Here is an 82,872-nt window from a genome sequence, read left to right as displayed (position 1 = left end):
ACGCGAAACCCCCGACTTCGGTCGGGGGTTTCGTGCATTCATGCTCAGGGTGATACCGGGACGGCCAGTTGCGTGGGCTCGGAGCGTCCACGCAAGGTCACCGATTCTCCCAGGATCCAGCCCGAACCGTCCCGCGCGCCCTGAACTGTGGGGGCCGATGCGACGAGTGCGCCGGGGAGCGTCTTGGCCAGGTCGGACAGGCGCGCCGCCTCGTTTACCGGATCTCCGATCACCGTGTATTCGAATCGTGCAGCGCCGCCGATGTTGCCGGCCACGGCCAGCCCGGACGCGACGCCGATCGCCGCACTGCATTCGGGTACCTCCACGAGCAACCGATCCCGAATGGTCACGGAGGCAGCGAGGGCTCGCCCCCGCGCGTCGTCGACCTCACCGGGCGCGCCGAAGATGACCAGTGCTGCATCGCCCTCGAACTTGTTGACGAAGCCGTGGTGACGATCGACCTCCTCGACCACCACGTGGAAGAAACGGTTGAGCAGCGCCACGACATGCTTGGGCTCGTGCGAAGCAGCGAGTTCGGTGGACCCCACGAGATCGATGAAGAAGACGGCGATATCGCGCTCCTCGCCGCCCAGTTCGGGGGTCTTGGCCACGGCCGCCTCGGCGACCTCGGTGCCCACGTGCTTGCCGAACAGGTCGCGAATTCGCTCGCGGTCGCGCAGGCCGTCGGCCATCAGGTTGAATCCGCGCTGTAGCTCACCGAGTTCGGTGCCGTCGTACACCTGCACGCGTACGTCCAGGTCACCGCGGGCGATCGAGTCCATGCCGGCGCGCACGTTGTCGATGGGTGCCGTGGTCGCCAGGCTTCCGAGCACGGTGAGCAGGAGGCCGAACAGCAGGGTGATCGAACCCAGGGCCAGGATGGCGACGGCGAGCTGGTTGGCGGAGACGTTCGGACGAATGAAGACGAAGATCGCGATCGTCATCAACCCGACAACCGGTACGCCGCTGCCCAGGCCCCACGACAGAAGCGATCGACCGACCACCCCGCCGACACGGGTGCGGCGGACCGCGCCGGCCTCGAGCGCGCGCGCCGCCGCGGGCCTGAGTGCGAACTCGGTGAGCAGGTAACTGAACGCGCACACCGTGGTGCCACCGAATGCGATCGTGAACGCGACCTTCGGGATTGTCTGCGGATCGATGATGCCGTCGGCCGTGGTGACCAGAATCAGGGCCAACGTCCACAGGATCACCTGCATTCGCGTCAACGTCCACGGCATCTTCAGTGTCGCGCGCTGCTCGGTCACCGTGGGTTCGCGGTCGTCGCTGGCCCACGCGAGGCTGCGTAGCGCGCGTCGAGTGCCGTACGCGGTGCCGAACACCAGCGCCACCACGATGAACACCGGAACGAGGATGAAGTTCACCCACCAGTACTGCTCCGGGGTCACCACGTTCGGCCCCGGTACCACCACGCTGATCAGAGCGGCGACGATGACGATCCCGATGAGGTTGGCGACCAGCAGGGATGTGGTGAGCAGGATCTGAACACGGATCCGGCGCCGGCGTGGCGATTCCTGCGGGTCACCGAGCAGTGAGGATCCCAACGGGGCTACGGTGCGGCGGAAACGAGCCATGGTGAACCCGAGAATAGGTCAACGGCGACTGCTCTAGGGTGACATGGTGCGACTTGTGATTGCCCGATGCCGTGTCGACTACGTCGGTCGTCTCACCGCGCACCTGCCGTTCGCGCGTCGGCTGCTGCTGATCAAGGCCGACGGCTCGGTGAGCATTCACGCCGACGACCGTGCGTACAAGCCGCTGAACTGGATGAGTCCCCCGTGCACGCTGGTCGAGGACGCCGAGCCCCCCGAACCCGGCCCCGATGCACCCGACCCCGACGCCGAGGTGGTCCCCACCGACCGGCGACTGTGGGTGGTGACCAACAAGGCCGGTGAACAGCTGCGCATCACCATCGAGGACGTCGAACTCGACTCACACCATGAACTGGGTGTGGATCCAGGGCTGATCAAGGACGGAGTGGAGGCCCACCTCCAGGAGTTGCTGGCCGAGCACGTCGGCACCCTCGGGCAGGGCTTCACCCTGATTCGCCGGGAGTTCCGCACCGCCATCGGTCCGGTGGACCTGCTCGCACGCGACGACAGCGGCCGCACGGTGGCCGTGGAGATCAAGCGTCGTGGCGACATCGACGGGGTTGAGCAGCTGACGCGGTATCTCGAGCTGCTCAACCGCGATCCGACGTTGGCCCCGGTGTCCGGAATCTTCGCCGCGCAGCAGATCAAGCCGCAGGCTCGAACCCTCGCCGAGGATCGTGGGATCCGCTGCCTGACTCTCGATTACGACGCGCTGCGGGGGATCGACACCTCGGAGTTCCGGCTCTTCTGATCCATGCCGGTCCCCCTACACTGGGTTACCGTGCCCCGCCGGAATCACAATCGTCGCCGCGACGCTGCATCCGGCCGACGGGAAGCCACGTTCGGCGGAGCCACCGCGCGCACCGAGTCGGGCCCGGCAACCGACGCCGACGAAACCTACCTGGTGCGGCCCATCCCTGGAGCCCGTGCGGTCAAGGTGTACCGATGCCCGGGATGCGACCACGAGATAGCCGTCGGTGTGGCGCACGTCGTGGTGTGGCCGCACGAGGGCGCGAGCGGCGCGCAGGAACGCCGTCACTGGCACACCGGCTGTTGGTCGGGCCGCCGATCGCGCGGCCCGACCCGTCGGTGGTCCTGAAGCGGTTGGGCCCGACGCCGATGGTCAGGACGCGGGGGTCGCTGCAGCCGTCGATCCGTCGCCGTTCGCGGGGGCGGCCGTGCTGCGCGGGGAGGTGGGAGCGGCAGTGGCCGCGCCCTTGTCGTCGGCGGCGGGGGTGTTGTCGAGCAGTTCGCTCTCGCGGTTGACCGAGGCCAGCATTGCGGGCACCGAGTCGAGCTGGCCGCGAATACCGAGCAGCTGAGCCAGCACGCGTCCGCGCAGCACCCGCAGTTCCTCGGCCAGTTCCTTGGCGTGGGCGATTCGACGCTCGGACTGCTCGGTGGCGGTCTGCAGGCGCCGCTTCGCCTCGGCGGTGGCATCGGCAAGGGTGCGCTGCGCCTGGGCGTTGGCCTCGTTCACCCGCCGCTCCGACTCGGCCTTGCTCTCGGCGAGACGGCGCTCGGATTCGGTCTTGCTCTCGGTGAGCAGTCGCTCGGACTCCTTCTTGCTCTCGGTGAGCAGTCGCTCGGACTCCTTCTTGCTCTCGCTGAGCAAGCGGTTCGCCTCCGCGGTGCTCTCCGCCAGAAGGCGGTCGGCGTTGGCGGTGCTGGTGGCCAGGCGCTCCGCGGCGGTGGCCTTGCTGGTGCGGTCGAGCTCGTCGAGTTCCTTGGTGACGGTGGCTCGGCGATCAGCGATGGTGATGTCGAAGTCTTCCTGCACCGCCACCCGCTTGGCTTCGGCCTCGGCGTCGAGACGCTCGCGCTCGGCTCGCGCGTCGGCGAGGAGTTTGTCGGCCTCGCTCCTGGCGTCGGCAAGTGTCTTGGCCTGCAGCTTCTGCTGTTCGGTCTGACGCTTCTCGAGTTCGGCGAGCATCGCCGCGTGTTCGTCGCGCAGGCGCTTGGCCTCCTGCTCGGCCACCGACACCATTTCGGCGGCCTCGGCCTGAGCGTTGGAGCGGACCTCCGAGGCCTCGTCCGACGCGAGCCGGAGCATGCGGGAGATGCGGTCGCTCATGCCCTCGGCCGTGGTGGGCGGAACGGAGAGCCGGTCGATATCGCGCCGGAGATCGTCGATCTCGTCGCGAGCGTCCTCGAGCTGGATCGCCAGATCGCGCGCCTGTGCGGCGGCGGCATCACGGTCGGTGGCCGTCACTCGCAGTTCGGCATCGAAACGCTCGAAGTAGCGCTGCACCTCGTCCTTGTCGAACCCCTTGCGGACCACGGTGAAAGGGAGGTTCATCGAGCCTGAGGCGTTGTCGTTCTGCATGGCGGTCAACTTACCGCCCGCACCGCCCTCGTTACCAGTTCAGGCCCCGATTCGGTGCGGGTCCGGCCTAGTGCGTCGACCCGGTGGCGGGCTCGACCAACTCCACCAACACACCGCCGGCATCCTTGGGGTGCAGGAAGTTGATCCGCGATTCGGCGGTCCCGCGCCGGGGAGCGTCGTAGAGCAGTCGTACGCCGCGGGCGCGCAGGAACTCCGACGCCGCGTCGAGATCGGTCACGCGGAAGGCCAACTGCTGCAGACCCGGGCCTGATCGGTCGATGAACTTCGCGATCGTCGACGACTCGTCGAGGGGTGCGAGCAGTTGGATCTGCGCCGACCCCGCCGGCGCGCCGGGCGCCGAGAGCATCGCCTCGCGCACACCCTGGGCCTCGTTGACCTCCTCGTGCGTGCTGACGAATCCGAGCTGCTGGGCGTACCACGCGATCGCGGCGTCCAGATCGGGTACGGCGATGCCCACGTGATCGATCGCGGTGACGAGACCGGCTGAGACCATCTCTGCCGTGGGGGCGGGGTCCGGGGTGGGGTGGGATGTGGCGGTCACCTCGTAACGCTAACCCACCGGCCCGGGGCACACTGGTCTCATGTCCAAGTTCTTCGATCTCAGCACTGTGGCCAGACGTTTTCGCTTCGTCGCCGTCGCCGAGGCCATCACCTGGGTGATCCTGCTCATCGGCATGGCGATCAAGTGGATCCCGGATCCCAACATCGACAGCGCCGTCCGAGTGCCCGGCATGTTGCACGGCGTGGTCTTCGTGGCGTACGTCCTGATCGCCATCGTCACCGCCCGTGCCCTGAAGTGGTCGCTGCCGGTCACCGGCATCGCTCTTCTCGCCAGCATCCCGCCCTTCGGCACGATCATCTTCGAGCGGTGGGTCGCCCGGAAAGGTCTGCTCGCGGAACTGTCGGACGCACCTGCCGCTGGCTCGCCCCGCGCGGCGGATGACAAAATACAGGCGTGACGCGACCCGGATCCCGAACGCCCCGCACCACTGCCGCTACCGCCGCCGCGATGTCGGGGGCCGTCGATCTGTCGGCTCTCAAGGCCAAGGCCGCCGCCAAGGATGCGCCGCCGCCACCGAAGGCCAACAACGGTGCCACCGTGATCGTGGCCGTGACCGAACTGGACTTCGAGCAGAACGTGCTGGCCAAGTCCACCGAGGTTCCGGTGATCGTCAATCTCGCGTCGTCGCGGTCGCCGCAATCGGTGCGCTTGACGGCCACGCTCGAGACGCTGGCCCTCGAGGACGGCGGCAGCTGGATCCTTGCCAACGTCGACGTCGACACCAGTCCGCGGATCGCGCAGGCCTTCGGGGTGCAGGCCGTGCCCACCCTGGTTGCCGTCGCGGCCGGTCAGCCCCTGGCGGACCTGCAGGGCGATCAGCCGAAGGAAGCGCTGAGGCAGTGGCTCGACGCCATCGCCCGCGCCGTCGAGGGCAAGCTCACCGGCCCGACCACACGGGGTCCCGCCGAGGAGCCCGACGACCCTCGTTTCGTCGCGGCGGAAACGGCGCTGGCCGCCGGTGACCTCGAGGCCGCCGAGCGCGCCTTCACCACGATCCTCGACGCCGAGCCGGCCAACCGCGACGCCCTGGGCGGGCTGCGCCAGGTGCGGTTCCTCGAGCGCGTGGTGCGCCTGGCGCCCGACGCTCTCGACCAGGCCGACGCCGACCCCACCGACGTCGAGAAGGGGCTCGCAGCGGCCGACGCCCTGATGTACGCCCAGCGCACCGCGGAGGCGTTCGAACGAATCATCGCGCTGGTGAAGGCCACCGCGGGAGACGAGCGTGCGGCCGCGAGGGCGCGCCTACTCGAGCTGTTCGAGTTGTTCGACGTCGCAGACCCGCTGGTTGTCGCGGCGCGCCGCAAGCTCGCCGCAGCCCTCTTCTGATCCCGGCTCAGTCGTCCTCGTCGTCGAACGACTTCGCTCTCGCCGCGGCGATCTCGAGTGCCCGCTCGGCGGTGGCCCGATCAGGGTAGGGGCCCATTCGGTCGAGGGCGTGTGTGTTCTTGCCCTGTGAGACCTGTTTGGTCGCCACGTCGTAGTACCACTCGGTGTCCGAGCTACCGGTGCTGTCGGAGGCACTGCTGTCGCTGTTGGTCATAGCGCCGAGTGTGCCCGATGCCGCGGCGCTCTCACCCGTAGTTCGCGGTGCAGACCTCCGGCGAACCCAGAACTCCCGCGCGGAAGGCGTCCACTCGGGAGAAACCGCTGGGAACGGTGTTGCCGTTGACATCGCTCGCGGCGAGACCATCGGTGAGCAACCCCGACACCGCCTCGTCCAGATCGCCGGGCGAGAGCAGGATCGTCAGATCCGGCGTCGCTCGCTCGGGCGAGAGCGCTGCGGTGGCCGCGCCCACCAGGCACGCCGAGCGCAACGGTGTCCTGGCGTCGTCCACCGTGCGCCCCTCGTTCTTCTGTACGGCGAGCATGTAGCGCGACATCAGCACCACGTACGCACTGAAATCGCCGGTCACCTCGACCGGCAGCACCTGATCGCTGCGCGGACGCACCGGCTCGCCACGCTGGGTCAGACCGGGCAGGTCCACACCGATGGTGTTGGTGGACGGGCAGTAGGACACCGGGTCGGTGGCCTTGCCGTCCGGGCAGTTCTGATCCGATCCGCCCAGATCGACCGTGGGTTCCGGCGACGTGGGGGCAACGATCTTCAGTGCCGAGACGATCGACTCCACCGAATCCTTGGTCACCGGGGTCTCGCCGGTGTCCTTCGGGTCGTCGAAGCTCGACGGCAGGCTGTCGCGACGGGACTCGATCTCTGCGGCATCGATCCTCCCGCAGGCCCCCGGTCCGTCGGTGAACCCGATCTGCGACGCCGTGACCCGCTCGAAGGCCGACCCGTGCACCGAATCCGGTGCCCCGGGGTCCGAATCGCGAACTGCGACGGTGGCGGCCAGTACCGAGTTCAATCCGTCGGAGGTGTTGAGGGTGAAGTGTCGCGCCTTGCCCTCTGCGACGTGACGCATGAATGCTCCGGCGAAGCAGTCGGCCTGCTGCTCGTCGACGATGCTCGCCTCACTGCTTCCGATCCCGGCCATGTCCTGGACGGCGTGGCCGTATTCGTGCGCGATCACCATCACCACCGACATGGGCCCGAACTCGTCGATCAGCGCGGGGAACAGCTCACCTCGATCCCACCCGATGGACATCTCCTTCGAGCAGAAGGCCGCGTTGACCTCGCCGCTGGAGTCCTCGCCGCAGAACTCGGGGGAGTTGCCGCGCCGATCGCCCGCGTCCCAGGAGATCAGTTTCGTCACCGGTTCGAACCGGCCGGGAAAGTAGCCGCCGTACACCTCCTGCCAGTAGTACTCGACGTCGTCGATCGCGTCGACGGCGAGGATGTCCGCGTCGTTGCCCTCGTAGTTCTCGACATCGCGCGTGGCGTGCGGGCTACCCTCCCGCGGACCCGACGGGCCGGACGTGGCAGGCAGCCCGCCCACGGTGAAGGGGTCCGCGTAGATCGACACGGGGTTGCCGGTGACCGTGCCACCGCAGGCCGTGAGCGCCACGGTCAGCAGGGCCGTCGCCGCCAGCGCCGCGTAGGGCTTTCGATACGTACGCGGGCCCTGCCCCATCGGTCATCTCTCCAATCCGAGCCAAATGGCGCCGTATGCCGGAAGCGCCACCGTCGCCGAGGCCGGACGCGCGTGCCAGGGCTGATCGGTTGCGGTGACGGCGCCGAGGTTGCCCACCCCCGCGCCGCCGTAGACCGTGGCGTCGGTGTTGAGGATCTCCCTCCACCGCCCGACCTCCGGTAGACCCACACGATAGTCGCCGTGTACCGAACCGGAGAAGTTGAACAGGCACGCCACCACGTCGCCGCGGTCGGAGTAACGCAGGAAGGTCAGCACGTTGTTGGCGGTGTCGTTGGCATCGATCCACGAGAAGCCGCTCGGCGAGGCATCCTGTGACCAGAATGCGGCGCGCTCGACGTACGTGCGGTTGAGGTCGCCCACCATCTGAAGCACCCCGCGGTGCAGGGCCGCGACGCCGTCGCCCTCGAGATCACCCCAGTCGAGTCCGCGTTCGTCGGACCACTCGGCGCGCTGACCGAACTCCTGGCCCATGAACAGCAGTTGCTTGCCCGGGTGCGCCCACATGTACGCGAGCATCGCCCGCAGCCCGGCCGCGCGGGCGAAGTCGTCGCCCGGCATGCGGGTCCACAGTGTGCCCTTGCCGTGCACCACCTCGTCGTGACTGATGGGCAGCATGTAGTTCTCGCTCCACGCGTACACCAGGGAGAAGGTCATCTCGTGGTGGTGATACGAGCGGTGGATGGGATCGCGGCCCATGTAGCCGAGCGTGTCGTGCATCCACCCCATGTTCCACTTCATGGAGAACCCGAGGCCGCCGACACTGGTGGGACGGGTGACGCCGGGCCACGCCGTCGACTCCTCGGCGATGGTGACCACCCCGCGGTGGTGTTTGTGGACCGTGGCGTTCATCTCCTGCAGGAACGCCACCGCCTCGAGGTTCTCCCGGCCACCGTGGATGTTGGGCACCCAGCCACCGTCGGGTCGCGAGTAGTCGAGGTAGATCATCGACGCCACCGCATCCACGCGCAGCCCGTCGACGTGGAACTCGTCGAACCAGTAGAGCGCGTTGGCGACCAGGAAGTTGCGCACTTCGGTGCGACCGAAGTCGAACACGTACGTGCCCCAGTCCAGTTGCTCGCCGCGGCGCGGGTCGCCGTGCTCGTAGAGCGGGCCGCCGTCGAATCGGGCGAGCGCCCACTCGTCCTTGGGGAAGTGGGCCGGCACCCAGTCGACGATGACGCCGATGCCGTCACGGTGCATCCGATCGACGAACGCGCGGAAGTCGTCCGGGGTACCGAATCGTGCGGTCGGGGCATAGTAGGAGGTGACCTGGTAGCCCCAGGACCCGCCGAACGGATGCTCGGCGACGGGCAGAAGCTCCACATGGGTGAAGCCGGTGGCCTTGATGTGCGCCGACAGTTGTTCGGCCAGTTCGGAGTACGTCAAACCCGGCCGCCACGAGGCCAGGTGCACCTCGTACACGCTCATCGGCAAGCGGTGCGGCTCTCCCTGTTCCCGACGCGCGATCCAGTCGGAGTCGGACCAGGCGTGGGTGCTCGTGACCACGCGCGAGGCGGTCGACGGTGGCACCTCGGTGCCGAAGGCCATGGGGTCGGCCTTGTCGCGTGTCACCCCGTCCGATCCGTGGACGCGGAACTTGTACAGGGCGCCGGCTCCCACACCGGGAACGAACACCTCCCACACCCCGGTGGACCCGAGCGTGCGCATCGGCCAGGTGCGTCCGGTCCAGCCGTCGAAGTCGCCGAGCACGCTCACGCCGGCCGCACTCGGGGCCCACACCGCGAACGACGTGCCGGTGACCTCGCCGTCGGGTGTGGTGTACGAGCGAACGCGCGCGCCCAGGATCTCCCACAGTCGCTCGTGTCGGCCCTCACCGAACAGGTGCAGGTCGAACTCGCCGAGCGTGGGCAGGAACCGGTACCCGTCGGCCACGGTGACGGTGTGCCCACCGGGGTAGCTCACCCGTAGCCGGTAGTCCATCAGATCGGTGAACGGCACCTCGCCGCTGAAGATGCCGTCGGCGACGTGCGCGAGGGGGTGATCGACCCCGCCGATGACGGCGACCACCGACTCGGCGTCGGGTCGCAGTGCCCGGATCACGGTGCCCGTGGAGCTGGGGTGCGCGCCGAGCACCGAGTGCGGGTCGTGGTGGCGACCGTCGCGTAGCAGTGCCAGGTCGTGGGCGCTCGGGGCGTGGCCCGGCGGCTCGGTCCGGTCGGGGCCGGTGCTCACGCGGTGCCTCCTCGGAACGCGAGTTCGGTGCGGGCCGGCTGGGGGACCGGCGGCAGGATCAGAACGTGCGCCACACTGCGCCACGGCTCGAGCCGCACGTAGTTGGCCTGCCCCCAGTGGAACTGCTGGCCCGAGATCTCGTCGGTGACGGTGATGTGGTCCTGCCAGTGGCGTCCCAGAGCGGGCATGTCGAGGTGGACGGTGCTCTCCTGCGCGCCGTACGGGTCGAGGTTGATCACCGTCAGCACCGCGTCGCCGGTGATCGGATCGAACTTCGAGTACGCGATGATCGACTCGCCGTCGACGCGGTGGAAGTGCAGGTTCCGCAGCTGCTGCAGCGCCGGGTGGGCCCGGCGGACCGTGTTGAGCAGGGTCAGCCAGGATTCGAGCGACTCGCCGCGGGCCAGGGCGCCCTCGAAGTCGCGTGGACGCAGTTGGTACTTCTCCGAGTCGAGGTACTCCTCGCTGCCCTCACGCACGGCCTGGTGCTCGAACAGCTCGAACCCGGAGTACACCCCCCACGTGGGTGAGAGCGTCGCGGCGAGAACGGCGCGGATGGCGAACATTCCCGGACCGCCGTGCTGCAGGCTTGCGTGCAGGATGTCGGGAGTGTTGACGAACAGGTTGGGCCGGGCGGTGTCGGCGCGGGCGGCGATCTCGGCACCGAACTGCTCGATCTCCCACTTCGCGGTACGCCACGTGAAGTAGGTGTAGGACTGCGTGAATCCGCGCCGGGCCAGCCCGTACAACCGCGCGGGACGGGTGAACGCCTCGGCGAGGAAGAGCACGTCCGGGTCGGTCCGCTTGACCTCCGCGATGAGCCACTGCCAGAAATCCGGTGGCTTGGTGTGCGGATTGTCGACGCGGAAGATCCTGACCCCCAACGACACCCAGTACCGGACGACTCGCAGCACCTCGGCGTAGATACCCTTGCGATCGTTGTCGAAGTTGACCGGATAGATGTCCTGGTACTTCTTCGGGGGGTTCTCCGCGTATGCGATGGTGCCGTCGGGTAGCACCGTGAACCATTCAGGGTGTGCACTGGCCCACGGGTGGTCGGGCGCGCACTGCAGCGCCAGATCGAGAGCCACCTCGAGCCCGAGGTCGCGTGCGACGGTGAGTAGTTCGCGGAAGTCGGCCTCGGTACCGAGCTGGGGGTGGATCGCGTCGTGTCCACCCTCGGCGGCGCCGATGGCCCACGGCGAGCCCACGTCGGACTCGGTGGGCGTGAGCGTGTTGTTGCGACCCTTGCGGTTGATCCGACCGATCGGGTGGATCGGCGGGAAGTAGACGACGTCGAACCCCATCCGTGCGACCCGCGGCAGCGCCTGCGCCGTGGTGGCGAACGTGCCGTGACGGGGTGCGCCGTTCTCGTCCCACCCTCCGGTCGAGCGCGGGAACAGCTCGTACCAGGACCCGAAGAGCGCCACGCGGCGATCGACCCAGACGTTGATCGCGTCGCCGCGGGTGACCAGCTCGCGTAGTGGGTGTGTGCGGAGCAGGGCACGCACCTCGTCGGTGAGCGCGGGCGCGACGCGGGCGGCCAGCTGGGCATCGCTGCGCAGCGCGGTGGCGGCGTCGGTCAGCAGTGCGCGCTGGTTCGCGGGTACCCCGCGGGCGGCGCGGGTGAGCAGCAGTGCGCCGACCTCGAGGTCGTTGGCCAGTTCCGCCGGCCCCTGCCCCACGGCCAGCTTCGCGTCGAGACCGTGCATCCACGTGGCGATCGGATCGCCCCAGGCCTCGATGCGGGCGATCCAGAATCCGGGCGAGTCGGGTACGAAGATGGCGTGCACCGTGTCGGCCTCGGTACCGGGCGTCATGGTGATGCGCTGCGGTGTCCGCTGACCCGGCCCCCGAACGGTGAGGGTGGCCGAGACGGCGTCGTGCCCCTCGCGCCACACCCGGGCGAAGATCGGAAATGCTTCTCCGACAACAGCTTTTGCCGGGTACCGCCCGGCCGCGGTGTCGGGCAGTACGTCGTCGATGCCGAGTCGGCCGGTCACCTGAACCCTCATTCCTGCAGACGAGCTGGATCCTCGGACCAACCGTAGCCCCTTCTCCCGGCGCGAGTCCGCAGTACGTGAGGGCTACTCGTGGCGGCGCGAGGAGAACCACCGGTAGTGCGCGAAGACCCCGACGCCCAGTACCAGCCACACCAGGCCGCCCACTTTCGCCGCGGTCGCCGCGTTGATCAGGACGTATCCGATGATCGCGAATCCGACGACCGGGACGACGAGGTGCAGCAGGTAGTTGCGCGAGCGTTGCCGCACGATGAAGTGGACCACCACCGAGATGTGCAGGAGGAGGAATCCGAACAGCGCACCGAAGTTGACCAGCGAGGAGATCAGATCGATCTGTCCGACGAAGAACAGCACCAGTACTGCCGACAGTGAGGACACGGCGATGATCGCGGCGCTCGGAACCTGGCGTGCATCGATCCGGGAGAGGAACGCTGGTAGGCGCCTGTCCCGGCTCATCGAGTAGAGCAGGCGTGAGGTGGCGGCCTGTGCGGCCATGGCGTTCGCGATGCCCACGGCGACGACGTTCATCACCAGGAACGCCTTCGACCACCCCGTCGACGACGCCCTCTCCACCAGGGTGAAGAAGGCATTGCCGACCTCGGAGTCGTCGAACGAGTCCCGACCGGCTGCCAGCATGCACGCGAACCAGGTCTGGAGCACGAACAGGAACGCGACCACCACCAGTGCTCCGATCATCGCCCTACCCGCCGCGCTACGGCCACCGGTGGCTTCCTCGGCCATGGTGGAGATGCCGTCGAACCCGAGGAAGCTCAGCACCGCGATCGACAGGGCGGACGCGATGAGCGGCCCGGTCACCGAACCGGAGTCCCAGAACGGTGTCGCGGTGTACTCCGCGCCGGGGATGGTGCCGTTGTTGAGCGCGCGCACGGCAATGATGACGAACGCGACGATGAACACGACCTCGGCGGCGAGGAACACCCGGTTCACCAGTGCGAGGGAGCTGACCCCGAGCAGGTTCACCACGGTGTTGACCGCGACGAAGATCAACGCCCACATCCACCGCGCGGTGCCGGGGAACAGCCCGATCATCGACTCCGCGGCGAAGACGTAGAGCAGGGTGGGAACGAGCAGATAGTCGAGCAGGATGGCCCAGCCCGCGAAGAACCCGGCGATCGGATGGACGCCGCGACCGACATAGGTGAACACCGATCCGGCGAGCGGGAACGACCGCGCCATCTGCGCGTAGGCGACGGCCGTGAAGATCATCGCCACGAGGCCGACCAGGTACACCAGCGGGACCATGCCCGCGGACGCGTTGTAGACGGTGCCGAAGATCGCCCACGGGGCGATGGGGACCATGAAGATCAACCCGTACACGAGCAGGTCGACGGTGGAGACCGACCGCTTCAACTCCTGCGTGTAGCCGTACGACTCGAGCTGTTGCTGCGGGGAGAGGTCGGAGTCGGCGGTGCCCGCACGCGGCGCCGTCACGAGCGTTCTCCGTCGTCGTGTTCGGCGAGGAAGTCCGCGACGACGGCGCGAAACTCGGTGGGGAGCTCGAGGTGGGTGCAGTGGCTCGCTCCGGCGAAGACGTGCGCGCGCACGTCGGGAATCCGCTCGACGTACGGCGCCCAGGTGGCCGGGGTCGCTTCGTCGAACTCCGCGGCGATCACGAGGGTCGGGGCGACGATGTTCGGGAGCCGGTCGACGATCGTCCAGTCCCCGAGGGAGCCGACCACGTGGAACTCGTTGGGGCCGTTCATGGTGTGGTAGACGGTGGGGTCGATCTCGAGCTGGGCCAACGTGTCCTGGAAGTCCTGTGGTGTCGGGCTCGTGCGGCAGACGTGCCGGAGGTAGAACTCGTCGGTTGCCGCAATGTAGTCGGGGTGATCGAGCGTGTCGTCGGCCTCGTGTTCGTCGAGCGCGCGCCGGTGGTGCTCGGGCAGTTGCGCCCGCAGTTCGGCGGCGCCGGCCGACCAGAGCTCCATCGACGCCGGCGAGTTGCATATCGACAGCGACCGCAGGCCGTCGGGTGCGCCCACAGCGATCTCGGCCCCGAGCATCCCGCCCCACGACTGGCCGAGCAGGTGGTACCGATCGAGGTCGAGATGCCTGGCGAGGGAGAAGAACTCGTCGATGAAGAACTGGGGTGTCCAGGTCGACGGGGGAGCGTCCGGGCGATGGGTGCTGCGTCCGCACCCGAACTGGTCGTAGTGCACGACCAGGCGTCCGGTCTCGTCCGCCAACTCGGCGATGTTGCGGACGTAGTCGTGAGCCATGCCGGGTCCGCCGTGAAGGACCACGAGCGGTACGGCTCCGATTGTCGGCGAGTCGGGTCGGGTGAGTCGGTACCAGGTGTGGCCGTCGACGTACGGCGCCTGCCCCTCGGTGATAGTTGCCATAGGTAAACTGTCGACCAGCACAGGTGTGAACACAAGAGCTTCGCGTCGTGCCGTAACGCAGTTTTCACCCACCTCGGCCGGACGTGGTGCTGCCGCTGCACACTCGTGCGGCGTCGGCCCGCCGCAGCATGCTCAGGACGTCAGTCGGGTCAGGGCGGCCCGGACCACCGCCGGGTCGCCGGTCTCCCAGAACGGGGGCAGCGACGCGCGCAGGTAACTGCCGTACCGCGCCGTCGCCAGTCGCGAATCGAGGACGGCCACCACACCGCGGTCGTCGACACTGCGGATCAGCCGACCCACCCCCTGCGCCAGCAGCAACGCGGCATGGTTGGCCGCGATGGCCATGAATCCGTTGCCACCGCGCGAGGCGACGGCCCGCTGGCGGGCCACCAGCAGCGGATCGTCCGGGCGTGGGAACGGGATCCGGTCGAGGATCACCAGCGTCAGCGAGCGGCCCGGAACGTCGACGCCCTGCCACAGGGACAGCGTGCCGAACAGGCTGGTGGCCTCGTCGTCGGCGAAGCGTTGCACCAGCGCGCCGGTCTGATCGTCGCCCTGGCACAGGATCGGCAGATCCAGCCGCTCCCGCATCTGCGCGGCCGCGTCCTTCGCGGCGCGCATCGAGGAGAACAGCCCCAGGGTGCGGCCACCGGCAGCTCGCACCAGGGCCTCGATCTCGTCGAGGTACGCCGGCGAGAGCCCGTCGCGGCCGGGAGCCGGCAGATGCTCGGCGATGTAGAGGATGCCCGCCTTCGGGTAGTCGAACGGCGAGCCCACGTCGAGGCCGTTCCAGCGCACCGTCGTCTCGTCCGACGGCGCCTCGAGGCCGGTCGCGAGGGCCGTGTCCACCGTGGCCGAGCTGCGCGCCGGCAGCCCCCACGTCACGGCCAACCCGTCGAAGGACCCACCCACTGTCAAGGTGGCCGAGGTGAGGATCACCGTGGCCTCGGCGAACAGTCGGGTGCGCAACAATCCGCCCACCGACAGCGGCGCCACCCGGACCACCTGCCGAGCCACCTCGCGGAACTCCTCGCGCGCGTGCCAGACGACGTCGCGGCGCGCGGCCGGGTCCGACTCGGCGAAGGTCTCGAGGATCCGCACCGCGGTGTCGTGGACGTCGTCGACGGCGGCCAACGCCGCCGTGCGCGCAGCGGCGGCGTCGGGATCGGCCGCGGAGTTCTGGCTCGGACCGATCGCCGTGCGCACCCCCCACGCCGCGTCACGAACGGCGGCGAGTGCATGTGCGGCGCCGTCGGGTAACTCCTCCCACCGGCGCGGTGCGGACTCCTCCAGCAACGCCGCCCACCCTTCGCCGGCGGCGGCGAGGCGGTCGGAGATCTCGTCGTCCACCAGCGATCCGGCGCGCCGCAGCGCAGTCGAGATCGAGGCCGACGACAACTCCGCCGTGGCCGCGGCGGTCACGCGGTCCACCAGTTCGTGGGCCTCGTCGATGATGGCGACGTCGTGCTCGGGGAGCACGGAGATCCCGGTGATCGCATCGATGGCGAGCATCGCGTGATTGGTCACCACCACGTCGGCGCGACCGGACTCCACCCGGGCCCTCTCGGCAAAGCAGTCGTCGCCGTAGGTGCAGCGCGCCTTGCCGATGCACTCACGCGAGGTCACGCTCATCTGCCGCCACGCCTGATCGCCTACCCCCGGCTCGAGCTCGTCTCGATCGCCGGTCTCGGTGTCCGACGACCATGCCGTGATCCGCGCGACCTCGCGTCCGAGACGGGAGAGGGCGAACGCGTCGAACATCGCCTCGCCGTCCGGCTGATCGGCCGGCGCCCCGTGCAGCTTGTTCAGGCACAGATAGTTCCCGCGCCCCTTGAGTATCGCGAAGCGCGGCTCACGGCCCAGTGGCGCTGCCAGGGCCTTCGCCAGACGGGGCAGATCGCGGTCGATCAACTGGCGCTGCAGGGCGATCGTGGCGGTGGAGACCACCACGGTGCGGCCGGTTTCGACAGCGTGTCGCAGTGCGGGCACCAGGTATGCCAGCGACTTCCCAGTTCCGGTGCCCGCCTGCACCGCCAGGTGCTCGCCGGTGTCGATGCTGTGCGCGACCGCCGACGCCATGGTCAACTGCGCACCGCGCTCGGTACCCCCGAGCGCGCTCACCGCGGTGGCCAACAGTGTCGGTACGGGGGGGATCGCGGACGGCACCGTGGAAGATTACGTCAGCGCGGCGGCGTGCCCGCGTCGACGGCGACGCCGGCAGCACGCAGCTCGCTCACCACCGTGTCGGTGTTCGCCGGTGTCACGGCGGCGCAGTGATCGAGCAGCACGGTCGTGGCGAAACCCGCTGCGACGGAGTCCAGTGCAGTGGCGCGCACGCAGTAGTCGGTGGCGATACCCACCAGGTGGACGGCCGTGACGCCGTGGCCGCGCAGATGGTCGGCCAGTCTCGTGCCCCCGTCCGTCTTGCCTTCGAAGCCGGAGTAGGCGGCGCTGTACTCACCCTTGGAGAACACCGCGGCAATGGCGGAGGTGTCGAGGTTCGGGTGAAAGCGCGCGCCCGCCGTGCCGACCACGCAGTGCGGTGGCCACGAGTCGACGTAGTCGGGCGTGTCGGAGAAGTGCGTCCCCGGGTCGATGTGGTGATCGCGCGTGGCAACCACGACGGAGTAGTGATCCGAACCGATCAGCGCAGTGATCCCGGTGGCGACGGCGGCGCCGCCCGCGACCGCGAGGGAGCCGCCCTCGCAGAAGTCGTTCTGCACGTCCACCACGATCAGCGCCAGGGTCATGTCGGTCAGGTTCTCACGCGGCGCCGGTCATGTCAGCACCGTCGGAACTGCCGGCTCGCCGCGGGAGAGGGCCAGCCCCTCCCAGGGCAGCGAGCTCAGCCCGGCCGCCACGACCTCACGGGCCGCAGCGGGATCGTCCCCGCCGCCGGGGATCACCTGCCCGGCCCGAACCAGCGGCACCATCAACTCTCGCACCAGGGCATCAGCTCTCGTGGGCGCTCCGGCGTCGGCGGGCCGCACCACCTCCTCGACGATGGTGCCCGAGGCGCGGGCCACCCGCCACGCCCGCTTGCCTCCACCCCGAGTGGCCTTGTCGGCACTGCGCTTGGCGACGGGCACACCGTCGACCTCCACCAGCTTGTACACCATGCCAGCCGTGGGAGCGCCTGATCCGGTGACCACCGAGGTACCCACCCCGTAGGTGTCCACCGGCTCGGCGCGCAGCGCGGCGATGGCGTACTCGTCGAGGTCCCCCGAGACCACCACCCTGGTGGCCACCGCGCCGAGGGAGTCGAGCTGCGCACGCACCTGCCGGGCGAGCACCCCGAGGTCACCGGAGTCGATGCGCACCCCGCCGAGTTGCGGGCCCGCGACGGCGATGGCCGTCGCGACACCCGCGGTGATGTCGTAGGTGTCCACCAACAGCGTCGTGCCCACGCCGAGCGCGTCGATCTGACTACGGAAGGCCCCGGCCTCGTCGGGTCCGTCGGGTCCGCTGTGCACGAGCGTGAACGCGTGCGCGGACGTCCCCGCTGTGGGAATGCCGTGTCGCCGGCCGGCCTCGAGGTTCGACGTCGCGGTGAATCCGGCGATCCACGCCGCCCGCGAGGCGGCGACGGCAGCCTCCTCGTGGGTGCGCCGCGAGCCCATCTCGATGATGGTGCGACCGGATGCGGCGGACACCATCCGCGCTGCTGCCGACGCGACGGCGCTGTCGTGGTTGAGGATCGAGAGCACCAGGGTCTCGATCAGGACGGCGTCGGCGAAGGTGCCCCGTACCGCGAGAATCGGTGAGTTCGGGAAGTACAGCTCGCCCTCCCGGTACCCGTCGATGTCACCGCGGAAGCGGTATCGGCGTAGGAACTCGACCGTGGCGGGATCGGAGAACTCGGCCACCGTGGACAGCTCGTCGTCGCCGAACCGGAAGTCGGCCAGCGCCGTCAGCACCCGACCGGTTCCCGCGACGATGCCGTAGCGCCGACCCGGCGGAAGCGAGCGCGCGAAGACCTCGAACGTGCACTCCCGTTCGGCGGTACCGTCACCGAGCGCCGCCGCCAGCATGGTCAGTTCGTACTTGTCGGTCAGCAGGGCCGTCGACGTCACGACCGGACTGTACCCACCGTCGGCGACGGGCAATCCGGGCCCGGGTGGTGCGGGAAGCACCTGGCCGGAGCCCGCCGGTCCGTCGTACCCTGACCCCATGTCGCCCACCGCCCGGTGTCACGCTCCCGTGGCCTCGGTCCCTGCCGTCGAGCCTGCCCGAGCCCCTGTCGCCGTCGCTCGGGAGGACACAGCCCACGACGCACCGTGGGTGACGATCGTGTGGGACGACCCGGTCAACCTGATGCACTATGTGACCTACGTGTTCCAGAAGCTCTTCGGCTACAGCAAGGCCAAGGCGACCGAGCTGATGATGCAGGTGCACAACGAGGGGAAGGCCGTCGTGTCGAGCGGCCCGCGGGAGAAGATGGAACACGACGTCGCGCGCCTGCACGAAGCGGGACTGTGGGCGACGATGCAGCACGACGGCTGATCTTCGCGGCCGCACACCGCGCGAGTCATTAGAGTCGAGGTGTGCGCGCGTGGCAGAGGAAGAGTTCCCTCGGAGGAGTCAAGATCCGATCCGAGGTCGACGCGCGTGAGGCGGCGGTGCTGCGTTCGCTCGTGGAGTCCGTGAGCGCCCTGCTGGCCCAGCGGGCCGCGGACGCGCCGGTCGACGACCTCGCCGAGTTGACCGGTATCCGCTCCGGCCACACCACCGCACCCGACGACTCGACACTGGCGCGCCTGCTGCCGGACTTCCATGCCCCGGATGCACCGGTCCTCGGCAAGGAGGGAACCGCCGATCTCAACGGCGCGCTCCGCAGCCTGCACGAGCCGGGAATCATCGACGCCAAGCGGACGGCGGCGAAGGTACTGCTCGACACGCTCCCCGATACGGGTGGTCGGATCGTGCTCACCCGCGAACAGGCCGATGCGTGGCTGACCGCGCTCAACGATGTGCGTCTGGCACTGGGCTCGACCCTCGAGATCGACTCCGACACACCGGAGAGCTACCCGCCCGACGATCCGCGCGCACCGCACCTCGACGTCTACCACTGGCTGACCTGGATGCAGGACTCGCTCGTTCAGGCACTGATGCCATGACCGATCCGGACGTCACCGCCGCGGGCACCACCGGCTCCCTCACCGACGTGGCCGGGATCCTGGTCGGCCATCACACGGCGCTCGACGAGCAGGTTCGACTGGCCGACGCCGACGGCCCCGGTGTCGGTGCGGCCACCGGCGTCACCGTGGTGATCCTGCCGACGGGAACCATCGCCGCGGTCGATGTGCGCGGCGGTGGCCCCGGCACACGTGAGACCGACCTGCTCGACCCGTCGCATTCGGTGCAGCAGATCGACGCCGTGGTGCTCACCGGTGGCAGCGCCTACGGCCTGGCCGCCGCGGACGGGGTGATGACGTGGCTCGAGGAGAACGGCCGCGGAATCGCGATGGGTTCCCCTGCGCACGTGGTGCCGATCGTGCCCGCCGCTGTGATCTTCGATCTGCCCGTCGGGGACTGGTCGGTGCGCCCGACGGCGGAGTTCGGTTACCGCGCGGCGGCCGACGCGTCGCCGCAGTTCGAACTCGGGTCGGTGGGCGCCGGGACAGGCGCGCGCGCCGGAGTGCTCAAGGGCGGCGTCGGCACGGCCTCGGCGACCCTGCCGGACGGGATCGCTGCCGGGGTGACGGTGGCCGCGCTGGTCGTGGCGAACCCGGTGGGGTCGGTGTTCGATCCGGACACCGGGTTGCTGTGGGCGTCGACTCACGGTCTCGGCGTGCCCGATCCCGCCGAGGTGCGCGGCGCGCGTGTTCTCGCGGACAAGGCGACCGCGCTCAACACCACACTGGCCGTCGTCGCCACCGACGCACCGCTGTCGGCCGCCGGGTGTCGTCGTCTGGCGGTGGCGGCACACGACGGCCTGGCGCGTGCTGTTCGGCCGGTGCATTCCCCGCTCGACGGCGACACCATCTTTGCCGTCGCCACCGGGCGCACCGCGGTTCCCGCGGACCCGCTCGTCCCACCGCAGATGGCGTCGGACCTGCGTCTGCTCGATGCGCTGTGCCGCGCTGTCGCACCGGTGGTCGAGCAGGCCATCGTCTCGGCCGTGCTGTCGGCGACCTCGGTGGCCCGCATCCCGACCTACCGCCAGCAGTTCCCGTCCGCATTTCACTGATCCCCGCACCGAGAGGCCACGACATGACCTACGGACCCGGCGCCCCCGCCCCTGCTCCCGACCGGAGATCGACGCCGGTGCTCGCCGCGCTGGTGCTCGCCGTCGGCTTCGTCCTCGCGCTCTACCTGATCGAGGCCGTCGACATGGCGGTGGGCAATCGCCTCGACGCGGAGGGCATTCGCCCGCGCGAGACGTCCGGGTTGGTCGGTGTTGCTCTCGCCCCGTTGCTCCACCACGGCTGGGATCACCTGAACTCCAACGCCGGGCCACTGCTGGTACTCGGGTTCACGGTGCTGATCTCGGGCATCGGACGGGGACTGGCGGCGACAGCCGTCATCTGGGTGATCGGCGGGCTCGGCACCTGGTTGATCGCAGGGTCGAACACCGTTCACCTCGGCGCATCCGGTGTGGTGTTCGGCTGGATCACCTACCTCCTGCTGCGCGGATTCTTCAATCGCAGCGGCGTTCAGATCCTGATCGGGGTCGTGGTGCTGCTGGTCTACGGGGGGCTGCTGTGGGGAGTGCTGCCCTCGTCGCCCGACATCTCGTGGCAGGGTCATCTGTCCGGCGCGGTCGGCGGCGTGATCGCCGCGTGGATCACCGCGCGTCGACGGCAGCCGCAACCGACACCGGGTCGGTTCTCGACGTCCTGAACCGGCCGTGTTCACCTCGCGCGAGGTCCGGGCGTGGCACGATGACCGGTATGCGCTTGACCGTCCTGGGCTGCTCGGGCAGCGTCGTCGGCCCCGACTCGCCGGCCTCGGGATACCTGCTCGATGCGCCGGGGACGACACCGCTGGTGCTCGATTTCGGCCCCGGCGTGCTGGGCGCTCTGCAGAGGTATGTCAACCCCGGTGACGTGTCGATTCTGCTCTCGCACCTGCACGCCGATCACTGCCTCGACGTGCCCGGCCTGTTGGTGTGGCGTCGCTACCACCCCAATCCACCCACCGGTCGCGCCACCGTCTACGCCCCCACGGATGCGGCGTTCCGTCTGGGTGTGGCCTCCGCCGAGGCGGGCGGCTCCATCGACGACATGTCCGACACGATCGATCTGCGCAAACTGACCGACGCCGGTGTGATCGCGCACGGCGCGCTCTCGATCACCACGCGGCGGGTCTTCCACCCGCCGGAGTCCTACGGCGTGCGTGTGGTCGGCGACACCGGTCGCGTCCTCGCGTACAGCGGTGACACCGGTATGTGCGAGGCCGTCGTCGAACTCGCCCGCGGCGCCGACGTCCTTCTCGCCGAGGCGTCGTGGACGGATTCGCCGGATCGTCCGGTGGGTGTTCATCTGTCCGGAAGCGAGGCCGGGCGCCTGGCCACCCTCGCCGGGGTCGGGGAGCTGCTGCTCACCCACATCCCGCCCTGGACCTCGCGCGAGGACGTGATCGCCGAGGCGAAGGCGGAGTACGACGGACCCGTTTCCGCGGTCTCACCGGGGGATGTCCACGAGATCTGACCGCCCTCGAATAGGGTGATCGGGTGTCCACACGAGAAGACGGCAGGGCGGACGACGAGCTCCGCGCCATCACCATCACCCGCGGTTTCACCTCGCATCCGGCCGGGTCGGTCCTGGTCGAGTTCGGGCAGACGCGTGTGATGTGCACCGCCAGCGTCGAGGAGGGTGTTCCGCGCTGGCGCAAGGGATCGGGCCTGGGCTGGCTGACCGCCGAGTACGCGATGCTGCCGGCCGCGACGCACACCCGAAACGGGCGAGAGTCGGTGCGCGGCAAGGTCAGCGGCCGCACCTCCGAGATCAGTCGGCTCGTGGGGCGGTCGCTGCGCGCGTGCATCGATCTCGCGGCGATCGGGGAGAACACCATCGCTCTGGACTGTGACGTGCTGCAGGCCGACGGCGGCACCCGCACCGCGGCCATCACCGGTGCGTACGTGGCGCTGTGCGATGCGGTGACCTACCTGCGCGCGCACGAGAAGTTGGCCGACCCACAGCCGATCTCGTGTGCGATCGCGGCGGTGAGCGTCGGCGTCGTGGACGGTCGGGTGCGGCTGGACCTGCCCTACGAGGAGGATTCGCGCGCCGAGGTGGACATGAACATCGTGGCCACCGACACCGGCACGCTGGTGGAGGTGCAGGGTACGGGGGAGGGCGCGACGTTCGCGCGGTCCACGCTCGACACCATGTTGGATTCGGCGCTGGCAGGGTGCGAGCAGATCTTCCGGATCCAGAAGGACGCCCTGGCACTGCCCTATCCCGGCGAGCTGCCCGGTGCCTGACCTGCTGGTCGCGTCGCGGAACCCGAAGAAGCTGCGGGAGCTGGGGCGCGTACTGGCCGCCGCTGGACTCGAGGGGGTGCAGCTGGTGGGGCTCGATCAGGTGCCGGAGTTCCCCGAGGCGCCGGAGACGGGCGAGACGTTCGAGGAGAACGCCCTGGCCAAGGCGCGCGACGGTGCTGCGGCCACCGGAATGGCCTGCGTGGCAGATGATTCCGGTATCGAGATCGATGCCCTGCGGGGGATGCCGGGTGTGTTGTCGGCGCGGTGGGCCGGTCGTCACGGTGACGACGCCGCCAACACCGCACTGGTTCTGGGCCAGCTGACCGATGTGCCCGACGAGCGCCGCGGCGCCGCGTTCGTCTCGGCCTGCGCGCTGGTGATTCCCGGTGCGGGCGAACACGTCGTGCGGGGGACCTGGCGCGGCACGATTGCCCGGACGCCGCGTGGGAGTGGCGGTTTCGGCTACGACCCGATCTTCGTGCCGGCGGGCGAGGATCGCTCGGCTGCAGAACTGACGCCCGAGGAGAAGGACGCGGCCTCGCACCGCGGACACGCTCTCCGACTGCTGCTGCCGGCGCTCGCGACTCTGGCGGCTCGGTGACCGAGCTTGTTGCCGAATGTGCCTACTGCTTCGGATTGTGCTGTGTCGCACTGGCTTTCTCTAAGTCGGCACATTTCCCGTCGAACAAGGCGGCCGGGGATCCGTGCGATCATCTCGCCGGCGACGACGCCTGCCGCATCCATCGCGAGCTGACCCCGCGTGGCCTGACCGGATGCACGGCCTTCGACTGCATGGGTGCGGGGCAGAAGGTCTCGCGCGGCACGTTCGGTGGTCGGTCGTGGCGAGAGAGCGACTCGCTCGCTCGGGAGATGTTCGCCGTTTTCCCCGTCGTCCGTCGACTGTACGAGCTGCTCTGGTACCTCGAGGAGGCCGACGAGCGCGTGGGCGGGGACGATGTGGCGGTGGCGGTGGCGGTGGCGCGGTCTCGGGTGCGGGCACTCGTCGACGGGAGTGCGGACACGCTCGCGGCGCTCGATGTGGACGCCGAGTTCGACCGCGTGCGCCCGCTGCTGATCGACGTGAGCGAGAGGGTGCGGGCGGGGGTCGTCTCCAGCTCCGGCGCCGGATCCGGCCTTGGGCCGGGTCGAGATCTGGCCGGTGCCCGGCTTGCGGGAGAGGATCTGCGGGGTACGTGCCTGCGAGGGTCCCTCGCGGTCGGTGCGGACTTCTCGGGAGCTCTGCTCGATCGGTGCGACCTTCTCGGTGTGGATCTGCGCGGGGCGAACCTGAGCGGCGCCGATCTCTCCGGCGCGCTGTTCGTCACCCGAATGCAGATCGCGGGGGCTCGGGGCGACGAGCGGACGCTGCTGCCGTCGCGGATCGAGCGCCCGTCGCACTGGTAGGGAGAACCGGTAGCGAGCGCTGATCGCGCTGGTCGGTGTTCGTGTCGGTGGGATGATCTATATTCGAACGTATGAGCGAAACGGTGAATGTAGGGGGCGGGAAGCCGCGTCGGCGACGCCGTGCGCCCGTCACCTGGCCGGGGTCGCACTGGCCGCAGAAGTCGGCCGAGGAACTCGGTGTTGCACCGGAGTCGGCGGAACCTGCGGACGTGTTGATGGCCTTGCGCAGCGCGACCGCAGGGCAGTCCTTCCTCGAGTGGGTGCGGTTGGGTCTGATGGTCGATCTGTTCGAGCAGATGCGTCGAGCGGAGGACGCCGACGACCTCGCTCGATTCGATGTGCACACGCGGTGCGCTGCGGCCATCGCCACCACGCACAATCTCACGCAGAACTCGGCCGAGCGACTGCTCGACATGGCGGTGGCCATCGACACGCGGTTGCCGCAGGTCGGGTTGTGTCTGCGCGATGGTCTGATCTCCGCTCGCGAGTTGCGCGTGATCATCGAGCGCACAGAACTGATCACCGATCTCGATCACCAGCGCGAGGTCGACGGCGAGATGGAACTGCTGCTGAGACGACCGGGATCGTGGTCCATTCCACGCCTGCGTGACGCCGTCGATGCGATTGTCGCTCGCACCGATGGTGACGCCGTGCGCCGGCGCCGGAAGAAGGCGCGCGAGGATCGCACGTTCCTTCTCGATCCGAGGGCGGACGGAATGGCCGAGGTGTCCGCCACGATGGTGGCCGAGGACGCGATCACCGTGTCGGGCTGTGTGGAGGACCTTGCCCGTCGCGTGTGTGCCCGTGATGGTCGCGCGCTGGCGGCACGGCGGTCCGATGCGTTGTTCTGCCTGACCACCGGAGCGACATGGCGGTGCCGGTGCGAGGCCGCTGCCACCGGCATCGGCGTATGCGATGCCCCTGCTCCTCCGTCACCGGGCAGTAGCGGGGCTGCCACCGTGGTGATGCATGTGCTCTGTGATCTCGACGCGGTGGTCGGTGACGGCGAGAACCCCGGTCATCTCGACGGTTACGGCACGATCAGTGCCGATCAGGTGCGTGAGCTTGCTCGTCGCGCCGATTCCGAGGCCCTGCGCGTGCTGATTCGTCCGCTGGGCGGTTGCGACGGTCCGCTTCCTGCTGCCGGCGCCGATCGGTACCGACCGTCGACTGCTCTGGACACCCTCGTACGGCTACGCGATCTCTACTGCACGGTGCCCGGGTGTGCGCGCCGGGCGTGGTCGGGCGACCTCGATCATGTGGACGAGTTCGACCACGACCATCCGGAGGCGGGCGGTGTCACCTCGCCGGAGGGGTTGGCCGTCAAGTGCCGGTTCCACCACAACTGGAAGACGTTCACCGATGTGCTCGACGATCAGTACATCGGGCCGAACGGCCGGGTGGTGCGCAGCGTGGTGGTGGCCGGTGTGCAGGTGCAGGGTCCGACCTTCACCGGCGAAGATCTGGCAGCCGGTTTGGCCGATGTGATGTTCGAGGTCCCCGACAGGTGTACTTCACCGCCCGGTGCTCGAGCTGCACCCACGCGGCGCCGATCGCGAGTGGCCGCCAAGCACGCTCGACGGCGCGCCGAGCGTGAGGTGAACCGGCGGGAACGGGCCGAGCGGGAACGCGCCCAGCGGGAACGGGCCGAGCGAGAATGGGCCGAGCAGGAGCAGCGCCGTACTGATCCGCCGCCGTTCTGATCTGCCGGCTCAGAGGGGTTGGCCGGCGCGTATTCGCCTGCTCACGATGTTCTCGGCGACGAACGAGAGGAACGGAATGGTGCCAGAGAGCGCAACGAGAATGGTGGTGCGCGGCTTCCACCTCGCCTTGATCGACAGGTCGATCGTGGTGACCAGGTAGATCATGTAGAAGATGCCGTGCGCCTGGCCGATGTAGAAGAACCAGGAGGGTGCGGAGTCTGGGCTGTCGAGTAGCAGGTACTTGTAGATGATCTCGGCTGTCAGCACCAGCAGCCACACGCCCGTGATGTACGCGAGCACGCGGTAGCGCTTGAATGCGGATTCGACTCGCGGGGTCAACTGGGCCGGCGTACTCACGTGGTGCTCCTGTCGGTGACGCGCTCCTGCGCAGAGTTACGGCGAGGTGCAGGGTTGTGGCGAGGTGCAGGGTTGTGGAGAGGCGCAGAGGTGTTGCGAAGTTCGGCAAGGTAGGCGTTGTACTCGAGCAGCTGGCGTGCCTCGGGGTCGTCGGCGTCGTCGAGCGTGACCGGAGCAGCCGGGCGCGGCGGCAGAATGTCTGCCGGGATCTCGGTGGGGCCGTCGGTGCGGTCGACCGCAGGTTCGGCGTCCTCGGACTCCTCGAGCTTGACGAACCGGCGGTAGGAGTACACGACGAACACCGCGAACAGTGGCCACTGCAATGCGTAGCCGAGGTTTTGTGCTGAACCCGATGCGGACTCGTACCGATCCAACTGCCACCAGCCCATCGCCAGGCACACGGCGGCGGCAACGATGACCAGCAGAATCAGCGCCGGTCGGTTGGTCTTGTCCGCGGTGGCCACGTCTCCACGGTACCGGAGCCCGATGCCACCGAATTGTGCTGCGCGCCCGCCCGGAGGCCGGCCGGTCGTTGTGCGCGAGGGGGGACTTGAACCCCCACGTCCGTTGGACACCAGAACCTAAATCTGGCGCGTCTGCCATTTCGCCACTCGCGCGTGCGGGGCGAGTCTAACGGACGCGCACCCCGTGTGAGGTGCGCGTCCGCCGGCTCGACAGGGCCCGCGCCGGTGCGCGCGGGTCAGCTGTCCCGCGTCAGTTCGAGCGCCGTTCGAAGCGTCGGATGGCGTGGTGGGCCGCGGCTGGGGTGCAGTCGATGAACCGTGCGAGCCACTCGATCTCGTAGTCGACGTCCACGTCGGCCCACCCCACGGTCCGGGTGACGAAGCGCCGGTCCAGGGCCACCGTCTCCGGGGTGTCGATGCCGAGGGCGATCAGGAACGTCAGCCAGGTCGCCGCCCCCACACCGGGTACCGAGACGAACGCGGCTCGCTGGCTGTCGGATCCGGTGATGTCACGGGCCCGGCGAACGCCGAGCGGTCGCAGTGCCAGCGCAACCCGCTGCACCGCCTCCGCCTTGGACAGCGCGTTGCCGGATACCCGCTGGCGGTTGCCCATGTACTCGGCGATCCCGGATTCGGGCACCTGCGTGAATGCGTCGAGGTCGTCGACGACGTCACCACGGAAGCGCCGCCACGTGGCGACCACCTTGCGAACCCCGGTGGTGGGTGTGCCGTACGCCGCACGCCCGGAGAAGACGGCGTCGATCAGGGCGGCCTCGATATCGCCCGGCCACCCCTCGAACCAGAACGGGTAGGTGGTGCGTGGCATGGACGTGCCCACCTCGAGCGCGAGCAACTCCAGCGACGACAGGGCCGGAGCCTGCTCGGGTGCGGTGTTCTCGGGTGCGGAACGGGCGATGTGCAGTGCGGTCATGGATCCCCCTGAGTGTGATGACTGCCGTGTGACGGCCGTCGATGAGAACGAACGTATGTTCGATTGTTCGGAAGGTAGCGGAGCGCACCGACAGAAAGGCGTGATAACGAATTGGTAACGATGAATCCGATGTCTCGGGCGGTCGGCGGGCTCAGCCCGCGACGGCTCTGCCAGCGTCGATCCGATCTACTCGCCGGTCACTTTTCACCCGGAAACGGACACTGCCCGTCGTCTACTCGCTGGTAGGGGGCTCGAGCGCGAAAGAACGTGAGGAACCCCTCATGATTCTGTGACACGCTTTCCTCGTCGCGCGCTCCCCCTGGGCGGCGATCGAGCGAGCGAGGTGCGAGCACACGAGCGTCGACTTCCGCATACACGAGAACCCGAACGCAACGCCCCATCCGGGCGCCACGAGAGGAACACCACGAGTGACCGTCAACGAGAGCACTTCACCGAGGGGGCGACGCTCCGTCGTCCGCACCGCCGCGCTCGCCGATCGCATCGCGAGCGGCGAGCCCTACGCTCTGTCCTTCGGCGGACAGGGCGCGCCGTGGCTCGAGATCCTCGAGGAACTGACCCGTGACTGCGCACTCGAGCGGCCGCTGGCCGGTCTCGTCGCCGATGCCGAGCGCATGCTGGCACCGGTGGCTCACGAGCTGCTCGTCGTTCGACCCAGCGGATTCGATCCGCTCTCGTGGATGTCCGACGACGAGGGCGAGTCCGCAACGCCCCTGCCCGCTGCGCTCGTGAGCGCGGCGATCTCCATGCCGGGGGTGTTCCTGGCCCAGGTTGCCGCGATCCGGGCGCTCGGTGTGCAGGGGCTCGACATCGTCGAGCACCCGCCGGTCGCCACCCTCGGCCACAGCCAGGGCCTGCTCGCGCGTGCCGCCGTCGCTGCCCACGGTGAGGCGGACGCCGAACTGCTCGCCACCGCTCAACTGATCGGCGCCGCAGCCGGACTCGTCGCTCGGCGCCGCTCGCTGCTCGGCACCGGTGATCGCGCACCGATGGTCGCCGTCGCCGGCGTCGACCCCGACGAACTCGCGGTGATCGTCGACGAGGTCGCCGGCGCGGACACCACATCCGCCGCCGTGATCTCCATTCGCAACGCACGTCGTCGCGTCGTGCTGTCGGGTCCCTGGGCCAAGCTCGCCCGCGTCCAACAGCGGTGCGAGGAGATCGCCGCGCAGCAGGCCCGCGAGCGCGAGGCCAAGAAGCGCGGCGGCTCGGTGTTCGCCCCGATCTTCGAACCCCTCCCGGTCGAGGTGGGCTTCCACCACCCTCTGCTGAGCGAGGCCGTCGAGATCGTCGAGTCGTGGGCGATGCGGTGCTCCCTGGACACCACCCGCGCGCGCGAGCTGGCGCAGGCCGTCCTCGTCGATCCGGTGGATTGGGTCGCGGCGGTGGACTCGGCCGTCGACGCCGGTGCCCGGTGGATTCTCGACCTCGGCCCGGGTGAGGCGCTCACTCGGCTCATCGCCGGCAACGCCCGCGGCAACGGTATCGGGGTGATCGCCGCCTCCACCCGCGGCGGCCACCGCGCACTCCTGACTCCCGGCGCGGCCCCCGAGCTCGAGCGCCCGTGGAGCGACTTCGCTCCCACGGTGGTGCAGCTGCCGAACGGTCGTATGGCGGTCGAGACCTCGTTCACCACCCTCACCGGCCGCTCACCGATCCTGCTCGCGGGCATGACGCCCACCACGGTCGATCCGGCCATCGTCGCCGCGGCTGCCAACGCCGGTCACTGGGCCGAACTGGCCGGTGGCGGACAGGTGACGGAGAAGATCTTCGCCGATCACGTCGCCGATCTGGAGCGACTGCTCGAACCGGGCCGCAGTGTGCAGTTCAACTCGCTGTTCCTCGACCCCTACCTGTGGAAGCTCCAACTCGGTGGCAAGCGGCTGCTGCAGAAGGCGCGCGCGGCCGGCGCCCCGTTCGACGGTGTCGTGGTCACCGCAGGCATCCCCGAACTCGAGGAGGCCGTCGCGCTCATCGGTGAGCTCAGCGAGGTCGGCCTGAGTCACGTGTGCTTCAAGCCGGGCACCGTGGCCCAGATTCGCGCTGTCATGCGCATCGCCGACGAGGTGCCGAACTACCCGGTGATCGTGCACATCGAGGGCGGCCACGCGGGTGGGCACCACTCGTGGGAGGACCTCGACGATCTGCTGGTGGCGACCTACGCCGAACTGCGCAGGCGGCCCAACCTGGTGATCTGCGTCGGCGGCGGCATCGGCACCCCCGATCGCGGCGCCGACTACATCACCGGTGCCTGGTCGCGCTCGCACGGCTACCCCGCCATGCCCATCGACGGCGTGTTGATCGGTACGGCGGCCATGGCCACCCTCGAGGCCACCACCAGCCCGCAGGTCAAGCAACTGCTGGTGGACACGCCCGGCACACCCGACTGGGTCGGTGCCGGATCGGCCACCGGCGGAATGGCGTCGGGCCGCAGTCAGCTCGGCGCCGACATCCACGAGATCGACAATTCCGCCTCCCGCACCGGACGACTGCTCGACGAGGTCGCGGGCGACGAGGATGCCGTCGCCGAGCGCCGCGGCGAGATCATCGCCGCCCTCGATGCCACCGCGAAGCCCTACTTCGGCGACACCGGGTCGATGACCTACCTGCAGTGGCTCACCCGCTATCTCGACCTCGCGCTCGGATCCGCGCACGACGCCGGATGGCTCGACGTGACGTGGCGGACGCGGTTCGCGAACATGCTCACCCGCGCCGAGGCGCGCCTGCACCCCGCTGATCGCGGACCGATCCCTACCCTGTTCGCCGACGAGAGTGTGCTCGACGACCCGGACCAGGCGATCGCGCGTCTGTGCGCGAGTTACCCCGACGCGGCAACCGTGGTGCTGCACCCGGCGGACGTCTCGTTCTTCCTGTCCCAGTGCAAGCTGCCCGGCAAGCCGGTCAACTTCGTTCCCGTGGTGGACAAGGACGTTCGCCGCTGGTGGCGCTCGGACTCGCTGTGGCAGGCCCACGACGCGCGGTACAGCGCGGACCAGGTGTGCATCATCCCCGGCACCCGCGCCGTCGCCGGGATCGATCGCCTGAACGAGCCGGTCGGTGACCTGCTCGACCGGTTCGAGAAGGCCACCGCCGACCGGCTCCTCGCCGAGGGCGCCATCCCAGCCCTGGTGGCGACCCGTCGTCACCCCTCGGCTGCCGGGCTGCTCGGCATCGTTCTCGCCGCCCCGGACATCACGTGGTCGAACCGACTGGCCCCCAACCCGGTGCGGCGCCTCGGCCCGGTCGAGGAGTGGAGCGTGGACTCCGACGTCCTCGCCACCCACCCGGCCACCGGCGCGACGCTGACCGTGCAGGGCACCGACCACGTCGAGCTGTCGGTGCCACTGGCAGCCGGTCGCGCCGTGGTCATCCGCATCACCGTGCCCAGCTCCGCCGTCGACGGTGGCGCGCCGCTGGTCACCCGCGAGGACGCCGAGGCGTCGATGTCCGCTCTGCTGGGAGTTGCTGCGGGACAGGAACTTCCGACTGTCAAGAACGGGTCCGCCTGGATCAACCTCGCATGGACCCCCGATCTGATCGCCGATCATGCCGGTGTCACCGGATCGGGTCTGCCGGCCACCTACGCCCCCGGCACGAGCGGGGTTCCCGACGTGCTGGTCGGTGCGTGCTGGCCCGCTGTCTTCGCAGTTCTCGGTGCGGCCCGCACGGGTGGTGACGGTGCGGCCGCGGTGATCGAGGGCATGCTCGATCTGGTCCACCTCGACCACTCGATCACCCTGCTCGGTGACCTGCCGCCCCATCACAGCATCCTGACGGTGCGCGCCGATGCCGGAGAGGTGGTCGACACCGAGCTCGGCCGCGTCGTCGAGGTTCGCGTGGAGATCGGATCGATCTTCGACGAGGGACTCGAGGCGAGCGTCCTCGCCCGCCTGACCGAGCGATTCGCCATTCGCGGACGCATCGGCACCGGCACGCTCGCCGATCCCGCCCCGGCGGGCGGATCGGTCACCGACGCCGCGCAGGAGACCCCGCGCCGTCGGCGCCGTGACATGACGCTGACCGCGCCGCGCCACATGGGTGCGTTCGCGCAGGTCTCGGGCGACCACAACCCCATCCACACGTCCGATTCGGCGGCGCGGCTGGCCGGTCTGGGCAGCCCGATCGTGCACGGGATGTGGCTCTCCGCCGCAGCCCAGCAGGCCGTCGTGGCGGTCGATCCCGCCGAGACCTCGGTGCCCCCGCGCACCCTGACGGCGTGGACCTCACGCTTCCTCGGCATGGTGCGCCCCGGTGCGGTGGTCGACGTGCGGGTCGATCGCACCCACACCGACCACGGTGCCGAGATCATCGAGGTCACCTGCAAGGTCGACGGCGATCTGGTGATGGCGTCCACGGGACGGCTGGCGGCACCGCGCACGGTCTACGCCTTCCCCGGTCAGGGCATCCAGCAGCCCGGCATGGGTCTTGACGCGCGGGCTCGTTCGAAGGCCGCCCGCCAGGTGTGGGAGCGTGCCGACAAGCACACCCGCGCCGCTCTGGGCTTCTCCATTCTCGCCGTCGTGCGAGACAATCCGACCGAGCTGAGCGCGCGCGGGGTGGTTCATCGCCACCCCGACGGGGTGCTGCACCTGACCCAGTTCACGCAGGTGGCCATGGCCGTCCTGGGTGTCGCCCAGATCGCGGAGCTGCGTGAGGCCGGCGCGTTCGTCGAGGATTCGCTGCTGTGCGGTCACTCGGTCGGCGAGTACAACGCCCTCGCTGCCGTCGCGGGCGTGCTTCCGCTCGAGGCCGTCCTGGAGGTGGTCTTCCAGCGTGGGTCGGCCATGCACCAGTTGGTGCCGCGTGACGAGCAGGGCCGCAGCAACTATCGGATGGCCGCGATCCGCCCGTCGCAGATCGGGCTCGACGACTCCGAGGTGGCCGCGTTCGTCGACGAGATCGGCTCGCGCACCGGCGAGTTCGTGCAGGTGGTCAACTTCAACCTGCGCGGCAGCCAGTACGCCATCGCCGGCACCGTCGCGGGCCTCGCCGAGCTCGAGCGCGAGATCGACCGTCGCCGTGTGGAATTCGGTGGCAAGCGGGCGTTCATCCTGGTGCCGGGCATCGACGTACCGTTCCACTCGACGGTGCTCCGCGGTGGGGTGGCGGACTTCCGGGCGAAGCTCGAGGGGCTGTTGCCGCAGACCGTCGACCCGGCCATCCTGGTGGGCCGCTACATCCCGAACCTGGTGCCGCGCCTGTTCTCCCTCGATCGCGCGTTCGTCGCGGAGATCGCGGACCTGGTGCCGTCGGAGCCTCTCGCCGGTGTCCTGGCGGCGTGGGACGACTGGGCCGCGCGCCCGGCCGATCTGTGCCGGGTGATCCTGGTGGAACTGCTGGCCTGGCAGTTCGCGAGCCCCGTGCGGTGGATCGAGACGCAGGACCTGCTCTTCGGTGACCCGGCGGACGGCGGACTGGGGGTCGAGCGCTTCGTCGAGGTGGGTCTGGCATCGGTGCCGACCGTCGCGAACCTCGCCTCGGGCACCCTGAAGCTGCCCTCCCGCGTGGGGGCGCCGGTGGAGGTGCTCAACATCGAGCGCGAACGCGCCGTGGTGTTCTCCACCGACACCGACCCCGAGGTCGAGCCGGAGATCGAGGCCGACGAGTCCGCACCCGCGGTCGCTCCCGATCCGGCGGTGGTGGCCGCACCGGCGCCGACCGCGGCACCGAGCGGTGGACCGCGTCCGGACGATCTCGCGTTCGTCGCCTCCGACGCCACGAAGATCCTCATCGCACTGTGGACCAAGCTTCGGATCGATCAGATCGGGTCCGCCGACACCATCGAGGCTCTGTGCGACGGGGTCTCCTCGCGCCGCAATCAGCTGCTGGTGGACCTCGGATCCGAGCTGTCCCTCGGTGCGATCGACGGCGCCGCCGACGCCGACATGGGCGCGCTGGCCGGCACCGTCGACAAACTCGCCCGCACCTACCGGCCGTTCGGCCCGGTGCTCAGTGACTCTCTGGGCGATCACCTGCGCAAGGTGTTCGGCCCGTCGGGCAAGCGCCCCGCGGCCATCGCCGAGCGGGTGTCGAAGGTGTGGCAGCTCGGCAACGGGTGGGCACACCACGTCACCGCCGAGGTCGCGCTCGGCACTCGTGACGGTGCGTCGGTTCGCGGCGGGTCCCTCGGCGAGCTGCTCACCGCGCCGCTCACCGACGCCGCGTCGGTCGACGCCGTCATCGACGCGGCCGTCGCTGCCGTCGGTGCGCGTCGGGGGGTGTCGGTGAGCATGCCGTCGGCCGGTGGTGGTTCCGGCGGCACGGTCGACGCCGCGGCGCTCGGCGAGTTCACCGAGAACCTCACCGGCCGGACCGGGGTGCTGGCCTCCGCTGCCCGGTTGGTACTCGAGCAGCTCGGCTTCGCCGATCAGGTCTCGGTTCCGGAGGCCGACCGCACCGATGCGGCGCTGGTGGACCTGGTGTCCGCGGAGTTGGGTTCGGACTGGCCGCGTCTGGTCGCGCCGACCTTCGATCCTGCCCGTGCGGTGCTGCTCGACGACCGGTGGGCCAGTGCCAGGGAGGATCTGGCCCGTCTGTGGATCGGCGATGATCGCGCTCGCGCGCTCGCCGCCTCCGCCTTCACCGGTGCCGGTGATGCCGTGGCCGATCAGGCGCAGTGGTGGGCTCGCCGTGCCGCGGAGCGGGGGCGCGGCGATCTCGCCGGGACGTACACCGCAATCGCGGACGCGGCCAGGGTGGTCGACGCCACCGGTCCCTGGTCGGGTGAGGTGGCCGTGGTGACGGGTGCGAGCAAGAACTCGATCGCCGCCGCCGTCACCGCCGAGTTGCTGGGTGGGGGAGCGTGCGTGGTGGTCACCACGTCCCGCCTGGACGACTCGCGGCTGGGCTACTACCGCGACCTCTACCGCACCAGCGCTCGAGCGGGGGCGAAACTGTGGGTGGTGCCGGCCAACATGGCTTCGTACGCCGATGTCGACGCCCTGATCGAGTGGGTGGGTACCGCGCAGGTCGACACCGCCGGTGGCGCGTCGAAGCTCGTCAAGGCGGCCATGACGCCGACGATGCTGCTCCCGTTCGCGGCCCCTCGTGTGCAGGGCGAGCTGTCCGACGCCGGTGCACGTGCCGAGATGGAGATGCGGGTGTTGCTGTGGTCGGTCGAGCGGTTGATCGGCGGCCTGTCGCGGATCGGGGTGGACCGTGATGTCGACTCCCGTCTGCACGTGGTGCTGCCGGGCTCACCGAACCGAGGCATGTTCGGCGGCGACGGTGCCTACGGCGAGTCCAAGGCCGCCCTCGACGCCATCGTCAATCGGTGGAGGGCCGAGCGCACGTGGGCCGAGCGGGTCACCATCGCCCACGCCCGCATCGGCTGGGTGCGTGGAACGGGACTCATGGGCCACAACGATCCGGTTGCCGCCGCGGCCGAGGCCGCCGGTGTCCGTACCTTCTCCACGGCGGAGATGGCCGAGCAACTGCTGGCCACCTGCACCCCGGCGGCTCGACTCGGCGCGGCCACCGCGCCGCTCGAGGTCGATCTGACCGGTGGGCTGGCCGAGGCCGGTCTGGATCTGGCCGCCCTCGCCGCGCAGGCTGCGGAGGGCGCTGAGGCCGATGCCGACTCCGAGGCGCCCACCGAGGTCACCATCGCCGCGCTGCCGGCACCGCCGCGTCCGGCAGCGGACACGGTGACCCCGCAGTGGAACTCGGTCGACGCCGATCCGTCGGAACTGGTCGTGATCGTGGGAACCGGTGAGCTCGGACCCTACGGCAGCGCGCGCACTCGCTTCGAGATGGAGGTCGACGAGAAGCTTTCGGCGGCAGGCGTTCTCGAACTGGCGTGGACCACGGGCATGCTCGTCTGGGAGAACGATCCGACACCGGGGTGGTACGACACCGCCACCGGTGACCTGGTGCCCGAGCAGGACATCGCCGACCGGTACCACGACGCCGTGATCGAGCGCTGCGGGATCCGGCGATACGAGGACGACGGCGCGATGATCGACAACACGGCGCCGTTGATGACCAGCGTGTTCCTGGACCAGGACCTCACCTTCGCGGTGGGCAGCGAGGCCGAGGCGCGCGCGTTCGCCGGAGCCGATCCGGAGCGGACCGTCGTCACGCAGGCACCCGACACCGGCGACTGGCAGGTCACGCGCAAGGCGGGAACCGAGATCAGGGTGCCGCGGCAGATGAAGCTCACCCGCACCGTGGGCGGGCAGATTCCGACCGGGTTCGATCCCACCGTGTGGGGCATCTCGCCCGACATGGCGAGCAGCGTCGATCGTGTTGCGCTGTGGAACATCGTGTGCACGGTCGATGCCTTCGTCTCCTCCGGCTTCGACCCGTCGGAGTTGATGCGCTGGACGCACCCGTCGCTGGTGGCCAACACGCAGGGAACGGGTATGGGCGGCATGGCGTCGATGCGCTCGCTCTACGTCGACACCCTGCTCGGTGACGCGCGGGCCAACGACATCCTGCAGGAGGCGTTGCCCAATGTCGTTGCCGCCCATGTGGTGCAGTCGTACGTGGGCAGTTACGGCGCCATGGTGCACCCCGTGGCGGCGTGTGCAACCGCAGCGGTCTCGGTCGAGGAGGGGGTCGACAAGATCCGGCTGGGCAAGGCCTCGTTCGTGGTCGCCGGCGGGTTCGACGATCTCGGCATCGAAGGGATCATCGGCTTCGGCGACATGTCCGCCACCGCCGACTCGGCGGCCATGAGCGCCAAGGGCATCAGTGATCGGCGCTTCTCGCGGGCCAACGATCGCCGACGCGGCGGATTCGTCGAATCTCACGGTGGCGGAACGATTCTCCTCGCGCGCGGTGATCTGGCCCTGGAGATGGGTCTGCCGGTGCTCGGTGTCATCGCATGGGCGCAGTCCTTCGGCGATGGCGTGCACACCTCGATCCCGGCACCCGGGATCGGAGCGTTGGGGGCCGGCCGCGGTGGCCGCGATTCGTCGCTGGCGCTCTCCCTCGCCGCACTCGGTGTCGACGCCGACGACATTGCGGTGGTGTCCAAGCACGACACGTCGACCGCCGCGAACGACCCCAACGAGGCCGAGCTGCACACCCGGTTGGCGCGCGCCATCGGTCGCTCGGACGGCAATCCGCTGTTCGTGGTGTCGCAGAAGTCGCTCACCGGTCACTCGAAGGGCGGCGCGGCGGCATTCCAGCTGATCGGGTTGTGCCAGGTGCTCGCCACCGGGGTGATCCCGCCCAACCGCAGCCTGGACTGCGTCGACGAGGTGATGGAGAAGTTCGGTCACCTGGTGTGGGCTCGCGAGCCGCTGCGCTTCGCGGACGCGCTGCCGCTCAAGGCAGGCCTGCTCACCAGCCTTGGATTCGGTCACGTGTCCGGCCTGATCGCCGTGGTGCACCCGCAGGCGTTCGTCGAAGCCGTCGACCCGGAGCGTCGCAGCGCCTATCTCGCCGCGGCGCAGGCGCGGGTGGTCGACGGGCAGCGGCGTCGGGTGTCGGCGATGTGTGGTGGGTCGCCGCTGTACCAGCGGCCCGAGGATCGCCGACTCGGATCCGAGGGGACATCCTCGGCGCATCGGCACCAAACCGAGGTGGATCTGCTGCTCAGCGAGGACACTCGACTCGGTGTCGACGGCGCGTACGACACCGGGAAGGTGGGATGAGCATGGGCATTCTGGGGGTGGGTCTCGACCTGCAGTCGGTCTCGGAGTTCGCGGAGCAACTCGAACGGGTGGGCACCACCATGGTGCGCGAGTCGTTCACGGCAGGTGAGCGTCGCCACGCGTCGACCAAGAGCTCCGACCCGGCGCGGCACTACGCAGCCCGGTGGGCGGCCAAGGAGGCGGTGCTCAAGGCCTGGGCCACGTCGAGGTTCGCTCGACCGCCCCAGATCGGTGACAACCCGTACCCGCTGATCGAGGTGGTCAACGATGCGTGGGGACGGCCGTCCATCGTTCTGCACGGCATGGCCGCGGAGTTCCTGCCGACGGTCAAGATCCACCTCTCACTCACCCACGACGGTGACATGGCGGGGGCGGTGGCGATTCTCGAGGACTGAGCGCCGGACGGGGAACCGGCGCACTCAGCGCTGGTTCTCCTTCTCGGCCACCAGCAGGTAGGCCGTCATCAGGCGCTTGAGTTCGGTGACGGCGTCCTCGTGGCTCTGCCCGTCCTGTACGGAGAAGTTGAGCATCGAATAGACAACGTGCACCAGCACCCCGGCCATCAGGGTGCGGGTGGCGCGCGGTGTGCGCGGGGTCAGGGGCGCGAGCATGCGCTCGACCTGCGCTGCGAACGCCTTCTCGTGGATCACCCCGGTGGCGCGGGTGGCGGGGGTGGACTGCATGGCCAGCCATACTGCTCGCCGCGACGGGTCCCTGGTCCACAGCCCGGCCAGATGGTCGAGGAAGTCGTCGAGGAAGTGCAGCCAGTCCAGCGAGGGGATCTCGCCGTCGAAATCGGCCAGTTCGTGTTGGACGTCGACGAAGTCCTGGCGGTTGAGCTCGCACACGATGACGTACTTGTTGGCGAAGAACTGATAGAGCGTGCCGATGGGGAGCCCGGCCCGCACCGCCACCTCCTCACAGGTGAACCGTTCGAAACCGACGTCGGTGAGCAGCTCACGCGAGGCGGCGAGGAGGGCGTCGAACTTGCGTCGGCTGCGTTCCTGGGTGGGCCGACGGCGGGGGAGGAGTTCACCGGACTCGCCCGACACAGCTGCTGCGCCGCGTGTCGGCTCTGCGAGGGCAGGTGGTGTCGAGGACGGGTCCACGTGTCAACAGTATCGGGTGAGTTTCGCGCGGGACCGCGAGCGATCGGGATGGTGTGATGTGCATCTCACAGGCGGCGGCGGAAGAGGGCTGATCGGGTGTCGCCGAAGCCCGCGGGGTCGTCTCGGAGCGTGGAACTCACAATCGGTGTTCACCCGCCCGACACCGAGTGGAGTTCGGGCCTCGCCCGGCGGGAGACGGCTGATCGATGCCGATCCCCGGCGGTGCAGGTCGCGGATGTTCGGACCGCGTCGATACGCATTCGGATGTCCGGCAGATAAACGATCGACGCCCACAGTGCGAACTCGAGACGGCATTTCCACCGCCGGTAGTTGTGCACAAGAAGTAGAGAATTGCCAACGGCAGCAATGGGATTCGACACACCGACCGTCGTTGACACGTGTATACGACGGGGGCTTGAATCTCGCTGCAGGCTCAACGCCGCCTGCTCCGAGATACGAAGGGCCTCCATCGTCATGAACTTCAAGAAAGCTGCGGTCGTCTCCGCAATCACCATCGCATCGCTCGGCGCTGCCTCGGCCACCGCCTACGCCGATCCGGCTCCGTCCGCTCCGGTGTACACCGCGCCCGGCCAGGTCCAGGTGGACCTGCCCGCCGCCATCGCCGGTGTCAAGGACAACATCACCAACACCGCCACGCTCGGTGGATACGTCGGTGGCGCAACCGGTCTCGTGGGCGGATGCCTGCTCGGCGCCTCCGCTGCCGGTGTCGTCTCCGCTCCCGCCGCCCTGCTCTTCGGTGCGGGCCCCATCGCCGGCTGCATCGGTGGCGCACTGCTGCTGGGCTCCGGTGGAGCGCTCGCCGGCACCACCTTCGCCGGCCTGGGCTCGGTGGCGGCGAACTACCAGCAGTTCATCACCCTGCTCAACGCGCCGCCGGTCAAGAAGTAACTCGGCACCACACGAGAACCGTCGAACGAACCGTGCTCCTCGAGGGCACGGTTCGTTCGCATTTTCTGGACAGGAACCTTTCAACGTGAACATCTCCTCCCGATCCACCCGGGCGCTGGTGGTGACCGCATGCGCGGCGCTCTCCCTCGCGCTCGCCGGATGCTCGTCCGACACCTCGTCCCCGGCGGCCTCGTCCTCCGTGACCAGTTCGCCCGCAGCGGCGTCGTCGACTGCCGCCGCACCGTGCACCGTGGCGTTTTCAGGGCCCAATCCGACGCGCGAGCAGGTCGAGGCGGACATCTCGGCGTTGGCCACCGAGCAGAACGCGGTGGTGGCGAACTACCGGGATGCTCTCGGTGACCGGCCACCGGTCCCGACAGCCGGGGCGCTCACAGACCAGCAGGCGGGGATTCTCGCCGCCGCGCCCGCCGGTGCGCTCGAGCGTCTGTCGACAGCCTTCTGCACCAACCCCGACCTGGTGGCCGGCACCACCGGGCGGCTCAGTGCTGTCGTCGACGCGATCGTTCCGGATGGGACACCCGATGCCGAGAAGATTCGCGCGGATGTCGCCGCGGTCACGGCGCGGCACCCGATCTCGCTGCTGCTGAGCCCGACCTTCGACATCTGCACTGCCGGGGTGGTGAATTCGGCACTCACGCGCGAGACCAACCCGCTCGCGAACGATCCGGGTGCGATTGCGATCGTGAACTCGTTCTGCCCCTCGGCGGCCGGATTGTTCGCTCCGCCTGCGTGAACGACGAAACCCATTACCCGTTCCCTTTCGGAGTTATGCGGACGCGACTCGACCGTGACCGCATCGTGATGTTGGCCAGACGTCGTTGACACCTTGTCCCGAGAGTATTGAGCGCACAGGCGAAGCGTGGCTCGAAAAACGGGTCTCTACGGTCGCCCGTCGGGACTGTGAACAAAGGAGCATCCGGTGAACCTGGTAGAAGCCATTGCACTCCCCACCCGCTCGACCTCGCCGCTGACGGTGATGGAGGACGTCGACGGTGACTCGTACCGACTCATCGCTTCGGGCGAGGTCGATCTCGCCACCGCACCCGTCCTGCAGAACGCGCTCACCAGCGCCGTGCAGGCCGACCCGCACAGCTTGATCATCGACCTCTCCCGGCTGGATTTCCTCAGCGCTGCGGGGGCGGTCATGGTTGTCACCGCAGTTCGCGGCCGGCATCCGTCGTCGACCGTGGTCGTCGCCGATCACCCGGCCACGGTGCGGCCTCTGAACCTTTTGGGCGTGGGCAGCGGCCTGCGCCTGTTCCCCACGCTCGGACAGGCTCGATCTGCCCTGCGTGCTCAGGAGATCGCCCACGTCGGCTGATCGCCGATCCGCCCGCACGACGAAGGCCCCCGGTGTGAACCGGGGGCCTTCGTGCAGTGCGCCCACAGGGACTCGAACCCCGGACCCAGTGATTAAGAGTCACTTGCTCTACCAACTGAGCTATAGGCGCAGGATCGGAAGCCGTCAGGCTCGCCGTTGCTGCGGGACAGAGATTATCAGTGTGCGGGGGTGAAGTGAAATCGCCCTCGGCCCCACGTCAGCGGAACAGCGAGCGGACCACCAGAGCCGCGATCATCACACCGGCTCCGATCAGCGAGTACTTCACGGCCGGGGTGTTGAGAGTGGCCACGACGGACTGCTTGGTGTCGTCGACCAGTCGCTTGGGATCGGCGCGAACACTGAGCTCGTCCAGCGTGGACGCGAGTTGTTCGCGCGCAGCCGCGATCTCGAGTTCGATCTTCTCGGTGTTGCGTGCCACGTATCCTCCAAGGCCGTTCGAGTGTTCGTACGATCGCCTCGAGCCTAGTGGATGGGGTGGCGCCGTCGTTTATGTTGGAGAGCGTGACCGACACCAAGCTCTCGCCGGGCGACACCGCCCCGCCCCTCGTCCTGCCCGACGCCGACGGCAACGAGGTCTCGCTCGCAGACTTCGCCGGCCGCAAGGTGATCGTCTACTTCTACCCCGCTGCGGGTACCCCCGGATGCACCAAGCAGGCGTGCGACTTCCGTGACAGCCTCGCCGAACTCAACGGCGCGGGACTCGACGTTCTCGGTGTCTCGCCCGACAAGCCCGCGAAGCTGGCGAAGTTCCGCGACGCGGAGTCGATCACGTTCCCGCTGCTCTCGGACCCCGAACGCACGACGCTCGAGGCGTGGGGAGCGTACGGGGAGAAGAAGATGTACGGGAAGACCGTGCAGGGCGTCATCCGGTCGACGTTCGTGATCGACGAGGAGGGCAAGGTGGAGATCGCCCAGTACAACGTGCGCGCCACCGGCCACGTCGCGAAGTTGATCAAGGATCTTCAGCTGGCCTGAGGCTGGTCCGCTGCGCCGACCACCCGCACCTGCACGGCCTTGACCGCCAGATATACCGGCGTACCCGGTGTGAGATCGAGATCGGCTGCGGCGGACGGGGTGACGGCGGCGATCACGGTGGAACCCGTCGGCGTCTCGGTGTGCACCCGCACCACCGCGTTCGCCGTCTCGAGGGCCGTCACCGTGCACGCCAGGACATTGCGCGCGCTGCCCGCGGGATACGCGGTATGCACCGAGACGGACTCGGGAGCGAACAGCGCCGCCGCCGCCGCTCCCACCGTCGGCGGGACCCCTGAGCGATCCTCGGCAGTACCGGTCAGCACGGTTGCGCCGCCGGTGACCCGCAGGCTGTCCGGGGCGATCGCCTCCCCGGTGAGTAGGTTCACCCCCACCAGGCGGGCCGTGAACGGCGAGCGAGGAGTCGCGAGAACCTCGCGGGTGGAGCCGGATTCGACCACGCGCCCGCCCGCCAGGACGGCGATCGAATCGGCGAGGGCAATCGCGTCGAGCACGTCGTGGGTGACGATCACTGCAGTTCGATCGCCCTCTCTCAGCACCGCGCGCAGAGTTCGGCGCAGGGCCGGGGCGCCGCCCACGTCCAGCGCACCCATCGGCTCGTCGAGAAGCAGAACGTCTGGCTCGGCGGCGAGCGCACGCGCCAGGGCCACCCGTTGGGCCTGGCCGCCGGAGAGTTCGGCGGGGGAGCGGTCGGCGTAGGTGTCGGCGTCGACGTGAACCAGCCATCGGTGTGCCTGTTCGCGTGCGCTGCGACGTGAGTGACCGGCCGCGCGCGGAGCGAAGGCGACGTTGTCGAGCACGTTCAGGTGCGGGAACAGCAGCGGGTTCTGCGCGAGCGTGGCTATACCGCGGCGATAGGCGGGTACGTTCGTGCCGACCGCGGTGTCGAGCAGCCGCCGACCGCGCACGTCGACCACGCCGGAGTCGGGTCGAATCAGGCCGGCGATCACGCCCAGGGTGGTCGACTTACCTGCCCCGTTCGGTCCGACCAACGCCAGGACCCGGCCATGGCCCACCGATAGCTCGACATCGATTCCCCTGCTGCTCAACGCCATCCGCGCATGAAGGGTCATGCCGTCCGCCGACCGTGGGTGACCGGTAGGCGCCGCCGACCGTGGGTGAGGAGGACGATCATGATCGAGACCACGATGAGGACGAAGGACAGGGCGAGTGCCGCGTCGGGGTCGGACTCACGCTGGAGGTAGATCTCGAGCGGCAGCGTTCGCGTCACGCCCTGCAGAGATCCGGCGAAGGTGAGGGTGGCACCGAACTCCCCGAGCGCCCTGGCGAACGTCAGCACGGCGCCGGAGATCAGACCCGGCATCACCAGGGGGAGGGTGACGCGACGAAGGACGGTCGACGGTGAGCCGCCCAGTCCGGCCGCGACACGCTCGTAATCGGTTCCGGCGGTGCGCAGTGATCCCTCGAGGCTGATCACCAGGAACGGCATCGCCACGAACGACTGGGCCAGAACCACAGCGGTGGTCGAGAAGGCGATCCGCACTCCGAGGGCGTCGAGATGTGCACCGATCAGGCCTGCTCTGCCGAAGGTGTAGAGGAGGGCGATCCCGCTCACCACGGGCGGCAGGACCAGGGGCAGCAGAACGAGTGAGCGCAGAAGCGAGCGGCCGCGCATCGGCACCCTGGCCAGCGTGATGGCCAGGGGCACACCGATGATCACGCACAACACGGTGCTCGCACTTGCCGTGATCAGGCTCAGCCGAAGCGCGGCCAGGGACGCCGGGGAGGTGACCAGGGGAACGAAACGTGGCCAGTCGACCGAACGGATCATCGCCACCAGCGGCAGTGCGACGAACAGGACGGCCGCGGCCGCCGGGACGAGGATCCACCGCGGTGGCCCTTCGGCTCGACTGCCGACGGGGGCGCTCACGGTACGCCGAAGCCGGCGTTCTGCAGCGCTGTCCGCCCGGCTGCGCTGGTGACCAGATCGACGAACGCCCGCGCGGTGGACGGATTGGTGCTCGCCGACAGCGGCGCGATGGGGTAGGTGTTCACCGCGCCGGACGCCTCCGGGAACGGCACGGCCGAAACCTTCGCCCCGGCAGCAGCGGCGTCGGTCACGTAGACCACTCCGGCATCGGCCTGGCCGGAGGTGACCTTGCCGAGCACGTCGGTCACCGACGACTCCTCGCTCACCGGGACGACGTCGACGCCGGCCGCCTTCTCCACCTTCACCTCGGCGGCTCCGCAGGGAACCTGTGGGGCGCACACCACCACGGCCAGGCCGGGGCGGGTCAGATCGGCGAATGTGTTGATGGCCTTCGGATTACCGGGCGCGGTGACGATGGTGAGCGTGTTGGAGGCGAAGTTCTGCGCTGGTGCGGCGAGGAGCTGGGCGTCCGACACCGTGCTCATGGTGGCGGTGTCCGCCGATGCGAAGACGTCCGCGGGTGCCCCCTGCCGGATCTGTGCAGCGAGGTCGGCCGAGCCGGCGAAGCTGAACTTCACGGAGGTTCCCGGGTGTGTGCCCTCGAATTGTGCTCCGAGAGTTGTGAACACGGCTTTCAGCGAGGCGGCGGCGAAGACCGTGATCGATCCGGTGATCCCTGTTGCCGGCGGGGTCTGATCCGACCCGCACGCGGTCGCGGTCGTCACGAGGACAGCGGCGACGATCGCAAATGGTCGTGCAATACGGTCGGTTTTCAACGTCCCTCGCTTCGGCGTCGAAATCCGGTGTATTCCGCGTGCATCGGAATACAGCCGATTTCCTTGTTTTCGTGGTGCAGTACCTAAGCGATGGTATCGGGCGAGCGGTGCGATTGTTCGCTCGACGCTGCGGCGTTATTGTTCGATCTACGCACAGGAGCACCACGGCACGCGGCCGTGGTGCTCCTGGTGTACAGCGGGGAATTACTTGGTGTTCACCGTGATGGTGGCGACGCCCACGAGCAGGCCGGGGGTGACGGCCGTGGTGTTGAACGTCTTGTTCAGCAGCTCGGCGGCGGTGGCCGAGATCTTGACCTGGGTTCCGGTCAGGATCGCGGTGTCGTTCGGGCCGGTCTGCAGCGGCTGCAGGGTGCGGCCGTCGAGGTCGAAGAGCACCGCGCCCTTCGCTGCGCTCTGGCCGTTCACGGCGACGTCACCCATCAGGAGCGAGGTGCCGGGATCGATGACGAAGTTGGTGAGCTCGACGACGGTCGGGCCGGCGGTGAGCGACAAGCCGCTGCCGTTGTGGTCGATCTTGCCCTGCACGTACGGGTCCACGGTGCCGGGGGTCCAGTACTTGACGTTGCCGCCCGTGATCGGGAAGACGAGCGAGCCGTCGGTGAGGGCGGCGGTGCCGACCACGCCGGGGGTCAGGCCCAGGGTGGTCAGTGCGCCGGTGAAGCCGGGATCGAGCTTGACGGCGGTGTCGCGCCCGGTCAGGGCGGGAACCTCGGCTGCAGGCTTGGGGGTGGTGGTGGCCGCGGCGGACGAGGTGGTCGAGCTCGACGACGAGGAGTTGTCGCTCGAGCAGGCTGCGAGAGGAACGATGGCGAGGGCGCCGATCGCGGTTGCAACTACTGCCTTGCGGAGAGTGAACATGTTGTTTTCCTTCGTGGTCGGTGTGCTGGAACTGTCTGTACTTCGGCGCAGTTGCGGAAACGGATTGGTGGCATCCGAAAAGCCTTCTCGATCGAATGCCGACAGACGGGTCGAGAACTCGGATATGGTCGGACAGCGCGGTTCGATACCGCAGGACGAAGGTACATCAAATGGACGGTGACGCGGGTCGATTGCGCTATCCGCTCGACGGGCAGGGTTTTCGGCGTCGACCGAGTTTTCGCAGCCCGCTCCGTGGTCCGTGGCTCACCTCGGTTTTCGGTGCGGTTCTGCTGATCGGGTTGCCGATCATCACGATCACCGGGTTGCTCTCCTGGGTCGCGTACGGCCCGCGGTTCGGCCAGTCCATGCCCGGTGACGTCTCCTGGCTCCGACTTCCGGTGTTCGACTGGCCTACTCGACCGTCATGGATCTACCGCCTCAACCAGGGATTACACGTCGGGTTGGGACTGATCCTGGTGCCCATCGTGCTGGCCAAGCTGTGGTCGGTGATCCCCAAGCTGTTCGAGTTCCCGCCCGTGCGGTCGATCTCGCACGCACTGGAACGGCTGACGCTGCTCGCCCTCGTGGGCGGCGTGCTCTTCGAGTTCGCGACGGGCATCCTCAACATTCAGTACGACTACATCTTCGGCTTCAGCTTCTACACCGGGCACTATTGGGGCGCTTGGGTTTTCATCGCGGGCTTCATCGCCCACACGGCCGTGAAGGTGCCGGTGATGTGGCGGACCCTGCGCTCGCGGTCGTTCATGGACGTGATGCGTCAGCGGGTGGCGGACACCGAACCCGAACCCGAATCCGATCCCGTCGACGCCGCACCGGCGACGGTGAGCCGTCGCGGCGCCCTGGCGCTGGTCGGAGCGGGAACGGTGCTGATGGCCGTGATGACGGTCGGGCAGACCACCGGGGGAGTTCTGCGGCGCGCGGCGTTCCTCCTGCCGCGCGGGGGCTACTACGGCTCCGGTCCCAACGATTTCCCGGTCAACCGCACCGGGGAGGCCGCGGGCATCACCGCCGACCAGGTCGGTGACGGGTGGGTGCTGACCGTCATGGGCGGCGCGAACCCGGTGCGCTTGACCCGCGCGGACCTCCTCGCGATGGATCAGCACACCGCGCGATTGCCGATCGCGTGCGTCGAGGGATGGTCGACGGTGCAGACCTGGACGGGGGTGCGCTTGCGAGACCTTCTGGCTCTGACCGGCGTGAACTCTCTCGACAGCGCGCAGGTGCAGTCGCTCGAGAAGGCCGGCTCGTTCAATCGAGTGCAGTTCCCCGCCGGTGCCATGACCGATCCGGACTCGCTGCTGGCCCTGAAGGTCAACGGGGCCGACCTGTCGATCGACCACGGGTTCCCCGCGCGCCTGATGATTCCGGGGATCCCCGGCGTGCACAACACCAAGTGGGTGGAGTCGATCGAGTTCAGGGGCAGGGCATGAGGTCCTTCTTTCGGTTCTACGGAGCCAACCCCCTGCACCTGCTGACGATGGTGTTCTGCTTCGCGTTGATCGCTGCGGTGGTGATGATCGCCGGCCCCGAGACGTTCTGGAATGCAGACACCTGGTGGCAGTCGATCGGCGTGTGGTTCGTGGGCGCAGCGATCGCGCACGATCTGCTGCTGTTCCCCGCGTACGCGCTGGCCGATCGCTCGGTGACCTCGGGTCTGGACGCGCTGCGCGGGCGTCGACCCACTCGCGCGCCCGCCGTGAGCCCCCTCAACTACGTACGGGTGCCGTTCCTGGTCGCGGGGACGACGTTCCTGGTGTTCTTCCCGGGCATCATCGAGCAGGGCGCGCGCGACTACCGCAACGCCACGGGCCTGACCCAGGAGGCGTTCGCGGAGCGATGGCTGATCCTCGTCGCCGTGGTGTTCGGGGGCAGTGCCCTGGCCTACGCCGTGGCGACCGCTCGCGCCGCGCGTTCGCGCCCGCCCGCAGTCACCGAACCGACCGGCCACCCCGAGTGATGGCATACTGACCGCACCGCAGAACCGAGGAGTGGTCGAACCATGTCGAGAGCCTCCGCGAGGCGAAGTCGTTCGGCGTCCGCGGCGACATGTGCATCGGCCGTCGTCACCGCACTGGTCGCCACCGTAGTGCTGTCCGGCTGTGGGTCACCGGCCCCCGCCGCCACCGCGAACGTCGTGTCCGAGACCTCCGCGCCCCCGGCCCCGCCCGTCGTGCCTCGGCTGGCGGTGTCCGTGCCCGACGGAGCGCAGGACGTCGCCCCGGGCGATCCCATTTCGGTGACCAGCGACGATGGCGTTCTGTCGTCGGTGACGCTGGTCGATGCCACTGGCGCGTCGGTTCCCGGTGCGATCACCGGTGACGGTCGGGCCTGGGCGCCGGCCGCACCGCTGACCTACGGCACGCAGTACCGACTGACGGCGGCCGCCACCGGTGAGCGGGGCGGCGCGGCCACGGCGACGGCGAGCTTCACCACCGCCACCGCGGGATACTTCACCGCGCCCTACCTGCTGCCCAGTCCCGGCGAGGTGGTCGGGATCGGTCAGCCGGTGGCCGTGCAGTTCGACGAACCGATCCCCGACCGCCTGGCCGCGCAGCGAGCCATCACCGTGACCACCACCCCTGCCGTCGAGGGTGCGTTCTACTGGGTCAACGACCGTGAGGTGCGCTGGAGGCCGGAGAACTACTGGGCACCGGGCACGCGGGTGAGCGTCGACGTGGCCGCATACGGGCGCGCATTCGGTGGTGGCCTGTTCGGGCAGCGCAACGAGCGCACGGACTTCACCATCGGCCGCGCCGTCGTGGCCACCGCCGACGACGCCACCAAGCAGGTCACGGTGAGCATCGACGGCACGGTGGTCCGCACCATGCCGGTGTCCATGGGTAAGGACAGCACTCCCACCGACAACGGCGTCTACATCGTGGGCGACAAGTTCGATCAGCTGATCATGGATTCGTCGACCTACGGGGTTCCGGTGGATTCACCGGCGGGCTACCGCACGCCCGTGCAGTGGGCCACGCGGATGTCCTACAGCGGGATCTTCTTCCACTCGGCGCCGTGGTCGCTCGACGAGCAGGGCAACACCAACGTCAGTCACGGGTGCCTGAATCTCTCTCCCGAGAACGCGCAGTGGGTGTACGAGAACCTCACCCGTGGCGACATCGCCGTCGTGCGGGGAACCGTGGGGGGCACACTCTCCGGTGTCGACGGTCTGGGCGACTGGAACGTCCCATGGCCGGTGTGGAAAGCCGGGAACGCCACCCCGGCATGAGTTTCGGTCGAGGTGGCGTTCGCGTGGTGCCCCTTCCCCAAGGGCACCACGGTCACCATACGTCACATCAGTCACATACGCCAAAGAGGTCGCTCATGCACGAAGGCCCCGACTCGACTTGCGAGTCGGGGCCTTCGTGGTGGGGTGGCTGACGGGACTCGAACCCGCGACAGCCAGGATCACAACCTGGTGCTCTACCAACTGAACTACAGCCACCGTTGCGCACCACCGTCAGGAGGCGACCGCGCCCGGAGAGTCTAACGCCCCGGGACGGGCAACGGCTAATCGGTCTCCGGTGCCCCGAGCGAACGGACCACCGCGGCGATCTCACCCGTCGACGGGCCCGGCTCAGGGACGAACACCGTGCGGCGGTAGTACTTCAACTCGCGGATCGACTCCTCGATGTCGGCGAGAGCGCGATGGGCGAGGCCTTTCTGGGGCTGACCGAAATAGATGCGCGGGAACCAGCGCCGAGCGAGTTCCTTGATGGAGCTGACATCGATCATCCGGTAGTGCAGGTACGCGTCGAGTTCGGGCATGTCGCGGGAGATGAACCCCCGGTCGGTGGCGATGGAGTTGCCCGCGAGCGGCGCCGTTCGGGCCGCCGGGACGTGCTCGCGTATGTACGCGAGCACCTGCTCCTGGGCCTGCTCGATGCTGACGGTCGACGCGCGAACCTCCTCGGTGAGGCCGGATTTCGCGTGCATCCGGGTCACCACCTCGGGCATCGCGGCCAGTGCGTCGTCGTCGGCGTGGATCACGATGTCCACGCCGTCGCCGAGGACGTTGAGGTCGCTGTCGGTGACCAGGGCCGCTATCTCGATCAATTTGTCCGAACCGAGATCGAGGCCGGTCATCTCGCAATCGATCCACACCAGTTTGTCCTGCACGGCCACCACAGTAGTGCCGCACAACCGAACCGCAGTGCCGGACGCCGGGAGCGCCCGCACGCGTTAGTGTCTGCGTTGGCTCTCCCCACCCGTCCCGCCCAGCCCGCCGAAAGAGTCGATGACGATGAGTGACGCACCGCAGACCCCCGAGGAGAAGTTGGCGCAGGCGCGCGCTGCTGCCGATGCCGCCGCCGCCGCGCTCGCTGCCGCCGAGAAGGAGGCCGCCGCTGCCGCTGCTTCCGGCGCCACCGCGTCCGCCGCTCCCGCCACCGCCCCGTCCGGTGCCGCCGCGGAGATCGCGGCCGGGTACGCCTCCACCGGCGCGGCCCTCGAACTGGGCACCGTACTGGTGGACGGCACACTCGATCCCACCGCGCACGTGCGTATCCCCCTGGCGATGATGAACCGCCACGGCCTGGTCGCCGGCGCCACCGGGACGGGAAAGACCAAGACGCTGCAGGGAATTGCCGAGCAGCTCTCCGCGGCGGGAGTGCCCGTCGTGATGGCCGACATCAAGGGTGATCTCTCTGGCCTGTCGGCGCCGGGCGAGGACAACGAGAAGATTCGTGCTCGCGCCGCCGACACCGGCGACACCGCGTGGGCGCCCACCGGGTACCCCGTGGAGTTCCTCTCGCTCGGGACCGAGGGCATCGGGGTGCCGGTGCGTGCGACCATTTCGGCCTTCGGGCCAATTCTGCTGTCGAAGGTGTTGGCGCTCAACGCTACTCAGGAGTCGACTCTGGGCCTGATCTTCCACTGGGCGGACACACAGGGCCTCGCGCTACTCGATCTGAAGGATCTGCGGGCCGTGATCACCCACCTCACCAGCGACGAGGGCAAGAAGGACCTCGAGGGGATCGGTGGGGTGTCGTCGGCCACGGCCGGGGTGATCCTGCGCGCCCTGTCCAACCTCGAGGCCGACGGCGGCGACACGTTCTTCGGTGAGCCCGAGCTCGACACCGCCGACCTCATTCGCGTCGGGCCGGACGGCAAGGGTGTGATCAGCCTCTTCGAGCTCGGCGCGCTCGCGGCCCGCCCGGTGATGTTCTCGACGTTCCTGATGTGGGTGCTGGCGGATCTGTTCCAGACGCTGCCCGAGGAAGGGGATGTGGACAAGCCCAAGCTCGTCTTCATCTTCGACGAGGCGCATCTGCTGTTCGCCGACGCGTCGAAGGCGTTCCTCGAGCAGGTCGAGCAGACCGTCAAGCTGATCCGGTCCAAGGGTGTCGGCGTGTTCTTCTGCACCCAGCTGCCCACGGACTTGCCCGGCGAGATCCTCTCGCAGCTCGGCGCACGTGTGCAGCACGCCCTGCGCGCCTTCACCCCCGAGGACCAGAAGGCCCTCACCCGCACCGTGCGGACCTACCCCAAGACCCCGAACTACGACCTCGAGCAGGCCCTGACCAGCCTCGGTATCGGTGAGGCCATCGTGACCGTGCTGTCGGAGAAGGGCGCGCCGACGCCCGTGGCCTGGACCCGCATCCGCCCGCCCCACTCGCTCATGGGCACCATCGGTGACGAGGCGATTCGCGCCGCTGCTACGGGCGGGTCGCTGTTCGCCAAGTACGGCGTGACCGTGGACCGGGAGTCGGCGTACGAGAAGATGACCTCCCGTATCGCGGGCGTGGGCGCGCAGGGTGCGGCGCCGGTACCGCCCGCGCTGCCGGATCTGCCCGACCTGCCTCCACCGGCGCCCGACGAGCCGTCGGCCGCCGAGCGAATCATGAGCAATCCCGCGGTGAAGTCCTTCTTACGTTCGGCTGCCAGTGCCGCCGGTCGCGAGATCTCCCGCTCGATCTTCGGGGTCGGTCGCCGGCGTCGGTGAAGTAAGGCCGGTCATGACAGCTGACTGCACCCGATGGCGCCTCCCGTGCGGGATTCCGCGAACCCCGTCCGATCAGGTGCAGTCGGGTGTCACAGGACGGGTGCACTGTCTCGACTGCTCCCGCAGGTCTACTGCGACGAACCGCCCACGTATCACGAGCGGTATCTGGCCGTCGGGCTGTGGCGACCGGACGCCGTGATCAGCCATGACACAGCAGCGTGGCTCTGGGGCCTGATCGACGACCCGCCTGCAACCGTTCATGCCACCGTGTCGAGAACGACCAGCACGCGGGCTCCAGGATGGGTGCAACTCCACCGCTGCGTCCGGACAGGCTCGGTGCCCTGGCGTGGGCTGTCGGTGATCCCAGCAGAGCAGTGTCTGCTCGACTGCGCCACCACCATGGATCGCGACGAGCTCGAGCGGATGGTCGACAGGGCTGTCGGCACACATGTCGACATGCGCGCCGTTGCTCGGCTGTGCGCTCGGGCGCGCAACAGGACGGGTATGTCCACGCTGCGAGCACAGCTTCGATCCTGCTGTCCGCGAACCTTGTCCGAGCCGGAGCGGCTCGTGGCCCGCGCGGTGACTGCGCGCGGTGTTCGGATGTCCGTCAACGCTCGTGTCGGGCGGTACTACGGAGACCTGGTCGACTATCGCGCACGGGTGGTGGTCGAAGTCGACGGTCGTGAGTTCCACAGCGATGCGGCTACGTTCACCCGAGACCGAGTCCGGCAGAACGAGCTGGTACTCGCCGGGTGGTTGGTGCTCCGGTATTCGGCCGCCCACGTGATGTCCAACCTCGACGCCGTTGCCGACGAGATTGCGGTGGTGGTGCGCAGGCGCCGACACTCTCGCAGCTGACTGCACCCGATCCGGCGTTCGGTGCGGGTTTCCGCGAATACCGCCGGATCGGGTGCAATCAGGTGCTACTGCTGACCGAGCTTCTTGTAGAACGAGCCGGCGATCGGCGCCGTGGCCGCGCGGGGGCCGTACTGGCCCAGCACCGACATCACCTTGCCGATGGGACCCGGCACCACACGCATCTTGTTGTCGGCGAGCGCATCGAGCGAGAGCTTGGCGGTGTAATCGCTGCCCACCCACAGGAAGTCGGGCACCATGCGATCCACGATCGAGGCGTCCGCGGGATCGGGTACCTCGGTGCGCACCGGGCCCGGGGCCAGCAGTGTCACGTGCACGCCGGCGTCCTTGACCTCCGCGCGCAGTGACTCGGAGAACGTGTTCACGAACGCCTTGGTGGCCGCGTACGTCGCGTTGTTCGGGATGGCCATGTTGCCCGCGGCCGACCCGACGTTGAGGATTCCACCCGACCGCCGCGCAATCATGCCCGGCAGCACCGCGAGGGCGAGATCGTGCACGGCGACGGCGTTGAGTTCGACCTGGGCGCGCTCGTAGGTGTGGTCGAGGTCGGCGACGGCCCCGAACGTTGCAATGCCGGCGTTGTTGCACAGGATGGTGATCGGGCGGCTCTCGAGCTCGGTCACCAGGGTTCGGCGCGCATCGCGATCGGAGAGGTCCATCACGCGGACCTCCACCTCGACGCCGTGCGCCGCGCTGAGCTTGGCGGCGAGCGCCTCGAGCAGGTCACCTCGGCGCGCCACGATGATCAGCGAGTACCCCCGGGCAGCGAGTTCGGTGGCCAGAGCTTCGCCGATGCCGGAGGAGGCCCCGGTGACGACGGCGCGGGAATCGGGAGTCGGAACAGGCAGGCTCACGCCCGATACGATACGGGTGCCTTCACACCCGCGCCGCGAGGAGGGTGCCCTGCTCGATCGCCCGCTTGGCGTCGAGTTCACCCGCCCGGTCGGCCCCACCGATCACATCGGTGGCGATGCCCGCGGCCCGCAACCCGTCGACGAGGTCGCGCACCGATTCCTGCCCGGCGCACAGCACCACCGAGTCGACGGCCAAGGTGCGGGTGCGAGTTCGCCCTATGCCGATGTGCAGCCCGTCGTCGTCGATGCGGTGGTAGCTCACCCCGGACAGCTGCTCGACACCCTTGGCCTTCATCGACGCCCGATGGACCCACCCGGTCGTCTTGCCGAGCCCGGCGCCCACCCGGCCGGTGCTGCGCTGGAGCAGGTAGACGGTGCGCGGGGAGGCGGGTACCTGCGGATCGGTGAGGGCGCCGACGGCATCCTCCTTCTCCGTCACCCCCCACCGCCGACGCCACTGCTCGATGTCCGGGTGGGCGGCAGGGCCGCTGGTGAGGAACTCCGAGACATCGACCCCGATGCCGCCCGCCCCGATGATCGCCACCGTGTGGCCGACCGGTACGAGCCCACGGACGGCGTCGGCGTAGGTGATCACGCTCGGGTGATCGATGCCGGGGATGGCCGGAATTCGCGGGGTGACACCGGTGGCGACGACGACGCGATCGAAACCCCCACCGACCAGGTCGGGCACCGTCACTCGCCGCCCGAGCCGCAGGTCGACGCCCGCGCGGGCCAGAGCGGAGCCGTAGTAGCGCACCGTCTCGGCGAATTCCTCCTTGCCGGGGATGCGGGCGGCGATGGAGAACTGCCCACCGATCTCGCGCCGCTCCTCGAACAGTGTCACCGCGTGACCGCGTTCTGCCAGGCCCAGCGCCGCGGACAGTCCGGCGGGCCCGGCGCCGACCACGGCCACCCGTCGCGATGCGCGCGTGGGGGACAGGATCAGCTCGGTTTCGCGGCCCGCGCGCGGGTTGAGCAGGCAGGAGGCCTTCTTGTGCACGAAGACGTGGTCGAGGCAGGCCTGGTTGCACGCGATGCAGGTGTTGATCTCGTCGCGTCGCCCCGCGGCGGCCTTGACCGTCCAGAAGGGGTCGGCGAGCATCGGGCGCGCCATCGACACGAGCGCGACGTCGCCGCCCTCGAGTATTTCCTCGGCGAGCTCGGGCATGTTGATCCGGTTCGACGCCGCGACGGGTATCGAGACCTCACGGGCGATGCGTTCGGCGAAGGAGACGAAGGCCCCGCGCGGGACCGACGTGGCGATGGTCGGCACCCGCGACTCGTGCCAGCCGACGCCGGAGTTGATCATCGTGGCGCCCGCGGACTCGAGTTCGCGGGCCAGTGCGACGGTGTCGTCCCAGCTCTGGCCGTCCTCGACGAGGTCGGCGAGCGAGAGTCGGAACGAGATGACGAAGTTCTCACCCGTCGCGGCGCGGATCCTGCGGACGATCTCCACGGCCAGCCGTCGTCGTCCCTCCGCGGAGCCGCCCCAGCGGTCGGTGCGCCTGTTGGTGCGAGGAGAGAGGAACTGGTTGATCAGGTAGCCCTCGCCGCCCATCACCTCGACCCCGTCGTACCCGGCTCGCTGGGCGAGCACCGCGCACCGTACGAACGCGTCGATCTGTCGTCGAACCCCGCGGTCGGAGAGAGCGCGAGCGCGGAAGGGTGTGATGGGAGCCTTGGTTGCCGATGCGGACACACTCAGCGGGTGGTATGCGTAGCGGCCCGCGTGCAGGATCTGCATCACGATCGCCGCTCCCTCGGCATGCACGGCGTCGGTGATGCGTCGATGTCGTCGCGCTTCGAGTCCGGTGGTGAGCTTGCCGGCGAACGGCAGCAACCAGCCCCTCCGGTTGGGCGCGTAGCCGCCGGTGACGATGAGCGCGACGCCACCGCGGGCACGTTCGGCGAAGTACGCGGCGAGTTTGCCGGTGTCGAACGCGCGATCCTCGAGGCCGGTGTGCATCGAGCCCATGACCACGCGGTTGCGCAGGGTGATCGGACCCAGGTTCAGCGGCGAGAGCAGGATCGGATACGGCGAGTCGGTCATGGTCGAGAAATGTGTCACAGATCCGTCGTGCGTGGGACGTAGGCTCTCCAGCATGTCCCACCCCGGCATGTCCCAGCCCGGCACTCCTGTCTCCGGCACCACGCATGCGAGTGTGGGTGTTGCCACCACCACACGCCAGGTCGCTGCCTGGGGGTTCTGGGACTGGGGATCGTCGGCGTTCAACGCGGTGATCCTGACGTTCGTGTTCTCGGTGTACCTCACCGACGCGGTCGGCGACGACCTTCCCGGCGCAATCTCGGCGAGCACCTGGTTCTCCTGGTCGGTGGGCCTGTCCGGGGTGGTGATCGCGGTGCTCGCGCCCATCTCGGGTCGACGGTCGGACGGATCCGGTCGCCGCAAGCGCTCGCTGCTGTTGCTGACCGCCGGGACCGTCGCGTCGATGGCGCTGCTGTTCTTCGTCCGCGACGATTACCACTACCTGTGGCTGGGTCTGGTGTTGCTGGCGGTGGGCACGATCGCCTTCGAGCTCGCGCAGGTGCCCTACACGGCGATGCTGCGTCAGGTCTCCACGCCGGACAACATCGGCCGGGTCTCCGGATTCGGTTGGGCGATGGGATATTTCGGCGGCATCGTGCTGCTGCTGACGTCGTACGTGGGGTTCATCGCCGGGGACGGCGACACCCGCGGGCTGCTGTCGGTCAGCACCGACGAAGGTCTGAACATCCGGCTGGTCGCGCTGCTGGCCGCAGTGTGGTTCGCCGCCTTCGCGATCCCGGTGTTCCTGGCCGTACCGGAGCTGCCTGCCACGGCCACGGCCGAACCGTCGCGCGGCATTCGGGCCGGCTACCGCGATCTGTGGAACGACCTGCGCGAGCTGTGGGACACCGACCGCCGCACCGTCTACTTCCTGATCTCGAGTGCGCTCTTTCGCGACGGTCTCGCCGGGGTGTTCACCTTCGGTGCGGTGTTGGCGGTGTCGGTGTACGGGATCAGCAGCTCCGACGTCCTGCTGTTCGGAGTGGCCGCGAACGTGGTGGCCGCGATCGGGGCCATCGCCGCCGGCCGCGTCGACGATCGGGTGGGTCCGAAGACCGTGATCGTGTGGTCGCTGAGCCTGATGATCGTGGCGGGTCTGGCGCTGCTGGTGGTGTCGGGTCCGGTGATGTTCTGGATCTTCGGGCTGATGCTGTGCGTGTTCGTCGGGCCGGCGCAGTCATCGGCGCGCACGTTCCTCACCCGCATCACCCCGCCGGGGCGCGAGGGGCAGATGTTCGGGCTGTACGCCACCGTCGGCCGGGCCGCGTCGTTCCTCGCGCCGAGCCTGTTCGGGCTGTTCGTCTTCCTCTTCGATGCCGATCGCGCAGGCATCATGGGCATCGTGTTGGTGCTGGCCCTGGGGCTCGCGGCGCTCGTTCGGGTGGCTGCGCCCGAGGGGGATCTCGCCCGCACCGAGTGAGACGGTCTGCGCGCAGATCAGCGCGAGGACGGCTTCCAGACCGACATGCCGAGCAGGATCAATCGCAGTTGCCGCTCGGCGCGTGAGATGACCGCGGCCTCGGCGTCGCTGCCCGGACGGGCCACGTCGAGCAGGTCCGCGACGGTGGCCAGCATGGTCGTCACGATCAGACCGGCCGCCATCTCGAGATCCTCGATCGGCCACTCCGTCAGCCCCGGCGTACGCGAGAGGTCGATGGTCAGTTCGCTGGCGAACAGTCGCAGTTCGGTGTCGATGGCGCGGCGTACCTCGGCGACGCCGCCGTCGCGCTCGCGGACGAGGAAACGAAATCGATCGACGTTGCTGCGGAGCTGACGGACCAGGATCGCCAGTGAGTCGCCGGCGTTGTTGATCGAAGGGGTTCGGCGCGCTTCGCGGAGCATGTGGCGCAGGGCGCGCATCGAGTCCTCTACGGCAGCGACGCCGAGGTCCTCCATGGACGCGAAGTGGCGGTAGAAGGCGGTCGGGACGAGTCCGGCGGCACGGGCGACCTCGCGGAGGCTGACGCTGGCGAAGCTGCGGTCGGCGGCCATCTCGAGCGTGACATCGATGAGGGACTGCCGAGTGCGCTCCTTGCGCTCTGCCCGGCTGACGGTATCGGCCACCTGGACAGTGTACGTCTGTGCTCGCTGTCGTCCCTGCACACGGGCCTCCTCCGGCCTGGTCGGTGTCGACGCGTTGTTCGGTTACATGCGCGCTCGCTGTTCGAAGACGGTCCTGGCCGACCGCGGGGTGAATGTGACGGGCATCTCTGGACGTGTCGCGCACAAATGGGTGTACGGTTGTGCACTGAAAGGTGATCACACGTCAACTCGACTCGGAGGTCGTCCATGGCACTGACAAGTCCACCCCGCCCCGCCGGTCGGCTGGCTCGCCTGATCGAGCTCGTCGAGACGATGACCGCTCCCCACCCGGTCGACACCTACCTCGAACTCGTCGACCCGATGCTGTCGCTGACCGACCTGCGCGCGGAGATCACCGCCGTCGACCGTCTCACCGACGACACCGTGACCCTCGAACTGCGGCCGTCTGCCCGCTGGCGAGGCTTCCGCGCAGGACAGTTCGTGCAGGTGGGAGTGGTGGTGAACGGAGTTCGTCACACGCGGTGCTTCTCCCCGGCCAACTCCGAGCACCGACGCGACGGCCGTATCGAACTGACCATCAAGGCTCATCGCTCCGGCGTCGTCGGCGGGCATCTGCGCCGGAACGCCGCCCCGGGACAGATCGTCTCGATCTCCCCTGCGGTCGGCACCTTCGTCCTCCCGCAGCCGCGCCCGCGGGACATCGTGCTGATCTCCGGAGGCAGCGGGATCACCCCGGTGATGTCGATGCTGCGCACGCTGGTCGACGAGACGCACACCGGTCGCATCGCTTTTCTGCACTACGCGTGCACTGAAAAGGACGTCGCGTACGGTGCCGAGCTGGCCGGTATTGCCGCCCGTGTCGACAACATCGACGTTCGCGTGGTCGCCACGGGAAGAACCGCCTCGCCGGCAGCGCCGGGTGAGCTACGCGGCCACTTCTCTGCCGAGCACCTCGACGCCGTCGCGCCGTGGGTCGACGGTGCACAGACGTACCTGTGCGGTCCACCTTCGCTGACAGCGGCCGTGCGGTCGGAGTTCGACCGTCGGGGCATGGCCGACACAGTGCACGTCGAGGCGTTCGGGCTACCCACCACAGCGGTCGACGCCGACGAGACGACCGGGTCGGTCACCTTCTCCGCGTCCGCGACCACCGTGGACAACTCCGGCGACACCCTGCTCGAGCAGGCCGAGTCGGCGGGCCTGACCCCGCAGTTCGGCTGCCGTATGGGCATCTGCCACACCTGCACCGCCACCAAGAAGCTCGGACGCACCCGCAACGTGCTGACCGGAGAGGTCGACGACCAACCGGACACCGCGATCCAGCCGTGCGTGAGCGTTGCCGTCGGCGACGTCGACCTCGAGCTCTGACCTTCCCCGACCACTTCCCGCCGTCTCACCGACCGCACCCACCACTAGGAGACCACCATGTTCGGCCTGCCTCTTCCCGGCCTGTCGCCGCTTCCGCTCCTGTCGTCACTGCCCCTGATCGGTCCCGCCCTCGTGCGCGGCCACACACGGCAGACCCCCGCCGCCACCCGTCCGACCCCGGTTCTCACCCGCGATCAGGTCGAGCAGCTCGGCAAGGCGCTCGACGAGTTGCGCGCACGCACCGTCGCCGAGCTCGGCGAGGCCGACCGCGACTACATCTACCGGATCATCGCTGCTCAGCGCGGGTTCGAGGTGGCCGGGCGACTGCTGATGTACGTGCCGTTCATTCCGCCGCTGTGGCTCGCCGGTGTCGGCGCGCTGGGCGTGTCGAAGATCCTCGACAACATGGAGATCGGCCACAACGTCATGCACGGCCAGTACGACTGGATGCGTGAGCCGAATCTGAACTCACGCACCTTCGAGTGGGACACCGCCTGCCCGGCGGACCAGTGGCGCCACTCCCACAACTACATGCACCACACCTACACCAACATCCTCGGCATGGACCGCGACATCGGCTACGGCGTGCTGCGGATGGATCGCGCGCAGAAGTGGAACCCGTACTACCTGGGCAACCCCGTGTGGGCCTTCGCGCTGATGATGCTGTTCGAATGGGGCGTCATGGCCCATGATCTCGAGGCGGAGAAGGTCATCGCGGGCGAGCGGTCCTGGGCCGAGGTCAAGCCGCTGATCAAGAGCTGGTGGCGCAAGGCCGGTCGTCAGGTGCTCAAGGACTACGTGGTCTTCCCGGCCCTGACCGGTCCGTTCTTCCTGTCCACGCTGATCGGCAACGCTTCCGCCAACGTCATCCGCAACATCTGGGCGTTCTCGATCATCTTCTGCGGGCACTTCCCCACAGGCGTGCAGACCTTCACCGAGGACGAGACCGCGCAGGAGACCCGTGGCGAGTGGTACGTCCGTCAGATGCTCGGATCGGCCAACATCGACGGCTCGGAGCTGTTCCACATCATGTCCGGCAACCTCTCGCACCAGATCGAGCACCACCTCTTCCCGGACGTGCCCGCCCACCGTTACCCCGAGATGGCGCCGGAGGTCAGGGCCCTGTGCGAGGAGTACGGGCTGCCCTACAACACCGGGGGGTTCTGGCACCAGATCGGCTCGGTGTGGGGCAAGATCTTCAGGTACGCGCTGCCCAACCGCTTCACCGGCGACGACGCCGAGATCGGCGTGATCATCGAGCGGACCCACACGGCAGCCTGAGAGGAACGGCCATGAGTGGTGGTGATGTGCCCGCGGGGTCAGGTCGATTCGAACGGACCAAGGACACGGTCCAGGAGATCACCGAGTCGACGGCCACCCATGTGGGCCGCATCGCGATGATCATCGCCGGGGCCGTCCGGGACGTCACCCGCGAGGTCGGTGACCTGATCACCGACGGCATCGAGATGCGTGAGGCCTCCACGCGTGCGAAGAGGCTCGCAGAGCGAGATGCCGATCCCGAGATTGCCGAGAGCCCCGATCGCTGACGTCGATCCGACAACGGTCGAGCAGGCCGTGGACGCTGCCCGTCGACTCGCTGGTGCGGGTCGACGGGCTGTTCTCGGTCTGGTGGGTCCTCCCGGTGCGGGCAAGAGCACGCTCGCGGCAGCGCTGGCTAACGCGCTGCCCGCCGTGGTGGTGGCGATGGACGGGTTCCACCTCGACGACTCCGAGCTGCGGCGTCTGGGTCGCCTGGATCGCAAGGGTGCGCCGGACACCTTCGACGTCGCCGGGTATCGCTGCCTGCTCGAACGGCTGCGCATCGACGCCGACGAGGTGGTCTACGCGCCGCGGTTCGACCGGGAGCGGGAACTGTCCGTCGGGTCCGCCGTCCCCGTCGATCGCTCGGTGCACCTGGTGATCACGGAGGGCAACTATCTGCTCCACGACGGCGACGGCTGGTCGGCCATCGCGCCCCTGCTCGATCAGGCGTGGTACCTCGACGTCGACGAGGACGTACGCACGTCACGACTGGTGGCACGCCATCGCTCGTTCGGTCGCAGCGCCGACGACGCCGCCCGGTGGGTCGACCGCGTCGACACCCCCAACGCCCGCCTCGTCTCCCGGACCGCCGAGCGCGCCGATCGCATCATCCGGCTGCGCTGAGGGGGAGACTGTGCGCGACGTCGCGCAGCCCGTGCCCGGGCCCCTCCACATCGCAATAGTTAGTATCGCGACATCGAGAGGGTTCGATCTGGAGATGGTGATGAGTAAGCGACCGGCGCGAGCGAGCGAGTTGCTCGAAGGAGCGATGCGTGCGTTCGCGCGTGGCGGCTACTCGGGCACCTCGACGACGGAGATCGCGAAGGAGATCGGGGTCTCTCAGCCGTATATCGTCAGCGCGTTCGGCGGCAAGGAGTCGCTCTTCATCGAAACCCACCGCCATGCCGGCGACAAGATCCTCGCGGCCTTCGCCTCCGCCGCGGCACCGTCCTTCGATCCGGCGGCGCTCGGTAGGGCGTACCGCACCCTCGTCCTGGAGGAGCCCGACGCGCTCCGGATGTACAACCATGGCTTCGCCGCCGCCCATCACCCGGCGATCGGCGTCGAGGTGCGGCGGCTGTTCGCGGAGATTTATCACATGCTCGCCGGCCTCGGCGCCGACCCGGTTCGCATCAGGGAGTTCATGGGTCGCGGGTTCGTCATCAACACCGTGCTGGCGATGGACCTGCCGCAGCATGCGGCGGAGCTCGGCCTCGGCGAGTTCCTCGGGGCCGTTCTGGAAATGTGACGTGCGCCGTCCGGCCGCCCCTCGAGCTTCGCAGGCGCACACCGGCCGGAGGTCGGCAGTGTGGTGGTGCCCCCGGCAGGATTCGAACCTGCGACCAAGGGATTAGAAGGCCCTTGCTCTATCCCCTGAGCTACGGAGGCCTGTGCGGCGGCAGAAGTCTACCCTGGTCAGCATGGTGACCAGCGCAGCTACCCCTCCGGTGGCGGGTTTGGCGGTACCCCCCTCCCGCCGCGGTACCGGTACCGCGGCAGTACTGGTGAGCGTCGGTGTGATCGCCGGTGTCGGGGCCGCGCTCGTCGTGTCGCTGTCGGCGTCGCAGGCTCTGGTACTGCTCGGAATCCCGGACCCCGGCCCGATCACCACCTACGGCGTGCCGGTCCTGCGGGCGGTCGGTGAGATCGCGGCGGTCATCGCGGTGGGGTCGATCCTGCTCGCAGCCTTCCTTGTTCCCCCGCAGGAGAACGGGGTTCTCGACGTCGACGGCTATCGGGCGCTGCGCTCGGCCTCGGTGGCCGCGGCGGTGTGGGCGGTGTGCGCGGCGCTGCTGGTGCCCCTCACCCTCGCCGACACCTCCGGCCAGCCCCTGTCGGTGGTCTTGCGGCCCGAGAACCTGTGGTCCGGCATTGCGCAGGTGGAACTCGCCGACGCGTGGCGGTGGACGGCCATCATCGCTGCCGTCACCGCCGTGGGCGCGCGCGCGGTGCTTCGATGGCGGTGGACCCCGCTGCTGCTCCTGGTCTCCATCCTGAGCCTGATGCCGCTGGCCGTCACCGGGCACTCGTCGGCCGGCGGTGCCCACGATCTGGCCACCAACAGCCTCGCGATCCACCTGGTCGCGGCGTCGCTGTGGGCGGGTGGGTTGTTCGCGCTGCTGGCCCATGCCCGACGGCGCGGCGCCCACACCGACGTCGCCGCCCGACGGTTCTCCGCGGTGGCCCTGGTGACGTTCGTGGCGATGGGGGCGAGCGGGATCATCAACGCTGCCGTCCGCGTCGGTCTTGCGGACCTGCTGACCACCACCTACGGGCGGCTGATCCTGGCGAAGACCGCCGCGCTGGTGATCCTCGGTGTGCTCGGCGCCGTCCATCGGCGGCGCTCGCTGCCCGCGCTGCGTGCGGACAACACCTCGCGGGCAGTGTTGGTTCGATTCGCCGGTGTGGAAGCGCTGGTCTTCGGAGCCACGGTCGGTCTGGCGGTCGGTCTCTCCCGCACGCCGCCGCCGGCCCCTGCCAACCTCGATCTGAGCATCACCGAGGTCGAACTCGGCTACAACCTGTCGGGACCACCCACCTTCTGGACCCTGATGACCGAGTGGCGTTTCGACCTCATCTTCGGCACTCTCGCGCTGGTTCTCGCGGCGCTGTACCTGGTCGGTGTGCGGCGGCTGCGTGTGCGCGGCGATTCGTGGCCGCTGGGCCGGACCGTGGCGTGGTTGCTCGGGTGCCTGGCGCTGTTGCTGGCAACGTCGTCGGGCATCGGTCGTTACTCCACGGCGATGTTCAGCGTGCACATGATCGGCCACATGATGCTCTCGATGCTCGCGCCGGTACTGCTCGCTCTCGGTGGTGCGGTGACCCTCGCGCTGCGGGTGTTCAAACCCGCCGGGCGGGGAGGGATACCCGGGCCGCGGGAGTGGCTGCTGGCCGCTCTGCACAGCTCGTTCTCGAAGTTCATCACGCATCCGCTCGTGGCCTCGGCGCTGTTCGTCGGCGGCTTCTACGCCCTCTACCTCGGTGGGATCTACGACAACGTGGTGGGCAGCCACGTTGCGCACGTGCTGATGAACCTGCACTTCCTGGCCAGCGGATACCTGTTCTACTGGGTGGTCATCGGCGTCGATCCCGCCCCGCGTGCGCTCACCCCGCCGGTCAAGCTCGCCATGGTGTTCGGGTCGCTGCCCTTCCACGCCTTCTTCGGTGTGACGCTGATGAGCACCGACACCGTGATGGGCGAGCGGTTCTTCCGAGGGCTCGCCCTGCCGTGGAACACCGATCTGCTCGCCGATCAGAAGCTCGGCGGCGGCATCGCCTGGGCCACCGGTGAGATCCCACTGGTTCTGGTGATGCTGGCGTTGCTGGTGCAGTGGTCCAGGGCCGACCGCAAGGCCGGTGTGCGCCTCGACCGCGCCGCCGAGCGTGACGACGACGCGGCCCTGGCCGCTCACAACGCCATGTTCGCCGAGCTGGCGCGCCGGGACGGCGTCGGCCGCTGATGGAGGTCACGCCGCCACGCGACCCGGCGCCCCTGGGTCGCGTGGTCGCGTTGTTCGCCCCGCATCGTGCGCGGGTGGGGTTGGTCAGCGTCATCATCGTGGTGAGCGCCATCGTCGCCCTGGGCTCGCCGCTGCTGCTGCGGGAGATGCTCGATCACGCGATCCCCGACGCCAACGTCGCCCTCGTCCTCGTCCTCGCGGGGTCGATGATCGCCATCGCCGTGGTCACGAGCGTGCTGGGCGTGGCGGTGTCGTGGTTGTCGAACTCCATCGGCCAGGCGCTCATGCACCGTCTGCGTGTCGATGTCTACACCCATCTGCAGCGGCAGTCGCTGGGGTTCTTCGCTCGCACGCGAACCGGGGACGTGCAGTCGCGTATCGCCAACGACATCGGCTCCATGCAGTCGGTGGTCACCAACACCGCCACCTCGATCGCTCAGAACGCGACCACGGTGGCCGCCACCGTGGTCGCACTCTTCCTTCTGGACTGGCGGTTGGCCCTGTTCTCGCTGGCGATCCTGCCGGTGTTCGTGCGCGTGTCCCGTCGGATCGGCGACGAGCGACGACGCATCTCCGTCGAGCGCCAGCAGTTGCTGAGCGAGCTGTCGGTGCAGGTGGAGGAATCGCTGTCGGTGAGCGGGATCCTGCTGAGCAAGACCACCGGCGCCTCCCGAGCGCTGGTGCACAGATTCTCGGCGGTCTCGGCCGAGGTGGCCGACGTGGAACTGCGCTCGCTGATGGCCGGTAAGTGGCGGATGGCCACGGTCTCGATCACCTTCGCCGCGATGCCGGCGCTGGTCTACGGGTTCGCGGGCATCACCATCGGAAACGGTAACTCCATCACCGTGGGCACCCTCGTGGCATTCACCACGCTGCAGGCGCAGATGTTCCGCCCCACGGTGGCACTGCTCAACACCGGTGTGGAGGTGCAGAGTTCGCTGGCACTGTTCGGCCGCGTCTTCGAGTACCTCGATCTGCCCGTCGACGTCGACGATCCCGTCGCGGCACATCACATGCCGCGAGTGCGCGGTGAGTTGGCGTTCCGGGACGTGGGCTTCCGGTACCCCGGCGCCACCGCCGACACCCTGCACGGCATCGACGTGAGCATCCCGGCCGGACACACGATGGCCCTGGTCGGCGAAACGGGTTCCGGCAAGACCACTCTCGGCTACCTCGCGGCCCGCCTGTACGACCCGACCGCGGGCGCGGTGACCATCGACGGGGTCGATCTGCGGCAGATGACGTTGGCGGACGTCGCGGCCGCGGTCGGGGTGGTCTCGCAGGAGACGTACCTCTTCCACGACACCGTGCGCGAGAACCTGCGCTTCGCCCGACCGGAGGCGACGGACGCCGAGATCGTCGACGCCGCACGTACCGCCCAGATCCACGACGTGATCGCCGGCCTCGACGCGGGGTACGACACGGTGGTGGGCGAGCGGGGGTTCCGGTTCTCGGGCGGGGAGAAGCAGCGAATCGCCATCGCGCGCACCGTGCTTCGCAATCCGCCGATCCTGGTTCTCGACGAGGCCACCAGCGCTCTGGACAATGCCACCGAGCGGGCGCTGCAGCAGGCTCTGGACTCCCTCATGACCGGGCGAACCACTGTGGTTGTCGCACATCGTCTCTCGACCGTTCGGCACGCCGACCTCATCGTGGTGCTCGACCGTGGGCGCATCGTCGAGTCCGGCAGTCACGAGGCTCTGGTGGCCGCGCACGGGCGCTACGCGGCGTTGCTCGACGCGTCGTTGGCGTCCGAATCGGCCTGACGGCCCCGCAGTGATGCACACGCCGCGGGCGCGCGCAAGGGCCTGTGGATCGGCGAACCGTCCTGTCCACAGCGGGGATCGGGCTTCGGAGCCGGTGTCGCCGCGGGGGAGTAGTTCTTGCCTCGAGCGGGTCGACACCGGGTCGCGCCCGCCGGAACGAGACGAGGCACAGATGTACGAGTCCTACATGACCGTGGTGGGTACCGTGATCACCGATCCCATCAAGCGCTCCACCCCCAGCGGCGACGCGGTGCTGAGCTTCCGTATCGCGTCGAATTCGCGGCGTTTCGATCGCGAACTCGACGACTGGGTCGACGCCGGCACGCTCTACGCGACGGTCAGTTGCTGGCGCAAACTGGTCTCCGGGGTCGGGTTCTCGCTGATGAAGGGCGACCCGGTGATCGTGCACGGCGTCGCGCGCACCAACGAGTACGTCACCAAGGACAACATCTCGCGGGCGGATCTGGAACTGCGGGCCACCGCGGTCGGTCCCGACCTCTCGCGCTGCGTCGCCTCGATCGACCGTCCGCGGCTGCGCGCGGCCGTCGAGCCGACCGACGCTGGGTCGGGATCGGCCGACCTCGACCAGCGGGTCGAAGGGCTCGGGGTCGACGGGCTCGGGGTCGACGGGCTCGGGGTGGACGAGGTCGAGATCGCGGAGGGTGCACCGGTGTGACCGGTGGCGGTCGGGGCGCTGCCCGGGCGTTGTCGGGGGGTGCCCGCTCGCCCCGGTAGACTCGCCCCGACCGAGCCTGCGCCGATTCGAGAGGGACTCGTGGCCGAATTCATCTACACCATGAAGAAGGTGCGCAAGGCGCACGGCGACAAAGTGATTCTCGACGACGTCACGATGAGCTTCCTGCCGGGAGCGAAGATCGGCGTGGTCGGGCCCAACGGCGCCGGTAAGTCCTCGATCCTGAAGATCATGGCCGGGATCGATCAGCCGGGCAACGGCGAGGCGTTCCTCGCGCAGGGCGCCACCGTCGGCATCCTCATGCAGGAGCCCGAGCTCGACGAGAACAAGACGGTCCGGGAGAACGTCGAGGACGGCCTCGGCGAGACCATGGTGCAGCTCAAGCGGTACAACGAGATCGCCGAACTGATGGCCACCGACTACTCCGATGCGCTGATGGAGGAAATGGGTGAGCTGCAGGAGAAGCTGGACCACGCCGATGCGTGGGAGGTCGATTCCCAGCTCGAGCAGGCCATGGACGCGCTGCGCTGCCCGCCGCCGGACGAGGGCGTCACCCACCTCTCCGGTGGCGAGAAGCGACGCGTCGCGCTGTGCAAGCTGCTGCTGAGCAAGCCCGATCTGCTTCTGCTGGACGAGCCCACGAACCACCTCGATGCGGAGTCGGTGCTGTGGCTCGAACAGCACCTGGCCTCCTACTCCGGCGCGATCCTGGCCGTCACCCACGACCGGTACTTCCTCGACCACGTCGCGCAGTGGATCTGTGAGGTCGACCGTGGTCGGCTCTACCCCTACGAGGGCAACTACTCGACGTACCTGGAGAAGAAGGCCGAACGCCTCGAGGTGCAGGGCAAGAAGGATCAGAAGCTGCAGAAGCGCCTCAAGGACGAGCTCGCCTGGGTGCGTTCGGGTGCCAAGGCGCGTCAGGCCAAGAACAAGGCACGCCTGGACCGCTACGACGAGATGGTCACCGAGGCGGAGAAGACCCGCAAGCTCGATTTCGACGAGATCCAGATCCCCACGCCGCCGCGCCTGGGCGACGTGGTGGTCGAGGTCAAGAACCTCGACAAGGGATTCGACGGGCGGGTGCTGATCAAGGACCTGTCGTTCACTCTGCCGCGCAACGGCATCGTCGGTGTGATCGGCCCCAACGGCGTCGGAAAGACCACGCTGTTCAAGACCATCGTCGGGCTCGAGGAGCCGGACGGCGGTGAGGTGCGGATCGGTCAGACCGTCAAGCTCAGCTACGTCGATCAGAACCGAAGCGGTATCGACCCGAAGAAGACGGTGTGGGAGACGGTCTCCGACGGGCTCGACTTCATCACCGTCGGCACGCAGGAGTTCCCCTCGCGCGCCTACATCAGCTCGTTCGGGTTCAAGGGTCACGATCAGCAGAAGCCGGCCGGGGTGCTCTCCGGCGGCGAGCGCAACCGTCTGAACCTGGCGATGACGCTCAAGCAGGGCGGCAATCTGATCCTGCTCGACGAGCCCACCAACGACCTCGACGTCGAAACCCTCGGCTCGCTCGAGAATGCGCTCGAGGAGTTCCCCGGCTGTGCTGTGGTGATCTCGCACGATCGTTGGTTCCTCGATCGCACCTGCACCCACATCCTGGCCTGGGAGGGTGGATTCGGCGACAACGAGGCCGCCTGGTACTGGTTCGAGGGCAACTTCGAGGGCTACGAGAAGAACAAGGTCGAGCGGCTCGGCCCCGATGCCGCCCGCCCGCACCGCGTCACGCACCGCAAGCTCACGCGGGACTGAGCGTGGCGGGCAAGGTGTTCACCTCGACCATCGCCGTGCGGTGGGGCGACTCCGATCGGCTCGGGCACGTCAACAACGTGCAATTCGCCGAGTACGCGCAGGAGGCGCGTGTGCAGTTCCTCATGAGTCTGTACACCGAGGCCGAACTCGACGCCGCCCGCACCGGGACAACCCTCGGATCGACCGGCGCGTCGGTGATGCGCACGCTCGACATCGAGTTCCTGCTCCCCATCACCGACGCGTCGGGTCCGATCGAGGTCGACACCTCGGTGACCCGGGTGGGCAACTCGTCGGTGGCATTGGCTCAGGAGTTCCGAGACGTGGCGGGCCGGGTGTGCGCACGGGTGCAGTCGGTCATGGTCGGTTTCGAACCGGCCACCGAATCGTCGCGCCCATGGACAGAGGTGGAACGGCGTATGTTCTCGAGCTACGTTCCCGCGTCGGCCTGACGGGCGCGGCTACCCTCGAGCCCATGCGCGTGTCCGAGGTATCCGTTCTGCCCGCAGTCGCCTCCGCGATCCCCGAGACGGTCGGGTCCCGCACCCGAACTGCGATCCTCGACGACCTGAGCGCCCTCTCCGCCGACCGCGTGCCGGGCACCGCCCGGATCGCCGTCCGCCGCCCCGACCGCGACGGATTCGCCGCCGTGCAGGTGGTGACCGACGACATGATGGGTCTGGTCGACGCGGTGACCGCCCTGATGGGAGCCCTGCACGCCGACGTGGTCGATCTCGTTCACCCGGTTGTCGAGGTGGTGCGCGCAGGCCGGGGCGCACCGATCGAGGTGGCAGCTGCCGGTGCCCGGGGCGGTTCGCCGGAATCGTGGATCCACATCGCCCTGCGGACCGGGACGCCCGCCGCCGTGTTCGACGCGATCGAAACTGAACTGCCGACGGTGCTCGGGCTCGTGCGCCGCGTCGACGGGGACGCCGACGCCATGTCACGGGCCCGCGAAGGGGTTGCCGCCACCGTGGCCGACCCGGACGTCGCGGCGTTGCTGCGGTGGCTGTCGGCGGAGAGGTTCCGGCTCCTCGGCTACCGCTGCCGAGGTGCCGGCGTGCACCCGTCGGCGCTCGGGATCGACCGCGACACGCCCACCGACGGCGGCCGGAGCCCCGACAGCGAGGGTTCCGGCAGCGAGGGTTCCGGCAGCGAGGCCACCTTCGAACTCGAGCAGACACCGCTGGCCACGCAGGTCCTGCGGACGCGGGTGCCGTACGTACTCGTCGTTCGTGAGCGCGGGACCGACGGCGTCGCCGGTCTCGAACACCGCTTCACCGGACTGTTCACCGACGCGGCACTGACCACCGATGTCATGAGCGTCCCGGTGGCGGGGGAGCGGGTGCGGGCCGCCATCATCGGCGCCGGTCACACCCTCGACTCCCACACCGGCATGTCGATGGCCACGACCGCACGCGCCTTCCCCCTGCCGGAGCTGCTCTCGGTGGATTCGGCGGCTCTCGGCGCGGCCCTCGCAGCGGTCGATGCGCTGGGGGTTCGGCGCGAGGTCGTGCTGTTCCTGCGCCCGGACCCGGAGGGCCGCTACGTCTCGGCCATCGTGTTCCTCCCGCGCGGGGGCTACAGCACCCGAGTGGTCGATCGGGCCGGCGAGATCCTGCGTGAGGCCTACGGCGGTGAGAGCGTCGACGTGGCCGCCCGCGTCTCGGAGAGCCCGGTGGCGTCGGTGTCGTTCGTGATCCGACTCCACCAGCCGCGCCCCGGCGAGCTGGACACCTCGGAGGCGATGCGCGGGCGCCTGCAGGCGTCGATCGCCGCGGCGACGCGCACGTGGGAGGACGGTCTGCTCGAGGAGGCCCAGCGCAGCGCCGGTTCGGTGGAGGAGCTGATGAGCTCGGCCGAGTCCCTGCCCGACTCGTACAAGGAGGATTTCGGGGCACAGCGGGCGGTGGCCGACCTCGCGCGGGTGCGCTCGATGACGGCGGGGACCGTTGACACGGTGCTCTATCGTGCGGCGGGCGATCCCGTCGAGCGGTGGCGATTCTCGCTCTACGCCACCGGTGTGGAGATCTCGCTCGGTCAGGTGCTCCCGGTGCTGCAGAGCTTCGGCGTGCAGGTCATCGACGAGCGGCCCTACGAACTGCCTCTTCCCGGCGGCGGGATGTGCCGCCTCTACGATTTCGGGTTGCTGGTGACCCCGGATGTTCTCGCCGGCTCGGTGGCCGAGCAGGTTGCGCAGGAGTTGCTCGGTGCCGAGATCACCGGTCCGGGTCCGGGCGCACGCCGGGTCACCGACGCGTTCGAGGCGCTCTGGCGCGGTGAGGCCGAGGCGGACCGGTTCAACGAACTGATCCTGCGGGCGGGGCTGCACTGGCGCGAGGTGCTGGTGCTGCGGGCGTACGCGAAGTTCCTGCGCCAGGCGGGGTTCACCTACAGCCAGCACACCATCGAGTCGGTGCTCATCGCCGACCCGCGAGCGGCCGGGCTGCTCGCAACACTGTTCGCCGCGCTGTTCGATCCGGACGCCGCCGACGCGCGGCGCGCCGCCGACTGCGACGCCGAACTGGTCGCGATTCTCGATCGGGTGGTCAGCCTCGACACCGATCGCATTCTGCGCGCCCTGCTGTCGTTGGTGCGTGCGACGGTGCGCACCAACCACTACGTGCTGGTGGACGGTTCGCCGCGACCGATGCTCTCGCTCAAGCTCGATTCGCGCCGCATCGAGGAAATCCCGGATCCACGACCGTATTTCGAGATCTTCGTCTACTCCCCGCGGCTCGAGGGTGTGCACCTGCGGTTCGGGCCCATCGCCCGCGGTGGGCTGCGATGGTCCGATCGCCGCGAGGATTTCCGCACCGAGGTTCTGGGATTGGCCAAGGCGCAGATGGTCAAGAACGCCGTCATCGTGCCCGTCGGCGCCAAGGGAGGGTTTGTGGTGAAGAACTCGCCGCAGCCCACCGGCGACGCGGGCGTCGACCGTGCCGCCGCCTTCGCCGAGGGGCAGGAGTGCTACCGATGGTTCGTGCGGGGCCTGCTCGATGTCACCGACAACCTCGACCGTGCCACCGGTGCCGTGCTCGCGCCTGCACGCGTCGTGCGCCGCGACGGCGACGACACCTATCTCGTGGTGGCCGCCGACAAGGGCACCGCGTCGTTCTCCGACATTGCGAATTCCGTTGCGGCCGAATACGACTTCTGGCTCGGCGATGCGTTCGCCTCGGGCGGTTCGGTGGGCTACGACCACAAGGCCATGGGCATCACGGCTCGCGGGGCGTGGGTGAGCGTGACCCGGCACTTCCGCGAACTGGGCCTGGACCCGGCCGTCGACGAGATCACGGTGGTCGGTGTCGGCGACATGAGCGGCGACGTCTTCGGCAACGGGATGCTGCTCAGCGATCGGTTGAAGGTGGTGGCCGCCTTCGATCACCGGCACATCTTCCTCGACCCGGACCCGGATCCGGCGCGTTCGTTCGCCGAGCGGACGCGCATGTTCGCGTTGCCGCGGTCGTCGTGGGCCGACTACGACGCCTCGGTGATCAGCGCGGGCGGTGGGGTGTGGGAGCGCACGCGCAAGTCGATCCCGGTGAGCTCCCGGGCGCGTGAGGTGCTCGGTATCGACAGCGACGCGGGGGCGCAGGAGACGATCGAGCTGTCCCCGGACGCGATGATCACCGCGATCCTGCTGGCACCGGCCGACCTGCTGTGGAACGGAGGCATCGGCACCTACGTCAAGGCCAGGTCCGAAGCCCACGCCGACGTGGGGGACAAGGCCAACGACGCGGTGCGGGTCGACGCAGCCGATCTGCGCGTGCGCGTGGTCGGTGAGGGCGGCAACCTCGGGCTCACCCAGGCCGGCCGGATCGAGTTCGCCCGCGCGGGCGGGCGCATCAACACCGACGCCGTCGACAACTCCGCCGGAGTGGACTGCTCCGACCACGAGGTCAACATCAAGATCCTCCTCGACACCGCGGTTGCCGCGGGCGAGCTGAGCGTCGGCGAGCGCGGGGAGCTGTTGGCGTCGATGACCGACGAGGTTGCCGCACTGGTGTTGGCGGACAACACCGCTCAGAACGAGGTTTTGGGCACCTCCCGCGCCGACGCGGTGGATCTGATGAACGTGCACGCACGGTTGATGACGGATCTGGTGGAGCGGGTGGGCCTGGACCGCAAGCTCGAGGCGCTGCCGTCGAAACACGAGGCGGCTCGCCGCATCAAGTACCAGGAGGGGCTCAGCTCGCCCGAGCTGGCCACGGTGATGGCGCACGTGAAGCTGGCGCTCGAGCACGATCTGGCCGAGACCGACCTCCCGGATTCGGACTCGTTCGTCGGTGAGGTCACCGAGTACTTCCCGGTGCCGCTGCGGGAGCGGTTCGGATCGTTCATCGCCGCCCATCCGCTGCGTCGGGCGATCGTTGCGACCTCACTGGCCAACCGGGTGATCGATCAGGCCGGCATCACCTACGCGTTCCGCCTCGGCGAGGACTCCGGTGTCACTGCAACCGACGCGGTGCGCGCCTTCACGGCCACGACGGCCATCTTCGGTCTGCCGACGGCGTGGCAGACGATCGCCTCGACCGAGATGCCCACGGCGGCATCCGATCTGCTGGTGCTCGAATCGCGTCGGCTCCTCGATCGCGGATCGCGCTGGCTCCTGGCCAACCGCCCGCAGCCGGTGGCGGTACGGGCCGAGATCGCCCGGTTCGGCGAGCGCATCGCCCGCCTCGAACCGCAGGTGCCGGGGTGGCTGGGCAGCCGCCGCATCGAGCGGGCCGCGCTGCGGGCGCGCTCGGCCATCGACGCCGGCGCGCCGGTGGACCTGGCACTGCGGGTACACGGGCTGCTCGACCGCTTCTGCCTGCTCGACATCATCGAGGCCGCGGACATGAGCGATCATCGGGACGCCGAGGTGGCCGAACTGTACTTCCGACTCGACGATCTTCTGGGCGTCGACCGGCTCCTGACTGCGGTGTCGCGTCTCGAACGCGGCGATCGCTGGCATTCGCTCGCGCGGCTGGCGTTGCGCGACGACCTGTACGCGTCGCTGCGCGCTCTGACCCTCGACGTCCTCCACGGTGGCGAGCCCGGCGAGAGCGCGAGCGAGATGATCGAGGACTGGGAGAGCAGCAACTCCTCACGGCTGCGTCGGGCGCGAACGATCCTCGCCGACATCGACGCCGAGCCCGACCTCGATCTGGCGACGCTGTCGGTCGCCGCGGGTCAGGTGCGAAGTATGGTGCGGGTCACGGGTACTCGATCGGAAGGATCGCCATGACGGCCTCGGGGAACGACCGCGTCGGATTCCACACACCGGTCACGGTGCGGTGGTCGGACATGGACGTCTACCACCACATCAATCACGCGCGAATGGTGACGATTCTCGAGGAGGCCCGTATCCCGTGGTTGCTGGCCGACGGGCGGCCCACGGTGACCCTGCGCAACAGCGCGGTCATCGCCGATCTGCACGTGCGTTATCGCGGTCAGCTTCGTCACTCCGACGCGCCCCTGGACGTGTTCATGTGGACCGAGAAGTTGCGCGCAGTGGACTTCACGATCGGCTACGAGGTGCGCGGGCGCGGCGTCCCGATGACCGAGCCGCCCGCCATCTCCGCGACCACCCAGGTGGCGGCGTTCGACATCGACACCCAGCGCCTGCGTCGGCTCAGCGATGCCGAGCGTGACTACCTGGCGAGCTGGTTGCCGAACTCGTGACCTCCGGATCGGATGAACGCGTGCTCTCCCTGCGATCACCCGCCGATCGCGACGACCTGGCCACCTTCCTCGGCCGCGCCCTGCGCCTCGATCCCGCGGTGGTGGTGCGACTGCGCGAGCGGGGGGACGACCGGGTCGAAGTGTGGACCACGACGGGGTTCGACGTACTCGCCACCCGTGTGCTTCTCGGCCGGGTGAGCCCGACCGACGCCACGGCTGCAGCCGACGCGCTGCTCGCCGACGCCACGCGGGAGTCGACGGGTAGCAGTGCCGGGCCGGGTCACCGGGTCGGACTGGGATACAGCGTGGACTCGTCGTGGCGGGCGTTTCTGCCCCCGACAGACGGGTTCGAGCACGTCGACGACGTTCCGGTGGCCGTGGTGGCCGACCTGGCTCGTCGCGGGGCCGACCTGGCGTCCGCGGCCGGATCGCGTCACGGACCGCCGGCGTCGCTTCTGGATCAGTCGGTGATCGAGGTCAGCGGCGACTCCGGGACGGGGACGGTCGCGGTTCCGATGAGGATGGTGCTGGCTCTGACGGCCATGGCGTTCGCGCCCGAGTCCGACGGGGACGTGGTGCGGGTGCGCGCCACTCGCACCTGGGTTCGGCTCGACGCCCGATTCGGATCGGTTGCCCGCGCTCGGGGTGCGGGCCTGTCGCTGTCGGTGCAGCCCCGCTGATTCGAGGCCATCCATACGGCTGTCACACCATCCACACGGCACTGTTCGGGCCGAGTTGGCCGTCGACCACCGGGCTGCTGGCCAGGAGCACCGCGCCCGGGGGCAGGGCGATGGGTCGGTTGGTGGTGTTGAGCGCGCAGATCAGCCCGCCGCGGGTGCGGTAGGCCAGGCAGCCAGGCGGGCTGCCGTACCAGTCGAGGCGCGAGGAATCGAATTCAGGTCGGTGCGAGCGCATCTCGATGGCCGAGCGGTAGAGGTTCAGAATGGATCCGATGTCCTCGAGTTGATTCTCGACCGTGCGGTCCACCCAGTCCGGTGGGATCGGGAGCCAGGTGGTGGGAGCTGGTCCGAACCCGAACGGTGGGGTTCGACCCTCCCAGGGCAGCGGCACCCGTGCCCCGTCGCGGCCACGGTCGGTGTGTCCTGAGCGCTCCCATATCGGGTCCTGCAGCGCCCACTCCGGAAGGTCGACGTTCGGTAGGCCCAGTTCGGCTCCGTTGTAGATGAAGACGACCCCGGGCAGTCCCAGTAGGAACAGCGCCATCGCCCGTGCCCGTGCCAGCCCCACTGCGCCGTCGCCGTACCGGGTGACCTCGCGAACCAGATCGTGGTTGGACAGGGTCCACGCCGGCGCTCCGCCCACGTCGGTGATCGAGGCGAAGGCAGTGTCGACGGCATCGCGCAGGGCGCTCGCATCGAACGGTGTCGTGGCCAGTCGGTGGTCGATGCACAGCATCAACTCGTCCGGGCGCAGATATCGGCCGATACGCTCGCCCTCGTGCACTCGGATCTCACCGATCGTGACGGCGTCCGGGTACTCGTCGACGATCCGTCGAATCCACTGGTGGATCCGGTGGACGGCGGGCTGGTCGAACCGGGGGTCTTGCCGGGTGGGGTCGGCGTCGGGGAGGTCGGCGGGTTTGGCCATCGCGTCGGCGAGGATGATCCGGAGCCCGTCGACACCGCGGTTCAACCAGAATCGGACGGTCCGCGCGAGGTCGTCGGCAACATCGGGGTTGTCCCAGTTCAGATCGGGTTGCTCGCGGGCGAACAGGTGCAGGTACCACTGCCCCGCCGTCCCGTCCGCGTCGATCACTCTGGTCCACGCGGGACCACCGAACATGCTGACCCAGTTGTTCGGTGGGTCGCCGCCGCCTCTGCCGTCGCGGAAGATGTAGCGGGCGCGCTCGGTGCTGCCCGGTGCCGACCGCAGCGCTGCTCGGAACCACTCGTGCTGATCGCTGGTGTGGTTCGGGATCAGATCCACGGCCACGCGGATCGAACGCGAGTGGGCTTCGGCGACGAGGGCGTCGAACACCTCGAGCGAGCCGAGGATCGGATCGATCTCGCGTGGATCGGCGACGTCGAAACCGTGGTCGACCATCGGTGATCGCATGATCGGTCCGAGCGAGACCGCGTTCACCCCGAGCAGTTCCAGGTAGCCGAGTTTCTCGCGTACGCCACCGAGATCGCCCACCCCGTCACCGTTCGAGTCGGCGAACGAGCGTGGATGGATCTGATAGAAGACGGCATGTCGCCACCACGATCGGGGCTCGGCGTCGCTGGACGGCGGTTCGGTGAATCCGGGTTCCGCCGCAGACGAGGTCATAAGCGACATAGTGCCAAATCCGGGTGTTCGGGCACCGGTGACGGATCCCGACGTGCAGCGGCTTGTACACCGTTGCCTACCAAAATCCGGTTTCGTCGTGTACTTTCAGCACAGGACCCATGGAAAAGTAAAGGAAAGCCTGTGACCAGTCTTGCTTTCGAGTCGGTTCGCCTCGACGATGTAGTTCTCACCGATGCCCCCATCGAGCCGTCGTGGATCGTCGCCGGCTCCCCTGTGGCCCGCAGTGGTCAGTGGTCGCAGTCTCTCGACAACAGCACCTCCACATGGGTGTGGGACTGCACCGCAGGAACCTTCAACTGGTACTTCCGCTGGGACGAGACCATCCAGATCATCGAGGGTGAGGTGGAGGTGACCGGGGAGAACGGCGAGGTCCGCGTCCTTCGCCCCGGCGACGCCGCGCTGTTCCGCGCCGGCACCTGGGCGCAGTGGCACATCCCGAACTACGTGCGCAAGCACGCCATCCTTCGCCCGCACCTGCCGCGCTCGCTGTGGTTCGTCTACCGCATCCTCAACAAGTTCTCCACGCGTCGCGCGCCCAGCTCGCTGGGCTGAACCGTCCCACGCACAGCGGCGAGCAAATCCTCACAGCGGTGAGTTGACCATCGACGCTGCCGCCATCTCCATGTAGTCCACCAGCATCTTCCGGTGCTCGGGACCCATAGTGGCGTCGTCGATGGAGTCGATCGCGGTGTGCATACAGCGCAACCAGGCGTCCCGTTCGAGCGGCCCGATCCGGTACGGGGAGTGCCTCATTCGTAGCCGCGGGTGGCCGCGCTCGTCGGAATAGGTGCGCGGTCCCCCCCAGTACTGCTCGAGGAACATGCGCATCCGCCGTTCGGCCGGACCGAGGTCCGCCTCGGGGTAGAGCGGTCGCACCACCTCGTCCTTGGCCACCTCCTCGTAGAAGCGCGCGGTCAGAGCGGCGAACGTCGACGCGCCGCCCACGGCGTCGTAGAAGCTCGTCTCGGTCGACATGCACTCCACCCTACGACGCGCAGGAGCCCGAGCCGGATCCGCCGGGTGATACCCGACGTTCACCACGGCGCCTCGCCTCGGAAGGCACAATGGACGTGCGCACAGGCAGCATTCGTGGTGCACTGGCACCAGTCTTCTGCTCGACAGCACACCCGCTGCACGTCGGCATTGCCACAACCAGTGGTACCGGCCGCCGTGCCATCCGTAACTGGAGGTGGCATGAAGAATCACGGCCACAGGCATCGACAACCCGGGTCGACCGTCGTCGATCCGCCCCGACCCTCCTCCGCCGTGAGTCTTCGAGCCGTGCCCGATCCGGCGCCCACCCCTGCGACCCCCACCGAACACACCTCGAGCTGGTCGTCGCGCAGAGTGCTCCTGCTCAATGCCACGTACGAGCCGCTGACGGCCCTACCCATGCGCCGCGCTGTCGTGTTGCTGGTGTGCGAGAAGGCGGTCGTGGTGCACGAAGGTGACGACGGCGCGGTGGTGCGATCGGCGGGCCTGGCCCTGGACATCCCGTCGGTGATCCGGCTGCGGACCTACGTGCGAGTGCCCTACCGCGCGCGCATCCCCCTCACCCGCGCGGCGTTGATGCACCGCGATCGGTTCCGGTGTGCGTACTGCGGCGCCAAGGCGGAAACCATCGACCACGTGGTTCCGCGCAGTCGCGGCGGTGGCCACTCGTGGGAGAACTGTGTCGCGTCGTGCGCACCGTGCAACCACCGCAAGGCGGACCGGATGCTCAGTGAACTGGGCTGGACTCTGCGCACCACGCCCGTCCCACCCAGCGGCCCGCACTGGCGTCTGCTGGCCACCACCAAGGAACTCGACCCCACCTGGCTGCAGTACCTCGGCGAGGGCGCTGCCTGAGCCGACCGGTGCATCTGCGGCCTGGCTGCCGACCGTCCCGGTGATCGGTTACGGTTGTCGCGTGAGCATCATCGAGACTGCGTTGATCTATGCGGCCATCCCGCTGCTGGTTTTCGTCGTTATCGCGGCACTGACGATGCAGCGGAAGCGATTCAACAACCCACCGCCGCCGCGTTACCGGGCCGGTGACCCGTGGGATCGCCCGCCGTACCTGTGGACGGCCACCGACGAGATCATCGGTGATCCCCACGCAGCCCACCACGACCCGCACGCCGAGGTGTCCGCGGCGTCCAGCGATCTGATCGGAGGCCGCGCCAGTGGCAGGTTCTGAGCTCGTCATCAACTCCGACGGCACCGAGGTCGACACCACCGCCGCGGCGGCTCCTGCGCTGCGCGAGGGGCACGTGGTCACCTACAGCGGTCGCGTGTCCGGTGTGCACCAGATCGGCACCGCCAACCCGGACGAGCCGCCGTTCACGCGCACCGAGCTGGTGCAGCTCGATCGCGCGCTGACCACCGCGACGCGCTACACCGGCATCCGGTTCACCGTCTACCTCGGTGATCTGGGCACCGACACCCGCGCGGGTGTCGAGGAACTCTTCCCCACCACCCCCGAGGCGGAGAACTCCGTCCTCATTGCGGTCTCGCCGAACGAGCGCGCAATCGAGATCCTGGTCGGCAAGCAGGCGTCGGCACTGGTGGACGACGAGCTCGCGCGCCTCGGAGTCACCGCGGCGACCGGTGCGTTCGCCGAGGGCAACATCATCGACGGCTTCGTCGCGGCGATTCGTGTGATCAGCAACGCCGTGATGACGTCCATCGCGCCCTGACCCTGCTCGCGCCCTGACCCTGCTCGCGCCCTGACCCTGCTCGCGCCCTGACCCTGCTCGGGCCCTGATCCGGGCGCCTCACCCGCGTTCGACGGCGTCCGCGGCCGCTGCCAGCGCCGCGGCCGGGGGCACCATTCGTGCCGCGAGGGCGCGCGCCGCGTCCGCGGTCGCGTCGTCGAGAACCACCGCCAGCCCGTCCCGAAGTCGCTGCGCGGACACCGAGGATGCCGACAAGGTCGCGCCCACCCCGATCCGGGTCACCTGCGCTCCCCACTGCGGTTGATCGGCGCCCACCGAGCACACCAGGGTGGGCAACCCGGCGCGCAGCGACGCCGCCGTGGTGCCGGCCCCGCCATGATGGATCGCGGCGCGGCACAGCGGCAGGATCTCCGAGTGCCGCATCGGACCGGCGACGTACACGTGGGGGTTGTCAGGATCGACGCCCGTGACCGCGGGGCGTCGGCCCAGCAGCACGCGCACACCCAGTTCTGCGGTCACGGACATGATCGCCCCGAGAACCGCCTCGGGATCCTTCAGCGGGGCACTGCCGAACGAGACGAAGATCGGCGGTTCGCCGTCGCTGATCCACGACCGCAGATCGCCGTCGTCGGAGCGGGTCTCGGAGAGCGCATCGCGCGCGGAGTCCGGTATGTCGACGAACCCCACGATCGGGCGATCTGCGCCCCACTCGTCCTCGAGGCCGGGGAACAGGGCAGCGTCGTACGCCTGGATCTGCGTGACCGATGCGCGCTCGAGACGGACCGGGAGGCGGGCGTCGGCCGGGTCGAGGCCCAGCGATGCGCGGAACCTGTTCTCCGAGCCGCGGAGCGCGAGCCACGTGGTCTGATCGGCCAGCCGCCATGCCCCGCGCACCAGCGGCGCCGGGAATCGGCGCACCGAGGCCAACGGCGCGATGACCCCGTTCTCCGACACCGGGCAGAAGCGCATCGTCGCCATCGGCACCTCGTACCGTTCGCTCAGCGCCAGCACCCGATCCTGGCCCAGAGGCCCGGAGACGAGGGCGTCGAGTTCACCGCGCTCGGCCGCTGCTGCCGCCACCGCCGTGATGTCCTCGTCGAACCGGCGGAACCCCTCGGCCATCTGCTCCTTCAGCAACGCGGCCTTGCGGAGCGGGTTGCGAGTGTTCATCGCCTCGCGAGTGCGTCCGGTCTCGAAGTGCGCCTCGCTGTCGGCCGATATCGGGTGCGCCGCGATGCCGAAGCCGGTGACGAAATCCACGTAGTTCGGCGGCACCGCCATCGTGACGGCGTGCCCTCGCCCACGAAGTTCGAGGGCGAGAGCTACGCCGGGCTGAACGTCACCACGACTACCGAAGAACGAGAGCAGCACATGCACCGTGGGGAGTTAACCGGATGCATCCGCTTCCCGCGCGGCGAGCGAGCGCACCACACCGGCGCGTCCCTCGACGACCAGCCGCCGCAGGGCGGGCGGGTGGTCGCCCGCGAGGAAGGCGTCCGCGCGGGCGATCGAGGCCTGCGAGATCGACCACGACGGGTACAGCCCGATCACGACGGTCTGCGCGACCTCGCTCGATCTCCGCGTCCACACGTCGACGATGTCGTCGAAGTAGCGGTCGACGAACGGCTCGAGCAACTCGCCCTGCCCTGCCGGGGCGAAGCCGCCGACGATGGCGCGGGTGGTCACGTTGGGCACCGAGTCGTCGGTGACGACACTCGTCCACACCGTCTGCTTCACCTCCGCGATGGGGCGCGCGGCGCGCGCTGCTGCCGCCTGGCGTGCACCGGCGGCAGTGTTGTCACGTGCGGCCTCGGCATCGATGAACGGCGTGCCGTCGGTATCGGTGTCCACGACGCCGGCAGCGGCGAGCGCCGTCACCAGCGACCACCGCAGATCGGTGTCGACGATCAGTCCGCGCAGACCCTGCTCGTCGACCTCGCCGTCGAGGAGGGAACGAACGACGTCGGTGTGGCGGTCGGCGAGCACCGAGGACGCCAGTGAGGTGACGTAGGCGAGCTGATGATCGGACCCCGGCTCGGCGGTGCGTGCCAGTTCGAGGAGTCGATCGGCGAACTCGGGCCACCCGGTGGCCGCCGCCCACGACGGGTCGGCGTAGGAGCCGAGCGCGGTGCGAGCCTGCAGCAGCAGCCGCTGCACCACACCCACCTCGGACTCGGCGGCGATTCCGTGTGTCACCAGAGCCACGAAGTCGCGAGCACGCATCTGCGCATCGCGAGTCATCTCCCAGGCCGCCGACCACGCCAGGGTGCGCGGGAGCGGCTCGGCGATGTCGCCGATGCGCTCGACGAGGGTGGTCTGAGACACCGGGTCCAGCCGGACCTTGCAGTAGGTCAGGTCGTCGTCGTTGAGCAGGATCAGCGCACCGCGCGGTGTGCCGATCAGGTCGGGGACCTCGGTGCTCTCCTGTGCCAGGAGATCGAGTTCCACACGCTCGGTGCGAATCAGCGCTCCGCTGCCGTCCGGGGCGTCGTCGTAGATGCCGACGGCGAGCCGGTGCACGCGGTGCTCACCGGCGCCGGGTTCGGCGCCGGACTGCGTGATCGCGAAACGGGTGAAGCGACCATCGGCGTCGAGATCGAAATCCGCTCGCAGCGTGTTCAGTCCGGTGGTGCGCAACCACTGATCGCCCCACCCGGAGAGCTCACGGCCGGACGAGGCCTCGAGAGCGCGCAGCAGGTCGTCGAACGTCGCGTTGCCGAAGGCGTGTTCGGCGAAGTACGCCCGCAGGCCGGCCAGGAAGGGATCGAGCCCGACGTAGGCGACGAGCTGCTTGAGCACGCTGGCACCCTTGGCGTAGGTGATTCCGTCGAAGTTCACCTCCACCGCGGCGAGGTCGGGGATGTCTGCGGCGATGGGGTGAGTCGAGGGCAGCTGGTCCTGCCGGTAGGCCCACGACTTCTCGATGTTGGCGAACGTGGTCCACGCGGTGGTGTACTCGGTGGCCGTGGCCTGGCACAGCACCGAGGCGAAGGTGGCGAACGACTCGTTGAGCCACAGGTCGTCCCACCAGCGCATGGTGACCAGATCCCCGAACCACATGTGGGCCATCTCGTGCAGCACCGTCTCCGCGCGCCGCTCGTAGGAGTAGCGGGTGACCTTGGAGCGGAAGACGTAGTCCTCGAGGTAGGTCACCGCGCCCGCGTTCTCCATCGCGCCCGCGTTGAACTCCGGTACGAACAGTTGGTCGTACTTGCCGAACGCGTAGGGAACACCGAAGTTCTGGTGGTAGAACGCGAATCCCTGCTTGGTCTCGGTGAACAGCCGCTCGGCGTCCATGTGTTCGGCGAGCGTTGCGCGGCAGTAGATCCCGAGGTCGATGGTGCCGTGCTCGTCGGTGTAGGTGTCGGTCCACTCGGCGTAGGGCCCGGCGATCAGCGCAACGAGGTAGGTGCTCATGACAGCGGTGGTGTGGAACCGGTGGCGGCCGCCCTCCGGTAGGCCGTCGTGCGCGGCGTTGGAGATCACGCGCCAGGACTCGGGGGCGGTAACGGAGAGCGTGTAGGTGGCCTTGAGATCGGGCTGGTCGAAGCAGGCGAACATGCGCTTGGCGTCGGCGGTCTCGAACTGGGTGTAGAGGTACACCGCGCCATCGGCGGGGTCGACGAACCGGTGCAGGCCCTCACCGGTGTTCGAGTACGAGCACTGCGCGGTGACCACGACGGTGTTGGACGCCGCGAGCGAGGGGAGGCTGATCCCGGTGTCCTCGACGTAGCCCGAGACGTCGAGGCTCTGCCCGTTGAGGGTGGCCGAATCGATCTGTGCCGCAACGATGTCGAGAAACGTGGAGCTGCCCGCGGTGGCGGTGAACTCGATGGTGGTGGTGCTGGTGAAGGTGCCCACACCGGGCCCGCCGGCGCCGTCGGTGAGATCGAGATCGATGACGTAGTTCGACACCGCGACCGTCGCACTGCGGTCGGCGGCCTGGTCACGGGTGAGGTTGGGGGCAGCCATTGGGGCCCCTTTCTGGTGATCGCCTCGTGGGTGTCACCGGCGGCGGGAACGTTGGTGCACCCATCCCACCACGCCCGGGCGGACGGCGGCACAATGGGGACACCGGAGCGGCGGTCGCCGCCCCGCACCCGACGAAAGGACCGACGTGAGCGAGAGCGTTTCGACCACCGGCAAGGACCGTGCCGATTTCTGGTTCGACCCGCTGTGCCCCTGGTGCTGGATCACCTCCCGGTGGATCCTCGAGGTCGAGAAGGTGCGCGAGATCGAGGTCTCGTTCCACGTGATGAGCCTGTCGGTGCTCAACGAGGGTCGCGATCTGCCCGACAACTACGCCGCGATGATGGAGAAGGCGTGGGGCCCGGTCCGCGTGGCCATCGCAGCGGCCGCTGCACATGGTGACCAGGTGCTCGCGCCGCTGTACACCGCAATGGGCACGCTGATCCACAACGAGGGCAACAAGAACTTCGACGAGGTGATCGCGCTCTCGCTGGCCGAGGTCGGGCTGCCCGCAGACCTGGCCGCCGCTGCCCACACCACCGAGTACGACGACGCGCTACGCGCCAGCCATCACCGGGGCATGGACGCGGTCGGCAAGGACGTCGGTACCCCGACCATCCACGTCAACGGTGTCGCGTTCTTCGGCCCGGTGATCTCGCGCATCCCGCGCGGCGAGGAGGCCGGCAAGCTCTGGGACGCCTCCGTGATCTTCGCGTCCTACCCGCACTTCTTCGAGCTCAAGCGGACCCGAACCGAGGACCCGCAGTTCGACTGACCGCCGTCAGTCGGGTTGGCCCACCAGACCCGCCGCCGACACACCGGCCAGCGCTGCGGCCTCGTCGGCGTCGGAGGTATCACCGGAGATTCCGACGGCGCCGATCAGCGAGCCGCCCGAGTCCTTGATCAGGACGCCACC

73 protein-coding genes and 4 tRNA genes (1 of these 77 running past the window's edge) are annotated in these 82,872 nt (G+C 68.9%); 43 read left to right on the top strand and 34 right to left on the bottom strand.

Annotated elements, in window-relative coordinates:
• Window positions 1–44: 44 nt before the first annotated feature.
• Window positions 45–1,592 (bottom strand): adenylate/guanylate cyclase domain-containing protein, encoded by a 1,548-nt coding sequence (locus tag ACY48E_RS09055; protein ID WP_462871803.1) that lies wholly within the window; start codon window positions 1,590–1,592, stop codon window positions 45–47.
• A 46-nt stretch (window positions 1,593–1,638) separates the two neighbouring features.
• Here ACY48E_RS09055 and nucS point away from each other — a divergent pair, with 46 nt between their 5' ends.
• Both nucS and ACY48E_RS09045 read left to right on the top strand, forming a co-directional pair.
• Window positions 1,639–2,361: an endonuclease NucS gene (gene nucS, locus ACY48E_RS09050; RefSeq protein WP_462871825.1), complete on the top strand. Its 723-nt coding sequence runs from the start codon at window positions 1,639–1,641 to the stop codon at window positions 2,359–2,361.
• 30 nt (window positions 2,362–2,391) lie between these two features.
• Window positions 2,392–2,709, top strand: a complete 318-nt coding sequence (locus ACY48E_RS09045) for an ATP/GTP-binding protein (RefSeq protein WP_462871802.1) — start codon at window positions 2,392–2,394, stop codon at window positions 2,707–2,709.
• A 24-nt stretch (window positions 2,710–2,733) separates the two neighbouring features.
• Here ACY48E_RS09045 and ACY48E_RS09040 read toward each other — a convergent pair whose 3' ends face one another.
• Both ACY48E_RS09040 and mce read right to left on the bottom strand, forming a co-directional pair.
• Window positions 2,734–3,936 (bottom strand): hypothetical protein, encoded by a 1,203-nt coding sequence (locus tag ACY48E_RS09040; protein WP_462871801.1) that lies wholly within the window; start codon window positions 3,934–3,936, stop codon window positions 2,734–2,736.
• Window positions 3,937–4,003: 67 nt separating this feature from the next.
• Window positions 4,004–4,450: a methylmalonyl-CoA epimerase gene (gene mce, locus ACY48E_RS09035; RefSeq protein WP_462871824.1), complete on the bottom strand. Its 447-nt coding sequence runs from the start codon at window positions 4,448–4,450 to the stop codon at window positions 4,004–4,006.
• Between the two features lie 88 nt (window positions 4,451–4,538).
• On the opposite strand from mce, the gene ACY48E_RS09030 reads away from it, so the two are divergent.
• Window positions 4,539–4,916 (top strand): DUF3817 domain-containing protein, encoded by a 378-nt coding sequence (locus ACY48E_RS09030; RefSeq protein ID WP_462871800.1) that lies wholly within the window; start codon window positions 4,539–4,541, stop codon window positions 4,914–4,916.
• A gap of 50 nt (window positions 4,917–4,966) precedes the next feature.
• Complete coding sequence (locus tag ACY48E_RS09025) at window positions 4,967–5,845, top strand: tetratricopeptide repeat protein (RefSeq protein ID WP_462871823.1); 879 nt, start codon at window positions 4,967–4,969, stop codon at window positions 5,843–5,845.
• A gap of 7 nt (window positions 5,846–5,852) precedes the next feature.
• Here the strand turns inward: ACY48E_RS09025 and ACY48E_RS09020 are convergent, their stop codons facing one another.
• The 9 genes from ACY48E_RS09020 to ACY48E_RS08980 form a co-directional block, all read right to left on the bottom strand.
• On the bottom strand, window positions 5,853–6,059 hold the full coding sequence (locus ACY48E_RS09020) for a hypothetical protein (RefSeq protein WP_462871799.1): 207 nt from the start codon (window positions 6,057–6,059) through the stop codon (window positions 5,853–5,855).
• 31 nt (window positions 6,060–6,090) lie between these two features.
• Window positions 6,091–7,548 (bottom strand): neutral zinc metallopeptidase, encoded by a 1,458-nt coding sequence (locus tag ACY48E_RS09015; protein WP_462871798.1) that lies wholly within the window; start codon window positions 7,546–7,548, stop codon window positions 6,091–6,093.
• Window positions 7,549–7,551: 3 nt separating this feature from the next.
• Window positions 7,552–9,762 (bottom strand): 1,4-alpha-glucan branching protein GlgB, encoded by a 2,211-nt coding sequence (gene glgB, locus ACY48E_RS09010; protein WP_462871797.1) that lies wholly within the window; start codon window positions 9,760–9,762, stop codon window positions 7,552–7,554.
• The gene (locus ACY48E_RS09005; RefSeq protein ID WP_462871796.1) at window positions 9,759–11,765 is read right to left on the bottom strand and encodes an alpha-1,4-glucan--maltose-1-phosphate maltosyltransferase; all 2,007 of its coding nucleotides are present in this window, start codon (window positions 11,763–11,765) and stop codon (window positions 9,759–9,761) included. Before ACY48E_RS09005 ends, glgB begins: the two co-directional genes overlap by 4 nt.
• An 84-nt stretch (window positions 11,766–11,849) precedes the next feature.
• Window positions 11,850–13,235 carry an APC family permease gene (locus tag ACY48E_RS09000; protein ID WP_462871795.1) on the bottom strand — a complete coding sequence of 462 codons (1,386 nt, stop codon included), beginning with the start codon at window positions 13,233–13,235 and terminating at the stop codon, window positions 11,850–11,852.
• Window positions 13,232–14,146, bottom strand: a complete 915-nt coding sequence (locus ACY48E_RS08995; RefSeq protein ID WP_462871794.1) for a proline iminopeptidase-family hydrolase — start codon at window positions 14,144–14,146, stop codon at window positions 13,232–13,234. Before ACY48E_RS08995 ends, ACY48E_RS09000 begins: the two co-directional genes overlap by 4 nt.
• A gap of 132 nt (window positions 14,147–14,278) precedes the next feature.
• The gene (locus tag ACY48E_RS08990; RefSeq protein ID WP_462871793.1) at window positions 14,279–16,312 is read right to left on the bottom strand and encodes an ATP-dependent DNA helicase; all 2,034 of its coding nucleotides are present in this window, start codon (window positions 16,310–16,312) and stop codon (window positions 14,279–14,281) included.
• Between the two features lie 14 nt (window positions 16,313–16,326).
• Window positions 16,327–16,896 carry an isochorismatase family protein gene (locus ACY48E_RS08985; protein WP_462871792.1) on the bottom strand — a complete coding sequence of 190 codons (570 nt, stop codon included), beginning with the start codon at window positions 16,894–16,896 and terminating at the stop codon, window positions 16,327–16,329.
• Window positions 16,897–16,923: 27 nt separating this feature from the next.
• Complete coding sequence (locus ACY48E_RS08980; RefSeq protein ID WP_462871791.1) at window positions 16,924–18,318, bottom strand: nicotinate phosphoribosyltransferase; 1,395 nt, start codon at window positions 18,316–18,318, stop codon at window positions 16,924–16,926.
• Here ACY48E_RS08980 and clpS point away from each other — a divergent pair.
• The 9 genes from clpS to ACY48E_RS08935 all read left to right on the top strand — a co-directional run bounded on the left by clpS (window position 18,317) and on the right by ACY48E_RS08935 (window position 25,681).
• Window positions 18,317–18,649, top strand: coding sequence for an ATP-dependent Clp protease adapter ClpS (gene clpS / locus ACY48E_RS08975; protein ID WP_462871790.1), 333 nt, complete (start codon window positions 18,317–18,319; stop codon window positions 18,647–18,649). The two genes, ACY48E_RS08980 and clpS, sit on opposite strands and share 2 nt — an antisense overlap.
• Window positions 18,650–18,690: 41 nt before the next feature.
• Entirely contained in the window at window positions 18,691–19,263 is a 573-nt protein-coding gene (aosR, locus tag ACY48E_RS08970) for an oxidative stress transcriptional regulator AosR (protein ID WP_462871789.1), read from the top strand.
• Window positions 19,260–20,336 carry a P1 family peptidase gene (locus ACY48E_RS08965; RefSeq protein WP_462871788.1) on the top strand — a complete coding sequence of 359 codons (1,077 nt, stop codon included), beginning with the start codon at window positions 19,260–19,262 and terminating at the stop codon, window positions 20,334–20,336. Before aosR ends, ACY48E_RS08965 begins: the two co-directional genes overlap by 4 nt.
• Before the next feature lie 23 nt (window positions 20,337–20,359).
• Complete coding sequence (locus tag ACY48E_RS08960; RefSeq protein WP_462871787.1) at window positions 20,360–20,989, top strand: rhomboid family intramembrane serine protease; 630 nt, start codon at window positions 20,360–20,362, stop codon at window positions 20,987–20,989.
• Window positions 20,990–21,039: 50 nt separating this feature from the next.
• A complete protein-coding gene (locus ACY48E_RS08955) occupies window positions 21,040–21,798 on the top strand; it encodes a cyclic nucleotide-degrading phosphodiesterase (RefSeq protein WP_462871786.1) in 759 nt (252 codons plus the stop codon).
• Between the two features lie 23 nt (window positions 21,799–21,821).
• Complete coding sequence (gene rph, locus ACY48E_RS08950; RefSeq protein ID WP_462871785.1) at window positions 21,822–22,574, top strand: ribonuclease PH; 753 nt, start codon at window positions 21,822–21,824, stop codon at window positions 22,572–22,574.
• 1 nt (window position 22,575) lies between these two features.
• Window positions 22,576–23,175: an RdgB/HAM1 family non-canonical purine NTP pyrophosphatase gene (gene rdgB / locus ACY48E_RS08945; RefSeq protein ID WP_462871822.1), complete on the top strand. Its 600-nt coding sequence runs from the start codon at window positions 22,576–22,578 to the stop codon at window positions 23,173–23,175.
• The gene (locus tag ACY48E_RS08940) at window positions 23,172–23,978 is read left to right on the top strand and encodes a pentapeptide repeat-containing protein (protein ID WP_462871784.1); all 807 of its coding nucleotides are present in this window, start codon (window positions 23,172–23,174) and stop codon (window positions 23,976–23,978) included. Before rdgB ends, ACY48E_RS08940 begins: the two co-directional genes overlap by 4 nt.
• 71 nt (window positions 23,979–24,049) lie before the next feature.
• Window positions 24,050–25,681 (top strand): DUF222 domain-containing protein, encoded by a 1,632-nt coding sequence (locus ACY48E_RS08935; protein ID WP_462871783.1) that lies wholly within the window; start codon window positions 24,050–24,052, stop codon window positions 25,679–25,681.
• Between the two features lie 9 nt (window positions 25,682–25,690).
• Here the strand turns inward: ACY48E_RS08935 and ACY48E_RS08930 are convergent, their stop codons facing one another.
• From ACY48E_RS08930 to ACY48E_RS08915, 4 genes are all read right to left on the bottom strand, one after another.
• Complete coding sequence (locus ACY48E_RS08930; RefSeq protein WP_462871782.1) at window positions 25,691–26,038, bottom strand: DUF3817 domain-containing protein; 348 nt, start codon at window positions 26,036–26,038, stop codon at window positions 25,691–25,693.
• The gene (locus tag ACY48E_RS08925) at window positions 26,035–26,502 is read right to left on the bottom strand and encodes a transcriptional regulator (RefSeq protein ID WP_462871781.1); all 468 of its coding nucleotides are present in this window, start codon (window positions 26,500–26,502) and stop codon (window positions 26,035–26,037) included. Before ACY48E_RS08925 ends, ACY48E_RS08930 begins: the two co-directional genes overlap by 4 nt.
• A gap of 71 nt (window positions 26,503–26,573) precedes the next feature.
• Window positions 26,574–26,655: transfer RNA gene (locus tag ACY48E_RS08920), tRNA-Leu, on the bottom strand.
• Window positions 26,656–26,752: 97 nt separating this feature from the next.
• Window positions 26,753–27,433 (bottom strand): hypothetical protein, encoded by a 681-nt coding sequence (locus ACY48E_RS08915; protein ID WP_462871780.1) that lies wholly within the window; start codon window positions 27,431–27,433, stop codon window positions 26,753–26,755.
• 428 nt (window positions 27,434–27,861) lie between these two features.
• On the opposite strand from ACY48E_RS08915, the gene ACY48E_RS08910 reads away from it, so the two are divergent.
• Complete coding sequence (locus ACY48E_RS08910) at window positions 27,862–37,053, top strand: fatty acid synthase subunit beta domain-containing protein (protein ID WP_462871779.1); 9,192 nt, start codon at window positions 27,862–27,864, stop codon at window positions 37,051–37,053.
• Between the two features lie 2 nt (window positions 37,054–37,055).
• Window positions 37,056–37,448: a holo-ACP synthase AcpS gene (acpS, locus tag ACY48E_RS08905; RefSeq protein ID WP_462871821.1), complete on the top strand. Its 393-nt coding sequence runs from the start codon at window positions 37,056–37,058 to the stop codon at window positions 37,446–37,448.
• Window positions 37,449–37,472: 24 nt separating this feature from the next.
• On the opposite strand, the gene ACY48E_RS08900 is transcribed toward acpS, so the two are convergent.
• Complete coding sequence (locus ACY48E_RS08900; protein WP_462871820.1) at window positions 37,473–38,105, bottom strand: TetR/AcrR family transcriptional regulator; 633 nt, start codon at window positions 38,103–38,105, stop codon at window positions 37,473–37,475.
• 531 nt (window positions 38,106–38,636) lie between these two features.
• Between ACY48E_RS08900 and ACY48E_RS08895 the strand changes: the two genes are divergently transcribed.
• From ACY48E_RS08895 to ACY48E_RS08885, 3 genes are all read left to right on the top strand, one after another.
• Window positions 38,637–39,071, top strand: a complete 435-nt coding sequence (locus ACY48E_RS08895; RefSeq protein WP_462871778.1) for a hypothetical protein — start codon at window positions 38,637–38,639, stop codon at window positions 39,069–39,071.
• Window positions 39,072–39,156: 85 nt separating this feature from the next.
• Window positions 39,157–39,825 carry a hypothetical protein gene (locus tag ACY48E_RS08890; RefSeq protein ID WP_462871777.1) on the top strand — a complete coding sequence of 223 codons (669 nt, stop codon included), beginning with the start codon at window positions 39,157–39,159 and terminating at the stop codon, window positions 39,823–39,825.
• A gap of 186 nt (window positions 39,826–40,011) precedes the next feature.
• The gene (locus ACY48E_RS08885; RefSeq protein WP_462871776.1) at window positions 40,012–40,413 is read left to right on the top strand and encodes an STAS domain-containing protein; all 402 of its coding nucleotides are present in this window, start codon (window positions 40,012–40,014) and stop codon (window positions 40,411–40,413) included.
• 57 nt (window positions 40,414–40,470) lie between these two features.
• Here the strand turns inward: ACY48E_RS08885 and ACY48E_RS08880 are convergent.
• Both ACY48E_RS08880 and ACY48E_RS08875 read right to left on the bottom strand, forming a co-directional pair.
• Window positions 40,471–40,543 (bottom strand) — tRNA-Lys (locus ACY48E_RS08880).
• Between the two features lie 87 nt (window positions 40,544–40,630).
• Window positions 40,631–40,852 (bottom strand): DUF3618 domain-containing protein, encoded by a 222-nt coding sequence (locus ACY48E_RS08875; RefSeq protein ID WP_462871775.1) that lies wholly within the window; start codon window positions 40,850–40,852, stop codon window positions 40,631–40,633.
• Window positions 40,853–40,923: 71 nt separating this feature from the next.
• Here ACY48E_RS08875 and bcp point away from each other — a divergent pair, with 71 nt between their 5' ends.
• Window positions 40,924–41,409 (top strand): thioredoxin-dependent thiol peroxidase, encoded by a 486-nt coding sequence (gene bcp / locus ACY48E_RS08870; RefSeq protein WP_462871819.1) that lies wholly within the window; start codon window positions 40,924–40,926, stop codon window positions 41,407–41,409.
• Here bcp and ACY48E_RS08865 read toward each other — a convergent pair.
• From ACY48E_RS08865 to ACY48E_RS08850, 4 genes are all read right to left on the bottom strand, one after another.
• Window positions 41,397–42,500 carry a sulfate/molybdate ABC transporter ATP-binding protein gene (locus tag ACY48E_RS08865; protein ID WP_462871774.1) on the bottom strand — a complete coding sequence of 368 codons (1,104 nt, stop codon included), beginning with the start codon at window positions 42,498–42,500 and terminating at the stop codon, window positions 41,397–41,399. The genes bcp and ACY48E_RS08865 overlap by 13 nt on opposite strands.
• On the bottom strand, window positions 42,497–43,318 hold the full coding sequence (locus tag ACY48E_RS08860) for an ABC transporter permease (RefSeq protein WP_462871773.1): 822 nt from the start codon (window positions 43,316–43,318) through the stop codon (window positions 42,497–42,499). Before ACY48E_RS08860 ends, ACY48E_RS08865 begins: the two co-directional genes overlap by 4 nt.
• Window positions 43,315–44,043: a molybdate ABC transporter substrate-binding protein gene (modA, locus tag ACY48E_RS08855; protein ID WP_462871772.1), complete on the bottom strand. Its 729-nt coding sequence runs from the start codon at window positions 44,041–44,043 to the stop codon at window positions 43,315–43,317. Before modA ends, ACY48E_RS08860 begins: the two co-directional genes overlap by 4 nt.
• Window positions 44,044–44,298: 255 nt before the next feature.
• Window positions 44,299–44,973, bottom strand: a complete 675-nt coding sequence (locus ACY48E_RS08850; protein WP_462871771.1) for a hypothetical protein — start codon at window positions 44,971–44,973, stop codon at window positions 44,299–44,301.
• 170 nt (window positions 44,974–45,143) lie between these two features.
• Here ACY48E_RS08850 and ACY48E_RS08845 point away from each other — a divergent pair, with 170 nt between their 5' ends.
• From ACY48E_RS08845 to ACY48E_RS08835, 3 genes are read left to right on the top strand one after another with little or no spacing between them, the layout of a single operon-like run.
• On the top strand, window positions 45,144–46,424 hold the full coding sequence (locus ACY48E_RS08845; protein ID WP_462871770.1) for a molybdopterin-dependent oxidoreductase: 1,281 nt from the start codon (window positions 45,144–45,146) through the stop codon (window positions 46,422–46,424).
• Window positions 46,421–46,951 (top strand): hypothetical protein, encoded by a 531-nt coding sequence (locus ACY48E_RS08840; RefSeq protein ID WP_462871769.1) that lies wholly within the window; start codon window positions 46,421–46,423, stop codon window positions 46,949–46,951. The genes ACY48E_RS08845 and ACY48E_RS08840 overlap by 4 nt, the downstream gene beginning before the upstream one ends.
• 42 nt (window positions 46,952–46,993) lie before the next feature.
• The gene (locus ACY48E_RS08835) at window positions 46,994–48,223 is read left to right on the top strand and encodes a L,D-transpeptidase (RefSeq protein WP_462871768.1); all 1,230 of its coding nucleotides are present in this window, start codon (window positions 46,994–46,996) and stop codon (window positions 48,221–48,223) included.
• 140 nt (window positions 48,224–48,363) lie between these two features.
• On the opposite strand, the gene ACY48E_RS08830 is transcribed toward ACY48E_RS08835, so the two are convergent.
• Both ACY48E_RS08830 and orn read right to left on the bottom strand, forming a co-directional pair.
• Window positions 48,364–48,439 (bottom strand) — tRNA-His (locus ACY48E_RS08830).
• A gap of 65 nt (window positions 48,440–48,504) precedes the next feature.
• Window positions 48,505–49,113, bottom strand: a complete 609-nt coding sequence (gene orn / locus ACY48E_RS08825; protein WP_462871767.1) for an oligoribonuclease — start codon at window positions 49,111–49,113, stop codon at window positions 48,505–48,507.
• Between the two features lie 124 nt (window positions 49,114–49,237).
• Between orn and ACY48E_RS08820 the strand changes: the two genes are divergently transcribed.
• Both ACY48E_RS08820 and ACY48E_RS08815 read left to right on the top strand, forming a co-directional pair.
• Window positions 49,238–50,938, top strand: a complete 1,701-nt coding sequence (locus ACY48E_RS08820) for a helicase HerA-like domain-containing protein (RefSeq protein ID WP_462871766.1) — start codon at window positions 49,238–49,240, stop codon at window positions 50,936–50,938.
• Between the two features lie 357 nt (window positions 50,939–51,295).
• Window positions 51,296–51,799 (top strand): endonuclease domain-containing protein, encoded by a 504-nt coding sequence (locus ACY48E_RS08815; RefSeq protein ID WP_462871765.1) that lies wholly within the window; start codon window positions 51,296–51,298, stop codon window positions 51,797–51,799.
• Window positions 51,800–51,864: 65 nt separating this feature from the next.
• Here ACY48E_RS08815 and cmrA read toward each other — a convergent pair whose 3' ends face one another.
• The gene (gene cmrA, locus ACY48E_RS08810; protein WP_462871764.1) at window positions 51,865–52,671 is read right to left on the bottom strand and encodes a mycolate reductase; all 807 of its coding nucleotides are present in this window, start codon (window positions 52,669–52,671) and stop codon (window positions 51,865–51,867) included.
• A gap of 22 nt (window positions 52,672–52,693) precedes the next feature.
• Window positions 52,694–54,721: an FAD-dependent oxidoreductase gene (locus tag ACY48E_RS08805; protein WP_462871763.1), complete on the bottom strand. Its 2,028-nt coding sequence runs from the start codon at window positions 54,719–54,721 to the stop codon at window positions 52,694–52,696.
• Window positions 54,722–54,773: 52 nt separating this feature from the next.
• Between ACY48E_RS08805 and ACY48E_RS08800 the strand changes: the two genes are divergently transcribed.
• The gene (locus tag ACY48E_RS08800; RefSeq protein WP_462871762.1) at window positions 54,774–56,138 is read left to right on the top strand and encodes an MFS transporter; all 1,365 of its coding nucleotides are present in this window, start codon (window positions 54,774–54,776) and stop codon (window positions 56,136–56,138) included.
• 17 nt (window positions 56,139–56,155) lie between these two features.
• Here ACY48E_RS08800 and ACY48E_RS08795 read toward each other — a convergent pair whose 3' ends face one another.
• Window positions 56,156–56,782: a TetR family transcriptional regulator gene (locus tag ACY48E_RS08795; RefSeq protein WP_462871761.1), complete on the bottom strand. Its 627-nt coding sequence runs from the start codon at window positions 56,780–56,782 to the stop codon at window positions 56,156–56,158.
• Window positions 56,783–57,007: 225 nt separating this feature from the next.
• Here ACY48E_RS08795 and ACY48E_RS08790 point away from each other — a divergent pair, with 225 nt between their 5' ends.
• From ACY48E_RS08790 to ACY48E_RS08770, 5 genes are all read left to right on the top strand, one after another.
• Window positions 57,008–58,129 (top strand): ferredoxin reductase, encoded by a 1,122-nt coding sequence (locus ACY48E_RS08790; protein WP_462871760.1) that lies wholly within the window; start codon window positions 57,008–57,010, stop codon window positions 58,127–58,129.
• A 57-nt stretch (window positions 58,130–58,186) separates the two neighbouring features.
• Window positions 58,187–59,410: a fatty acid desaturase family protein gene (locus tag ACY48E_RS08785; protein ID WP_462871759.1), complete on the top strand. Its 1,224-nt coding sequence runs from the start codon at window positions 58,187–58,189 to the stop codon at window positions 59,408–59,410.
• Between the two features lie 11 nt (window positions 59,411–59,421).
• Window positions 59,422–59,676 carry a hypothetical protein gene (locus ACY48E_RS08780; protein ID WP_462871758.1) on the top strand — a complete coding sequence of 85 codons (255 nt, stop codon included), beginning with the start codon at window positions 59,422–59,424 and terminating at the stop codon, window positions 59,674–59,676.
• Window positions 59,639–60,295 (top strand): nucleoside/nucleotide kinase family protein, encoded by a 657-nt coding sequence (locus ACY48E_RS08775; protein WP_462871757.1) that lies wholly within the window; start codon window positions 59,639–59,641, stop codon window positions 60,293–60,295. Before ACY48E_RS08780 ends, ACY48E_RS08775 begins: the two co-directional genes overlap by 38 nt.
• Before the next feature lie 94 nt (window positions 60,296–60,389).
• Window positions 60,390–60,920 carry a TetR/AcrR family transcriptional regulator gene (locus ACY48E_RS08770; RefSeq protein ID WP_462871818.1) on the top strand — a complete coding sequence of 177 codons (531 nt, stop codon included), beginning with the start codon at window positions 60,390–60,392 and terminating at the stop codon, window positions 60,918–60,920.
• 64 nt (window positions 60,921–60,984) lie between these two features.
• Here the strand turns inward: ACY48E_RS08770 and ACY48E_RS08765 are convergent.
• Window positions 60,985–61,060, bottom strand: a tRNA-Arg gene (locus ACY48E_RS08765).
• Between the two features lie 32 nt (window positions 61,061–61,092).
• Here ACY48E_RS08765 and ACY48E_RS08760 point away from each other — a divergent pair.
• The 8 genes from ACY48E_RS08760 (at window position 61,093) to ACY48E_RS08725 (ending at window position 73,700) form a co-directional block, all read left to right on the top strand.
• The gene (locus ACY48E_RS08760; protein WP_462871756.1) at window positions 61,093–63,132 is read left to right on the top strand and encodes a cytochrome c oxidase assembly protein; all 2,040 of its coding nucleotides are present in this window, start codon (window positions 61,093–61,095) and stop codon (window positions 63,130–63,132) included.
• On the top strand, window positions 63,132–64,898 hold the full coding sequence (locus ACY48E_RS08755) for an ABC transporter ATP-binding protein (protein ID WP_462871755.1): 1,767 nt from the start codon (window positions 63,132–63,134) through the stop codon (window positions 64,896–64,898). Before ACY48E_RS08760 ends, ACY48E_RS08755 begins: the two co-directional genes overlap by 1 nt.
• Before the next feature lie 172 nt (window positions 64,899–65,070).
• On the top strand, window positions 65,071–65,574 hold the full coding sequence (locus ACY48E_RS08750) for a single-stranded DNA-binding protein (RefSeq protein ID WP_462871754.1): 504 nt from the start codon (window positions 65,071–65,073) through the stop codon (window positions 65,572–65,574).
• A 99-nt stretch (window positions 65,575–65,673) separates the two neighbouring features.
• On the top strand, window positions 65,674–67,353 hold the full coding sequence (gene ettA, locus ACY48E_RS08745; protein ID WP_462871753.1) for an energy-dependent translational throttle protein EttA: 1,680 nt from the start codon (window positions 65,674–65,676) through the stop codon (window positions 67,351–67,353).
• Between the two features lie 2 nt (window positions 67,354–67,355).
• Window positions 67,356–67,802 carry an acyl-CoA thioesterase gene (locus ACY48E_RS08740; protein ID WP_462871752.1) on the top strand — a complete coding sequence of 149 codons (447 nt, stop codon included), beginning with the start codon at window positions 67,356–67,358 and terminating at the stop codon, window positions 67,800–67,802.
• Window positions 67,803–67,825: 23 nt separating this feature from the next.
• Window positions 67,826–72,583 carry an NAD-glutamate dehydrogenase gene (locus ACY48E_RS08735; protein ID WP_462871751.1) on the top strand — a complete coding sequence of 1,586 codons (4,758 nt, stop codon included), beginning with the start codon at window positions 67,826–67,828 and terminating at the stop codon, window positions 72,581–72,583.
• Window positions 72,580–73,020: an acyl-CoA thioesterase gene (locus tag ACY48E_RS08730; RefSeq protein ID WP_462871750.1), complete on the top strand. Its 441-nt coding sequence runs from the start codon at window positions 72,580–72,582 to the stop codon at window positions 73,018–73,020. Before ACY48E_RS08735 ends, ACY48E_RS08730 begins: the two co-directional genes overlap by 4 nt.
• On the top strand, window positions 73,017–73,700 hold the full coding sequence (locus ACY48E_RS08725; RefSeq protein WP_462871749.1) for a hypothetical protein: 684 nt from the start codon (window positions 73,017–73,019) through the stop codon (window positions 73,698–73,700). Before ACY48E_RS08730 ends, ACY48E_RS08725 begins: the two co-directional genes overlap by 4 nt.
• Window positions 73,701–73,722: 22 nt before the next feature.
• On the opposite strand, the gene ACY48E_RS08720 is transcribed toward ACY48E_RS08725, so the two are convergent.
• Entirely contained in the window at window positions 73,723–75,309 is a 1,587-nt protein-coding gene (locus ACY48E_RS08720; protein ID WP_462871748.1) for an alpha-amylase family glycosyl hydrolase, read from the bottom strand.
• Between the two features lie 141 nt (window positions 75,310–75,450).
• Here ACY48E_RS08720 and ACY48E_RS08715 point away from each other — a divergent pair, with 141 nt between their 5' ends.
• On the top strand, window positions 75,451–75,882 hold the full coding sequence (locus tag ACY48E_RS08715) for a cupin domain-containing protein (RefSeq protein ID WP_462871747.1): 432 nt from the start codon (window positions 75,451–75,453) through the stop codon (window positions 75,880–75,882).
• Between the two features lie 30 nt (window positions 75,883–75,912).
• On the opposite strand, the gene ACY48E_RS08710 is transcribed toward ACY48E_RS08715, so the two are convergent.
• A complete protein-coding gene (locus ACY48E_RS08710; protein ID WP_462871746.1) occupies window positions 75,913–76,305 on the bottom strand; it encodes a globin in 393 nt (130 codons plus the stop codon).
• 219 nt (window positions 76,306–76,524) lie between these two features.
• On the opposite strand from ACY48E_RS08710, the gene ACY48E_RS08705 reads away from it, so the two are divergent.
• The 3 genes from ACY48E_RS08705 to ACY48E_RS08695 all read left to right on the top strand — a co-directional run bounded on the left by ACY48E_RS08705 (window position 76,525) and on the right by ACY48E_RS08695 (window position 78,008).
• A complete protein-coding gene (locus ACY48E_RS08705; protein ID WP_462871745.1) occupies window positions 76,525–77,178 on the top strand; it encodes an HNH endonuclease in 654 nt (217 codons plus the stop codon).
• A 61-nt stretch (window positions 77,179–77,239) separates the two neighbouring features.
• On the top strand, window positions 77,240–77,509 hold the full coding sequence (ctaJ, locus tag ACY48E_RS08700; RefSeq protein WP_462871744.1) for an aa3-type cytochrome oxidase subunit CtaJ: 270 nt from the start codon (window positions 77,240–77,242) through the stop codon (window positions 77,507–77,509).
• Window positions 77,496–78,008 (top strand): DUF5130 family protein, encoded by a 513-nt coding sequence (locus tag ACY48E_RS08695; RefSeq protein ID WP_462871743.1) that lies wholly within the window; start codon window positions 77,496–77,498, stop codon window positions 78,006–78,008. Before ctaJ ends, ACY48E_RS08695 begins: the two co-directional genes overlap by 14 nt.
• 78 nt (window positions 78,009–78,086) lie before the next feature.
• On the opposite strand, the gene ACY48E_RS08690 is transcribed toward ACY48E_RS08695, so the two are convergent.
• Together ACY48E_RS08690 and pepN are read right to left on the bottom strand one after the other, a co-directional pair.
• Window positions 78,087–79,364, bottom strand: a complete 1,278-nt coding sequence (locus ACY48E_RS08690; RefSeq protein ID WP_462871742.1) for a glycosyltransferase — start codon at window positions 79,362–79,364, stop codon at window positions 78,087–78,089.
• Window positions 79,365–79,373: 9 nt separating this feature from the next.
• Window positions 79,374–81,959 (bottom strand): aminopeptidase N, encoded by a 2,586-nt coding sequence (gene pepN / locus ACY48E_RS08685; RefSeq protein WP_462871741.1) that lies wholly within the window; start codon window positions 81,957–81,959, stop codon window positions 79,374–79,376.
• A gap of 145 nt (window positions 81,960–82,104) precedes the next feature.
• Here pepN and ACY48E_RS08680 point away from each other — a divergent pair, with 145 nt between their 5' ends.
• The gene (locus ACY48E_RS08680; protein ID WP_462871740.1) at window positions 82,105–82,731 is read left to right on the top strand and encodes a mycothiol-dependent nitroreductase Rv2466c family protein; all 627 of its coding nucleotides are present in this window, start codon (window positions 82,105–82,107) and stop codon (window positions 82,729–82,731) included.
• A gap of 6 nt (window positions 82,732–82,737) precedes the next feature.
• Here ACY48E_RS08680 and ACY48E_RS08675 read toward each other — a convergent pair whose 3' ends face one another.
• Window positions 82,738–82,872, bottom strand: partial view of a GlcG/HbpS family heme-binding protein gene (locus ACY48E_RS08675; protein ID WP_462871739.1) — the end only. Its footprint extends 300 nt past the window's final position; only the last 135 of its 435 coding nucleotides appear in the window; its start codon lies off the right edge, out of view — the gene reads right to left on this strand; its stop codon occupies window positions 82,738–82,740.

The organism is Rhodococcus sp. AZ1 (assembly GCF_054979605.1).
The sequence above is the reverse complement of the archived record's forward strand: the minus strand, read 5'-3'. Positions and strand labels throughout refer to the sequence as shown.

Coding starts and splice junctions, on each gene's coding strand:
- ACY48E_RS08850 (WP_462871771.1), bottom strand. CDS start 44,973: ATGTTCACTCTCCGCAAGGCAGTAGTTGCAACCGCGATCGGCGCCCTC.
- ACY48E_RS08935 (WP_462871783.1), top strand. CDS start 24,050: ATGAGCGAAACGGTGAATGTAGGGGGCGGGAAGCCGCGTCGGCGACGC.
- ACY48E_RS08820 (WP_462871766.1), top strand. CDS start 49,238: ATGAGTGACGCACCGCAGACCCCCGAGGAGAAGTTGGCGCAGGCGCGC.
- bcp (WP_462871819.1), top strand. CDS start 40,924: ATGTTGGAGAGCGTGACCGACACCAAGCTCTCGCCGGGCGACACCGCC.
- ACY48E_RS09025 (WP_462871823.1), top strand. CDS start 4,967: ATGTCGGGGGCCGTCGATCTGTCGGCTCTCAAGGCCAAGGCCGCCGCC.
- pepN (WP_462871741.1), bottom strand. CDS start 81,959: ATGGCTGCCCCCAACCTCACCCGTGACCAGGCCGCCGACCGCAGTGCG.
- mce (WP_462871824.1), bottom strand. CDS start 4,450: ATGGTCTCAGCCGGTCTCGTCACCGCGATCGATCACGTGGGCATCGCC.
- ACY48E_RS09015 (WP_462871798.1), bottom strand. CDS start 7,548: ATGGGGCAGGGCCCGCGTACGTATCGAAAGCCCTACGCGGCGCTGGCG.
- ACY48E_RS09040 (WP_462871801.1), bottom strand. CDS start 3,936: ATGCAGAACGACAACGCCTCAGGCTCGATGAACCTCCCTTTCACCGTG.
- ACY48E_RS08780 (WP_462871758.1), top strand. CDS start 59,422: ATGAGTGGTGGTGATGTGCCCGCGGGGTCAGGTCGATTCGAACGGACC.
- ACY48E_RS09030 (WP_462871800.1), top strand. CDS start 4,539: ATGTCCAAGTTCTTCGATCTCAGCACTGTGGCCAGACGTTTTCGCTTC.
- ACY48E_RS08710 (WP_462871746.1), bottom strand. CDS start 76,305: ATGTCGACCGAGACGAGCTTCTACGACGCCGTGGGCGGCGCGTCGACG.
- ACY48E_RS08845 (WP_462871770.1), top strand. CDS start 45,144: ATGGACGGTGACGCGGGTCGATTGCGCTATCCGCTCGACGGGCAGGGT.
- ACY48E_RS08800 (WP_462871762.1), top strand. CDS start 54,774: ATGTCCCACCCCGGCATGTCCCAGCCCGGCACTCCTGTCTCCGGCACC.
- ACY48E_RS08895 (WP_462871778.1), top strand. CDS start 38,637: ATGAACTTCAAGAAAGCTGCGGTCGTCTCCGCAATCACCATCGCATCG.
- ACY48E_RS08980 (WP_462871791.1), bottom strand. CDS start 18,318: ATGGGGTCAGGGTACGACGGACCGGCGGGCTCCGGCCAGGTGCTTCCC.
- ACY48E_RS08720 (WP_462871748.1), bottom strand. CDS start 75,309: ATGACCTCGTCTGCGGCGGAACCCGGATTCACCGAACCGCCGTCCAGC.
- acpS (WP_462871821.1), top strand. CDS start 37,056: ATGGGCATTCTGGGGGTGGGTCTCGACCTGCAGTCGGTCTCGGAGTTC.
- ACY48E_RS08760 (WP_462871756.1), top strand. CDS start 61,093: ATGGTGACCAGCGCAGCTACCCCTCCGGTGGCGGGTTTGGCGGTACCC.
- ACY48E_RS08985 (WP_462871792.1), bottom strand. CDS start 16,896: ATGACCCTGGCGCTGATCGTGGTGGACGTGCAGAACGACTTCTGCGAG.
- ACY48E_RS08785 (WP_462871759.1), top strand. CDS start 58,187: ATGTTCGGCCTGCCTCTTCCCGGCCTGTCGCCGCTTCCGCTCCTGTCG.
- ACY48E_RS08705 (WP_462871745.1), top strand. CDS start 76,525: ATGAAGAATCACGGCCACAGGCATCGACAACCCGGGTCGACCGTCGTC.
- ACY48E_RS08965 (WP_462871788.1), top strand. CDS start 19,260: ATGACCGATCCGGACGTCACCGCCGCGGGCACCACCGGCTCCCTCACC.
- ACY48E_RS08915 (WP_462871780.1), bottom strand. CDS start 27,433: ATGACCGCACTGCACATCGCCCGTTCCGCACCCGAGAACACCGCACCC.
- ACY48E_RS08735 (WP_462871751.1), top strand. CDS start 67,826: ATGCGCGTGTCCGAGGTATCCGTTCTGCCCGCAGTCGCCTCCGCGATC.
- ACY48E_RS08840 (WP_462871769.1), top strand. CDS start 46,421: ATGAGGTCCTTCTTTCGGTTCTACGGAGCCAACCCCCTGCACCTGCTG.
- ACY48E_RS08790 (WP_462871760.1), top strand. CDS start 57,008: ATGGCACTGACAAGTCCACCCCGCCCCGCCGGTCGGCTGGCTCGCCTG.
- ACY48E_RS08775 (WP_462871757.1), top strand. CDS start 59,639: ATGCCGATCCCGAGATTGCCGAGAGCCCCGATCGCTGACGTCGATCCG.
- ACY48E_RS08770 (WP_462871818.1), top strand. CDS start 60,390: ATGGTGATGAGTAAGCGACCGGCGCGAGCGAGCGAGTTGCTCGAAGGA.
- ACY48E_RS08955 (WP_462871786.1), top strand. CDS start 21,040: ATGCGCTTGACCGTCCTGGGCTGCTCGGGCAGCGTCGTCGGCCCCGAC.
- clpS (WP_462871790.1), top strand. CDS start 18,317: ATGTCGCCCACCGCCCGGTGTCACGCTCCCGTGGCCTCGGTCCCTGCC.
- ACY48E_RS08750 (WP_462871754.1), top strand. CDS start 65,071: ATGTACGAGTCCTACATGACCGTGGTGGGTACCGTGATCACCGATCCC.
- ACY48E_RS08865 (WP_462871774.1), bottom strand. CDS start 42,500: ATGACCCTTCATGCGCGGATGGCGTTGAGCAGCAGGGGAATCGATGTC.
- ACY48E_RS08995 (WP_462871794.1), bottom strand. CDS start 14,146: ATGGCAACTATCACCGAGGGGCAGGCGCCGTACGTCGACGGCCACACC.
- ACY48E_RS08755 (WP_462871755.1), top strand. CDS start 63,132: ATGGAGGTCACGCCGCCACGCGACCCGGCGCCCCTGGGTCGCGTGGTC.
- ACY48E_RS09020 (WP_462871799.1), bottom strand. CDS start 6,059: ATGACCAACAGCGACAGCAGTGCCTCCGACAGCACCGGTAGCTCGGAC.
- ACY48E_RS08730 (WP_462871750.1), top strand. CDS start 72,580: ATGACGGCCTCGGGGAACGACCGCGTCGGATTCCACACACCGGTCACG.
- ACY48E_RS08805 (WP_462871763.1), bottom strand. CDS start 54,721: ATGACCGACTCGCCGTATCCGATCCTGCTCTCGCCGCTGAACCTGGGT.
- ACY48E_RS09055 (WP_462871803.1), bottom strand. CDS start 1,592: ATGGCTCGTTTCCGCCGCACCGTAGCCCCGTTGGGATCCTCACTGCTC.
- ACY48E_RS08960 (WP_462871787.1), top strand. CDS start 20,360: ATGACCTACGGACCCGGCGCCCCCGCCCCTGCTCCCGACCGGAGATCG.
- ACY48E_RS08835 (WP_462871768.1), top strand. CDS start 46,994: ATGTCGAGAGCCTCCGCGAGGCGAAGTCGTTCGGCGTCCGCGGCGACA.